Source organism: Rhodococcus sp. IEGM1428, from assembly GCF_050321865.1.
In the GTDB taxonomy this organism is placed as follows: domain Bacteria; phylum Actinomycetota; class Actinomycetes; order Mycobacteriales; family Mycobacteriaceae; genus Rhodococcoides.
In genome coordinates this window covers 226,153-341,495 of the sequence record NZ_JBNQFW010000005.1, presented here as the reverse complement: position 1 = coordinate 341,495, position 115,343 = coordinate 226,153, and the positions used below count along the sequence as shown (strand labels likewise).

The window sequence follows — 115,343 nt, the reverse complement described above, 5'->3', positions numbered from 1 at the left end:
TGCTGCGTGAAGTACGGCGTCACCCGCGATTACGTCATGGGGATGCAGGTGGTCACCGGAACCGGAGAGCTGGTACGGCTCGGGCGCAGGACCGCGAAAGGTGTTGCTGGCTACGATCTTGCGGGTCTGATGGTCGGTTCGGAGGGCACCCTCGGCATCATCACCGAGGTGACCCTCAAGCTGCGCCCGCTCCAGGATCCGCAGCGGACCGTCGCCGGCTATTTCGATTCGATTGTCGACGCCGGGCGTGCCGTGGCCGCGGTCGCCGCCGCCGGATTGACGCCGTCTGCGTTGGAATTGATCGACAAGCAGTGCCTCATCGCCGTCGATGCCTGGAAGAACATGGGTCTGTCGGTCGAGGCAAATGTGGTGTTGCTCGGGCGGATCGACGATCCAGGACTCATCGGTGACCAGGAAGCCGAGAAGATGCTCTCGTGCTTCGACGAGGCCGGAGCCACGTGGTCTGCGGTCTCGACCGATCAGGAGGAGGCCGACGCGCTGTTCGCGGCCCGTCGGTTGGCGTATCCAGCGATGGAGCGCCTGGGTCCGGTGTTGACCGAGGACGTGTGCGTGCCGAAGAAGCACGTACCCGAGATGCTTTCCCGCATCGAACAGATCGGTCTTCGCTACGAGACGACCATCGCCAACATCGCACACGCCGGTGACGGAAACCTGCATCCGTTGCTCATCACTCCGCACGACGACCTTCCGGCCCGCGAGCGCGCACAGGCCGCCTTCACCGAGATCATCGACGCAGCATTGGAACTCGGCGGTACCGTCACCGGCGAGCACGGAGTCGGACTGCTCAAGATGGACGGTCTGGTGCAAGAACTCGATCCGGTGGTGTTGGACATGCACCGCGCGGTGAAAAAGGCACTGGATCCGCACGGAATCCTGAACCCGGGCAAGGTGTTCGCGTCCTGATGGCCTTACTGTTGCGTACGCAGACTGCCGTTGTGCAGCGCGGTCACCAGCAGACTCGGCAGGCCGTTGACCAGCAAGAGAACGGCCACCACAAGACCCATCGCCAACCACGGCTCGGTCAGCCAGAAATGATTGCCGAGCTGTATCGCTCCGAAGATACTCAGAATCCATCCGGCAGCCTGGGCGCGGCGGGCACGCCGGGCAGGTCTGACCGGATACGAGCCGTTCACCGCGGGTAGCCTACGGCCATAGTTTTCTCGAGATGCGATTCGAGCTGCCACGATGTGGAACAGAACAGCGAACGTGATGGCACACAACGCAAGCGACATGTACTCGCCTCCCCTTCCCGCCGCCGTCCTCGCGCAGTCTCCCGGCCTGGAACGATGGACCGATGACGACCAAGCTGACCATGGACTTCGGATCTACGTTACCCATCGGGTGGACCGAACTCGACCGAACTGAGCAAACGCAGCACTGGTCGGCGTTCAACAGTAAGTTCGGGTTTCGGCCTGGGACCAAACCTGAGTCGTGGCCGGCCATTGCCGAGCCTGCACCCTCCATGACATTCGACTTGGACGCCCATACCGTCCGCACGACGGCCTCGTGGTCTGCCCGTGCCGACGCCATCAACGCGGAAGCGTTGCGCTGCTTCGTCACCGAGTTTTCGGACGACCCCACCTTCGTGGTCCTGGACTGGCAACACCCGTGCTACAGATTCGACGCCGAAGCGCACGCCGATGCGGCCGAGAACGCCGAATGGCGTGTCCCCGTCCACCCGAACGGCGACTACTATATCTTCGCGCGAGACGGATTCACCGAAGGGACATTCGGACACCCATGGGAACGCACCTTGTGTGTCTTCGGACCGCGCATGGTCGCCACGCTCGGCCGCACCTTGGCGACATGGCTTCCCACGATCCGCGTCGACGGTGAACAGGTCGCGGCTCGATAGCCAGGATAGACGGCGTCACAATCGTCGAATTATCCTGATATTCGGGTAAGTAACAGGAAGTCCGCACGTTTCGACCAGTGCAGGGTTCGTACGAACTGGCGTTGACATTTCCGTTCGTCCACGTACGGAGGCTACTCTGCGGGCATGTTGCGGTCGGTGTGGTGGGCGCTCGCCATATCCGCGTTGGCTTTCACCGTGTGGAACGGGTTGTCACTGACAATGTCCGACGTGTCGATGTCGTGCTCCAAGATCGGCGAGGGCGGTTCCTACCACTGCGATGACCGAGCCATCGACGTGCTTGGGGTGTGGCCTCTGGTTGTCGTGGGGCTGTTGCTGGCCACGCCACCTGCGGTGGCAGCAATAGCAATGCGTCAGTGGGTTTCCTGGTTCGCCGTCACCGCCCTCGTTGTACTGTTCGTCGCCGGAATCGCGTCCGTGACACATGACTCCTACTGGAACTTGCTTGTTCTCGCTCTTCCTATGGCGGTCATCGGATCCGCAACAGCCATGTTCCGACGAACTGCCCCAGGCTGCGGAGCCAGAAAGTTCTCGTGACCCATCGAAGCGGGCGATGACATCGCCCCTCGACCAACCGCCCGTGCGGGTGGGAGCCGCTCAGCCTTCGAATCGCTCGACCCGCCACGGCGGAATCTCGCGACGCGGTCGGACCTTGATCGCACGAAACCGATAGCCGTCCTGATCGATAGCAGGCTCCCACTCGAAGTCGACCTGCTCGCCTACTTCGAGATTGGACTCACCTCCACCGATGCTGAAACCTCCTACCGATCGAGAGTCGATGACTTCGTCTGGATGAAGGGCACTGAAGAATGCCCAGCATCCACCTGGAGTGTCCTCGGAATCGATGACGCCCCAACCCTCTTCGCCGTTCCACCCGGACACCACTCCGACGGACCACGTTCCAACCCGAATCGGTTCTTCCCAATCCAGATCTGTCACTTCGGTGACGGTGCCGTCAGGGGCAATATCCCAAGCACCGGACGTCGGACGGTCCGACTGTGCGACCGGCTCGGTGCCCAGGGGCCACGCGCGAATTGTGAAGAAGCTGTGCCCGTACAGAGGTTCTGCCTGGTGCTGCCACTCGAACTCCACCTCCTCGCCCGGAGTCAGAACAGGAGGTCCGTGAACAGCGACGGATGCCCGCGGCGTCCAACTTCCGCCCGGGGTGTCGTCGGAATCGATCACGCCCTCCATCCCGAGAATCTCCCAGCTCCGGACCCGCCCACGACTTGTCATCCGTCGAGTATGTCCGGTGTTCGGTGCGGGGACTGGATCCCGCTGTGTAGAAGATGCTCCGCTTCGTGACTACGCAGCCGTTCGTCAGTGCGCCACAGGCACTTCCGTATTGGTCTCGGAGCGGACTCCCATTCGACTACGCAGCACGATCACCAGTACAACCGCCATCAGCATGACGCCGCCGACGACCCACAAACCGGCCTTGGCGTTGCCGGTAGCGTCGAGCAGCCACCCCGTCACGTATGGGGCACCGAAGCCCGAGGTGTTGCCGACCGAGTTGATGATCGCGATTCCCGCTGCCGCGCCCGCTCCGGTGAGGAACGTACTGGGCAGGTACCAGAAAACGGGAAGCGCGCAGAACACGCCCACCGCGTTGACCGTCACCGCGATCATGGTGGTGAACGGTGAATCCATGTACAGCGCAAATGGAATGGAGATCGCACCGATCAGGGTGGGGATCGCGACGTGCCAGGTTCGCTCGCCCGTCCGGTCCGAGTGTCGACTCCAGAGAACCATCGCCACTGCGCCCACTGCGAACGGCACGGCCACGATGAGACCCGTTGTCACGAGTGAGAAGTCGGTATCGAACGTCTGCTTGAATCCAGCGACGATGCTGGGCAGAAAGAAGCTCAGGGAGTAGAGACCGTAGGTGATGCCGAAATACACCAGGCCGAGCATCCAGACCCGGACGTCACCGAGAGCGCGCTTGACCGAGCCGCTGATGTGCCCGTCCTTCACAGCGTCCTCGGACTCCAATTCGGTGGTAAGCCAGGCCTTCTCGTCGACAGTGAGCCACTTCGCCTGGAACGGTCGATCCGTGAGATAGAACCAGGTGACCACTCCGAGCAGGATCGCAGGAATGCCCTCGAGGAGAAACATCACCCGCCACCCCGACAGTCCGAACAGCCCGTCCATGTACTGAATGATCGCACTGGACAGGGGCGCACCGAGCGCCGACGACACCGGTAGTGCCAGCATGAACAGGCCCATCAGACGGACTCGGTAGGCGCGCGGAAACCACATCGTCATGTACAGCAACACGCCGGGGAAGAAGCCGGCCTCGGCGATACCGAGGAGCACTCGCAGCCCGTACAGCCACCCTGCTGTCGGCACGAATGCCATGGCGGCGGCCACAATTCCCCACGACACCATGATGCGGGCGATCCACCGTCGGGCACCGAATTTGTGCAGCGCCAAATTGCTGGGCACCTCGAACAGCAGGTAACCGATGAAGAACAGCCCCGACGCCAGACCGAACATCGTTTCGGTGAGGCCCAATTCGTCGCTCATGGTCAGCTTGGCGAGACCGATGTTGGTGCGATCGAGATAGTTGACGAAGTAAGCCAACCCGAGAAACGGGATGATGCGTCGGGCGACCTTCTTGACCACCCTCGTCTCGATCTCGGGCTTCGACGTGACTGCAGGCATGGGCTTGGCCTTCCATGGAGCGAAAGTGACCTGGACCACACTATGGACCTACTGGGCGAGGGTCTATGGAGAAATCACCCACCGAAGGCGAAGATCCGAGGGCGAGATCTCCAACGCTCGCCGAGGATGCGGTGTTGCAGTCGTATGCCCACGCTGCGATCCTGTGGTGGTGCGGGTAGCTCTCATCGCCGATATTCACGGCAACATCGCGGCGCTCGACGCCGTCGTCGACGACATCGACCGGCAACGCGTCGACTCGGTGGTGAACCTCGGCGATCTGCTGTCCGGCGGACTGCATCCGCGTCGGACTGCGGACCGGCTGATGGCGCTGAATTTTCCCACCATCGCCGGAAATCACGATCGCTATCTGCTCGAGCAGGATCCCGAGTCGATGGGTAGTTGGGATCGGCACGCCCATGATCGACTCGCCGACGAGCATCGACAGTGGCTGGGCTCGCTGCCGTTTTCACTCGAGCTGGGTCACGGAATTCTTGCAGTGCACGGCACTCCCACCGATGATCAGCAATACTTCCTGCACTCGGTGGACGCCAACGGCTCGCGCGAGGCAACCGAGGCCGAAATTCTCGACCGGGCAGCAGGTTTCACGGACCGCTCTGTCATCGCCTGCGGGCACACCCATCTGCAGCGACAGTGGACGCTTCCCAGCGGCACACTCGTGGTCAATCCGGGCAGCGTCGGCACCCCCGCGTACGACGACGATCAGCCCTACCCGCACGTCATGGAATCCGGGTCGCCGCATGCGCGCTACGCAGTACTCGACTATCACGACAGAGGCAGCTGGACGGTCTCCTTCGAGCTGGTCGAGTACGACCACGTCGGTGCTGCCGCTGATGCCCGCGCGCACGGCATGAACGCCATCGCCGACGCTCTTCTCACCGGTTTTGTCGGCCCCACGCCTCAGCAGCCGTCACACTGATCGCGTGAAGATCACCGACGCCCAACGGCGACACCGGCTCGTTGCGCAGCACTTCTCCCGTGCCTCGACTGCCGACGACGTTGTGTCGTCGTTGCTCGCACTGCATGCCACCGACCCGGCGACGGTGTATCTCTCGGTGTTGGCGCGTGCTCGATCTCTCGGACTGTCCGATGTGCGCGATGCGATGTACGAACGCCGGAGCCTCGTCCGCCTGATGGCGATGCGGCGCACGATGTTCGTCGTCGCACACGACGACGTCCCGATGATTCATGCTGGCGCGAGTCTCGGGGTTGCGCGCACGATGCGGGCGCGCTTGGTCAAACAAGTCTCGACACTGCCCACCGAACCCGTGATCGACAATGTCGAATCCTGGCTTGCAGCAACCGAAGAGGAGACCGGGGCGGCGCTGCACTCGATGGGCACCGCCACCGGGGCGGAGCTGTCTGCAGTGGTCCCCGGCCTCAAGACGGCGCTGCTACCGACCACCGACAAGGTGTACGACGTCAGGCGATACGTCACCTCCGAGGTGTTGGTGATGATGGCCGCCGAAGGAAAATTGGTGCGCGTCGAGCCACGGGGAGCATGGACTTCTCGGCGGCATGCGTGGGCACCGATCGGCCACTGGTGGCCGGACGGGATTCCTGATCTCGACGAAACCGAGGCACGTGCAGAGCTTGCCCGACGCTGGCTCGAAGCATTCGGACCAGCGACGCTCGACGACCTGCAATGGTGGACGGGGTGGAACAAGACGCAGACTCGTGGTGCAGCGTCCCGCCTGGACACAGTGGCGGTCGAACTGACCGAAGGCGACGGAATCATGTTGACCGGCACTACCTTCGACAAGCCCGCCGGCACGAGCGTCATACTGCTGCCCGCACTGGATCCCACACCGATGGGATGGAAACATCGCGCCTGGTATCTCGGCGAGCACAAGGCACCGCTGTTCGACACTTTCGGCAACATCGGTCCGACCATCTGGTCCGGGGGTCGCATCGTCGGGGGTTGGGCCGTGAACGGATCTGGCGAGGTGGTCACCGAGCTACTGGAGGACGTCGGCTCGACGGTGTCGAAAGCCGTTGCAGCCGAGACCGAACGACTCACCACCTTGCTCGACGGCACCGCGGTGGTCCCGTCGTTCCCGACGCCGTTGGAGAAGAAGCTGCGGGGAAAGAACTAACGTAGTCGAGTTGCCATTGTCAGGCCTGAGATCGATGGTGAAACCAGCCGAAGTGAGCGAACACAGTCGATCGCGATCTGCTCGCAGTCGGACTCTCGGAGTGGCGGTCGCTGAGTATGTACTACCCAGAGGAGTGGATCCATCGGTGAGCGAATCTCTCGACTACCAGGTAAATTTTTCCGTCGACGACGCCGAGCTGTCGCAGCTCCATCACCGAGCATTCGGCGGAGAGTACGAACTCACTTCGTGGCGGGCCCGACTGGACACGCATAGTAAATCGTGGGTGGGCGCGTTCACCAACGGCCAGCTGTGCGGGTTCGTACACGCGGTCTGGGACGGAGGCAGACATGCCTTCCTCCTCGACACCGTTGTCGACCCCGCGCTGCAACGGCGCGGCATCGGAACGACCCTCGTAGCGCGCATCGTCGCGGATCTGCGAGGGTCAGGGATCGAGTGGGTACATGTGGACTACGAACCACACCTACACGAGTTCTACTCTGCCGGATGCGGATTCAGAGAGACGGCCGCGGGGCTGCTCCGGCTCGAATGAGCGATGCGTGACTGCAGTCCTGCGGTTCTTGCCCAAAACGTCGCGTCAGAACCGGTAGCGGCCCTCGGCCCAGGCACGGGCTGCCGGCGGGGTCACCTCGTCGACAGGTTCACCGTCGCGAAAGTAGCTTGTGCGCAGGATTCGACCCTCGTCGACTGCTTCCTGCCACGCTTGGGTCGGTCCTTCACCGAACCAGAGCCACGGGGTGATGTCGTCCATGACGACCACCGACTCGGCGGTAGCGAGCGCACGCAGATCGTCGAGGTCTGCGCGAGCACCTTCCACCGAATGGTCACCGTCGACGAAGATGACATCGAACCGCACTTCCGGGTGTTCCTTCGCGTATGCGGCAATGGTGGTGTGCGAATCACCTTGGATCAGTATGTGTCGGCCCGGAAAGTGTTCGTCGATATGAGCTTTCGCAGCGGCACTGTAGGTGTACGCGGCCAAGTCGAAGGATATGACGGTCACGTCGGGTGACGCGGACAGAAAAGCCCAGCTGGAAAAGCCTGCATTGAACCCGACCTCACAGACCAGCTTCGTATTCGGCCGGACCGCTAGCGAGGACAGATATTTCTGCTCCGCTTCATCGGCTCCACGCTCGAAAGGTTCTCCAGCGGTAGCTGTCTGGTGTACCAACGCTTCTAGTTCCTGCAGACCCATCTACGTTCTCCTATCGTCTGATTCGGAGCGTAGCCAACTTCGATGTTCCACGCAGACGACGGCTGATTCGTACCCACAGCCAATACCTGTAGCGTTCGCACCGAATGACTTTCCGCACCGTGAACGGGGAACGAGTCGATGACCGTAGATCTCACCAAAGGCGATGATCGCGCCGCCGGACCGGTCAACCCGTACGCCGTGATCTCACTGGTGGCAGCTCTCCTTGGGCTGTTTCCCGTCGCGATAGTGTTCGGGATCCTGGCCTTCTGGCGACCTGCTGGTAGAGGAATTGCCATCGCTGGCTTGGCAATCGGCGTGATCGAGCTGCTCGTTGTCGCGACTTTCCTGTACGGGTTCGGATCTCTCACGCCGAGCAATTCGGCATCCAGCGAAACATTCATGACTTACTCATTACCGGCAACCGCGATGTTGACGGCTCCGTCCACCACGACGCCTCTACCTCCGGCGGAGACCACCGTCGACGCGGCCGAGGTACCCATCGTCTCTCAGCCCGAGGTGGACGGTCCGTGCGATCCAAGCACCGACAATCACGACTCCTCCGCCGATGGCACATTCCTCAAATGCACCTATGCAGGGTCGACCAGCGCACGCTGGGTGCAGTCCGCACCGATCATCGACAGCAACGCGGCGGCAGGATCGGCATGCGATCCGACTGTCAGAGGCATCGCGGTGTCGCCGGAAGGATTCGACATGTTCTGCGTCTCCGACGGCGCAGAAGGCGGCGGCTACTGGTCACCTGGGCCGTAGCCGGTCAACGCGCATGATGCCGTCAGACGTTGAAGCGGAACTCATCGCTGGGCGTTTGCTGTATGCGGTAGTCGTTAACTAAGCGCCTGAAGTGCGGTTACGCCAATTGGCCAGGTTGGCAACGTCCGAGTACAACTGACAGGCCTGCGTATCCTTTGCGTACAGGCAGTGAACGCCGAGCCGAGCCGAGCCCCGTCCGTGAAACCCTCAAGGGTGACGGCCGGAGCGACAGCGAGGAGCCTAGGTCGCGCTGAGCGCCCACCGAACAGATGGGGTAGCTGGATTCGAGGGCAGTACCGGTACCTGAGGCCGACCACTGACCTCGGATAGCCGTCGGCACGTTTTAGCGCGTTAAGGTCGGCCAGGCATGGGGGACGGTAGCGTTGTTGAGTGTTCGTTAGCGCCGAGCTCGTGGCACACCAAAGAGGCTTGTAAATGCCGCCTGTCGCGTTCGGCGGGCGCGCCATCGTGTCCCCGTGAAACTTACGAACCCCGCTTTAGGGGTGGCTCTGCGTGTCTCCTGTAACCCCGGGTTACGGGCGACAACAGGTGTCTCGGCAGACATACCGTAGAGGTGACATATGCCGTCACCCCTACGAGGCCGCACTGCACTTCAGCGGCCACGAGCTGTCAGTGTCCACCGTCTAGCTAGATACTCGATGTTGCACAGGACTTTTCAGTACCGATAGCTTTGGGGATGGCGGCTCGCTCCGCGATCGGCGGAACCAGAATCGACGACAGACGGACTAGAGGGCTCGACCATGGAACGAACTCGACGCGGCCCTGAAGGCACACACGAAGACGTCGAGATAGCGACGATAGAACCGTTGGTGACGACTGCAGAGCTAGCAAGGATTCTGGGATGTGCTCCCCAGACGATTAGGAAGCGTCGGGTGGTCGGGGGGCATCCGTTTTTCGACAAGGACGTGACGAATCGCGTCGACAACGCGTCGTTTAGCTACGCCCCGGATAGGCGTCGCACGGGCACGACCGACCGGACACACCGCCAAATAGCGCTTCAACTCGATAGTGACGTCTGTCGGCAATGATGTGCCGGTGACCGACATCAACAATCCAGCGCACAGGCTGCACGGCGCACTCACAGCGATGAAGCAAAACCTTCACCCGGACGTCGCGCTCATCTCGGCACTCCCCAACCTTTTCCAAACCGATCGGCAGGACGAACTTTTCAGAAACCTCGCCACGCTTGCCGCACTACCCGAGCAGGCACTGAACGCGATCGCCGCTGTCGCCACAAACCAAAATGTGCCCACCGATGGACCCCAGTACTCGCTCTACACGGCGTGGTATCCCAAAGTCCGTCGAGCGTTCGACAACTTGAACTCACTCGCGAGCGCAACGTCAACAGTTATTCGAATCTACGACGAAGCCGACCTCCACAGCCTGCAAGCCGCCGCATTCTGGATCTCACCCCAGTACCCGCCCACCGCTGACCAAAACGACATCGCGGCCCTACGCGACCGCGCCGTCGAACTCGCGCAACTCGTCCGCGACTGCAACGAACTCCCCAACGCACTGAAAGTCGCATTGCTCGACCACATCGCTCGACTAACCACCGCGCTCGACCGAGCCTGGCTCACCGGCACCTCTGGACTCCGCAGCGCCAGCGACGAAGCCTACGGTGCCATCATCCGAACCCTCACCCACACCGGACAGCCCGAAACCCCACGAGGCCGAACAACGCTCCAACGCGTCGGCCAATTCGTCACCGCCGTCGGACTGATCACCGGCACGCTCGGAGGCATCGTCGCCCTCCCAGGACAAGTCGAGTCCGCAGTCCACGTGTTTACTGGCACCGACGCGCTCCCCGCAGTCGAGCAACCCGCCGCGATCGAGGGGGCGGTCGACGAGTAAGTCCGGCACCATGAGTAGTTTCCGATCTGTCGGAAACGACGTGACACGGTGCGTCACCCGGTCACCCACGGCGGCGTGACACGGTCTGTCTCCCCGTCCATCGGCTGCAGGGATACCAACCGTTGCGCGCACGTCGCTTCAGTGACGCGGCCTCAATTGCCAACGCGGTCCGGCAGGTGATGTTGTTGAGGGTCGACAGCGCACGGAACGAGAGTTGTCCACGAAGGCCAGAGCAAATTATTTGACGGCAGCAATCCCCAAGACTGCCGACAGTGGGCAGCGAGCGCCGACTTCCGTCCACGGGCGTCTAATCCTGCGTGCTTGGTCTCCGTGCCGGCAAGAAGACGATGACCAAGTGCAGGACGCCTAACACGGCTGCCAGCGCGAGCGACGCGAGAGCAAACCACCCGATCGTAGACGTCGCCGCCCGGAGAAGCGCGAACTCGGGCTCCGCCTCGATGTCGCGCACAAGAACAGTCCCGGCCCACCACGCCGACGCCCCGATCAGACCCCAGAGGAGAAAACTGTTCGAGCCGCTCAGTGCAGCTTGGCTTGCCACCCTCTTTGCTACGTGCTGGGGAGGAACCGCACTGATCCTTGGGGACGTGCCGACGGCGAGAGCCCACAACCGGTCGTCGATGCTCTGCGCAAGTGCGGTTTTCGCTTCCGACGAATCGGGCAACGCTGTCAACAGCTCCACGTCGGCCTTCAAGCGTGTGCGCTCGTCCTGTTTCGACAACCTGGATCCGAGATACGCCAGGGCAAAGGACAGTACCGGTACACCAAACGCAGTCAGGATTGTTTGCCACTCCACGAGGAGACCCTAGCGTTCGACACTGACCAAGACGCGACAGCGACCTACCTGTGCGGCAGCCTCGCGTGCGCGCCCGTACGTGCGCAACGCGCTACCGGGTGGGCACGCGTCTTTCCCAGTGTTCGGCCCTTCCTTGAGCAGGACGGATGCGCGTTGTTGGGGGGTGTGGGGCTGTATTCGGATTGTTGGGTAATTGCAGGTGCGAGGTCGGCGATGGCGAGTTCGTAGGCAAAAGTTGCGGTTACGATGCCGCCGGTGGGATGAGGCCGCTTCCTGTGAGGTCGTCGGCTTGGAGGCCGTTTACCGTGCCGGAGAGCCATTCGGCTTCGGCTGAGGCTCCGCAGGGGCCATAGTTGAGATACGCGGCATACCAGTCGGCTGCGTCGAGGGTGTCGTTTCCGACGTTGCGGAGCTCGAAGGACGTGGGCGTGAAGTTGCTGTATCCGGTTCCGGTGCCGTCGAATTGGTTGCTCGATGGCCCTTCGGCGAGCGCAGTAATCGTTACGGCGAGTCCGTCGTCTGTGGAGGTGATGGTGTCTCGTAGTCCGGCAATGTTGTTGGTTGTCGCTGAGGGCGTCGCGGGTTCGGCAAGCTCGACGGCGGGACAAGTGGCCGTTCGGGGTGATGGAGTGTCGTCGCTCAACGCGGAGATGGCCACGCCGAGTACATCGCGACGTGGCGACCCGGAACCGATGCGGACCGCTGGCTGCTCCCGGGCGAGAACAGTCACCCGTGGCATCAGAACTCGGTCGGCTACCGTTGGATAGAGACCAAGAAGGTGGCCGCACAACCGGATTGGCACCTGCACGATCTACGCCACTTCTACGCGTCGGGGCTCATCTACGCCGGCTGCGACGTCATCACCGTGCAGCGCGCACTTGGCCACAGCTCGCCGAACGTCACGCTCTCGACATACGCCCCTCTGTGGCCGAACGCCGACGACCGCACCAGGACCGCCGCCGACCAAATGTTCGCGGAAGCCCACGGACGCTCAAGCGACGGACCAGTCCACTTGAGTCTGGCCCGTCATGTTTAGCGTCTAGCCCGCCGAACGAAGTCTTGGCGGCTCTGCCGAACGCTGACCAGAGAGTGCATCGACCTGGTACCGGATCGCCCCGAGGAGAAACCAAATGCGAGACCCCAGATGCGTCACCAGCGTCAAGGTGCACGCAACCAACAAGGCTTTGACGGCGCCGGATGTAACCACCAACTGAACGAGAACAATGGCAGTCAAGCTCACTGATACGTATGCCGCGGCTGTCGCCGCACGTGCGAAGCCATAGGCCGATAGCATCGGATCGGATCCCTGCCAAGTTCCCTTAGACTCCGCCCCCGCAAGATCTTTAACGCGGGTAACGCTAAGCGTGCACAACGCCAGAAGGACACCCGACACGATGGAAGCGCCCGAAAGTAGCGCTCCGATTTCTATCGACGGTCTTGCGGTGATTGTGTACCCAAACACGAACGCCGGAACCACGAACCCGAGCAAAACACGCCCTGCCGTCATCCGGCCGTCTTTGGGCCGCCCCAAGCCTTGACGCGCCCAAGTCGCGAATCTGCTATAGACCTTGATTAGTGCTTGACCCGTTCTCATCGACTGCAATCTGCATCACTGGGGCGTCGGCGGGATGTTTCCATGTCGTCGCCTCCCATCCCGGGGCGAGAGTGACCCCGCCAGCTTTTGCCAAGTCTCGCACTGCGGTACGACACTCTTGCACGAACTTATCCTGGCTTGGTGGTTCATCGGTCGTGCCGGTCATGACGAAGTACTGCTGGGCGTCTAGTCCCTCGAAGGTAATTGTCCGCTCTCGACCATCGTCATTCAAGACCGTCGCCTTTATCTCGACCACATCATCGCGAAGCCGAATCTTTATCCGATCGTCTGCGAGGTCATCGACCTCAAGCGGGAGATCGATTTCGCGCAAACCACCGTCAGCGAGCTGTCGAGTGAAGTTTCGACGAAACAGGCGTAGTCGGCGACCTGGCAAGAGTCCACCCGACGCTTGGAAGATACGTCGATTAACCTCTACCATTCCCCGGCTGTAGCCCTGGGCACCCTCTGACGACTTCGTAGTAGTTGGCGCTCGAATAGCGACCTCACACCCTACGAGCCTGCCCTCTTCGAGCGCGTTCTCGACCTGGGACCACAACGATGCCTCGCGAACCGTACTGATAACAAGACGGTAACCGCGGTGAGCGAGTGCGAATTGCTTGATCAACTCTGCTCGCCACTCGGTCGGCAAGGTGTAGCGTCCGTCCTTCTCGATGAGAAGCCAACCTTGGTTCGAATCCTTGGGGACGGTCGCCATCACCCAAAACGGCGACCACTCAACGCCGGACGCATATCGCTGCCGCTGCTTGCCTCCCTTTTTAAGACTGATCGAACTGGCCCTACCGGACTCTCCGCCATCCATACGCCACGAGAGGGTCCTGCCGACTCGTCTGACGTCCGTTGGTTGTCCAAAATGTCTTAGTTCCCGCTCAACGAGCTCACCTTTTGGTAGGCCGTCCACGAAGGCGCTAATCGAGGTCAGCAGGTCCGCGCCAGCCCCGTTGAAGTTGGCGACGAACAACTCGCGCTCGTCGGCGGTGCGAAGAATGCGTCGATCCACCTCGACACGCATTGAGTAGGGCACGACCTTGCGGTCGCTCGTCCAACTCACCATTTATGAGGCCTCCGTATTGTCCTGCGTACCCATTGCGTACCAGCAGCTCAATCCATCCAGCTGACCTGCAGCGTCAAACGTTGAAACGGAACTCCACGACATCGCCGTCGGACATGACGTAGTCCTTGCCCTCGATGCGCACCTTGCCGGCAGCCTTGGCCGAGGCCATGGAACCCGCGGCAACCAGGTCGTCGAAGGAGACGATTTCGGCCTTGATGAAGCCGCGCTCGAAGTCGGTGTGAATGACGCCCGCAGCCTGGGGTGCCGTGTCGCCTCGATGAATTGTCCACGCGCGAGCCTCTTTCGGGCCTGCGGTGAGGTACGTCTGCAGGCCCAGAGTGTGAAAGCCGGCACGCGCGAGAGCGTCGAGACCGGGCTCGGTCTGTCCGACGGATTCGAGCAGTTCCGCTGCCGATTCCTTGTCGAGTTCGAGCAACTCGGATTCGATCTTCGCGTCGAGGAACACCGCATCGGCGGGCGCGACCAGGCGAGCCAGTTCGCCGATCTTCGCGTCGTCGGTCAGCACTGACTCGTCTGCGTTGAAGACGTAGAGGAACGGCTTGGTGGTGAGCAGCTGGAATTCACCGAGCAGCTCGAAGTCCAACTTCGCCTTGGCCGAGAACAACGTCTTGCCGTCGTTCAACACGGCCTGTGCTGCCAGCGCCGCGTCGAGTGCGGGCTTGCGATCCTTCTTGATCCGCACCTCTTTCTCGAGGCGCGGGATGGCCTTCTCGAGAGTTTGCAGATCGGCGATCGCGAGCTCGGTTTCGATGACCTCGATGTCTGCGGTCGGGTCGACACGACCATCGACGTGCACAACGTCGTCGTCGGCGAAGACACGAACGACCTGGCAGATGGCGTCGGCCTCACGAATGTTGGCGAGGAACTTGTTGCCCAGGCCTGCGCCCTCGGACGCACCCTTGACGATGCCGGCGATGTCGACGAACGACACCAGCGCAGGCACGAGCTTCTCCGAACCGAACACCTCGGCCAGCTTCTCGAGCCGGGGATCCGGCAGCGCGACCACACCGACGTTGGGCTCGATGGTGGCGAACGGATAGTTCGCGGCCAGCACATCGTTGTTGGTCAGTGCATTGAAGAGGGTGGACTTGCCGACGTTGGGCAGTCCGACGATTCCGAGGGTGAGGCTCACGGTCTATGGAGTCTACTTTGACAACGCCACCAGCTCGGACAGTGCCCGGCCAGCCTCGATACTCGACGCACCCAGCGGTGCCAGAACGACGTGATCTGCGCCGGCAGTGTGGTGCGCGGCCACTCGCTCGGCGATGTCGTCGACACTCCCCCACACCGCCAAGCCGTCGACCAGACGGTCGCTGAGATCGTCGACATCCGCCTCGGTGAACCCCATGCGCAGGAAGTTCTGCCGATACCCGGGGACCGTGGCAAGGAAGCTCAGCGGTTCCCGAGCTGCAGCACGCGCCCGATCCGGATCGGACTCGACCACGACGAACTGGTCGACCACCAACGTCGACCCACCGAGTGCACTGCGCGCCTGCGCCGTCCACTCCGGCGTCACCAGCAACGCGATTGCGCCGGCGGCGCGGTCCCGCGCCATCTCCAATTTCTTCGGACCGAGCGCCGCGAGCAGAAGGTGATCGGCGGGCACCTCGAGTTCGTCGAGGTACTTCCTCAACCCGGCCAGAGGCCGAGCACTCTGCGGCCCTCCGAGGCCGAGGACGAATCGACCGGTGCCCGAGAGCTCGTCGAACAGTTCTCGGGTCTGTGCAGGCGAGTACACATCGACCGGCGCGATCCCCGGAACGATGGTCGCGTTCTCGGTCGCGTGGACCAGATCGGCCAGCCTGCCGAGTCGATCGAGCTGCCCACCCGGCAACCAGACCGAGGTGAATCCGAGTGATTCCAATTCCCGCGCATCGTCGAGGTACGACGGTGACACGTCGATGGAAATTCCGATTGTGCCGAGACCGAGTGTGTCCATGGCTACGACGCTAAAACCTCGAGTGTTGTTCAGGTCAAGAGGTGATCGCCGAACTCGGGTCCCAGCTCGCCAGGATCGGCAGTACTTTCGCCGTGCTCGACCCTTCCTCGACCGTGTAGACGATCAGACTTTGATCCGGCGCGCTCGGCGACGTCAGAAACTCGATCCCGAATTGCAGGGTGCCCGCCGCCGGGTGCTGAATGATCTTGGTGGCACCTGCAAATTCGGCAACCTCGTGATCGCTCCACCATTGTTCGAAACAAGGCTCGGACGAACGCAATTCGTCGATCAACGCACCCAGGGTCGGGTCTCCCGGTCGACGAGCAAGATCGCGGCGAAGCGCCGCGACCGAGGCGGCCGCGAATTGCGACCAATTGACGATTCGCTCGCGGGCGATGGGATTGCGGAACAGATAGTGGAACAACGAGTGATCAGCGGACGGTTGCAGACTCAGTACCGATCGAACCAGCGAGTTGCTGGCCAGGACTCCCCCGCTGCGCCCGAGCAGGATCACCGGGACATGATCGAGCGCCTTCATGACCTGGAGCAGACCTGGATTCGGTAGCTGCGCAACATCCTCGGTGGGCATCGCCGGGGACGCGAGATCGAGTAGATGCGCAGACTCGACCTCATCGAGCTTCAACGCGCCGGCGATTGCCCGCAGCACCTCGGTCGACACGTTGGCCTGCCGACCCTGTTCGAGTTTGCTGTAGTAATCCGGACTCACTCCGGCCAGAGCCGCCAGCTCTTCGCGCCGCAGCCCCGGCACCCGTCGGGCACCGGGATACGTACGAATCCCGGCCTCGACCGGAGTCATACGGTCGCGCCGATCACGCAGAAACGCACTGAGGGCGGACCTGTCCTTGTTCACGAATTCCACAGTAGCGACATGGGCGATTGCCAACCTGGTCATGACAGACCTAGGCAGAACGACGCCTGGTTGACTGCCTCGACCGACCGTAGACATGGCGTCATGACTTCTTCTACTTCTCCGCAACTCCTCGGACGCACAGCCGTCGTCACCGGATCGACCAGTGGGATCGGTGCTGCGATCGCGCTCACCCTCGCCGATCATGGGGCATCGGTGGTCGTCAGCGGCCGCGACGCCGAGCGCGGCAAGGCCCTGGCGCACCGCATCACCGAGGCAGGCGGCACTGCGACCTTCGTCGACGTCGATCTCGCGGGGAGCTACCAGGAGCTCCGCGAATTCGCTGCCCGCACCACCGACGCTCTCGGCGGCCGCGTCGACGTTCTCGTCAACAACGCCGGCATCTATCCAGCCACCGCCACCGCGGACCTGCCCGATGATCAGCTCGACGCGATGCTTGCCGTCAACATCCGAGCTCCACACGTGCTCGTCGGCGCGCTGGCCCCGGCCATGGCCGAGCGCGGTAGCGGAGTCATCGTGAACATCGGGTCGTGGATGGCTACGATGGGCAGCCCCTTTGCCGCCATGTATTCCGCCACCAAGGCAGCCGACGAGCAACTGACCCGCAGTTGGGCTGCAGAATTCGGCCCACTCGGCGTGCGAGTGAACTCCCTCGCGCCCGGAGCGACACTGACCCCGGGCAACGAGGATGCTCGTCAGGTACTCGACGCGATGACGGCCGGCACGCCGGCAGGCACCGTGCTCTCTCCGCAGGACATCGCCGACGGCGTTCTGTTCCTGGTCTCGGACAGCGCCGCGATGGTCCACGGGACGACCCTCTACGTCGACGGCGGTATCTCGGTCACCCGCGGGTGAGCAGCACACCGCCGTCGACCGGTCACATGGTCGAGACGACCAAGCCGATGAACGCAAGGTAGAGAACGATGAAGGCACCGAAGATGATCAGCGACAGCTTCCCGAAGAACCCGGCCCGATTGGACGAATACTCCGCTCCCTGAACGTCTCCCATCATCCACAGCGGGTGCACCTTCAGTGCGTGGTTGAACGCGGGAATGGCCAACGGCCAGAAGAAGATGACGGCCACGACGGCCCAGCCTGCATTGGAGGACGGCAGGCTGGGCGTCTGGACATAGGGCTGCGCAGGTGGAAACGGCTGTGCGGCTGGGAACGGTTGCTCGTACGGACCTGACATGAGAATCTCCCCCGATTGTTCGATGACGGACAACCAGTAGGACGCCGTATCGACACGTCTGGTTCCCTCGGAGGAGGGGGAATGTCAGACCAGTTCGGCTGTGGCTGCCGCAAGAGCGACGATTGAATCCCAATCTTGTTCTGCGACAGCCGCAGCCGGAGTGAGCCACGATCCCCCGACGCATCCGACGTTCGGCAGCGCCAGGTACGCCGACGCATTGGCGGTGGAGATTCCACCCGTCGGGCAGAAGCGTGCGGCCGGGATCGGCGAGTGGATCGACTTCAAGAAGTTCGCGCCACCGGACGCCTCGGCCGGGAAGAACTTGAGCTCGGTGTAGCCGGCTTCGAGCAGGGTGAGCACCTCGGATACCGTTGCGGCACCGGGCAGATGCGGTAGTCCGGTATCACGCATGGCCTTCGTCAGCGAAGGCGTGCAGCCAGGCGAGACCAGAAACTGAGCACCCGCGTCAGCGGCCTGCTTGGCCTGGCCGGGAGTGATGATCGTGCCTGCACCGACGAGGATCTCGGGGACCTCGGCGGCGATACGCTCGATGGCGTCGAGCGCCACCGGTGTCCGCAAGGTCAGCTCGATGACGGGCACTCCGCCCGCCACCAAGGCACGTGCGATCGGAACGAAATGATCGAGGTTCTCGATGACGACGACGGGGATGACGGGTACGCGGTCGAGCAGAGATGCAGTCACGTTCTTACCTTCTTGTGGAGTTACAGGGACTCAGCGCATGACGAACATTGCGCCCTCGTCGGCAGGGCCGACGAGCGCACGCATGCCCGAGAACAGGTCACGACCGGTGCTGGACCATTCGTCCTTGTCCAGGACTCGTCCGGTGACCGGTCGAGCCTCGAACTCGTCGAGCGGAACATCGATCGACAATGTGCCGTCGAGAGAGTCGAGGGTGATCATGTCACCGTCGAGAATTTTCGCGATCGGTCCGCCACTCGCCGCTTCGGGCGTCAGGTGGATTGCTGCGGCCACTTTTCCGGAGGCCCCCGACATCCGGCCGTCCGTGATCAGCGCTACGGACCGCCCCTTGTCCTGCAGGATTCCCAGAGCCGGAGTGAGCTTGTGCAACTCGGGCATGCCGTTCGCCTGGGGGCCCTGATAACGCAGCACTGCAACGAAGTCGCCGTCGAGAAGCCCTGCATCGAATGCCTCGAGGAAGTCCGCTTGGTCGTCGAACACTCGTGCCGGTCCGGTGACCACCCGATGTTCGGGTGCCAACGCAGAAGTCTTGATGACACACTTTCCGATCGGCCCGGTCAGCATCTTCAGTCCACCGTCGGCGCTGAACGGCTCGTTCGCGCCACGTAACACGGTGTCGTCGTGGCTCATCCGAGTACCGTCCTGCCACATCACCCCGTCGCCGTCGAGCTTCGGTTCTTGTGTGTAGCGCCGCAGGCCCTGCCCGGCAACGGTTTTCACATCGTCGTGCATCAATCCGGCGTCGAGCAGAGAGCCGATGACGAACCCGAGTCCACCGGCCGCGTGGAAGTGGTTGACGTCGGCTTTGCCGTTGGGGTAGATCCTGGCCATCAGCGGCACCACGGCCGACAGATCGGACAGGTCCTGCCACGTCAGCGTGATGCCGGCAGCTTTCGCGATGGCGACGAGGTGCATCGTGTGGTTGGTCGAGCCGCCGGTGGCCAGTAGCGCAACGCAGCCGTTGACGATCGACTTGACGTCGACGACCTCCCCCACCGGGGTGTAGTTGTCTCCGAGGGACGTCAGACCGGTGACGACGTGGGCGGCCTCGCGGGTGAGCGCGTCGCGCATCGCGGTTCCGGGGTTGACGAACGACGAGCCCGGCAGATGCAGACCCATGACCTCCATGAGCAGCTGATTGGAATTGGCCGTTCCGAAGAACGTGCACGTGCCACTGCCGTGGTACGACGCGGCCTCGGCGTCCAGCAGTGCCTCACGGCCCACCTTGCCCTCGGCGTACAACTGGCGAGCTTTTGCCTTCTCGCCGTTGGGAAGTCCGGATGTCATCGGACCCGCGGGCACGAACACCGCAGGCAGATGACCGAAACTCAGTGCGCCGATGAGCATTCCGGGGACGATCTTGTCGCACACGCCGAGCATCAGGGTGGCGTCGAACATGTCGTGGGACAACGCAATTGCCGTCGACATCGCGATGATGTCCCGACTGAACAGAGACAGCTGCATGCCGTCGCGGCCCTGGGTGATGCCGTCGCACATCGCGGGGACGCCACCGGCGAACTGCGCGATGCCGCCGGCGTCGATGACCGACTTCTTCAGTACGGCCGGGTATGTCTCGAACGGCTTGTGCGCCGAGAGCATGTCGTTGTAGGCGGAGACGATCGCGATGTTGGGCTTGACCATGCCGCGCAGCGCTTGCTTGTCGGCCTTGCCGGAGGCCGCGAAGCCGTGGGCGATGTTGGCGCAGGCGAGTCGGCCACGGGCTGGGCCTTGATCCCCGGCAGCAGCGATTCGAGCGAGATATGTGGTGCGGTCGGACTGGCTGCGGTCTGCGATGCGGTCGGTGACCTGACGCAGGACCGGATGAAGTGTGTCCATGAGCATCTCCGATGTTCGGTCTCTCACGACTCAGCCTAAGGCCGGTTAAGTCCATCAGCAACCCAACTTATGTTTTTCGAAGTTCTAAGTAGCAATTCTTAGGGTGTTGCCGTAAAAGTTGCCAGTTGGTTGAATGGCGTCTATGTCGATGCCGCGCCTGAGCGCTCCACCTGCGACCGCAGGTGAGATCTTTGCTCTGGTTCGCGACGGTGAAGCCGATACCCGCGCGGAATTGGGCCGGATCACCGGACTGTCCCGGTCGGCCGTCGCCTCCCGTGTCGCCGCACTCGCCGGCCTCGGCTTGATCATCGAAACCGAGGACACCCAGTCGACGGGTGGACGCCCCCCGGCGCGATTGTCCTTCGACGTCGACGCGGGTGTCGTACTCGCGGCCGCGATCGGACGCAGCCGCTCGCAACTGGGCGTCTTCGCTCTCGGTGGGGAATTCCTCGCCGGCGATACCGTCGATCAGGAGATCGGCATCGGACCGGACGAGCTGATGCCGCAGATCACCAAGCGATTGCAGGCATTGCTCGACGAATCGCACCGAACCGAACATCGCATTCTCGGTGTCGGCCTGTCCATCCCCGGCACCGCCGACACCGCGCGCGGGTGCAGCCTGGACTCACCGATCATGCACGGCTGGGACGGAGTGCCACTGGCCCCGTTCTTCGCCGACACCACATCCGCTCCGGTCTTTCTCGACAACGACGCCAACGCGATGGTCCTCGCCGAACGCCGGGACAATCGAGATCGCTTCCAGAACGCCCTCTTGGTCAAGGCCTCGACGGGTCTCGGTGCCGGGATCGTCGCGGGCGGCGCACTACAGCGTGGATCACTGGGCGCAGCAGGAGAATTCGGCCACACCAAGACCGCAGCCGCAGCGGGCGTCGCGTGCCGGTGCGGCGACAGTGGTTGCCTGGAGGCCATCGCCGGCGGCTGGGCGTTGGTGCGCGCGTTGAACGAGCAGGGCCGAGAAGTGGGCCACATCCGCGGTGTCGTCGACCTCGCGGTCAGCGGTGACCCCGAAGCACGCAGACTCATCCGTGACAGTGGACGCCACATCGGTGAAACCCTGGCCGGAGCGGTCAATCTGCTCAACCCCGAGGTCCTCATCGTCGGCGGCGACATGGCCAATGCGTACGACATCTTCGTTGCAGGACTGCGCGAGACCGTCTACGGAAACGCGACCGCGCTGGCCACCAAGGCTCTCACCATCCAGGCCACCACCCACGGCGACCTCTCCGGGGTCATCGGTAGCGCAGCACTGGTGCTGGATCAGGTACTCAGCGCTCGGGCCGTCGACGACGCCCTCGGTAGCTGACGCCCCCGGCGACATTTCCGTTCGTCGCACTCCAGCGACCGCCGGGCGCAACGCGATGCGTCGATTCGAGGACGAGCACCGGCTGCCCACATAGGGTGATCGCAGTCACACCTGCGATCCTGGAGACCCCACACATGTCACTGAAAGCACCCGACGATCCACACGTCGAACTGCTGAAGACAGATCCCGACCTACCACCCGTCGGCGTCGTCGAGTCACATCCGATGACGCCGATCAAGCGTCTGATGCTCGTCGCGACCGGCCTACTCGGCGGTGTCGCCTGGACGATCATCGCCATCGTGCGTGGGGAGAACCCCAACGCCGTCTGGTTCGTCATCGCCGCCGTCTGCACCTACATCTTCGCGTTTCGCTTCTACGCCAGGTTGATCGAACGCAAGATCGTCTTTCCTCGAGACGACAGAGCGACACCGGCCGAGATTCTGGAAAACGGCAAGGACTACATGCCGACGGATCGTCGGGTGCTGTTCGGCCACCACTTCGCCGCGATCGCTGGAGCCGGCCCCCTCGTCGGACCCGTGCTCGCCGCCCAGATGGGCTACCTACCCGGCACGATGTGGATCATCATCGGCGTCGTGTTCGCCGGTGCCGTCCAGGACTTCCTGGTGCTGTGGATCTCGACGCGCCGCAACGGCCGCAGCCTCGGCCAGATGGCCCGCGACGAGCTCGGCGTCGTCGGTGGTACCGCAGCGCTGATCGCGGTGTTCGTCATCATGATCATCCTGATCGCGGTGCTGGCACTCGTCGTCGTCAACGCGCTCGCCGAGAGCCCATGGGGCGTCTTCTCCATCGCGCTGACCATCCCGATCGCACTGTTCATGGGCGTGTACTTGCGCTTCCTGCGACCGGGCAACGTCACCGAGGTCTCGCTCATCGGTGTCGTCCTGCTGCTGCTCGCTATCGTCGCCGGCGGCTGGGTTGCCGAAACCGAGTGGGGCACCGACTGGTTCACCCTCTCCAAGGTGACCGTCGCCTGGTTGCTGATCGGCTATGGCCTGCTCGCCTGCATCCTGCCGGTGTGGCTGTTGCTCGCACCACGCGACTACCTGTCGACGTTCATGAAGGTCGGCACCATCGCGCTGCTGGCCGTCGGCATTCTCATCGCTCGTCCCGAGATTCAGATGCCCGCCATGACGAGCTTTGCCACCGAGGGCAACGGCCCGGCATTCGCGGGATCGCTGTTCCCCTTCCTGTTCATCACCATCGCCTGCGGTGCACTCTCCGGTTTCCACGCTCTGATCTCCTCCGGCACCACGCCGAAGTTGCTCGAGAAGGAAAAGCAGATGCGCATGATCGGCTACGGCGGCATGCTCACCGAGTCGTTCGTCGCCATCATGGCGCTCATCACCGCATGCGTTCTCGATCAGCACATCTACTTCGCATTGAACGCACCGGCGACGTTGACCGGCGGCACTCCGGAGACTGCGGCGACGTACGTCAACGGATTAGGGCTGAGCGGCGGAGACATCTCGGCGGCCGAATTGAGCCAGGCGGCAGCCGATGTGGGCGAGGAATCGATCATCTCCCGCACCGGCGGCGCACCGACACTCGCGTTCGGCATGTCCGAGGTACTGCACCAGGTGTTCGGCGGCGAATCGCTCAAGTCGTTCTGGTACCACTTCGCGATCATGTTCGAGGCACTGTTCATTCTCACCACGGTCGACGCAGGCACCCGCGTCGCGCGCTTCATGCTCTCCGACAGCATCGGCAACCTGCCCGGCGCCTCGGCCAAGAAGTTCAAGGATCCGTCGTGGCGTCCCGGTGCCTGGATATGCTCGCTGATCGTCGTCGCAGCCTGGGGCGCAATCCTTCTCATGGGCGTCACCGATCCCCTGGGCGGCATCAACACCCTGTTCCCGCTGTTCGGTATCGCCAACCAGTTGCTCGCGGCGATCGCGTTGACGGTAGTGATGGTCATCGTCGTCAAGCGTGGCCTCTACAAGTGGGCCTGGATTCCCGGGGTTCCGCTGGCCTGGGACCTGATCGTCACCATGACGGCCTCGTACCAGAAGATCTTCTCCTCGACCCCGGCCATCGGCTACTGGACTCAGCACTCGCAGTTCCGCGACGCCAAGGCGCAGGGACTGACCGAGTTCGGCAGCGCCAAGACACCCGCGGCCATCGACGCCGTCATCCGCAACACCTTCATCCAGGGCACGCTGTCGATCATCTTCGCGGTACTCGTCCTGGTCGTCGTGATCGCCGGAGTGTGGGTGTGCATCAAGGCCGTTCGCGGAGCTGATCTGCCGGACAACGAAGAGCCGGAGGTGCCGTCGAAGATCTTCGGTCCCAGCGGCTTCGTGCTCACTCCGGCCGAGAAGCAAGTGCAGGCCGAGTGGGACGAGCTGATCGACGCGGGCACCGTCCGCAGACCCGGATCGGCGCACTAGATGCGCGGGCTGTGGTGGTGGATCACCTCGGTGATGGGCGACCACGATTACGACCGGTACGTCGCCCACCTGGCTCGGCACCACCCGGGTCAGGAACCGCCGACCGTGCGTCAGTACTGGAAGGACCGGCACGCGGAAGCGGACCGAAATCCGGGGGCCCGCTGCTGTTAGGGCTTCGCCCTCGTGCGCGTTTTGCGTAGCTGGAGGTACGCAAAACGCGCACGAGGGGCGCAGCCACGTCCGATTCCCGCTAGCACTGGCGGGATCGCGCTGACACAGTAGGTACATGAGCAGCGAACGGCAGGTGCAAGAACTGGACTTCGATCGGTGTTATCGCGCGGTCTCCTCACGTGACGCACGGTTCGACGGTCAGTTCTTCACCGCCGTTCGCACCACCGGCATCTACTGCCGCCCGTCCTGCCCGGCGCGCACACCCAAGCCGGGCAACGTCTCGTTCCTGGCCACGGCCGCCGCAGCTCAACAATCCGGCTACCGTGCCTGCCGCCGCTGCCAGCCCGACGCCACCCCCGGTTCCCCGCGGTGGAACATCCACTCCGACCTCAGCTCTCGCGCTATGCGACTGATCTCCGACGGGGCCGTCGAGCGCGGCGGCGTCGACGGCCTCGCCAGCACCCTCGGTTACTCGAGCCGGCAACTGACTCGGGTGTTGACCGCCGAGGTCGGTGCAGGCCCGCTGGCATTGGCCCGCGCGCACCGAGCGCACACCGCCCGCACACTGATTCAGACCACGGACATGTCGATGGCCGACATCGCCTTCGCAGCAGGCTTTTCCAGCGTTCGGCAGTTCAACGACACCGTCAAGGAAGTCTTCGCCGTCGATCCGTCGACGCTGCGGCGGGAGGCACACCGCACCGCGGTGACAACCGCGGGTGGCACGGTGACGTTGCGACTGCCCTACCGCCAGCCGTTGGACCGCGGCTGGATCGAGTGGTTCCTTCGTGGCCACGTGGTCGAGGGCATCGAATCGTTCTCCGAAGACGGAGAATACGTCCGATCACTGCGCCTGCCGCACGCCGGTGGACTGGTGGCCCTGCGGGTGATGGACGGATTCGTCAGTGCCGCAGTGACATTGCAGGATATGCGAGACCTCGCTCCCGCCGTCGCCCGAATCCGACATCTCCTCGACCTCGACGCCGATCCGCTTGCCGTCGACGACGCCCTGCGCGCCGACCCGCAGTTGGCACCGAGTGTCGAGGCCCATCCAGGAATTCGGGCACTCGGGGTGGTCGACGGCGCAGAGATGTTGCTGCGCACCGTGATCGGACAACAGATCTCCCTGAAGGCGGCGGCCACCCACACTGCCCGGCTCGTCGACGCGCTCGGCGCACCACTGGACCTGGGCGACGGAAGCGTCACCAGGTTGTTTCCCGAGGCCGCCGTCATCGCCGAACGCGGTCACGAGGTTCTCACCGGCCCTGCGGCCCGCGTCCAGACCGTCATCCGCGTCGCCGACGCCATCGCGTCGGGAACCGTCGAGCTGCATCCCGCGCGCGAGGGTCCCGAACTGGAGCGAGAACTGCTGGCGCTCAAAGGCATCGGACCGTGGACCGCTCGTTATGTCGTGATGCGGCTGCTCGGCGACCCCGACGTTCTCCTCGACACCGACCTGGTCGTCCGCCAGGGTGCGCAAGCCCTGGACATCTCGCTGAAGAACTCAGCCCGCTGGGCACCGTGGCGCTCGTACGTCTCGATGCACCTGTGGATCACCGCACTGGAAAGAAGACAAGCATGACCGCTACGTCCGCCACCCGGGACACCCCGATCGGCCCGTTCACCACCATCGTCGACGCCGATCAGCGCGTACTCGCGTCGGGCTGGACCGATGACATCGAGGAGCTGCGAATCCTGATCCACCCGACGATGCGACCCGACACCGTTCGCAGTGCCGCCGACCTCGGCACGGTCACCGACGCCGTCGACGCCTACCACCGCGGCGAACTCGATCGGATCGACGATGTGCCGGTCGCGCAACGGTCCGGTGAATTCCTGATGCACGCCTGGGATGTACTGCGCACCGTCGAACCCGGCGCTCCGGTGACCTACTCCCACTTCGCGGAGCTGTCGGGCCGACCCGCCGCCATCCGCGGTGCGGCGTCCGCCTGTGCGCGCAATGCGGCTGCGCTGTTCGTGCCGTGTCACCGGGTGGTCCGTATCGGCGGTGCCCTCGGCGGATTCCGTTGGGGATTGCCCGCCAAGAAATGGCTGTTGGCACACGAGAGCGCCTGACCGCTGCCGCGTCGGGTGGCGGTGGCCCGCGGCCGAACGGTCCCGGGCGTTATGGTTCTTCACGATCCGCCATCCGCCGAATGTGAGGAAGCCCCAGTGACCGAATCGGCAGTGCCAGGAAAATCCACGGCATCCGCCACGTCCGGCAAGGACCGCGGAGACCTCATCGGGGTCGGCGGCCTGTGGCTCGCGAAGTGGTCGCTCATCCTGGTGTCGATCGCGGCCGGAGCGTGGGTGTTCGGTTGGCTGATCGGTCATCTGTGGGTGATCCTGTTGCCGGTGCTGCTCGCGGTCATCGTCGCGACCGTGTTGTGGCCGCCGGCGAAACTGATGATGCGGCTCGGATTTCCTCCCGCGCTGGCCGCGTCGGTCTCGCTCGTGGTGTTCTTCGTCGTCATCGGCGGTGTCATCACCCTGATCATTCCGTCGGTGGCCGAGCAGGCTCCCGAGTTGGTGGACCAGGCGTCGGGCGGAATTGCGCAGGTGCAGGACTGGCTGAAGGGGCCGCCGCTGAACATCGGTGATGACCAGATCGACACGGCCGTGTCGGCCATCATCTCGCGGCTGCAGGACAGTGGAGACGTCATCGCTACCGGCGTGTTCAGCGGCGTATCGGCAGCCGGCTCGCTGCTGGTCACTCTGGCGCTGGTGCTGGTTCTGTCGTTCTTCTTCGTGAAGGACGGTCCGAAGTTCTTGCCGTGGCTGCACGGGTTCTCCGGTGGCCGCGCCGGACGCCATCTGGGCGAGGTGCTCTCGCGGATGTGGGCGACGCTCGGCGGATTCATCCGTACTCAGGCCATCGTCAGTTTCATCGACGCCTTCTTCATCGGCCTCGGACTCGTCATTCTCGGCGTTCCGCTGGCACTGGTACTCGCAACACTGACATTCCTCGGTGGGTTCATCCCGATTGTCGGTGCGTTCGTCGCGGGTGCGCTCGCAGTTCTCGTGGCCCTGGTGGCGAACGGGCTGACCACGGCGCTGATCGTGCTCGCCATCATCGTCGCGGTGCAGCAGTTGGAAGGCAATGTGCTGCAGCCGATTCTGCAGAGTCGAAGCATGAACCTGCATCCGGCGATCGTGCTCCTCGCGGTGACGGGCGGCAGCTCGTTGTTCGGCATCATCGGTGCATTCCTCGCAGTTCCGGCCGCTGCCGTTGCCGCAGTGCTGATCCGGTACCTGTCCGAACAGATCGACGCACGCTCGAACGAACCGGACCAGGACGAACTCGAAGACGAGATCCCGCCGCCCGAGGGACTGACCGACGAGCAGGCCGGTCTGGACGACGAGGGCGAGTCGAAGCCCGACAAGACTGCCTCAGGTCAGGACGCGACGACCTGAAGCGTCGAACCGGTGCGTTCCCGTTTGACGTAGAGGCGACTGGGAATGCGCTGGCGCATCTCGTCGACGTGACTGACGACGCCGACTACGCGTCCGCCTGCGCGTAGTTCGTCGAGGACGGCCATCACCTGCTCGAGAGTGTCGGCATCGAGCGTGCCGAACCCCTCGTCGATGAACATGGTGTCGAGTACGACGCCACCGGATTCGGCGGCCACCACATCGGCGAGTCCGAGAGCGAGGGCGAGCGAGGCGAGGAACGCCTCCCCGCCGGAGAGGGTCTTCGCCGAGCGCACGACACCGGTGTAATCGTCACGGATGTCGAGGCCGAGACCACCGCGCTTGCCCCGGGCACCCGCCTCGTCGGAATGGACGAATTCGTATCGCCCCGAGGACATCCGACGCAGTCGCGCCGAGGCCGACTCGGCGACGTCCTCGAGCCGGGACGCGAGAACATAGGACCGCAGCGACATCTTCCTGGCATTCTGACCGCGCCCGGCCACCACGTCCGCCAGGTTGGCGAGCTCGTCGAATTCCGCGCGTTGCGGCGCGATGGCCTCAGCCGCAGTCGACAGTTCGGCGATCAGTCGTTCCAGATCGTCTGCGCGCCTTCGGCATTCCGCTACCGTGGCGGCGGCGGATCTAACCTGCCGGTCCAGCTCGGTACAGGCCTGACGCAGCGGATCCAGGTCCACCGGCGCATGCCCGGCGACGGCAACGATGGTGGGCTCACGGAGTACATGTTCGGCATGCGCCCGACGCTCGTCGGCGGCGCGGAGTTCGGCCTCGATTCGCTCGACGCGATCGGCGGTCAGAACGGCCCCGGCAGCGGCCTCGACGGAGGCGAAACTCGATGCGGTAACTCGTCGGTCGAGCTCGGCGCCCAGCGCATCGGACTGTGCGGTGGCATCGAGCCAGACGATCCGTGCCTCCTGGATTCGCCGCGCACCGTCGATCAGGGCCTCACGTTCGGCAATTCGATCGATCAGCGACTCGCCCTCGCCCACTTCCTGCGACACCGATGCACGCATCTGCGTCATCGATTCCTCGGTAGCCGATATTCGCTCGTCCACGGCCACGCGGGACGCGACGAGGTTGTTGAGTGTGACCGTCAGTTCGTCCGTCTCACGGCGCAGTCGGCTCAGTTCCGCCCGCGCCGGGTCGGCATCCGCGGCGCTCCCACGGGCATCCTGCACCGAACTCGTTGCGGTATCGAGGGCCTGGGTCAGCTCCGCGAGAGTCGCTCCCCCGGTGCGATCGTGCAGCAGGTCCACTGCGAGTCTGGCCTCCGCGACAGCCCCGACCGCCTGATCGCGGGCGGCAGCTGCCTTACGTTCGGCAGCGGCTGCCTTGTCTTCCTGCGCCTTCGTCACCGTCGACGTCGAGGCCGCAGCGGGGTGAGGATGCGCGGGGGATCCACACACCTGGCACGGCTCGCCGGCATTCAAGCGGGCCGCCAGCTCTGCCGCCATCCCGTCGATGCGGCGCTCACGAAGATCGAGCAGGTGCTCCCACGCGGTGTTGTGTGCGGCGGCGGCCCGGTCGCGGGAACGTTCGCTCTCGAGAAGCGCAGCGCGCTTGCGTACCAATTCGATAGCGGATTCGGCGGCCACGCGAGCCCGTTCGCAGCGCTCGTCGAGGGCCGGCAGCTGTGTCGCGGCAGCATCGGCTCGCGCTACCCGAGATTCGGCGGCCGCGATCTTCTCGGGCATCGACGCCTGCCGCTGCTCGGTGCGCTCGATCTGCGCTGCGATGCTGCGTTGTTGCGCTCGATAGTCGACCAGGGCACCGTCGAGCTTGTCTGCTTCGCGTACGACCCCGAGCAACGACTGCATCCTTGCGACGTCGGTGGTCCAGTCGCGCACGAACTGCGCGACGACGGTGCGCTCGTCCGCAGGATCGCCCGGCGCGGGTGGCCAATGCAGGGCGTCGTGAAACCGCTGCCCCTCCAGCGACGTCGGTAGCTCGCGTTCGGCTGCGGCCAGCGCGGCGGTAGCCGCCTTGCCCGCCGCCCGTGCCAGAGACAGATCCGCAGCGGCGTCGGCGATCGGTCCTGCGGCCGCGGAATCTGCCAGCTCGGTTCTGCGCGCTGCTCGTGCCTCCTCCCCCGCGTGATGCTGTGCGAGTTGCTCCTCGGCGAGAGCGCGCCTGCGCTGCAGATCCAGAACGATCGTGGCCTGAGCCAACGCCTCGGACGCCCGCCGAGCTGCCGCGTCGACCAGCACCGCGCGCCCCTGAGCAAGGGTCCGATTCTGGCGAGCGTCGGCCAGGACGTCGGCCGCCCAGTCGAGCGGGTCCTGTTGTTCGCGGTCGTCGGTGACGGGCTCGGGCACTCCCGATGCCTGCGATACCCGCCCGAGCATGATGTCGATGTTGTGGTGGGCATCGGCGAGATCGGCGGCCAACTCTCGGCGGCGCTGCGCGAACCACTCTTCGACGTCACCGAATCGGCCTGTGTCGAAGAGCCTTTCGAGCAGGCTCCCGCGCTCGTCACTGTCGGCTCGCAGGAATCGGGCGAACTCGCCCTGAGGTAGCAGCACCACCTGGAAGAACTGATCGGCGCTCATTCCCAGCAACGCGTTGACGGCATCGCCGATCTCGCTCAGCCGGGTGAGGTTCTGCCCGCGACCGTCGAGCCAGGTGAGACTGGCTTTGGCGTGTTGCTTGGTGGTTCCGGTGCTTCTGAGCTTGGGGCGCAGGAACTCCGGACTGCGCACGATTCGGATGCGCCGTCCGCCGAGGGTCGCCTCGAGGGTCACCTTCGGTACCGCTCCCATGGCCGCGTGGTCGGACAGCAGTCGCTTACCCTCGCGGCGCGCCCCTGGCACGGTTCCGTACAGGGCAAACGCCACGGCGTCGAGAACCGTCGTCTTGCCGGCCCCCGTGTGCCCGTGCAACAAGAAGAGCCCATCGGCTCCGAGCGCATCGAAATCGACCGTCTCGGTACCCGCGAAGGGTCCGAAAGCGGTGATCTCGAGCGAATGCAGCCTCATGCAGCACCGCGGTCTGCGGCAGCGCCGTCGGTGACCTCGTTCTCGCGCTGCACCGACGCCAACGCGCGGGCCAGCAATGCCGACTCCGCTGTGGTGGGCTCGCTACGCATGTCCGTCAGGAACGAGGTGGCGATGGCGAGATCACTGCGACCGCGCACCCGGTCACGGTAGCGAAGCTCTCCCGACCCCCCGGGGCGACGCCACTCGAGGTGTATTGCGTGCTGAAACCGCTGCTGCAGCAACCGCATTGCGTCCACCGGACGGACGTCGTCGGTGAGCACGGCAGAGACGTAGTGGTCCTCGACATCGGAATAGGTTGCGTCCGAGAGCAATTCCTCGACCGTGCCTTCGATGCGGGCGAGCCCGCGCACCACCGGCAGGTCCACTCGCTCGACGCTGCCGAGTCCGTTCGCGTCGAGTTCGAGAATCCACACGGCCTTGCGGTGCGATCGCTCGCCGAACGAATACGGCAGAGGAGACCCGGAGTACCGCACTCGGTCGGTGAGAATCTGCGGAGAATGCAGATGACCGAGCGCCACGTAGTCGACTCCGTCGAACGCCGACGCCGGTGCGGTTTCGATGCCGCCGGAAGAAATGGACCGCTCCGATCCGGTCGCCTCACCACCGACGATGAACGCATGCGCGAGCACGACCGACCGAACATGTTCTCCTGCAGCGGCTCTCGCATCGAGGTCGCCGCGAACACGATCCATCGCGGCTCCGAGCACCTCGGCGTGGGTACGCGCTGCAGGAACATCGAGTTCCAGGCGGGTGGTCTCCGGCTCGAGATACGGAATGCCGTAGAACGCAACGCCGCCGTGCTCGTCGTCGATGACGACCGGCGTGGCGACATCGCCCACCCGAGTCATCAGGTGCAGGCCTCCCGCCGACGCGAACGCAGCACCGGCTCCCAGCCGAGCCGGGGAGTCGTGGTTCCCCGACGTCGCGACGATGACGGCACCCGCTGCTCGAATTTCCTCCAGCCCGCGATTGCAGACCAGCACGGCGTCGGCGCTGGGCACAGCACGATCGTAGATATCGCCCGGTACCACCACCACATCGATCGATTGTGCCGCAACCAGTTCCGCGATGGACCCCAGCACAGCGCCTTGATCGGCCAACAAGTCGACACCGTGAAAGGTGCGACCTATGTGCCAGTCCGAGGTGTGCAGGATTCTCATGCGTTCGACGCTATCGGCAAGCACCGACAAACTATTCGAGGCGCGTCGGCCTGTCGGGAACCGAGGACGGTCCACGAACCCCGGACAACGAAGTCTGTCGGTACCTTCCTGCATCATCTGTTTCCATGAACATTCTCACGGCGTTCGGCCTGCTCGTGGCCCTCGGCATCGGAGCGGTGGTGGGCTGGTTGCTGCACGCCTCGCGGATGGGCGACAGAGCTGTGCGGGCCGAGGCGCAACTGGCTGCGCTGCGCGAGCACGAAGGCATGCTTCGGCAGTCGCTGAGCGCGGTCAACGAGGATTCCGCTCGGCGACACTCCACCGTGATCGGGCAACAGGTCTCGCACCTGGTCGAGCCGTTGCACGACGCCGTCGATGCACTGTCCGAGCACGTCCGGCAAGTCGAACACAATCGAATCAGGGCCTATGCAGGATTGTCCGAGCAGGTCACCGGCATGCACCGAGCGTCGATGCATCTGTCCACCCAGACCAGCCAGTTGGTCACGGCGCTGCGTGCCCCGCAGATCAGAGGACGGTGGGGAGAGATCCAGCTCGAGCGGGTCGTCGAGCTCGCGGGCATGCTCAAGCACTGCGATTTCGACACTCAGGTCAGCAAGGACGGCATCAGACCGGACATGATCGTCCGTCTCGCCGGCGGTCGTCAGATCGTCGTCGACGCCAAGGTGCCGTTCGCGGCCTACCTCGATGCTGCTCAGGACGATGCCCCGGGCGCTCGCGAGAAGAACCTGCGACGTCACGCCAAACAGCTGCGGACCCACATCGATCAGTTGGCCGACAAGGCGTACTGGGAGGCGTTCGAGCCGACGCCGGAATTCGTCGTGCTGTTCGTTCCCGGCGACCCGTTTCTGGATGCGGCACTGACGTCCGATACCGGCCTGCTCGAGTACGCCTTCGGAAGGAACGTGATCCTGGCCACCCCCACCACCCTGGTCGCGCTGTTGCGCACGGTGGCATACACCTGGAAGCAGGAGTCGTTGGCCGAGGACGCGGCGCGCATCCAGCAGTTGGGACGCGAGTTGTACACCCGCATCGGCGTCGTGTCGACGCACTTGGACAAGCTCGGGGCCAATCTGGGCAAGGCCGTGGACTCCTTCAACTCCACCGTCGGATCGGTGGACTCCAGGGTGAGCGTGACGGCGAGAAAACTGCACGAACTCGAGCTGTTCGACGCCGAGCCGGTATCGATCGGTCGGGTGGACGGGCGCCCCACACTGTCCGATTCGTCCCGCTACCGGCACGACTTCGGTCATGTCGACGATGCAGTCGGCTGAACTACGGCTAACCTCGAGGGGTGTCTACCTCCCAACGTGCCCGATCCGGGGTACCGCTGGATCACCGATCCATCCTCGCGACTCTGCCCGGTGTGCCCGCGTGGGGTGCCGTCGCGATCGCCGCAGGCCTGACTTTCCTCGGGTTTCTCATCGATGCCGCCCGCGGCACCGAGCTGACCGGCGCGTTCGCGTTCTTCTACATCCTCGGCTGCATCGCTGCCGTGGTGCTCGTTCGTTACCGCGGGCTGTTCACCGCGATGGTGCAAGCTCCGCTGATCCTGTTCGTCGCCGTACCGCTGTCGTACCAGTACTTCACCGACAACGCAGGTACCAGCCTCAAGGACATCATTCTCAACGTCGCGATTCCGCTGGTCAATCGCTTTCCGTTGATGCTGCTCGGTACCGTCGTGGCCGTCGGACTCGGAGCACTGCGCATCGTGCTCAAGCGGCAGAACACACATGCCCCCGCCGTTCGGCGAAGCCAGAAGGCCGAGGGCACCGCTCGTCGAAGCTTGAAGTCCGAGAGTGCAGTACGCCGCACTCCGAAGACCGGTGACGACAAGCCCACCCGCGCGCAGCGACGGGCGCAGGAAGAGCGTCCCGAACGCACCCGCAGACGGGCTACCCCGTCGGCCGATCGCAGCGCCGTCTCCGCGACGGAGGCCACCGATATCGTGTCCGAGCCGTACGTCGGCCGAAGAGCGTCCGACGCTCGTTCCAATCCGGCCCCGCGCACGTCACGGGTCATGGATCCGAGCGCGAGCCCACGCCGCTCGTCCGGGGCGGTACCAGCGCCGCAGAGCCGACACTCCGGAACCGACTCACCTCGGCAGGATCACGCCAGGTCGGAGCACCAGAAGCCCGATTACCAGCGTCCGCAGTACCCACAGGCTAAGCCTCAGGCCCGGCAATCACCGCGGCCGCAGTCGGGCGAACCTCGGTACTCGACGGAGCCTCGCCGTCAGCGGTCGACCCAGGTGCAGCCTCCCCGTGAGGTCCCCAGCCCGTACGCCACCGGCTCCCGGCCCGTCGTGACTCCCCAGACCACCTCGTCGAGCCAGACCGGCTCGTCGACCGACGCGAATCAGGCTCCCGGCAACCACTCGTTGCCCGGTGCCCATCGGGACGACATTCCGCCGCATCCGGTGCCGCAGGTTCGCTACCGCGACCGCCACACGGACTGAACGACTCCCGTGGGCGTCGGCGATCGGGTCGAAGACCTACCGAGCCGGACGAAGTTCGCGGGGAAGTGAGAACACCAGTGTCTCGTTTGCCGTGGTGACCGGCTGCACGTCGGCGTAGCCGTGCTCGGCGAACAGGTCGATGACGCCCTGCACCAGGATCTCCGGCACCGACGCACCCGAGGTGATGCCGATGGTCTCGACCCCGTCGAGCCAGGCCAGGTCGATCTCCTTGGCGTAGTCGACGAGGTAGCTGGCCCGCGCACCGGCGTTCAGCGCAACCTCGACCAGACGCACCGAGTTCGACGAGTTCTTCGATCCGACGACGATCACCAGATCGCATTCCGGAGCCATTGCTTTCACCGCGACCTGACGGTTCTGGGTGGCGTAGCAGATGTCGTCGCTCGGCGGGTCCTGCAGCGTCGGGAATCGCTCGCGGAGCTTGGCGACCGTCATCATCGTCTCGTCGACGCTCAGAGTGGTCTGCGACAACCAGATCACCTTGTTCTCGTCGCGGACGGTGACGTTGTCGACCGACTCGGGGCCGTCCACCAGCTGAATGTGCTCGGGAGCCTCACCTGCGGTGCCCTCGACCTCCTCGTGACCCTCGTGACCGATCAGGAGAATGTCGTAGTCGTCGCGAGCGAACCGCTTCGCTTCCTGGTGCACCTTGGTCACCAACGGGCAGGTGGCGTCGATGGTGCGCAGGTTCCGCTCCGCCGCCGAGGTGTGCACGGCCGGGGATACGCCGTGAGCCGAGAACACGAGCAGGGAACCCTCGGGCACCTCGTCGGTTTCCTCGACGAACACCGCTCCGCGATCGGACAGCGTCTCGACCACGTGCTTGTTGTGGACGATCTCCTTGCGCACGTAGACCGGCGCACCGTGTTGTTCCAATGCTTTCTCGACGGTCTCGACCGCACGATCGACGCCGGCGCAGTAGCCACGCGGCTCCGCGAGCAGCACTCGCTTACCCCCGGCGTACGCGGACTTACCCGCGCCGGCTGACTGTGTGATACCAAGATTCAGAGGAACGGCCGAAGACATACCTCCAGGATACGTGTAGGTCGTAACCTCGCTGCGTCTCCAGCCTGTCGGCTACCCAAAGTTCACGACTTCGGGCAGTCTGGTGGGCATGACTCGAGTCCCCTTTGCAGCTCGCGTGGCCGCTGGCGTCGCAGTGACCGTGGTAGAAGAGGCTCGCAAGCTTCCCGGTTCCGCCCTGATGCTGCCGATGACGGTTGTCAGTGAAGCGCTGGCGCGCGGTATGCGTTTCCAGCAGCAGGTGACGGCGTTGGCCATCAAGGGCGATCTGATCATCGCGACCCTGCCGGTTGTCGGCACTCCGCGCGAGGAGCAGCCCGCGTGGGCCTCGTTCGACGAGGACGACGATGCTTTCGATACCCCCGTCATCACCGACGACGTCGATGTACCCGATGCGCCGGTGGCCGAGCCGGTCGCCGCCAACGGCCGCTTTGCGCTGTACTCGACGCCTCCGCTGGACGAGCCGGTCCAGGACACCTCGGCCAAGCGAGCTCCGTCCGTCGACAAGCCCGAGATCGTCGAGATGATCGACTTCGACACCCTCGCGCTGGCGCAGCTGCGCGCACGGTTGCGCACGCTCTCGGTCGAGGACCTCGAGGCTCTGCTCGACTACGAGAACGACACGCTCGCTCGCGCACCGTTCCAGACGATGCTGGCGAACCGAATCACCACCGCCAAGGCCAAGTGAGCACTCCCCCAACCCAGTCCGGTCCCACCCAGTCCGGTCCCACTCAGCCGGGTTCCACTCAGGCTGCCGCGAGTTCCGCCGAACAGCCATGGCCGGTGCGTACCGTCGCGATGAAGGTCGCCGGCTGGATCGACAAGCTCGGCAGCATCTGGGTCGAGGGGCAACTCACCCAGATCAACGCCAGACCCGGCACCCGCACGGCCTTTCTGACGCTGCGTGATCCGTCGGCCGACATGTCGCTGTCGGTGACATGTTCACCTCAGCTACTCGACCGTTCGCCTGTTCCGCTGACCGAGGGCGCACGCGTCATTCTCTACGGCAAACTGTCGTTCTTCACCGGACGCGGAACCATTTCGCTGCGCGCCACCGACATTCGCGCTGTGGGCGTCGGCGAACTGCTCGCCCGCATCGAACGTCTCCGAGCTCTGCTCGCCGCAGAGGGGTTGTTCGACCCACGCCTCAAGCGACCGTTGCCGTTTCTGCCCGGCACGATCGGACTCATCACCGCCAGGGCCAGCGCAGCCGAGAAGGACGTCCTGACCGTCGCCCAGAGGCGTTGGCCTGCGGTTCGATTCGAGGTCCGCAACACCCCGGTTCAAGGACCTCAGGCGGTCCCGGCAATTCTGGACGCGCTGAAAGACCTGAACGATGACCCCGCTGTCGACGTCATCATCCTGGCCCGCGGCGGTGGCAGCGTCGAGGATCTGCTGCCGTTCTCGGACGAGGCCCTGTGCCGCGCCATCTCTCGAGCCACCACGCCGATCGTCAGCGCGATCGGCCACGAGCCCGACAGCCCGCTCAGCGACCACGTCGCAGACCTGCGGGCCGCAACCCCCACCGATGCCGCGAAACTCGTGGTGCCCGATGCCGTTGCCGAACAGGCGCTGGTGTCGGAGCTGAAGTCCAGAAGCGCTGCAGCTCTGCGTAACTGGGTCGAGCGCGAGGCACGTGGCCTCGATATGCTCCGGCACCGACCGGTATTGGCCGATCCATTGGCCTCCCTCGAACAACGTCGCGAGGAGATTCGACGGCTGCTCGACGCGGCTCGACGCGACGTGCAGCGCGAACTCACCACCCAGGACACGCTCGTCGAACATCTGCGGGCGCGGCTGTCGACGCTGGGACCGGCTGCCACACTTGCTCGGGGCTACGCCGTCGTGCAGCGGGTGGTGGCGGGCTCCGATCCCGAAGTGCTGCGTTCGGTGGACGACGCGCCGCCGGGTACACAGATCAGAGTGCGGGTGGCCGACGGTGCCGTCACCGCCGCAGTGATGGGCCGAGTGAAATGACGAAGGAGATTCGATGAGCGAGAACGAAGACAAGCCGGTTTCGGAACTGGGCTACGAGGAAGCCCGCGACGAACTGGTGGGCGTGGTGAGGATTCTCGAGCAGGGCGGGCTCGATCTCGATGCGTCCCTGGCTCTGTGGGAACGCGGCGAGCAACTGGCATCGCGCTGCGAGGAACAGCTTGCAGGCGCCCGCAAGCGGATCGAGACCGCGCTCGCGAGCACCGAGAAGGACGGCTAGGGAACGAGCGGTTCGGTTGCCTCGAGGATCGCCGCGAGAGTGGTGAAGTCCTCGGTGGTTGCGGTGCCGCCCAGCAGTATTCGGACGTCACCGAAATCGGAGACCCAGTAGTTTCGCGAACCTTCCTCGCCGTAGACCACCCAATCTCGACCCGACACGTTCTGTGCGCCCGACGCGTACGCCGTTTCGCTTCCGGCCACGAACGGAACCAGCTGTTCCTCGGACGCCGAAGACTGGGTCAGTTGCAAGTAGGCACCGGTACCGGTGATGTATCCGACAGTCGATACCGCTCCGCCGTTGTCGCCGGAGATGGTCGCGCGACTGCCCGAGTTGGGCGTCCAGCCCTCGGGAACACTCGGATTGCGCACCGGGAAGCCGATTTCGGATGCGTCGTACTGCAGCGCAGTGTTCACGTCGAAGTTGGGGATGGGCCCCTGCTTGGGGCCACCGGGGCTCAGCGAGCACTGGCTGGCCACACCCGCGATCAGCAAACAGGCAATGACCAGCGGAATGAGCGACCAGACCATGTCGCGGTTGTTGTTGAGAATCCGAGGTTTGCTGTTCGCCACTTCACCAGTATCCCCTCTGCGCGGCAGTGCTCGGTCGGCGCGTACCTCACAGTCGACCCGACCCCACCGCAGGCATCACAGAAGTGAGATAATCGCGCCTGGGTAACACCCCACCAACCAGGAGGCTACAAACCGATGACGGCCAGCACCGAGTCCACTCGCGCCATGGCGCCAGATCGCAACCTCGCACTCGAACTCGTACGCGTCACCGAGGCCGGTGCGCTCGCATCGGGCCGCTGGGTCGGTCGCGGCGACAAGGAAGGTGGCGACGGAGCAGCGGTCGATGCCATGCGTCAGTTGGTCGCCTCGGTCTCGATGCGCGGCGTCGTCGTCATCGGTGAAGGCGAGAAAGACGAAGCGCCGATGCTCTACAACGGCGAAGAGGTCGGCAACGGCAACGGTCCCGACGTCGACTTCGCCGTCGACCCCGTCGACGGAACGACGCTGATGGCCAAGGGCATGCCCAACGCCATCTCGGTCCTCGCCGTCGCCGAGCGCGGCGCGATGTTCGACCCGTCCGCCGTCTTCTACATGGAGAAGATCGCCGTCGGTCCCGACTACGCCGACGTCATCGACATCACCGCCCCCGTCGCCGAGAACATCGCTCGGATCGCCAAGATCAAGAAGGGATCTGCGTCGGACGTCACGGTGTGCATCCTCGATCGCCCGCGGCACGCCGAACTGATCCAGCAGGTGCGCGACGCCGGATCCCGCATCCGGTTGATCTCCGACGGTGACGTGGCCGGTGCGATCGCCGCTGCTCGTCCCGACTCGGGCACCGACATGCTCATCGGAATCGGCGGCACTCCCGAGGGCATCATCGCCGCCGCCGCGATGCGGTGCATGGACGGCGCCATCCTGGGGCGTCTGGCACCCACGGACGACGACGAGAAGCAGAAGGCCATCGACGCGGGCCACGACCTGGACCGCGTCCTCGACACCAAGGACCTCGTCTCGGGTGAGAACGTCTTCTTCACCGCCACCGGCGTCACCGACGGTGACCTGCTGCGCGGCGTTCGCTACGCAGGCGGCGGCGCGCACACCCAGTCCATCGTCATGCGATCCAAGTCCGGCACCGTGCGCATGATCGACGCCTACCACCGCCTCGAGAAGCTGCGCGAGTACTCCTCGGTCGACTTCGACGCCGACGAATCCGGCCAAGCACCGTCCTTCTGATCCCTGAAACCACGACTGGCAAAGTAAGGCTCATGACGCAGACAGACGAACAGCAGTTCCGGATCGAACACGACACCATGGGAGAGGTTCGCGTTCCCATCGACGCACTCTGGCGTGCCCAGACTCAGCGTGCGGTGGAGAACTTCCCCATCTCGGGACGTCCGCTCGAGCGCACCCAAATTCGCGCGATGGGTCTCCTCAAGGCAGCCTGCGCACAGGTCAACAAGGACCTGGGCCTGCTCGACGGTGCTTTGGCCGACGCAATCATCGCAGCGGCCACCGAGATCGCAGACGGCAAGCACGACGACCAGTTCCCGATCGACGTCTTCCAGACCGGCTCGGGCACCAGCTCCAACATGAACGCCAACGAGGTCATCGCGTCGATCGCCAAGGCGAACGGCGTCGAGGTGCACCCCAACGATCACGTGAACATGTCGCAGTCCTCCAACGACACGTTCCCGACGGCCACCCACGTCGCCGCGACCGAGGCAGCAGTCACCTCACTGGTGCCCGCGCTGAAGCACCTGCACGAGGCACTCGCCGCCAAGGCAGTCGAGTGGAAGACCGTCGTGAAGTCCGGCCGCACCCACCTCATGGATGCCGTACCGGTCACCCTCGGCCAGGAATTCGGCGGCTACGCCCGTCAGATCGAGGCCGGCATCGAGCGCGTCGAGGCCACCCTGCCCCGACTGGGTGAGCTCCCCATCGGCGGCACCGCCGTCGGCACCGGCCTGAACGCACCCGACGGCTTCGGCCCGAAAGTTGTTGCAGAACTGGTCAAGTCGACCGGCATCGATGCGCTCACCGCAGCCAAGGATTCGTTCGAGGCACAGGCTGCACGCGACGGACTCGTCGAGGCATCGGGCGCACTGCGCACCATCGCGGTGTCACTGACCAAGATCGCCAACGACATTCGCTGGATGGGATCGGGACCGCTCACCGGACTCGGCGAGCTCGCCCTCCCTGACCTGCAGCCCGGTAGCTCCATCATGCCCGGCAAGGTCAATCCCGTTCTGCCCGAGGCTGTTACGCAGGTCGCCGCGCAGGTCATCGGCAACGACGCCGCAGTTGCCTTCGGTGGCGCATCGGGTGCATTCGAGCTCAACGTGTACATCCCGATGATGGCGCGCAACGTCCTCGAGTCGTTCAAGCTGCTTGCCAACGTATCGGTGCTCTTCGCCGACAAGTGCGTCGTCGGCTTGGTTGCGAACGTCGATCACCTCAAGACTCTCGCCGAGTCCTCGCCGTCCATCGTGACGCCACTGAATTCGGCAATCGGCTACGAGGAAGCGGCCGCCGTCGCCAAGCAGGCACTCAAGGAAAAGAAGACGATCCGTCAGACGGTCATCGACCGCGGACTGATCGGCGACAAGCTCAGCGAGGAAGAACTCGACAAGCGCCTCGACGTCCTCGCCATGGCGAAGGTCAAGGACTAGCTTCCCCGCTCCCCCGCCGGACCCCTGAACGCGTGAATGCGCCCGCCCCCGGTGGGATCAATGTGGGTTTCAGTCACTCAGACTGCAACGAAGTCGCATTGATCCGCCGGGGGCGGGCGGTTTCGAAAGGGGCCGAACCTCAGGCCAGGTGCGCGAGTTCCTCGCGTGCCTTCAGGCCGTCCTCGCCCAGATCGGTGCGATCGAAGATCTTCCAGCCGGCGAGCAGGGGCTTGAACACCTTCTCGCGTTCCTGATCGGCGTCGTAGATGCCGGCTTCGGCGAGTGCGACGGTGCTGTTCCCGCGCTCGGGCAGGTCGACGACGGGGATGGCGAACCCGTTCACGCGATCTGCGATTGCGCGCGCGGCCTGATCCGGCACCACGGCGAAGGCCTCATTCAGGATGTTGGCGTAGAACGTCGACTGCAGTGCGTCGTCGTCGGCGATCTTGCCGAGGATGGTAGCCAGTACCGGATCCTTGCTGAGGGCAACCGTGTTGCGGTGACGCAGCGCGGCGGCAGCTTCCTCGATGGCGAAGTGGGCCAGGATATCGAGCAGATGATGGCTCGGCGCGTCGTAGCCGAGTGTCATGTGCTCCATCCGGACGCGCTCGAGCGCGACGGGATCGACGGCGCGGGTGAGTACCAGGAAGTTGCGCAGCACGATCGACTGCCGGTTCTCCTCCGATGTCCATCGGCCGGTCCACTTCCACCAGGCACCGAGGCCGGTGAGTGCATGGGCCAGTTCGCGGTGGTAGGCGGGCAGGTTGTCGGCCACCAGGACTGCGACCGTTGCGGCCAGGATTTCGACGTCGCTGAGGTGCGACTGCTCGGGCGTCCAGTCCTCGCCGCCGAGGAAGGCGAAATTCTTGCCCTCGTCGAACGGTGCCAGGTCGTGGGGGTGCCACTCGCTCGCTACCTCGATGTGGCGTCGTAGATTCTCTTCGACCGCGGGCTCCAAACGGACCAGCAGATCACCGTCGGACAGGTTCGTAGACATGTGGTAACCGTAGCGCCTGCACTCCAGCGCCCGACGTCATGCCCCTGACCTCTGTGATTTCTCCTAACGCCAGGTGGACGCAGGTCTATTCTCAGTGCATCCAGCCATCGACGTGAGGACTTCTCGTGATGCGGTCGGGTCGAAATTTTCTGTGTCTTTGTGTTGCGTGCTCGATGATCGTGCTGGTCGGGTGCTCGAACGACGCACCCACCGCAGAAAGTCCACCGACCTCCGAGCCGGTGCCGACCGAGGATCTGTCCCCCGGCCAGGTCTCCGGCGTCGACGTTCCGGCCGGCCGCATCGACGAGGCCGTCGGCAAGCTCGATGGCATCGCCGATGAGCTGATGGCGTCGTCGAACATTCCGGGTATGGCCATTGCCGTCGTGCACGGTTCGGACGTCGTCTACTCCAAGGGCTTCGGCGTTCGCGAGATGGGCAAGGACGACCCGGTCGACGCCGACTCGGTGTTCCAGCTGGCCTCGCTGTCCAAGTCGGTGGGTGCGACGGTGGTCGCGTCGCAGGTGGGCGCGGGCGTGATCGACTGGTCGACGCCGGTTGTCTCGCAACTGCCGTGGTTTGCGCTCGACGACCCGTGGGTGACTCGGAACGTCACGGTCGGTGACTTCTACGCGCACCGAAGCGGTCTGCCCGAGCACGAGGGCGATCTGCTCGAGGACCTCGGCTACGACCGCAGGCAAATCCTGGAGCGGTTGCGCGAGGTGCCGCTCGACCCGTTCCGGTCCACCTACCACTACACCAATTTCGGGATCACCGCCGCAGCCGAAGCCGTCGCTGCGGCGTCGGGCAAGGACTGGGACACCCTCAGCCAGGACACCATCTACGGCCCGCTCGGCATGACCTCGACCAGCTCGTCGTTCTCGGACTACATCGCCAGGGCCGACCGAGCCGTGCCTCACGTCCTCGTCGACGGCGAGTATCAGGCCAAGTACCAACGCGAGCCCGATCCGCAGACGCCCGCCGGTGGCGTCAGCTCCTCCGTGAACGACCTCGCGAAGTGGCTGAAGATGCTCATCGCCGACGGCACCTACGACGGGGCGAAGATCGTCGATCCCGACGCTCTACTTCCTGCCGTCAGCGCTCAGATCGTCTCGAGCCCATCCGCATCACCGGATTCGCGCGCGGGCTATTACGGGTACGGATTCAACGTCTCCACCAATGCGGCCGGACGCACGACGGTGAGCCATTCGGGAGCCTTCGCGCTGGGGGCGGGCACCAACTTCCTGTGGATTCCGTCGCTCGATGTCGCCATCGTTGTCCTGACCAACGCCGCGCCCCTCGGCATCGCCGAAACCGTGACCGCCGAGTTCGCGGACCTCGTCCAGTTCGGTGAGGTGCGTGAGGACTGGCGAACACTGTACAAGAATGCCTTCGCCGGAATGAGTGAGCCGGAAGGCGAGCTCGCAGGTAAGACCGCACCCACGAATGCCGCTGCACCACAGCCTCTCTCGTCGTACACCGGCGTTTACCAGAACACATACTGGGGGCCGGCGACGGTGACGGAGGTCAACGGTAAGTTGGTGTTGTCCCTCGGACCGAACTCGACTTCGTACGAGTTGTCGCCCTGGGACGGTGACACGTTCACGTTCGAGCCGACTGGCGAGAATGCGCCCGACGGAACCATTTCCCAGGCGACGTTCAACGCGAACACGGTCACACTGGAGTTCTTCGACGGCGATGGATTGGGGCGATTCACCAAGTGACCGACACACAGCAGGCAACCGAGATCGTGGAAGATATGTTCGACGCGTTGAGGCTTCGCGACACCGATCGCGCACTGGCCCTTCTCGACGACCGCATCGTGTGGCACAACGTCGGGCTTCCGAAGGTGCGCGGCACCACGAATGTCGGCAGGTTCCTGGCGTTGCTGGCCAAGCCGACGTTCGGCTTCGACGTCACCATGCACAACATCGCGGCCGATGGAAACGTCGTCCTCACCGAACGCACCGACGCCCTGATCTGGCGTCGGCTTCGCATCGAGTTCTGGGTGTGCGGAACTTTCGAGTTGCGCGACGGCAAGGTGGCCGTGTGGCGAGACTACTTCGACACTGTCGATTTTCTGAAAGGTGTTGCACGAGGAGCATTTCGCGCATTGACCGGTAGGTGAGCGGAACTTCGTAGTGGGCTACGAGGCAGGAGTGGAGCCTGCGGAATGACCATGCGGCAAGAGTGGAGCCTGCGGAATGACCCGCAGGCTCCACGTTCACGTAGGGTCAAGCTCCTGAAGGACCGAACTCCTCGAGCATTTCCGTCACCAATGCGGCGATCGGTGAACGCTCACTGCGGGTGAGGGTGATGTGCGCGAAAAGCGGGTGTCCCTTGAGCTTTTCGATGACGGCAGCAACGCCGTCGTGTCTCCCGACGCGCAGGTTGTCTCGTTGCGCGACATCGTGGGTCAGTACGACGCGTGAGCCCGAACCCAGTCGCGACAGTACCGTCAGTAGCACGTTGCGCTCGAGGGACTGCGCCTCGTCGACGATGACGAAGGAATCGTGCAGCGACCGACCGCGAATGTGCGTCAGTGGCAACACTTCCAGCATTCCGCGGGCGATGACCTCCTCCATGACCTCCGGGCTCGCGAGACCTTCGAGGGTGTCGAAGACCGCCTGGCCCCACGGCCCCATCTTCTCGCTCTCACTGCCGGGGAGGTAGCCGAGCTCCTGGCCACCGACGGCGTAAAGAGGCCGGAACACAACAACTTTCCGATGCGAGCGACGTTCGAGAACGGCCTCGAGTCCGGCCGTCAGCGCCAGAGCGGACTTGCCGGTGCCGGCCTTTCCACCGAGCGAGACGATACCGATGCTCTCGTCGAGCAGAAGATCCAGCGCCACTCGCTGTTCCGCCGAGCGGCCGTGCAGGCCGAATGCCTCACGCTCACCGCGCACGAGCTGAATCTGCTTGTCGGGCGTGACGCGCCCAAGCGCACTCTGCCGTCCGGCAAGCAGTCGAACTCCCGTGTGACACGGTAGGTCTCGCGCCTCTGCGAGGTCGATGACACCGTCGTTGAACAAGGTGTCGACCGCATCGGAGGGCACGTCGAGCTCGGTCATGCCGGTCCAACCGGACGGCACCACGTCGTGAGCGTGGTATTCGTCGGCGGGAAGCCCGACAGCACCGGCCTTGACGCGCAACGGAATGTCCTTGCTGACGAGCACGACGTCCTTGCCCTCAGCCGCCAGATTCAGGGCACAGGCGAGGATTCGGGAGTCGTTGGAGTCGGTACGAAATCCGACGGGAAGCACCGAAGGATCGGTGTGATTGAGCTCGACTTGCAGTGTGCCACCCGATGTTCCGATGGGAACCGGCTGGTCGAGTCGGCCGAATTCGACGCGAAGGTCGTCGAGCATGCGCAAGGATTCCCGCGCGAACCATCCCAGTTCGTGATGGTGGCGTTTGCCCTCCAACTCGCTGATCACGATCAACGGAAGTACCACATTGTGCTCGGCGAACCTGATGACTGCCCATGGATCCGAGAGCAGGACCGAGGTATCGAGCACGAATGTCCGAAGAGGGGCGGAAACGGAGCGTGAAGTGTTCACGTGGGGCTCCTACGTCTGCGCGGCACCGCGCAAACTCTGTCGCTCGGCCGGTCGGGTCCGATGTGTCAGGTGACACGAGGACCGGGTACCGGCCCTCTCGCGCTCACTAGCTCAGTCACGTATCAGAACCTCCCGCACAGGTAGCTTCCCCGCTGCCTGTTACTGCCGACGGTACCGCCGAACTCGAGGTTCGGCTCGCTGGAAGTCTGGCGTGTCGGTGAACAACGCGTTACGTCGACATCGCCCCAGGTCGCCGGCAGACCGGTGCGGAAAGTGCCCTCCCCCGGGTGGATCAATGCGGCTTTGTTGCACTCAGATTGACTGAAAGCCACATTGATCCGACCGGATGTGACAGCGGACCGGGGGCGGTGGGCGTGGGCGGGGCAGGCAGGCAGGCAGGCAGGCAGGAGCCAGGGTCAGCCCAGCAATCCCCAGTCTTCGAGGCCCTCGTACAGGGGCTTGCTCTGCGCAAGTTTCACGACGCGTTCCTTCAGAGCGTCGGTGGCCTGACCGGTGGCCAGGGCGGTACCGATGATGTCTGCGACCTCGGTGAACTCGGCCTCGCCGAATCCGCGGGTGGCCAGTGCGCCGGTGCCGATGCGCAGGCCGGAGGTGACCATCGGCGGGCGCGGGTCGAAGGGCACTGCGTTGCGGTTGACGGTGATGCCGACCTCGTGCAGGAGGTCCTCGGCCTGCTGGCCGTCGAGCTCGGAGTTGCGCAGGTCGACGAGTACCAGGTGGACGTCGGTGCCGCCGGTGAGGACCGAGACACCCTTGTCGGCGACGTCGGAACCGGTGAGACGCTCGGCGAGCAGGGAGGCACCGAGTAGGGTGCGCTCCTGACGCTCCTTGAACTCCGGCGTCGCCGCGATCTTGAAGGCGACGGCCTTGGCAGCGATGGCGTGCATCAGCGGCCCGCCCTGCTGGCCGGGGAACACTGCGGAGTTGAGCTTCTTGGCCCATTCCTTCTTGGCCAGGATGATGCCGGAACGCGGTCCACCGAGGGTCTTGTGCACGGTGGAGGAGACGACGTCGGCGTACGGCACGGGCGAGGGGTGTACCCCTGCTGCGACGAGTCCGGCGAAGTGCGCCATGTCGACCCAGAGCAGCGCGCCCACCTCGTCGGCGATGGACCGGAAGGCTGCGAAATCCTGGTGGCGCGGGTATGCCGACCAGCCGGCGATGAGCACCTGCGGCTTGGCGGAGATGGCCTGCTTGCGCACCTCGTCCATGTCGATGCGGTGATCTTCTTTGCTGACGCCGTAGGACTCGACCTCGTAGAGCTTGCCCGAGAAGTTCAGCTTCATACCGTGCGTGAGGTGGCCACCGTGAGCCAGGTCGAGGCCCATGATCTTGTCGCCCGGGTTGATCAGCGCCATCAGCACCGCAGCGTTGGCCTGCGCGCCGGCATGCGGCTGCACGTTGGCGAACTCGGCACCGAAGAGTTCCTTGGCGCGATTGCGGGCGAGATCCTCGACGATGTCGACGTGCTCGCACCCGCCGTAGTAACGACGGCCCGGGTAGCCCTCGGCGTACTTGTTGGTCAGGACGCTGCCCTGGGCCTGCAGCACCGCACGGGGGACGAAGTTCTCCGACGCGATCATCTCGAGGGTGTCGCGCTGACGTCCCAGCTCACCGGCCATCGCCTCGGCGACCTCGGGATCGAGTTCGGCCAGTGACAGGTTGTTGACGTCAGTCATAACAGGAGTCTCCAAGGGACAGCAGAAAAGGGGGCAGCACAGTAAGGGACTCGGCCAGTTTACGAGACGCGTAGTGCGCCCGGTGTCAGTGGCTCGTCGAGGAGCCTGCCGAACAGTTGCGCACGCTCGCTGACGGTCGTTCCCCGGTCCAGCCAACCGGCCAGCAGCTTGTAGCCCTCGACGTAGGTGCTGATGTACGCCCGCCACAGCGGGGAGGACAGAAAGCGCAGGCTGTGCCGGGCGCGCTGAGGTGAGGCCAACGACCACCGCTCCAGGTAAGCGGCCACATCGTCCTCGCTCTTGTGCTGATCGTGCAGCAACAGCGCGGCGTCCTGACGCACCCCCAACAGCTGGCTCGACGCGGCAGAGAGTCGCTCGGCCTTCTCGCCGTCGAAGCGCAGTCCCAGATCGGCGTAGATCTCTTGCGCCCACGCGCCCCAGCCTTCACCGACGATCGCGCCGAGAGCATGGTCGGCCAGCCCCTCGGCCATCAGGCACTGCGGAGTGTTGACCACGAACAGCGTCTGCTCGAGCTGGCCTGCACCGACGAGCCCCGTCTCCTTGCGGCAGTGCTCAGTGTGGTGTCCGGGGTACGACTCGTGCGCGATCAGGTGCGGCAGATTGGCCATCTGTTGCTCGATGTCGGAGTTGATCGCGACGGTGGACTGGAAGTTGCCGAGGTAGTAGTTGAATCCGGACCAGGGCTTGTCTCCGACGACCTCGTAGGTGACCTTCTCGGTGTCGGGCAGCGTGTATTCGGCTCGGACGCGGTCGCGTAGCGCGGACGAGAACGCCTCGACGCAGTCCTGCAGTCGGTCGGCGGGGATGACGTCAGCGCGGCGATGGGTGATCAGCCGTTCGCTCAGCGAGCCGGGACCGGCGAGAACCTCGTCCATCTTGCGGTGCGCCTGCAGGTATTGGTCCTGATCGCCGGGGGCGATGCGGACATCGAAGTAGGCGTCCACCTCGTCGACGAACCCGATGTCTTCGCCGGCGAACTTGCGCGCCGAACACTCGAGAGCGCGCAGGTGGACGTCGAGGAACGTCGTGCGCTCGGGTGTCAGATCGACGTTGCCGAGCTCTGCGCGCAGCGTCTGCGCACGACGAACGAGCTCGCGGGGCTCCGGCGCGGGGGCGTTCTCGGTGATTCTGCGCAACTCCGGATCGCCCGTATATGCGTCGACGAAGCCGTCTTCGAGGCGGTCGAAACTGAGGCCGAGCAGCAGGTATTCGCGTACCAGGGAAGCAGCATCCATACCCGAACCCTAGTACGGCGAACGACCCCGCCCGTGCGCGATCCACCGGCACCGAGCACAATCGGAAACCATGCGACTCGCGCTCCACGGGAGCTCAGCCGGACCCTCAGCATCTCCGATGTGGCAAGAGTGGAGCCTGCGGAACGACTGTGGTTGGAGCCGTGCGTGAGCGAGTCCAGCCCGTACGTCGAGTTCGACCGTGTGCAGTGGCGCACGCTGCGCCAATCCACGCCCTTGGTGCTCACCGAGGAAGAACTGATCGGGCTGCGCGGTCTCGGTGAACAGATCGACCTCGACGAGGTGGCCGAGGTCTACTTGCCCCTGGCGCGTTTGATCCACCTTCAGGTCGCAGCCCGGCAGCGGCTGTTCGCTGCGACTGCAACGTTCCTCGGCGAAAAGCATCCCGATCGCCAGGTCCCCTTCGTCATCGGTGTCGCGGGCAGCGTCGCCGTCGGCAAGTCGACGACAGCCCGTGTGCTGCAGGCACTCCTGGCCCGATGGGACCATCATCCGCGGGTCGACCTCGTCACCACCGACGGATTCCTGTATCCGACGGCCGAGCTCATGCGTCGAGGAATCCTGCACCGCAAGGGTTTTCCCGAGAGCTACGACCGGCGCAAGCTGCTCAGGTTCGTCACCGAGGTCAAGTCCGGGACCGAAGAGGTGGGCGCGCCTGTCTATTCACACGTCTCGTACGACATCGTCAAGGGCCAGTACCACATGGTCCGGCAACCCGACATCCTGATCGTGGAGGGACTCAACGTATTACAGACCGGGCCTCGGTTGATGGTCTCGGATCTGTTCGACTTCTCCATCTACGTCGACGCTCGAATCGAGGACATCGAGAGCTGGTACGTCAAACGTTTTCTCGCGTTGCGCAAGACATCGTTCACCGATCCGTCCTCGCATTTCCACCATTACGCCGGCCTGTCCGACGACCACGCGCAGATCGCCGCCGAGGATCTGTGGCATTCGATCAACCTGCCGAATCTGGTGGAGAACATCCTGCCGACGCGACCGCGAGCGACCATGGTGTTGCGCAAGGACAACGACCACGCGATCAACCGGCTGCGCCTGAGGAAGTTGTAGACCATAATCCAGCAATGACGCTGGAAAGGCGCACGATCGGCGAGGTTCCGCTGATCGGTCGAGACGACGAGTCGGCGCGAATTCTGCATGCCGCCCGCACGTACGGCGGAATGGCGGTCAAAGCCGCGCCCGGAGTCGGCCGTACCCGACTGCTGACCGAGGCGGTGCGGTCGCTGGTGCGTCTCGGCTGGCATCCGCACCGAGTGGTGACGGTGATGCCGGCCGGCACCGGATTCGTCCCCGTCGAATCCGACCGGGCCCTCGCCGCTGCTCTGGCCGAGGCGCACAGCGGCCGACGCACGGTCGTGGTCATCGACGACGCCCAGTGGCTGGCCGATTCGACCATCGAGCTCCTGGCCCGCCGCATCGGCTCGAAGGACCTGTTCATTCTGCTCAGTGTCAGTGCCGGCCGACGTCGCACCCCGGTGCTCGACGGCCTGTGGAAGGACGGCCTGGTCGACCGCATCGATCTGGAGCCGCTCACCCCCGAGCAGAGCCGATCCCTGATGGAGTCCATGCTTCGTCGAGATGACGAGATCGTGGACAGTGCGGCGCTTTTCGCCGTCACCGCATTGTCCGCGGGAAATCTGGTCGTGCTGCGTGATCTGGTGACGACCGCGGTCGAGCGGCAGGCTCTGACCGTCTCGTCGCGCGTATGGCGACTCGCCTCTCCCCTGCCCGTCTCCGCCGGTCTGGCCGATGTGGTGCGCGATCATCTGGCCGAGGTGGTCGCACTCGCCGACTATGCGGCAGCCACCGAGATCGCCGATGCGCTCGACATCGTCGCCCTGGCCGGTTCCCTGGTGTTCGGAGCCGCTGCCGCGGTGATCGATCCGCGTCTGATCGAGGAACTCGAATCGGCCGGCGTTCTCACCGTCCGCACCGAGCACAACGTCGACCGGGTGACGTTCGCGACGCCGATCACCGCGCAGGTACGTACCGAAGACATGGCCACGCTGCGCAGACGACGGCTGAGCCTGACGGTGGCCGACGCTCTCGACGCTTCCACCGACGGCCTCGGCCCCCGCGAGCGCGTCATCGCCGCACTACTGCGCATCCACTCCGGCGTCGCGCTCGATGCGCAGACGGCCGTGGAAGCGGCCCGATTGTCGTGGCGTTTCGTTCCTCCCGAGACGACGCTCGAGCTGGCCTCGGCTGCTGCCGCGGCCGGCGGCGGGTTCGACGCTCAGCTCATTCTTGCGACGGCAGAGAGCCAGCTCGGTCTGACCGCATCTGCTCAGCAGCGACTCGACGAGCTACTACGCGGGTCCGACAACGACATCCGCCGCGCGACGGCGGTGCGCGCGTGTACCGACAACATGGTGCTGCGGCTGGCGGATCCGACGCGGGCGCTGGCCCTGAACTCGAGTACCGAGCTCGCCATTGTCGACCCCGATATCCGAACGCAACTACGAGCGCAGCGTGGGCTGATGATGCATGCCATCGGCGATACTGCCGGTTCACTGGCCCTGCTCGAGCCGCTGATGGACGACCTGGAAGGTGCGACGCTGATCTCGGCCAGTTTCGCCGTTGCCGCCGGGGCCACCGTCGTCGGTCGGTTGTCGGTCGCGTTCTCGGCGCTCGCCCGCGTGCAGCCCGAACCCGACAACCCGGCGGCAACGGTCTTGGATCTGACGCGATGCTTCACGATCGCCTGTGCCGGCAACTTCGAAGAGGCGTCAGCGCTCGCTCGATACCGGTACGACGAAGCGGTGGAACAGTTCTCGCCGTTGCAGCAGGCGTGGTTCGGGTGGGCCCGCGGAGGTGTGTTGCTCTCGCAGGGCCACGCGGCCGAGTCGATCCGCTGGTGCTCGGAGGCCTACACGCTCGCGGGCACCCTCGGCCAGCGGTCGATGGAGCCGATGGTGGCGTGCGATCTGGTCCGCGCTCTCGCACTCGCCGGACGCGCAGAGGAGGCATCGGATCTCATCGAGGCCGCCGACCTCGACAACCCGGCCTCCCCTGCATTGTTCGGAGCTCGCGGGACCCGGCTCGCGGCACTGGGCTGGGCTGCGGCGGCACGCGGAGACGTCGGCCGGGCGCGCGAGCTGCTCATCGCCTCGGCCGAGGCGCACGCCGCCATCGACCATCATCTTCCCGCTCTGTTCTCCTACGTCGACGCCGCTCGCTGTGGTGCGGCGGCCGCGGTGCTGGCCCCCGTCCACTCCCTGGCGAGGCTGATCGAGGGCGACCTGGTCCGCACCGAGGTACACATGGTCGAAGTTCTCGCCGCATCGCCCGGGTCGGACAGTTCGGACAGTTCGGTATCGGAACAGGCGGTGGCCGAACAGGCGGTGTCCGTGGCTGCGAGCGCCGAGAAGCACGGTCTGGACCTGCACGCCGCAGAGATGTACTTCCACGCACGAAATCTTCTGTTGCGCAGCAACCCTCGCGCAGCCGCAACCGCAGGAAGGCAGGGCCACGTGCTCACCGAGCGGTGTGGACATCCGAGCACCCCGCTCCTGCGCGGAACACGAGACGCGGCTCTGACCACCCGCGAACGTCAGATCGCGACCCTCGCCGCCACCGGCCTGTCGAACCGCGATATCGCCGACGCCGTCGTGCTGTCGATCCGCACCGTCGAGACCCACCTCAATCGCATCTTCGGCAAGCTGGGCATCAGTACCCGCGCCGAGCTCACATCGCTACGAGGCTCACTGCTCGATTGACCGAACCGCCGGTGTAGAGAGAGGCCTCGATGTCGAGCAGGTAGCGCGACGGAGCCACCCCGAGTTCGGCCCGCAGAATCGTCTCGGCACGACGAAAGGCAACCACCGCCTCGGCCGTCCGGTGCGACCGATCGAGGGCGATCATCAGCTGGCCCCACAGGTGTTCGCGCAACGGCGAGACCCGTAGTGCGCGCTCGATCTCGGCGATCACGGTCTCGTGTCGACCGAGGTGTAGGCGGGCCTCGAATGCCGATTCCAGCACCACGGCGCGCACCTCGTCCAGATGCACCCGCTCGTCGACGGCGAAGCCCAGATCACCGAACTCGACGAAGGCGGGGCCTCGCCACAACGCCAGCGCACGACCGAACTGACCGTCTGCCTCGGCGAACCGGCCGCGCCCGAAAGCATCACGGCCGCGGGCCGCGAGCATCTCGAACTCGCGCAGATCGAGTCGGTCTCCACCCAGGTCCAACCGGTAGCCCCAGGACGTCGTGACGAGCCGGGCACCGTCGTCCGCGCCGAGGACTCGCCGCAGATTCGCCACGTACGCACGCAACGATGCCAACGCCTTGGCCGGTGGACGACGATCCCAGACGAGATCGATCAACCGGTCGAATTCCACGACGCTTCCCGCTTCCACGAGCAGCACCGCCAGCACGGCCCGCTGCTTGAGCCCACCGAGCGCCTTCACGCCGATCCCGTCGCGCACCACCATGGGTCCGAGCACGTTGTAGTCCACGATCGGGAATTTTCCGAGCCTCGCGCCGATCGCGCCACAGATTACGTAGCAATACAGAGGTAAGTACGTAGTGCGTCGCCCCGGGTCGTGAGTGGAAATTCGTAGCAGGCTACGAGGTCCCGTGCACGTCAGATACCGAAGCGCCGGTGTCTCGCGGCAAAGTCTCGCAGAGCGCGGAGGAAGTCGACGCGGCGGAATTCGGGCCAGTAGGCCTCGGTGAACCAGATTTCCGAGTACGCGCTCTGCCACAGCAGAAAGCCGGACAGTCGCTGCTCGCCCGACGTACGGATGACGAGATCGGGATCGGGCTGGCCGGAGGTGTAGAGGTGACTGTCGATGCCGTCGACGTTGATGGAAGCGATCAGGTCGTCTCCGGTGACGCCCTCGGCGATCTTCTCGCTCACCAGGGACTGCACTGCATCGGCGATTTCCTGTCGACCGCCGTACCCGACGGCGACGTTGACGTGCGTTCCGGTCCGTCCCTCGGTGAGCGCGGCCGCTTCTTTGAGCCGACGCGCGGTCGACGCGGGCAACAGATCGAGAGTGCCCACGAGCTTGACGCCCCAATTCATCTCGGGCCCGCAGATTTCCTCGACTACGTCGGTGATGATGTCGAGCAACGAATCGAGTTCGTCGGCGTCTCGGCGGAGGTTCTCGGTGGAGAGCAGGTAGATGGTTGCCATCTCGATTCCGGCGGCATCGCACCAGCCGAGCATCTCGGCGATCTTCAGCGCGCCCATGCGGTGGCCGTGCGCGACGTCGGTGAACCCGTTCTCGCGCGCCCAGCGGCGATTGCCGTCGCACATCACTGCCACGTGCCGCGGGTGCTGCACCCCTTCGAGCTGGCTCAGCAGCCGCCGCTCGTACACGTTGTAGAGAACGCCGCGCACCTTCTGCGGAATGATCACCACTACTTCGTCACCGCTGCTCTCATCACCACGGAGGATTACCTTACGCCGACGTCTGCGAGCGGGCGGCCGGTACAGTAGCGTCTGAACCTACGGTTGCGTAGGTTCACGGCGGCGGCACGGGAGGCAATCGACATGACGATGTTCGGACTCGACGAGATACCCGTCAAACCTCGCATGCGCGGTTGGATTCACCTGTACGCGTTCTGTGTGGCGGTGGTCTGTGCGATCACGCTCGTCACGCTTGCGTTCAGCATGGTCTCGGTCAGCGCGGGGCTCGCGACGGGCGTCTACGCCATCACCGTCTGCGGGGTTTTCGGGGTCAGCGCCACGTACCACCGCGTGCCGTGGAAGACCACGGCGTCGCAGATCTGGATGAAGCGCGCCGATCATTCGATGATCTTCCTGTTCATCGCCGGCAGCTACACCCCGTTTGCCGTGCTGGGCCTGCCCGCCTCGACCGGACGCACATTGCTGATCATCGTGTGGCTCGGGGCCTTTGCCGGAGTGGCTCTGAAGATGTTGTGGCCCACCGCTCCCCGCTGGGTCGGTGTACCGCTGTACCTGATCCTCGGCTGGGCGATCGTACCGGTCGCCCCCACCCTGATCGAACACGTCGGCTACGCACCGTTCCTGTTGCTGCTGGTGGGCGGGGTGTTCTACAGCGTGGGAGCCGTGCTGTACGCCACCAAGTGGCCGAACCCATGGCCTACCACGTTCGGCCATCACGAATTCTTCCATGCCGCAACGGTATTGGCTGCGATCTGCCACCTGGTTGCCGTGTGGCTCGTCTTGTTCTGAGCACCCGTCAGGCGGGCCCGGATGCCTTGTCTCGGTACATCAGTTCGTCGGCGCGTTGGATGAGCCGATCTCTGGATTCGCCGGGTTCTCGCACCGCGACGCCCACGCTCACCGATACCCCGAGCAATCGAGAACCGAACGGCACCGGTTCGCTGCAGATTGCGTTCCGTACAGATTCGGCCAGTCTCGCGGCGTCGAGTGAACTGCCACCGACCGCGTCGGTCACCGCGAACACGAACTCGTCTCCGGCATATCGACCGACGACGCTGCCGCGCGGCGACCACTGCTGAAGTCGACGCCCAGCTGCCTCGAGGACGGCATCTCCCGCAGGATGACCGTGAGCGTCGTTGATCGACTTCAAGCGGTCGACGTCGACGAACGCCAGGGCTACGGGGCGATCGGCCACGATCCACTCGTCGACGTGGGCCAACAGGGGACTCCGTCGCAGCAGGCCGGTCAGGTCGTCGCGTTCGGCGCGATCGCGCCAGTGCACGGTGTCGTCGACGACGGGATTGACCAGATCCAGTAGCGCAACGATGAACCGCCGTCCGAGGATGGTCGAGATCCCCACGTGCATCCAACAGGAGACGACGTCACCGTCGCTGCGCCGTACTCGACGAAGAGCTCCGATCGGACGACCGCCGTCGGACGAGCCGGCCGCGGGGTATCGGTTGTCGAGCTGCATCGCCATGTCCTTGGCCGACGTGCGGTCCCCGAGCGGAACGAAATCGGCTACCGGGCGACCCAGCATGCCCTCCACCGGGCAGTCGAGTACCTCCTCGCAGAGCGTGTTGGCACCGACCACCTCGAACTGCATGGAGTGGACCATCGCCGCCATCGGGACCGACGCGACGAACTCCGCGACGGCCGCCCGCTGCTCGTCGGTCACGGCCTCGTCGAGCATGCCGTCGCCCACGACACTGTCCCTGGTGACGCCTTCGCTCATGACACGCACCATCGATCCACTGATAGAAGTTTCCGCCCGGGCCGAACAAGTTCCCGCAACAATACTGTTCTCGAGCTGAAGCATCGACGAGCTTCGTCATCTCCGCAGCGCGAGCGACAGATCTTCGGCAGAGGTCACAGGACGGTCGCAGACGAAGCCGCGACACACGTACGCCGTTTCGACGCCGTCGACGGGCGGACGGTCCATCAGCAATACGGACGAATCCGTTTCGCCCGCAACGACAACCGAGCCTCCCGGTGCCAATCGTCGGGCGGCGGACGTCAGGTCGCCGCCCGGCGCGGTCGACACCGCAATCTGGATCGGGCCGGATGCGGACGCTTCTGCGACCGCCAGCCAGTGCCCACCGGACCTGGGCGCGCGCTCGAGGATCAACGCCGCTCGCGCCAACGACGCTGCCGCCAGTTCGCCGTACCGCGCCGAGGATGTGTGATCGACCAGAGCCGCAGCTGTGAGCAACGCCTCTGCCATCGTGGATGCTCCCGATGGGGTTGCCCCGTCGATGGGATCTCGGGGCCGGGTCACGAGCGTCTCCGCGTCGTCGGCGGTGTCGAACCAACTGCCGGCGTCGTCCGGGTCGGCGAAGTGCTCGATCGCCGCATCGAGGAGCGAGACCATGCGCTCGATCCATATCAAGTCTCCGGTGGCTTGGAACAGCCCTGCCGCGGCAACCGCGAGGCACGCGTAGTCCTCGAGCACTCCGGTGGCGTCCCCCACCGCGCTACCCAGAGATGCGCGACGCACCCGCCCCGATTCGACGTGCGCGGCGAAGAGTTGCTCGCCGCATTCGACCGCCGCGTCCACCCACTTCGGCGTGTTCGACCCGATTCCGGCCTCGACCAGCGCGGTGATCGCCAACCCGTTCCACGCGGTGACCACCTTGTCGTCGCGGCCGGGCTGCGGCCGGATGGCGCGAGCGTCGGACAGCGCCCGACGTACCCGGGCGAACCGGTCGTAGTCCTCGGGTTCGGCGGGCAGTTGCAATACCGACATGCCTGCTTCGAACGTGCCTGCCGAATTCACTGCGAACAGCCCCGCAGCCCACACCCCATCCTCGAAGCCGAGAGTCTCGATCAATTGCTCCGGCGTCCAGGCGTAGGTCAGGCCCTCGACGCCCTCGGTATCGGCATCGAGCGCCGACGCGAAACAGCCGTTGGCCGTGCGCAATTCACGGAGCATGAACTCCGCAGTGTCCGACGCCACCCGCCGAATCAGAGGATCGTCGTCGACCCGGGACGCGTGCGCGTAGAACCTGAGCAGCAATGCGTTGTCGTAGAGCATCTTCTCGAAATGCGGGACGATCCACTCGGCATCGACGGAGTAGCGCGCGAACCCGCCGCCGAGTTGGTCGTAGATGCCCCCGCGCGCCATCGCCGACGCGGTGCGTCGAACCACGTCGAGAACCTCACCGTTGCCGGTGCGCTCGTAGTGCCGGAGCAGACCCTCGAGCAGTGCGCCCGGCGGAAACTTCGGCGCCTGGCCGAAGCCCCCGAAGGTCGTGTCTTCGTCGGCGCAGATCGCTGCGACGGACGCGGCCAGAAAATCGGCGTCGATCGGCCGTCCGCCGGCCGGAATTCCGGCGCTCTGCTTACGCAGTTCGGTGACGATCGCCGCGGACGCGTCGAACACGTCTTGTCGGCGGGTCGACCAGGTGTCCGCAATTGCGGTGAGCAGCTGCTCGAACGACGGCATTCCCTGCCGCGGGGTCGGTGGGTAGTAGGTGCCGCAGTAGAACGGTTCGGTCTCGGGGGTGAGGAAGCAGGTCATCGGCCACCCGCCCTGACCGGTCATCGCGACGGTGGCGTTCATGTACACCGAATCGAGGTCCGGTCTTTCCTCGCGGTCGACCTTGATGCACACGAAATTCTCGTTCATCAGCGCCGCGGTGGACTCGACCTCGAACGACTCGTGGGCCATCACGTGGCACCAATGGCACGCGGAATAGCCGATCGACAGCAAGATCGGAACGTCGCGATCGCGTGCGGACTGCAGAGCCTGCGGTCCCCACTGCTGCCAGTGCACCGGGTTGTCCGCATGTTGCCGCAGATACGGACTGGTGGACTCGTCCAGCGCATTGGTGTTCAGGACCGTGGCGTCGAGCATCAGGTCTCGTCGGTTGCGGCAGGTTTTGCCGGACTCTGTTCCGGCGGGGTGGTGGTGGCGATTCCGCCGCGGTCGGTGCCCTCGTCGAGCGCCTGATCCAACGTCGGATCCTCTTTCTCGAACGTGGCGGGCAGACGCTTGATCTTCTTGTTCATCGACCAAATCAGCAGGGCTGTTCCGACCAACAACGCCACCAGGATCACCAACCCGATCGGCGACGACTTACCGAACTCGGGGCCGGTGGGCTGCTGGGCGAGAATCGAGACGATCACCGGTCGGTCTCTTCGATTCCGGCGAACAGGTCCGTCTCGGGCAGCGAGGTCGCCACCCGGGTGCGAGCCAGCTCGAATTCCTCGGTGGGCCACAATTTGCGCTGGACGTCCAGCGGCACCGCGAAGAACGATCCATTGGGATCGATCTGTGTCGCGTGCGCGCGGAGGGCGTCGTCGCGTTGCTCGAAGTAATCACCGACGGTCACCTGGGTGGTGATGCGGCCGATGATCTCGTCGCGCTGGCCGTCCCATCGCTTCAGCCAGTCGACGAACGGGCTCTCTTCACCGCGGTCGATGAACCAATCGTGGAACAGCTGCATGCGCTTACGGATGAACCCGTGGGAGTAGTACAGCTTGAGCGGAGTCCAGGGCTCACCCGCGTCGGGGAAGCGTTCGGGATCGCCCGCGGCCTCCCACGCGGCCATCGAGACCTCGTGGCAGCGGATGTGATCGGGATGCGGGTAACCGCCACGCTCGTCGTAGGTGGTGATGACGTGCGGCTTGAACTCGCGAACCACCTTGACCAGCGCTTCGGTGGAGACCTCCAACGGCACCAGCGCGAAGCAGCCCTCCGGAAGAGGTGGTAGCGGGTCGCCCTCGGGCAGTCCTGAGTCCTCGAAGCCGAGCCAGGTCTGCTGGACACCGAGGATGCGAGCGGCCTCGGCCATCTCTTCGCGCCGAACCTCGTGGATACGCTCGTGCACTCCCGGAATGTCCATCGCTGGATTGAGAATGTCGCCCCGCTCGCCACCGGTGAGGGTGACGACCAGTACGTCGTGTCCTTCGGCCGCGTAGCGAGCCGTCGTCGCAGCACCTTTGCTGGACTCGTCGTCGGGATGGGCATGTACTGCCATGAGCCGCAGTCCGGACACGTTCTTCCTCACCTCGGATTCGCCTGGTTCTTGCCTGCCCTATAGTTCCACCTGACGCCGACAGGCCCCCAGCGGCACCCCCGAATCGACCCCGAGAGCGGCCATGACCAACGCACTTCCCGCAGGTAGGTACCCGTCGGGTTCCGGTCCCAGCGGAATTCGGCAGGCCCCGAAACGTGCGACGAAGATCGCACTGGTGGCCCTGGTTCTGCTGGTCGGACTGGGCGTGGCCTACTACGCGTACTCCAAGTTCTCGGTCAAACCCATCGAAGGCAGCCAGCTGTCGTTCGACATCGTCGACGACTCCACGATGTCCATCCGTTTCAGCGTCACCCGACAGGATCCCGAGCAACCGGCCGTGTGCATCGTCCGTGTCCGCTCCCGCGACGGTTCCGAGACCGGCAGGCGTGAGGTGTACATCCCACCGGAGTCTTCGTCCGGCACCGTCGAGCTGACCACCGAGGTGACGACGTCGTCCGACCCCGCGGTCGGTGACGTGTACGGCTGCAGCCTCGATGTTCCCGAATATTTACGAGCCCGATAGGCGAACTACCTGTTCGTGGTAAGCTCGGCACATACACGGCCGCCGTAACAGGTGCCGTGTATTGCTGCATTGCGGGCAGGGTTCACCTGCGAACGATGACGACGGCTCCAGGATGCGGGCCGACCAAGGGGATCCAACCATTGGAGTCCCCTGTTCGTTGCGTGCCCTACCTGCTCAGAAAACGGAATCGATATCGAGATTCCGACTACGAGGGAGTGATCGAGATGACCGAGACCCAGGTGACCTGGCTGACCCAGGAATCACACGACAGGCTCAAGAGCGAACTCGACCAGCTCATTTCCAATCGCCCCGTCATCGCCGCCGAGATCAACGAGCGTCGCGAAGAGGGCGATCTGAAGGAGAACGGCGGCTACCACGCTGCGCGCGAGGAGCAGGGCCAGCAGGAAGCACGCATTCGCCAGCTGCAGGAACTGCTCAACAACGCGAAGGTCGGCGAAGCGCCCACCCAGTCCGGCGTGGCCCTGCCCGGATCCGTCGTCAAGGTCTACTACGACGGCGACGAGTCCGACACCGAGACGTTCCTCATCGCCACCCGCGAGGAAGGTGCCCGCGACAGCAAGCTCGAGGTGTACTCCCCCGCGTCGCCGCTGGGCGGATCGCTCATCGACGCCAAGGTCGGCGACACCCGTGAGTACACACTGCCCAACGGCAAGACCATGAAGGTCACGCTCGTGAGCGCGGAGCCGTACCACACCTGAGCCTGCTCACCGAAGATGTGCTGCACCCCCGGTCGCTCGGCGACCGGGGGTGCACTCGTCTGGGCGGTTCAACACTGTTCGTACACGTACGCCGCATTTGACGGGGACACCAGGCCTCGATCTCGCAGAATCGTGACGGACGGCCGATCCTGTCGGGCACACAGCCGATCGAACGGCCCCGGGAGGTTGTCGGTGTACTCGATGTCGTACACCCGTGCTCCGTATGCCGAAGTGTAGGAGCCGCATTCGTCGTAGGCGAGACACTCCTCGGCGACGGCGAAGTCGAATCCGACGTCGTCCCTCATCCGACCGGCTCCGTCCGGGGTGTTCTTCTGCGCGATCTCGATGCCCGACGCATGGGCACGGTCTGCGTACAGGCGCGCCAGTGCGAGTATCGAATCTTCGTCGATCGAATCCGGGAACCGGGTCCAGCTGTCGAGGTTGTCGATTTCGACGGCGTCGAATCCCCGTGCGGCGCAGCCTTCGATGATCGGCCCGATCACCGCGTCGATCGCCGCACGCTTCCCGGGTGTACTCGGGTCGAGGATGTGTTCGTCGGGCCAGTCCGGATCGACCACAAGCTCGCCGCCCGCATCGCGCAGCAATAGTTCCGGGTTCCACTCGGCTCCGGGCTGAGTCTGCAGACCGTTGACGTAGCAGATCGAAAGTGCGCCGGGCAGCGGCTCGGCGGTGGAATCCCGCACGACCGCATCGAGACCGCCGGGCACGTCGTAGGCTGCGCCGAGTTGGTAATCGAATCGCTCGGTCTGTACCGAGTCGGTCTGCGTTGCATCGGTCTGTGTCGGGTCGGTCTGTGTCGGGTCGGAACTGCATCCCCCGATCGCTACCACGGCGGCCAGCAGGCATGCTCCCGCCGCCGCGGTGCGCATCAGGCGGTCATCGTTTTCTGGTACTTGCGTACCGACAACGGCACGAACACCACGAGCATCACCACAACCCAGATCAAGGTGTAGAGCACTGGATTCTGCAGTGGCCACACCTCCGGCGGCGGTGCCATCGGATTGGTGTTGCCGAATTGCTCACGTACCGCCAACGTCACCGAGGAGATCGGGTTCCATTCTGCGATCGTCTTGAGCACGCTCGGGAAATTGTCGATCGGGACGAAGGTGTTGGCGATGAACGTCAACGGGAAGATCACGATGAACGACGCGTTGTTGAAGATCTCCGGAGAGCGCACGATCAGCCCCACCAGAGCCATCACCCACGAGATCGAGTACGCGAACAGCAGCAGCAGCACGTACCCCAGCAGAGCGTCGAAGAACGACGACGTGATGCGCCAGCCGACGATGAGCCCGGTGATCGACATGATCGTGATGGTGACGATGTTGTTGCCGACGTCGGCTGCCGTGCGTCCGATGACTACGGCCGATCGCGCCATGGGCAGCGACCGGAACCGGTCCATCACGCCCTTCTGCAGATCCTCGGCCAGCGAGGACCCGGTGATCGATGCACCGAAGATCATGGTCTGGACGAAGATGCCGCCCATCAGGAAGCTCTTGTAGTCGATGCCGGGCACGTCGATCGCACTGCCGAAGACGTACGCGAACAACAGCACGAACATGATCGGTGACAGCGTCGCGAAGAACAGCAGATCGGGAACTCGCTTGAGCTTGATCAGGTTTCGCTTGGTGATGATCGCCGAATCCAGGAGAACGTTGCTCATTTCTCTTCCTCCGCAGCTTCGGGCTCGCCGGTGGTCTGACCGGTCAGAGACAGGAACACATCGTCGAGGTTCGGCCGTCGCAGACCGACGTCGACGACCCCGATCCCCGCTGCTTCGAGATAGCTCAACGCCGAGGACAGGTCTTTGGATCCACCGTTGACCGGCATGACGATGCGACCCACCTGCTCGTCCAGGGTGGGCGGCTCGACGCCGAGCGGTGTCAGGATCTCCTTGGCACGGTCGGCCTGAGATCGGTCGGTGAGCACGAATTCGACTCGCTCGCCGCCGGTTTGGGCCTTGAGCTCGTCTGCTGTGCCGCGGGCGATGATCTTGCCCTTGTTCAGCACGATGATCGAATCGGCCAGCCGATCGGCTTCTTCGAGGTACTGCGTGGTCAACAGAATGGTCGTTCCGTCGCGCACGAGGTCTGCGATGAACTCCCACATGGTGATTCGGCTGCGCGGATCGAGGCCGGTAGTGGGTTCGTCGAGGAACACCACCCGTGGTCGTCCGATCAGACTGGCCGCGATGTCGAGTCGACGACGCATGCCGCCGGAGTACTGCTTGGCAGTGCGATCGCGCGCGTACTCCAGGTCGAATCGCTCGAGTAGCTCGCCGGCTCGCTTTTTCGCTTCGGCCTTGCGCAGGCCGAACAGTCGGCCGACCATCTCGAGATTCTCGTAGCCGGTCAGATACTCGTCCACGGCCGCGAACTGGCCGGTCAATCCGATCGTGCTCCGAACCTCGTTCGCCTGCTTCAGCACGTCGAGACCGAAGATCTTCGCCGAACCGGACGTTGCCTTGAGCAACGTGGCGAGAATGCGGACAGCCGTCGTCTTGCCGGCACCGTTGGGGCCGAGCACACCCAGCACCGTGCCCTCGGGAACGGTGAAGTCGATCCCACCGAGCGCGACGTTCTTCCCGTACCGAAGTACCAGGTTCTCTACTTCTATAGCGTTCGCCATGGCCCTCTCCCCGTTTCTTTCACTGTCGGTATAAGGACTTCCGAACGCGTAGAGATTAACCGGTTTTGATCGGACCGGGCGTCCACAGGCCCGAACGCTGGACGTCGGTGGTGGTGATCTGCGCCGGCTCCGCCGTCTCGTCGTACGGCGTGTACCGCTCGATCGATCCCCAGTCACGGTCCCAGTCGCCGGACAGATACGACGGAATGGTGCGGGCCGAGGCCACGATGTCGATCCACCCGAGCGGCCCGCCGCCGTAATGGTCCTGCCACGCATTGGTGATGACGGCACCGCTGCGGTCTGGGAGCACCCGGTACCCAGGCACCTCGGCGACGCCGAAGCGATGGTCGAACGGATGCTGGCACGGGAAGTTGAAGCCGACCTCCCAGTCCAGCAGCACGGGAGTCTCCCGGCCGACGACGTCGTTCAGCGTCTGGGTGCGCGGTACTCGTGGCGGGGTGATCGCGAGCCACTGATCGGGATCGCGATCTGTGTCGGAAAGCACAAGACGAATCGTGTTGGCACCAGCGGGAATCTGGTCCATCGGAACTCGAAGGTTGCGCCACGACGGCGTCGGGCCGATGTCGATCGGCGTCACTCGCCCCTGCGCTCGACCGTCGACTCCGTACTCCAGCTCGAGGCTCTGGCCGTACGTGACGATGCCGTCGGAGTTCACCGAGCGGATGCGTCCGGCAGCGGCGATGGAGATCAGGTCGCCCGGATCTGCGGGCAGCGCGTACCAGCCGGTGGTCAACGTGGCAGGGGTATCGGATCCGAACGAGCCGAGCACCGGAACGGTTGCCGGGTCCAAGCCGAACGGAAGTGCGCTGCCACCGGTTCCGGCTCCGGTGGTCGACGTCGGCTGCTGTTGGTCCTCGGTATCGACGGTGTTCGAGGTGCCCGACGCCGAGGCCTCCTTGTCCGCGGTGAGGTCGCCCGCAACCCCGTCGGGGGTGAACCCGTCGTTGTCGACACCCAATGCGGCAAATGCGTCTCCGCTGACCGGTTGCAGCACATCGGCATTGGGATCGGTTTCGAGCAGTACGTCGTTGGCGAGACCGCATGTGTTCCCGGCCAGGGCCGAGAGATTGGATTTCGCGATCGAGTACGACGGCCACTGCGCCACAGCGCCCTTTGCCATGGATGCCACGGCGAGCAGTACCATCAGCGCGGCCGCAACGGCGATCGGCGGCACCGACCACCAGCGCGCCAAGGGCTTGTCGGTGCGCACGTACGGCGCGCGGAGATGGAACCACACGGCCGCGAGCAACAGCAGGAGCGTCAGTCCGAGGAACATTGTCGAGATACCCAGGCCCGCAACGAGAATCGGCTTGTCCCAGAACGGAACTCCCCACGCCGAGACGTACCAGTAGCCGTTCGTTCCGGTGAACGCGACGGCCGACAGGAACGACACCGCTGCGGCGAACAACAGTCGATTGCGCCGCGAGCGCAGCACTGCCGCGCCGGTCGCCACCGCCGCCAAGACTGCAACCGAGGCGGCCAGACCGGCGAACACTCCGAAATGGTGTGTCCACTTGGTGGGGGTGATCATCATCAGCGCCATGGACCCGACGGTGATACCGACTATGCGGCGAGCCGGACCGGTTGCGGTGCCGGGGATCTTGCCGCCCTTGCGCAGCATCGCGACGACTACCGTGATCAGCGAGACGATCATGACGAACACCCCGAACCGGCGCGCGAGCGAGCCGTCGATGTCCATGTTCATCAACCACTGGTAGCGCAGGTACTCGTCGAACCAGGCCTGACTCGGCCCGGCCACAGTGTGCACTCGTTGCATCTCGAGCATGCCCGCCACGGTCTGGTTGCCGAAGGCGAACACCAGTACACCTGTGCCCGACGCCACCAACGGGGCGAGCAGCGTGATCGCGCCGAGTGTGGTGCTGCCGAACTCGCGAGCGCGGGCCACGACGATCTGGAGCACCGGCCGGGCTCCGGCGATCAGCGGCGCGAAGCAGATGAATCCGGAGGGGGCACACGTGACCGTCACTGCCGCGATCAGAATTGCCGCGGCTGCGGGCAGCAATCTGCGGGTCGCGATGGATCGCTCCACCGAACACCACGTCAACAGCACACCGATCGCCACGAACGGTTCCGGTCGCAGGCCGTTGTTGTACGGCAACCAGAACGCGAGCAGCACCAGACCACCGGTCCACAGCGCGGTCTTCGAGGCACGAGCGGCGGCACCGAACCGCGGGATCACCTCGCGACTGATGACGAGCCACGCGACGACGGCGCAGATCAGCGTGGGCAACCGCATCCAGACACTGGCGGTCGAGACGTGCGACATGAGGCCGAACATGTCGTACAACGGTGTGCCGAACGGCGTCTCGGGCACACCGAAGTACCGGAAATAGTTGGCCATGTACCCGGCATGATCGGCCGTGCGGGCCATGCCGAGTTGATAGCCGTCGTCGGAGGTGTTCGCGCCGATGACATGCCATACCAGCAGCGTTCCGATCACCACCGCGTCGACCAGACCGAACGTCCACCAGCGACGCGGTAGGAACCGTCGGGCGCGCCTGCCGTCGGACAGGTCGAGGCGGTGCAGCGCCACCAACGCGACGATGGTGGCGAGCACGCCGACGATCATCGCGAACCACTTCAGGATGCTCGGCGTCGAGGAGAAACGGCTGTCCAGCTCGGCCTGCAGCTGCAGACCGGGAACATTGCCCTGAAGATCGCTGAACACACCGACCATCTGTGGCCGGACGTCGCGGTCGCGCGTCACGGTGTCTTCGCCGGTCAGTCCGACAGTGGTCGCAGTGCCGTTCGAGGTGATCGTCAACGAGCAGTCGCCTGCAGTCGATGGGCTCAGTTCCGAGACCGGCTTCTCGAGGAGAACCGAATCGCGCAGCGTCACCTTCAGCTGGGACGCCTCACCGCCGGTCACTTCCGCGACAAGACCGTATCGATAGGCGTCGGGCGATCCCTTGGGTGAGGTGGACAGCAGTATCCCGCCGCTGGCGAGCTTGGCCGCGGCGTCACACGGGACGGTGGCGTCGACGCTGATCGGCGTGTAGCCGACGAGCGGAGCTTCGACGTTGCCGACAGTATCGCTCTGCGGCCAGGTCAACGACGACTGCTGCTGCTCGATCGGCAACAGCGGTATCGAGATCGTCAACAGAATTCCCAGGACAGCGGAGACGATCGCGACGAGCCGAGCCATGCAAATATCTCCCACCGATGTCCTGGTCCAAGTCGCTGATCAAGGTACCAGTGCCACCTGTGGGGCCCGGGAGGTCAGTTCTCGACGTGCACCGCATATCCGGCCGCACCCAGGGCGTCGAGCACCGAGCCTCGGTGATCGGGTCCGCGCGTCTCGACGGTCAACATCACGTCGACTTCCTCCAATCCCAGGCGTCCGCCGGTACGGGAGTGGACGACGTCGACCACACTTGCGCCGGCGTCGCGCACCACCCCGAGCACGCCGGTGAGCCCGCCCGGTCGGTCCGAAATGGTCACGCGCACAGCCAGGTAGCGCCCACCCGCCCGCAGACCGTGGGTGATGACGTGGGTGAGCAGCAGCGGATCGATGTTCCCGCCGGAGAGGATGGCGCACACCGAGCCGGTCAGTCCGAGCTCCTCGGCCGAGTGCGTCATCAGTGCGGCCACCGCCGCCGCGCCCGCTGGTTCGACGATGAGTTTGGCGCGCTCGATGCACAGCACGAGAGCCCGCGACAGAGCGTCCTCGCTGACGGTGACGACGTCGTCCACCCAGCCCTGCACGTGATCGAACGGCACCGATCCGGGCAGGCCGATCGCGATGCCGTCGGCCATCGTCGACATCGATTCCAACGCGATCGGGTGTCCCGCCTTCAGCGACGCGGGCCAGGCGGCAGCGCCTTCTGCCTGCACTCCGACGATCCTGATGTCGGGCTTGGTCAGCTTGACCGCCGCTGCGACTCCGGCCAGCAGTCCCCCGCCGCCGGTGGGGATCACGATGGTGCCGACGTCCGGCATCTGCTGCAGCAGTTCGGTACCGAGTGTCGCTTGCCCGGCGACGATGTCGAGATGGTCGAACGGATGGATGAGGGTGGCGCCGGTACGTTCGGCGAATTCCCGAGCCGACTTCAGCGCCTCGTCCACGGTGTTGCCGACCAGATGCACCGTCGCTCCGTATGCCTTGGTGGCCACCAGCTTCGGCAGCGACACGCCAACCGGCATGAACACCGTCGAGGTGATCCCCACTTGGGACGCGGCCCACGCGACACCCTGAGCGTGGTTGCCTGCGCTGGCCGCGACCACCCCGTGCGCGCGTTGCTCGGCGTCGAGCCTGGCGATGCGGTTGTACGCCCCGCGTGGCTTGAACGATCCGGTGCGCTGCAAGTTCTCGCACTTGAGGCGCACCTCGTGGCCGGTCAGATCCGACAGAATCCGCGAGGCCACCACCGGGGTCCGGCGCATCACCGGTTCCAGCAGCTCCTCGGCCGAGGCGATATCCGACGCGGTCACCCGCACAATTTCCGACACAGTCGCAGTATGCCAGGAACAATTACTCCCATGACGGCATGCGACGTCGGTCGTCACTACAGTTGTGGAGCGCGAGCCGCACCAGAGCGAGCCGCGACCGGCGCAAAGGATTCTCGGTGACGACGCAGGCTGCATCCGACGAGGTCAGCGACGACCCCGGTTCGCGCGGCAGTGTGGAAATAAAGGATCGGGCCATCTCCCGCACTGCCATCGCAGCGGCCTTGAAAGACCCTCGGGTCACCCGCACCACCGGTGGCCTCTCGCGACTGACCGGGCGAGAGCTACCCCGCGCCGACGTCACCCTCGGTGCGGACACGATTGCCGTCAACCTCTACATCGGCGTCCGGTGGCCGTCGCAGATCACCGAGGTCACCCAGGCAGTGCACACAGCCGTCGAAGAAGCACTGGAGACGATGACGGGACTGCACGTGCATCGCGTGAACGTGCTGGTATCCGTCACCACCCTCGACAGCGGTCCCGCACCTGAGGCGAATCCCGATGCTTCGCAGGCTGTTTCACCCCGTCCACCCACCGCCGGTCCGGCCGCGATGCCGGTCGCGCTGCTGTTCGGGTTCATGCTGCTGGGCGTTGCCTTCGTAGCCGGCCGCGAGTTCTTCATCGCGCACGGAAGTATCGGTGGCAGTCCGTGGATCGCCGACGCAACAGGCTGGGTCGCCCGATTGCACTGGCAGAGTTGGATGATCGCCGCCGCGATCGGTTCCGCCCTCGTCGGATTGTCACTCGTGTTCGTCGGAGTCAAACCGCGCACGAAAACTCATTCCGGCCTGGGCGACGGGGCACCGACCGTCTGGGCAACTCCCACCGATATCGCTCGATTGTGCAGTGCTGCAGCGCAGTCCACTCGCGGAGTCACGGACGCGCATACCGTGGTGACGCGAAAGAAGATCGAGGTGCGGGTGGAGCGCGATCCTGGTTTCGAGGTCGACAGTGTCGATACTGCCGTGCGCGATTCCCTTGCTTCGGTGCTGTCCGTCGCCGCGGGTGGACGCAGGCTGACGGTTCAGCATTCGGTAGCGCAGCCGACGAGGGTCTCGTGAAGACATTCGTCGCCGGGGTGGATCGGCTTCTCGCCATCGTCGCTGGGCTCGTGCTCGTGGCCGGTGGCGGCTTCGCCCTTGCCTGGCACTACGACGTTCCGTGGGCACGAGAGACGCTGTCTCGCTTCGACCGTGCGCGTATTGCGGAGTTGCCGCAGCAGGGATGGTGGATACCGACGCTGGCGATCGTCGTCGCAGCCGCCGTCGTGGTGGCTCTGGTGTTGCTGATCGGCAACTTCTCTCCCCGAAGTACCGGAACGGCGAGCGTCATCGAGCAGCCACACTTCTCGGCGCACGCGGACCTGAGCGCCATCGCTTCCGGCGTGGCCTCGGAGTTGGCAGAATTTCACGGTGTTCGACGAGCCAGAGGAACAGCGATCGATGATCGCGGAATGCCCACCATCGCTGTATCGGTCTATGCTGCAGCGGACTTCGATGTAGTTGCCTTCACCTCCCTGGCCGAATCACGAGCCGCATTCGTCGCTGAATCTCTCGCTGGTACGTACGTCGCTACCCGCATTCAGTTGCACGTCGACAAGCGCCGGTAACAGTCCCGGCGGTACGGTATGGCCATGGTTGCATCGACGCGCACTAGGTTCGAGCGATGGTCCGGTGGAATGCCTCTCGCCGTTCCAGTGGCATTCGGGGCGGTGCTGGTGGTTACCGCCTTCGCCGCGAAACTCGGTGACAGTTCTGTTTACTTCTACGTTCCCCTGGTGTTCGCAACGACCGGGACGATGATCTGGCTGAAAGCACGCCATACCCCCACCCTCGTACAAGCCGCTGTCGGATCGGCATTACTGATCGGGTCCGGCCTCGTTGTCGCGGTCTGCGGTCTCGCCGGCGGTCTGCTGCTGGACTCACAGACCTTCTGGGCATCCATAGCGGTGACCGCCGCAATTGCAGCACCCATCAGTGCTGGAATCACTCCATTCGCGTCGCCGAAGGACTGAGACCGCGCCCTCCCCCTCTCCCTCCCCCGGCCCGGATCAATGCGCCTTTGTTGCATTCTGAGCGACTGAAATCCACATTGATCCAGGCAGGGGTGGGCGCAGCACTCCCGGTCTAATGGACTGCCGCGCCTTCGATGATCGGCACCTACAACCGCGGGTCCACCGGCTCCGATTCCAGTGCCAGTACCGCGAATACCGCCTGGTGGATGCGATACAGCGGTTCATTGCGCACCGATCGGTCCAACGCCTCCATGCCGAGTGCGTATTCGCGCAGAGCCATCGACTGCTTGTGTCCCACGTTCCGGTTCCGCAGTGCAGTCAGCCGATCCGGGTCGGTGTAGTCGGCACCGTAAATCAGCCGCAGATACTCTCGGCCGCGAACCTTCATACCGGGCTGCATCTTTCCGCGCGGACAGTTCTCTGCAGGTTTGACGACCATGCCTTCGCCGCCCTGAGCCGTCAACTCCTCCCACCATTTCTCTCCTGCCGCAACCGAATCGACCGATGCCAGATCCACCTCGATCCGACGGGTCGCGGCGAACACCTCGGGAGCAGCCGTCACCATCCGGTCGGCGAGATCGAGGTGCCACTGGTGCGGACGATCGGCAAAGGTTCCGAGGTTCGACGCCAACACCTGGAACGGCGCAATCCGAACGCCACTCAATCCGTCGATCGGCCAGATGTAGCGCCGATAGGCAGCGGTGAACTCCACCAGATTGTCCTGGCGAACTCTGTTGCGCTCTCTCAGTTCCTGCATGTCCAGACCACGCGACGCAGCCTGAGCAAGCACACCTGCTTCGGCCTCGAGAGTGGCCCGAGACTCCGCAGCAACAGCGGCATACTCGGTCTTGATCAGCCCCTCCGCCTTCGCAGACCAGGGCATCAGCTCACAATCGAGAATCAGCCAGCGCGAATCCACTTCGTCCCACACCCCGGCTCTTTCGAGCGCGTCGGCCACTCCGGAGATCAGCTCTCCCGTCAGTGCTTCGTCGAACACGGGACGACCGGTGCGGGTGTACGCAGTACCGAGCACTCCCTCCGGTGCATCGAACTTCTCCCGCGCGGTCTCGGCATCGCGACACACGACCACGACGACCCGCGAACCCATGTGCTTCTCCTCGCAGATCACCGCCGACGCACCGAGCGCCCGATACGCGTCGAACGCCTCCGTCGGATACTCGAGGTACCCGTCGCGCTCCGAGGTTCGACTCGGTGCCATCGTCGGCGGCAGATAGTGCAGCCACTGCGGAGCGAGCGCAAACCGACTCATCACCTCCAATGCCCCGGCAGCATTTTCGGGCCGAATCGATACCCGTCCGCGCAGCGACGTCTCGACACCTGTCGGACCGATCACGTCCGACAGATCGAGCGACGCCGCATCTCTCACGAATGCACCCACTGGACGAGCCGGCTCGTACCAGACCTGCTCGGCCGGCACCGACACGATCTCGCGCTCCGGGTAACGCAGCGCCGTCAACTTGCCACCGAATACGCAACCGGTGTCGAGACACGCAGTGTTGTTCTCCCACTCCACATCCGGCACCGGAGTATGCCCATAGAGCACCGTCGCCGAACCGCGATAGTCCTTCGCCCACGGATATCGAACCGGCAGGCCGAATTCGTCGGTCTCCCCGGTGGTGTCGCCGTACAGAGCAAAGCTTCGAACTCTGCCCGACGCCCGGTTGTGGTACTTCTCGATCAGACCGGCGTGCGCGACGACGAGCCTTCCGCCGTCGAGCACGAGGTGCGCGACGAGACCGTCGCAGAACTCGAGTACCTCCCGGCGGAACTCTGCCGACTCGGCGTCGAGCTGTTCGAGGGTCTCGGCGAGACCGTGCGAGGCCGTCACTTTCCGACCTCGCAGCGCCTTGACGAGCTTGTTCTCGTGGTTGCCCGGGACTGCCAGCGCCGCACCGGCACCGACCATCCCCATCACCAGCCGCAGCACTCCCACCGAGTCGGGCCCACGATCGACGTAGTCACCGAGGAACACAGCCGTCCGTCCGCCCGGCGGCGTTGCGCCGACCGCACGACCGGCGTCGTCACGCTCCACCGTGTAACCCAATGCTGCGAGCAGGCTTTCGAGCTCGGTGAGACACCCGTGGATATCGCCGATGACGTCGAACGGCCCGGTCAGCTCACGTCGATCACTACGCAGAGGCGTACGAACGAACGTCGCCGACACCACCGCATCGACACCGTCGAGCACATGAACCGAACGAAACCCTTCCTTGGCCAGACCTCGCATGGACCGCTGCAACTGTGACTGCTGACGGCGCAGCACATCTCGGCCGAACGTCCTGTCGGTGCGCTCGGCATTGCGCTGTGCACACACCGATTCCGGCACATCGAGCACGACGGCAACCGGCAGCACGTCGTGTTCTCGGGCCAGCGCGATCAACGCCTTGCGGGCGGCCGGTTGCACATTGGTGGCGTCGACGACTGTGAGCAGGCCGGCCCGCAACCTGGTCGCGACCAGAAATTCCAGCAGCGCGAACGCATCCTTGGTTGCGCTCTGCAGATTGGGGTCGTTGCTCACCATCCCTCGGCAGGCATCACTCGACACGGTCTCGTACGGACCGAAGTGCTGCGCCGCGAACGACGACTTGCCGGAGCCGCTGATGCCGACGAGTACGACGAGGGACAGATCCGGAATGTCGAAAGTACTCACTGGGACTGCTCCTTTCGAGTGAAGACGGCCATCTGGGTCGGGGTGCCGTGCGTGTCGTCGACGGGGCCGATGCTGTCGAAACGAACCGAGTAGGCGTGGCCGTCGGCTACCGATGACGCCCACTGCTCGAATTCGTTGCGGGTGAACTCGAATCGGTGGTCGACATGACGGAAGGCATCCGGTTCGAGCCCGGGGTACAGCACGTTGTATTCGGAGTTCGGTGTGGTCACGAGAACCGTCCGGGGACGGGCCTCGCGAAAGACCGAGCACACCAACGCTGGAAGCCGATCGAGGTCGACGTGCTCGATCACCTCCATGAGCACCATCGCGTCGAATCCCTGCAACCGCACGTCGCGGTAGGTCGCCGACGACTGGAGCAGTTCGATACGCGCCCGCTGCCGATCCGCCATGTCGTCCAGACGCAGCCGACGGTGCGCCTTGGCAAGTGCACGATCGCTCACGTCGACACCGACTATGCGCTCGAAAGTACTGTCCACCAGCAGTTCTCGCAGCAGACGACCCTCGCCGCAGCCCAGGTCGATCACCGACTTCGCGCCGACGTCTGTCAGCGCTGCCAGCACGGCGCGTACCCGCTGCTCGGACAACGTCGGATCCCTCGGGGCAACGTCGTCCTGCGGAGCGTCGGGCACCAGTCGGTCCAGTGCGGAGGCCACGAGTTCGCGGCGGTGCGCCAGGTAGCGGGATGCGATCAACGACGATTCGGGGTGGTCTCCGAGCCAATCCCCCGCTGCTCGAACGAGTTTGTCTGCCTCGTCCTCGCCAACCCAGTAGTGCTTGGCGTCGTCGAGAACCGGAAGGAGTACGTACAGGTGCCGCAGCGCTGCCGACAGAGTGAACGTGCCGGTGAGAACGAGGTCGACGTATTCGGAGTTGCCCCATTCCGGCTGCGTCGGGTCGAGCGGAATGGGCGTCGCCTCGACGGTCCATCCCAGGGGACCGAACAACCGTGACGTGAGGTCGGCCGCACCGCGAGACGGCGCGACAGGCATCGACACAGTCAGATCGATTGCGGCAGAGACCAACTCGGGTCTAGTCGCGCACACGCCGGTCAATGCCTGCTTGAACAACCGAGACAGTGCCACCGCATACCCCGATGCGGCAGGACTCTTGTCGTCGGTAGCGTCGAGCAGTACTGCGAGGGTTGTCCGCTCTGCCGAGACCTCGGGATACAGCACCGTCGCGGCACCCATGGGCAGGTTTCGGCTCAGCACGCGATCGGGGTGCTTGTGCAACAAATACCCGATGTCGGAGGTGTCCGGGAAATCGGTTGTGGCATTTGCAGTCACGGTCAGTAGCACCGCAGCGACGTTACGGGAGTGGGGCGTCCGATGCGTCCCATTTTCCGGTCGTGCACTCCCCTCTACCCGCCGGATCAATGCGACTTTGTTGCAGTCTGAGCGACTGAAACCCACATTGATCCCGACGGGAGGGCCGTCCGACGGGAGGGACGCACAAGGCAGGGCCGCACAAGGGAGGCCGCACATTGAGGAGGTCGCGTGCACACGCAAAAGCGGCACCCACCAGAAGGTGGGTGCCGCTTCGGTAGAGCTGGGTGAAACTAGATCACTTGACGATCTTCGTGACGCGACCGGCTCCGACGGTACGACCGCCCTCACGGATTGCGAAACGGAGGCCGACATCCATGGCGACCGGCTGGATCAGCGTGACGGACATCTCGGTGTTGTCACCGGGCATGACCATCTCGGTGCCCTCGGGGAGGGTCACAACGCCCGTAACGTCCGTGGTACGGAAGTAGAACTGCGGGCGGTAGTTGTTGAAGAACGGCGTGTGGCGGCCGCCCTCGTCCTTCGAGAGGATGTAGGCGTTGCCCTCGAACTCCGTGTGGGGAGTCGTGGTGCCGGGCTTGATGATGACCTGTCCACGCTCGACGTCTTCGCGCTTGATGCCACGAACGAGGAGGCCGACGTTGTCGCCTGCCTGACCCGAGTCGAGCAGCTTGCGGAACATTTCGATTCCGGTGACGGTGGTCTTGGTCGAGCCGGGGCGGATGCCGACGATCTCGACCTCTTCGTTGACGTTGACCGAGCCGCGCTCGATACGTCCGGTGACCACGGTGCCACGACCGGTGATGGTGAAGACGTCCTCGACGGGCATGAGGAACGGCTTGTCGGTCTCACGGACGGGATCCGGAACGGAATCGTCGACGGCCTGCATGAGCTCCAGAACCGACTCGCCCCACTTCTCGTCACCCTCGAGTGCCTTGAGTGCGGAGACCTTGATGACCGGTGCGTCCTCGTCGAACTCCTGCGAAGCGAGGAGCTCGCGGACCTCCATCTCGACGAGCTCGATGATCTCGTCGTCGTCGACCATGTCGGCCTTGTTCAGTGCGACCAGGATGTACGGAACACCGACCTGGCGGGCGAGCAGCACGTGCTCGCGGGTCTGCGGCATCGGGCCATCGGTAGCTGCCACGACCAGGATTGCGCCGTCCATCTGAGCCGCGCCGGTGATCATGTTCTTGATGTAGTCGGCGTGACCCGGTGCATCGACGTGCGCGTAGTGGCGCTTCTCGGTCTGGTACTCGACGTGGGAGATGTTGATCGTGATACCACGAGCCTTCTCCTCCGGAGCCTTGTCGATCTGATCGAAAGCCGATGCCTCGTTCAGGTCCGGGAACTTGTCGTGCAGAACCTTGGTGATTGCAGCCGTCAGCGTCGTCTTACCGTGGTCAACGTGACCGATGGTGCCGATGTTGACGTGCGGCTTCGTCCGATCGAACTTCGCCTTCGCCACTGTGTGTCCTCCTGGACTGATCTGTGCGTACCCCTGCGGGGCAAGCACGCGTATGTGTTGTTACTTATTACAGGTCGAGCGTGGTCCAGCAAACGAAGAGAATTACTCTCCGTTGACCTTCGCGATGATTTCCTTCGCTACGTTCGCGGGAACTTCTGCGTACGAATCGAAGACCATGGAGTAGTTAGCGCGGCCCTGCGTCTTCGACCGAAGGTCTCCGATGTAGCCGAACATCTCCGACAGCGGAACCAGTGCCTTGACGATACGGGCACCGCTGCGTTCCTCCATGGCCTGGATCTGACCACGGCGGGAGTTCAGGTCGCCGATGACCTCACCCATGTAATCCTCGGGCGTGATGACCTCGACGGCCATGACGGGTTCGAGAATGACGGGGCTGGCCTTACGGGCGGCTTCCTTGAACGCTTGTGAGCCGGCGACCTTGAAGGCCATTTCCGACGAGTCGACGTCGTGGTACGCACCGTCGAGCAGTGTGACCTTGACGTTGACCAGCGGGTATCCGGCGAGAACACCGTACTGCATGGCGTCCTGAGCACCTGCGTCGACCGAGGGGATGTACTCCCTGGGCACACGACCACCGCTGACCTTGTTCTCGAACTCGTAGGTCGCGCCGTCTTCGCCCTCGAAAGGCTCGAGCTTGATGATGACCTTCGCGAACTGGCCGGAGCCACCGGTCTGCTTCTTGTGCGTGTAGTCGTGCTTCTCGACCGTCTTGCGGATGGTCTCGCGGTACGCGACCTGGGGCTTGCCGACGTTGGCCTCGACCTTGAACTCGCGACGCATACGGTCGACGAGAATATCGAGGTGCAGCTCGCCCATGCCGCCGATGACGGTCTGGCCGGTGTCCTCGTCCAGCTTCACCGAGAAGGTGGGATCCTCTTCGGCGAGCTTCTGGATGGCTGTTCCCAGCTTCTCCTGGTCGGACTTGGTCTTCGGCTCGATCGACACCTGGATGACCGGGTCCGGGAAGCTCATGGACTCGAGGATGATCTGGTTCTGCGGATCGCAGAGCGTGTCACCCGTCGTGGTGTCCTTGAGGCCGATGACGGCGTAGATGTGACCGGCAGACGCAGTCGCGATCGCGTTCTCCTTGTTGGAGTGCATCTGGAAGAGCTTGCCCAGACGCTCCTTCTTGCCTTTGGTCGAGTTGATGACCTGAGCGCCGGAGTCGACCTTGCCCGAGTACACCCGGACGTAGGTGAGCTTGCCGAAGAAGGGGTGCGTCGCGATCTTGAATGCGAGAGCTGCGAACGGCTCGTCTGCGGACGGCTTGCGAGTGATCTCCTTCTCCTCGTCGCCGACGGCGTGTCCGATGGTCTCGGCAACGTCGAGGGGAGACGGGAGGTAGTCGATGACCGCGTCGAGCATGGGCTGAACGCCCTTGTTCTTGAACGCGGATCCACACAGGATCGGGTACAGCTCGCTGTTGACCGTCATCTTGCGGATGGCGCCCTTGATCTCGTCGATCGTGAGCTCTTCGCCACCGAAGTGCTTCTCCAGAAGCGCTTCGTCGGACTCGGCCACGGTCTCGAGCAGCATGGTGCGGTACTCGTCCGCGCGCTCCTTGAGGTTTTCCGGGATCTCCTGGATCTCGTACTTCTCGCCGAGCTTGGTCTCGCCACTCCACACGAGCGCCTTCATCTGCACGAGGTCGATGACGCCCTCGAAATCGTTCTCTGCACCGATGGGCAGCTGGATGACCAGCGGCTTGGCACCGAGACGATCGATGATGGTCTGCACGGTGTAGTAGAAGTCCGCGCCGAGCTTGTCCATCTTGTTGACGAAGCAGATGCGCGGCACGTCGTACTTGTCGGCCTGACGCCAGACCTGCTCGGACTGCGGCTCGACACCTTCTTTGCCGTCGAACACTGCGACAGCGCCGTCGAGGACGCGCAGCGAACGCTCCACCTCGACGGTGAAGTCGACGTGACCGGGGGTGTCGATGATGTTGATCTGGTTGTCGTTCCAGAAGCACGTCGTGGCAGCAGAGGTGATCGTGATGCCACGCTCCTGCTCCTGCTCCATCCAGTCCATGGTGGCTGCGCCATCGTGAACTTCACCGATCTTGTAGGAGATACCGGTGTAGAAGAGGATGCGTTCGGTAGTGGTGGTCTTGCCGGCATCGATGTGGGCCATGATGCCGATGTTGCGGACCTTGTTGAGGTCGGTCAGCACGTCCTGTGCCACGAGTTAACCCGCCTTGGTGTTGGAAGAGGTATTGCCTGAGCTGATCAACGCTCCGGCGGTATCGGATAGTTCCGAATACCGCCCGAGCGAGGAGATCACCAGCGGTAGTGGGCGAACGCCTTGTTGGCTTCGGCCATCTTGTGAGTGTCCTCGCGACGCTTCACAGCGGCACCGAGGCCGTTGCTGGCGTCGAGCAACTCGTTCGCCAGACGCTCGACCATGGTCTTCTCACGACGAGCGCGCGAGAACGTGACCAGCCAGCGCAGTGCCAGCGTGGTGGAGCGGCCGGGACGAACCTCGACGGGCACCTGGTAGGTGGCACCACCGACGCGACGGCTGCGAACCTCGAGGGCCGGCTTGACGTTGTCGAGTGCACGCTTGAGCGTGACGACGGGGTCGGTGCCGGTCTTCTCGCGAGCCTGCTCGAGCGCCTGGTAGACGATGCGCTCTGCGGTCGACTTCTTGCCGTCGAGGAGGATCTTGTTGACGAGCTGCGTGACCAACGGCGATCCGTAGACCGGGTCGTTGATCAGCGGCCGCTTGGGTGCTGGGCCCTTGCGTGGCATATCAGCTCTTCTCCTTCTTGGCTCCGTAGCGGCTGCGAGCCTGCTTGCGGTTCTTGACACCCTGGGTGTCGAGCGAGCCGCGGATGATCTTGTAACGCACACCCGGGAGGTCCTTCACACGACCGCCGCGAACGAGCACCATCGAGTGCTCCTGCAGGTTGTGACCCTCACCGGGGATGTATGCGGTGACCTCGACCGAGGAGGTCAGGCGAACACGCGCGACCTTACGGAGAGCGGAGTTCGGCTTCTTGGGGGTGGTGGTGTACACGCGAGTGCACACGCCACGGCGCTGTGGACTGCCCTTGAGGGCAGCGGTCTTCAGTTTCGCGACCTTGTCGGTGCGTCCCTTACGGACCAGCTGGTTGATCGTTGGCATAAACCGGCTTTCTTCGTGTCGATAAACAGGGATCTAGCAGTTGGAGCAAGAGAACACTGCTCCTCACCCGGTACTGCTGCTGCTCCAGTACTGCTATCGCGGGTCTCTTGCACCCCGCGGTCGGGTGTGTCGCATACCCCCACACGTCCAGCCGGTTGCGCGCTCTTTTCAGCGAACGTGCGCACGGCTGTACCTCGCATAGGCACACAAACGGTCCGGGCAGGCCGGACACGACCCATAACGATACCCGGCGGCGCGGCCTCGGGTCAAAACACCCTTCGCCCTGATACGCAACCTATCTGCTCAGGTTGAGTGTGAGGTCGGCCAGCTTCGCCGCGGCCTGGCAGGGATCGGGGTGCGCGACATCCGGCTGATACTGCACCCACCACCCGAAGATGCCGTCCCGATCCGCACCGGCCGAGACTCCGCACGAGGCGGAATCGTTCGGACGCTGGGCCTGTATTGCCTTACGGCCCTGCACTGTTGTGTCGCTGACGGTGTACAACATCTTCTCGTCGGCCGCCCGCTCGGCGGCCAGGGTGCCGGATTCGAACCAGTTGAACGTCACCTTCACGATGCCCGCGGAGCCGATCAGATCCCATCGGCAGATGGCCCCGAAGAAGCCGCGCGCGATGTCTTCGGCACCGACTGTCTCCGTGATCTGGTCGTCGGAGACGGCATCACACTCGGTCAACAACTCGGTGAATTCTTGACTACCCGAGCCGCCGAAGCTCGCCGGCCGCGGCGTGCCCTCGACCGTCTGGGAGCATCCAGCGACGAGCAACAGGGTCGACGCCGCCGCGATCACTTGTCTGCGCGTCATTGCTTGCGCTCCACCGTCAGCTGTGCGAGCTCGTTTCCGACGTCGCAGGGCGGGCGCGCCGCGGGTTGGTCGGAGTACGTGATGGACCAATGAAAGAAGTCGTCGCCGAACTGCACGCCGATCTCGCACAGCGTGCCCTGCTCGGCCTCGAACCCCGGGTTGCCGTCGATCTCGATGTCCTTGGCCGGACGGCCGATCAGCTCGGAGCCTGCGCGTTCCCGTCCGATCGGGCTGCCTCGGTACCAGGAGAAGCTGACGCTCGGACCACTGAAGACCACGGTCTCCCACTGGCAGCCGACGGAGTTGCGGGTGATCTGGGAGAACGGGCCGGCTCCGAACGCCGATTGCACCTCGGCGTCGGTGATCGATCCGCATTCACCGAAGAACGGACCGGGCTCGTACGCCCCGGTCGTCGTCGCTGCCTCGGTCGAGGCATCGGCGGCGTCGGTATCGGAACCACCGCAGCCCGCGACCAGCGCGGCGACCGCGGTGATCACCAGTGCCACTCGCTTCATGCGGTCCTTCGCGGGTTGTCCGATCCTGCAGTTCGACGTTTGCAGCAGTTCGACGCCGCACTGAACCTATCAATCGGAGGGCGTTCCAGTCATGTGCCGTGCACAGCGCGTCCCTGCACGTACACGCCGACGATGGCAGGTTCACGCATCGCCAGCAGCAGGGCGAACAGAGTCTGGTCTCGCGCCAGTTCGGCATCGTCGGCGCGAACACCGTGGTCGATCGCGGCCGCCAACTGCGGCCACGCGGACGGATCGACGACGACAAAGTCGGCTTCCTTGCCGGTGTCGAAATTGCCGATCCGGTTCTCCATGTCCAAGGCGCGCGCCCCGGCGAGAGTTCCGGTGAACAGCAGTTCCGCCGGGTGCAGCGACAACCCGTCGTCCCCGGACTCGGAGATGTGCACCTTGAAGGCGTCGGCCAGCACTTGCGGTAGCAACCATTCGTCACCGCCGCCGAAGTCGGAGCCGATGGCGATGTTCACTCCCGCGGCGACGGTTCGCTTCCACGGCATCGTGCCCGAGCCCAGAAACTGTTGCGAGGTAGGACAGTGCGCGATGGAGGTGCCGGTCTCGGCCATCCGCTCCAGTTCGGCGTCCTGGCAGTGCACCGCGTGCGCCAGAATGGTTCGCCTGCCGAGAAAGCTCTTGCCCCCGACCTGTGAGCCCGGCAGAAACTTGCCGTCGTAGGTGTCGAGGTAGGTATCGACCCCGTAGGCATTCTTGGTGGCATCGATCTCGCCGGTGCCCGGTCGGTTGTTCTCGTTGAGGTGCGTGTGGAAGTAGACGCCACGTGTCCGTACCGAGTCGTAGAGCTCGCCGAGGTTCTTCAGCGTCTCGGTCGTCACCGACAGCGAGAACCTCGGTACGACGGCCACGTGCAGCATCGCCGTGTCGACGTCGCCGGTATCGGCGGCGTGCCACTTCTCGATCTCCTCGGACACCAGGCGGATGGCCTCGTCCTCACCGGTGATCAACGCCTTCGCCGACGCCGGGCCGGTGGTCTGCACACCGCGGCCACTGACGATGCGCAGTCCGTGCTCGCGCGTCTCGGAGAACAGCGAATCCTGCGCGTGCGGGAATGCCGACCCGAACACCATCGCCTGCGTCGTGCCCGCTCGGATGCGTGCGGCGCAGAAGTCCCTGGCCGCCGCCGCGGCGAACTCGGGATCGGCAAAGCGCGACTCGGACGGGAAGATGCACGTGTTGAGCCATTCGAGAAGCTGACCGCCGCCGTAGGAATCGCCGGCGTAGGTCTGCGGAAAGTGAATGTGAGTGTCGACGAATCCAGGCAGCAGAAACCCCGGTCGATGATCGGCAACCGAGAGGTCTGCGAATCGGCTTGGGAGAGAATCGAACTCACCGCAAAACTCGATGATGCCGTCGCCGTCGACGACAAGGGCACCGTCGGGAATCGACACCAGCGCGGTTGCGGCGTCCGTCACGGTGGGCGAGCCTGCAACGTGAAAGATGTGGCCGCGGTGCACGCGTGCGATATCGGAAGTCACCCGCCAGACTCAAGCACAGGTTCGTCGGTGCTGCAGAGCCTGCGAGTTCTACCCAGCTACCGAGCCTGCGACGACGGAGTGCCTCGCGCCGAGCGATGCGTCGAGAACGTCGGCCCACGTGCGAACGATTTCGACGCGTCGACGCGCATCATCGGTGAGCACATCGGCGAGTCCCAAACCGCGGGCGAGGTCGAGGGTCGCCTGCACGAGGCGGTGGGTCACGGGGTCGTTGTCGTCGACCCCGAGGTTCTCGACGGCCATCTGATGGGCACGGCGACCGAACCGTTCTTCGAGGGGCACGATTCGATCGCGCAACTCGGGATCGGCCGAGGCGGCCGTCCACACCTGCAGAGCCGCTTTGAACATCGGGCCGGTGTAGTACTCGACGAGCCGCTCCACGACGAGCTTCGTCCGCCCTGGCCCCGGCGGAATGTCCTGTGCTTCGCGCCGCGCGTCGTCCATCCGAGTGTCGAACATGTACTCGAGGGCTCCGGTGATGAGGTCCTCACGCGTCGGGAAATGGTGTTGGGTCGCACCGCGCGAGACCCCGGCGCGCTCGGCGACGACACCGACCGTCGTTGCGACCCAGCCCTGCTCGGCGAGCGAGTCGATCGTCGCCTCGAGCAGTCGCTGGCGCGTCACCCTGCTGCGGTCCTGCTTGGGTTCGCGCGCCATCACCATCTCCCTGCTCCTTCTACTTACTGCATCTCTACCTAGCGCTCCGCCGCCCAGGACGGAGGTCTCTTCTCCAGAAAGGACATCATCCCCTCTCGGGCCTCGTCCGATGCAAACAACCTGGCCGATTGCTCGGCGACTGCCGTCCCTCGCTCGTCGATCTCACGTCGGATCGCCGCGGTGGTGAGCTGTTTCGACTCGGCCAGGCCCTGCGGCGAACACTTCCGAAACATGATCATGTAGTCGGCCACCGCTGCCGCGGGAACGGCGTCGGCCACGGTGACCAGACCGATCGCCTCGGCGGTAGCACCGTCGAACGTCTCCCCGGTGAGGAAGTAGCGACTCGCCGCACGAGACGAAAGCCGCGGGAGCACAGCAACGGAGATGACCGATGCCGCCAGGCCGAGGCGAACCTCCGTCAGCGCGAACGAACTCTGGGGTCCGGCGACCGCAATATCGCAGGCCGCGACGAGCCCCATTCCACCTGCGCGCACATGCCCGTCGATCTGCACGACAACGGGTTTAGGGGTGTCGATGATCAACCGCATCAGGTCGAGCATCTGCCGGGTGCGCAGCTCCGGTGACGATCCGGCTTCTCGGAGGTCGGCTCCGGCACAGAACGTGGTGCCGGTGTGGCCGAGCACGATCGTTCTGACGTCGTCGTCGTGCGCCGCAGCGATGAGGCCCGCTGTCAGCTCCTCGACCAACACTGACGACAGCGCGTTTCGGTTCTGCGGCGAATCCAACGTCAAATACGCTGTGTCTTTGCCCGACTCGACGAGAACGGCCATCAGTAGCTCCTGGGCAGTCCGAGCGAGTGCTGGCTCACGAAGTTGAGGATCATCTCCCTGCTCACCGGAGCCACACGGGCGATACGGGCGGCCCCGAGCATCGCAGCCAATCCGTACTCGCTGCTCAAGCCGGCACCACCGTGGGTCTGGATCGCCTGATCGAGCGCCTTGATGCTGGCCTCGGCGGCGGCGTACTTGGCCATGTTCGCAGCCTCGGCCGCACCGAAATCGTCGCCGGAGTCGTACAGCACCGCCGCTTTCTGCATCATCAGCTTGGCGAGCTCGAGCTCGATCTTGCACTGCGCCAACGGATGAGAAAGACCCTGGTGCGCACCAATCGGCGTCTTCCAGACCGTGCGCTCCTTGGCGTACTTCACCGCCGCGTCGATGGCGTACCGGCCCATGCCGATGGCCATCGCGGCCCCGAGAATGCGTTCGGGGTTCAGGCCCGCGAACAGCTGCATCAGAGCGGCGTCGGCCTCACCGACGAGTGCCTCGGCGGGCAGCCGGACGTCGTCGAGGAACAGCACGAACTGGTGATCGGGCTCGATGATGTCCATCTCCATCTGCGTCTTCTGCAGTCCCGGAGCGTCGGTGGGCACGATGAACAGGGCCGGCTTGAGCTTGCCGGTCTTGCTGTCTTCGGTTCTGGCCACGATCAATACGGCGTCGGCCTGGTCGACACCGGAGATGTAGATCTTGTTGCCCTTGAGAATCCACTCGTCGCCATCTCGGCGCGCGGTGGTGGTGATCTGATGCGAGTTGGATCCGGCGTCGGGCTCGGTGATCCCGAAGACCATGATCTTGGAACCGTCGGCCAGAGCGGTGAGCCACTCCTGCTTCTGATCTGCCGTGCCGTACTTGCCGATGATGGTGCCGCAGATCGCCGGGCTGACGACGACGAGCAGCAGACCGGCACCGTGCGCAGCAAGCTCTTCCTGAACGAGCGCGAGCTCGTAGATGCCTGCGCCGCCACCGCCGAATTCTTCGGGCAGATTGACGCCGAGGAACCCGAGCTTGCCTGCCTCGTTCCACAGTTCGGTCAGTGGCTCACCCTTGCGCGCTTTGGGCAGAACGTAGTCGATGTAGTTGTAACGCTTGCCCAGCGACGAGACTGCGTTGCGCAGCCCCTTCTGCTCTTCGGTCTCGATGAAACTCATGATTGCTCCGCTCCCTTTTCTGTGACCACGGCAAGAACAGCACCGACTTCGACTTGCTGACCTTCTGTGACGTTCAATTCGGTGAGCACACCATCTGCAGGTGCGGTCACTGTGTGTTCCATCTTCATCGCCTCGAGCCACAGGATCGGTTGACCCGCGATGACGGTATCGCCCTGCGCAGCAGCGATTCTGATGACGCTGCCCGGCATCGGAGCCAGCAGCGACCCCGCAGCCACCTCGTCGGTGGGGTCGGTGAACCGCGGCGCCCGCACCAGGCGGACAGGTCCGAGCGCAGAATCGACGAACACGTCCGAACCGTAGCTGCGCACTGCGAAGATACGACGAATCCCGTTGTCGTCGAGCGTCACCGAGGTCGGTGTGTGCTCGACGAGTTCGACGCCGTCCAGCGAAACACCGTCTACCGAAGCGGTGAGTCCGCCGCGTCCGATCGAGTATTCGACCGTCCTGTCGTCGTAGGTCTTTCGCTGCGGCTGCGACCGGAGGTTGCGCCAGCCGCCGGGTAGTCCACGGTTCACGCGCGCCTGCGCCGTGTTGTGCGCCGCGTCTGCGAGCGCTGCGGCGAGCGCCGACAGCTCCACGCCGCGACCCTGGGCGATCGGTAGCGACAGCACATCGAGACCATGGGTGTCGAAGAAAGCGGTGTCGGTGTCGCCGGCCAGAAACGACGGGTGCCGCAGGATGTTGACCAGCAGATCTCGGTTGGTCTTCAGTCCGTGGATCGTGGCTCGCTGCAACGCTTTAGCCAGCAGATTCGCCGCCTGGTCTCGCGTCGGTGCGAACGAGATGACCTTGGCGAGCATCGGGTCGTACTGCGTTCCCACCACACTGCCGGACTCGACGCCGGAATCGACTCTGATTCCGGCCCGGTCCAGCACCTCGAACTGCGCACCGGGAATCTCGAATCGATGCACGGCACCGCTCTGCGGCTGCCAGTCCTGAGCCGGATCCTCGGCGTAAAGCCGAACTTCGATGGAGTGACCGCGCGTCGCCGGCTGCTCGGCGGGCAACCGCTCCCCCGCCGCCACCCGAATCTGCAGCGCCACCAGATCCAGACCCGTCGTGCATTCGGTGACCGGGTGCTCCACCTGTAGACGAGTGTTCATCTCCAGGAAGAAGAAGTTGCCCTTCTCGTCGGCGAGGAATTCGACGGTGCCCGCACCCTCGTAGCCGATGGCCTCGGTGGCGAGTGTTGCTGTATCGAAGAGTTTCTCGCGCATACCGTCGATGCGTTCGACGAGCGGTGACGGCGCTTCTTCGACGACCTTCTGGTGACGACGTTGGATGGAGCACTCACGCTCGCCTACTGTCCACACGGTGCCGAACCGGTCGGCCATGACCTGAACTTCGATGTGTCGGCCGGTCTCGATGTAGCGCTCGACGAACACCGTTCCGTCACCGAACGCCGACAGCGCTTCTCGCCCCGCAGCTTCGATTTCGGACTGCAGCGCATCGAGGCTGCGCACGATCCGCATACCGCGACCACCGCCACCAGCGGAGGCTTTGATCAGCACCGGGAGTTCGTTCTCGGTGACGGACTCGGGATCGAGCTGCGTCAGTACCGGCACTCCGGCGTCGGCCATCATCTTCTTGGACTCGACCTTCGAGCCCATCAGCTCGATGGCCTTGACGGGCGGCCCGATCCACGTCAAACCGGCGTCGAGTACCTGTCGGGCGAATTCCGCGTTCTCGGAGAGGAATCCGTATCCCGGATGTACTGCGTCGGCCCCGGCCTGTACTGCGGCGGCGATGACGAGCTCGCCACGAAGGTAGGTCTCCGACGAGCTGTTGCCGGGTAGGCGCACAGCGGAGTCCGCCTCATGCACGTGCGGGGAATTGGCGTCTGCGTCGGAGAACACCGCCACGGTGTCGATGCCTTCGGCGCGGCAGGTGGTGAAGACGCGGCGGGCAATTTCGCCGCGGTTGGCTACGAGGACGGACGATACGGTCATGGCTTCACATCCGGAAGACACCGAAGTTGGCGGTGCCTTCGATCGGGGCAGAGGCGATGGCCGACAGGCACATTCCCACTACCGTGCGGGTATCACGAGGGTCGATGACGCCGTCGTCGTACAGGCGTCCGGAGAGGAACATGGGTAGCGACTCGGCTTCGATCTGTGCCTCGATCATCGCGCGCATTCCGGCATCGGCCTCTGCATCGAATGCCTGGCCGCGGGCCTCGGCAGCGGCGCGTCCGACGATGGAGATGACACCGGCAAGTTGCGCGCCGCCCATGACGGCGGATTTGCTCGACGGCCAGGCGAACAGGAATCGCGGGTCGAAGGCGCGGCCGCACATGCCGTAGTGACCGGCACCGTAGGACGCACCGAGCAGGATCGAGATGTGCGGAACCGTCGAGTTGGAGACGGCGTTGATCATCATCGAGCCGTGCTTGATCATCCCGCCTTCCTCGTATTCCTTGCCGACCATGTAACCGGTGGTGTTGTGCAGGAACAACAGTGGCGTGTTCGACCGGTTGGCGAGCTGGATGAACTGCGTCGCCTTCTGCGATTCCTCGCTGAACAGCACACCGCGTGCATTGGCCAGGATGCCGATGGGATAGCCGTGCAGCTCGGCCCATCCGGTGACGAGCGAGCCGCCGTACATGGGCTTGAACTCGTCGAAATCGGAGCCGTCGACGATGCGGGCGATCACCTCGCGGGGGTCGAACGGGATCTTCAGGTCGGTGGGGACGATGCCGAGCAGATCCTCGGGGTCGGCCAGCGGCTCGATGATCTCGGCGCGCGGCTCCGGGCCCTTCTTCTTCCAGTTCAACCGAGACACGATGCTGCGTCCGATACGGATGGCATCCTGTTCATCGACGGCGAAATAGTCTGCGAGACCCGACTTTCGGGCATGCATCTCGGCCCCGCCGAGCGACTCGTCGTCGGAGTCCTCACCGGTGGCCATCTTCACCAGCGGCGGGCCGGCGAGGAACACTTTGGATTGTTCCTTGATCATGACCACGTGATCGGACATCCCGGGAATGTACGCGCCGCCGGCAGTGGAGTTGCCGAACACCAACGCGATCGTGGGAATTCCCGCCGCCGACAGCTGCGTCAGATCGCGGAACATGCGTCCGCCGGGGATGAACACCTCCTTCTGGGTCGGCAGATCGGCACCGCCGGATTCGACCAGGGAGATCACCGGCAGTCGGTTCTGGGTCGCTATGTCGTTGCCGCGGAACCCCTTCTTGAGAGTCCACGGGTTGCTGGCTCCACCGCGGACCGTCGGATCGTTGGCGACGATGAGGCACTCGACTCCACACACGACGCCGATGCCCATGACGGTGCTGGCCCCGACAGGAAAGTCGCTGCCCCAGGCTGCAAGTGGGCAGAGTTCGAGAAACGCGGAGTCCTCGTCGATCAACAGCTCGATACGCTCGCGGGCAAGTAGCTTGCCGCGCTTCTTGTGCCGCGCCACGTACTTTTCGCCGCCGCCGAGGAGAGCCTTGTCGTGTTCAGCGTCGATCTCGGCGAGTTTGGTGTTCATGGCCTCGGTGGCAACGGTGAACTGTTCCGATGCGGTGTCGAGGGTGGACTTCAGCACGCTCATGCCTGGTACCCCAATCGTTTTGCTGCCAGTCCGGTGAGGATTTCGGTGGTGCCGCCGCCGATACCGAGGATGCGCATGTCGCGGTACTGCCGCTCGACTTCGCTCTCGCGCATGTAGCCGAGCCCCCCGAAGAGTTGCACCGCCTGATTGGCGACCCACTCTCCTGATTCGACGGCGGTGTTCTTCGCGAAGCAGACCTCGGCGATGAAGTCCTGGTTCTCCTGCATGGACCGCTCGACGAGGGAGCGGGTGTAGACGCGCGCGATATCGATCTTCCGCGCCATCTCGGTGACGGTGTTCTGTACGGATTGCCGTGCGATGAGCGGTTTTCCGAACGTCTCCCGATCGCGGACCCACTGCAGAGTCAGATCGAGGCACCGTTGCGCACTGGCGTAGGCCTGCGCGGCGAGGGCGATGCGCTCGGTGAGAAACGCCTGCGCGATCTGCGCGAAGCCACTGTTCTCGGCACCGACCAGGTTGCTCACCGGCACACGAGCGTCGACGAACGAGAGCTCGGCGGTATCGGATGCGCGCCATCCCATCTTGTCGAGCTTGCTGGTGACCTCGAACCCGGGTGTGCCCTTCTCTATGACCAGCAGCGAGACGCCGGCAGCACCCTCGCCACCGGTGCGGACCGCGGTGACGACAAAATCGGCTCGACACCCGGAGGTGATGTACGTCTTCGATCCGTTGACGACGTAGTGCTCGCCATCCCTGACAGCCTTCGTCCTGAGGTGGCCGACGTCGGAACCACCGCCCGGCTCGGTGATCGCGAGCGATCCGATCTTCTCGCCGGCCAGCGTGGGCCGCACCCACTTCTCGATCTGGTCGGCGTCACCCGCGGCAACCAAGTGCGGCAACGCGATTCCGCTGGTGAACAGCGACGCGAACAGTCCGCCGGACGCACCGGCCTGATGCATCTCCTCGCAGATCACGACCGCGTCGGCCAGGTCTCCACCGTCCCCGCCGACCTCCTCGGGAAAACCGGCACCGATCAAACCGAGAGCTGCCGCCTTCTTGTGCAGATCACGCGGGATCTCGCCGTCGGTCTCCCACTGATTCATGTGCGGCGCGATGTCCTGCTCGACGAAGCTACGGACGGTCTTGCGAAGCTGCTGACGCTCGGGCGTCGTCCAGATGCTCATCCGAGTTCTCCTTTGTAAGCAATCGTTTCGGGGATGTCGATGTGCCGCGACCGCAGCCACTCACCGAGCCCCTTGGCCTGTGGATCGAACCTGGCCTGCGATGCCACGCCTTGGCCGAGGATGCCCTCGATGACGAAGTTCACGGCCCGCAGATTCGGCAGCACGTGCCGGGTGACGGTGAGTTGCTCTGCCTCGGGCAACATCTCTTTCAGGGTCTCGACCGTCAATGCGTGGACGAGCCAGGAGAATTCGTCGTCGGTGCGGACCCAGACTCCGACGTTGGCGTTGCCGCCCTTGTCGCCGCTTCGGGCCGCGGCGACGGTTCCCAGTGGTAGCCGGATGGTCGCTTCGGCTGCTCTCGGTGCCGGGAGAGTCGGGTCATCGAGGGGTTCCAACGCCCGCGTGTCCGTCGACGGTGCGATGGCGCTTTCGGTGCCGTCGGCGAGATGCGCAACGTGCGGCACCTGGTTCGCGTCGACGAAACCGGCCGTGAACACTCCGTACGGCGCTCCATTTCCCGGCGGTGCGGTCACCGAGAATCCGGGGTAGCTGGCCAGTGCGAGTTCGACTGCAACCGCGGAGAACTGGCGTCCGACGGCGTCGGGGTTGCTGTCGCGGGCCACGCAGCGCAGCAAGGCGCTGGCCGTCTCATCCGTCTCGGCGTCCGGCTTGTCGGTACGCACCAGGGTCCAGTCCAATTCGGTCGGCCGTGCGGTGAGCCAGGACTCGAATTGGCGCTGTGCAAGTTCAGCTTTGGCCTCGATGTCGAGGCCGGTGAGCACCATCGTGAATTCGTTGCGGAAGCCGCCGAGCGCATTGAGCGAGACCTTGTAGGTGGGTGGCGGCGCTTCGCCGGTCACGCCGGTGATGGACACCCGATCGCTGGACTCCTGCGCCAGGATCGCTGAGTCGATCCGTGCGGTGACGTCGGGGTTCGCGTAGCGGCCGCCGGTGATTTCGTACAGCAGCTGAGCGGTCACAGTGCCGACGCTGACAGCCCCACCGGTGCCCTCGTGCTTGGTGATGACGGACGAACCGTCGGACTCGATCTCGGCGATGGGGAATCCGGGACGAGACATGTCTGCGATCTCGGTGAAGAACGAGTAGTTCCCGCCCGTCGCCTGAGTTCCGCACTCGATGACATGTCCGGCGATCACGGCTCCGGCCAGGGCGTCGTAATCGGTCGGCGTCCAACCGAAGTGTGCCGCAGCGGGACCCACGATCACGCTGGCATCGGTGACGCGCCCGGTGACGACGACGTCGGCACCGGAGTTCAGGCATTCCACGATGCCCCACGCGCCGAGATAGGCATTTGCAGTCAGCGGGCTACCGAGGCCGAGTTCGGCCGCTCTGCCGAGAAGGTCGTCGCCGTCGACGTACGCGATCTTCGCACCGGAGTCGAGCTTCTCCAGCGCCTCGGCCAAGCCACGTGGATTCAGACCACCGGCGTTGGCGACGATCTTGACCCCTTTGTCCAGTGCCAGACCCAGGCAGTCCTCGGCCTGGCGCAGAAAGGTCTTGGCGTAGCCACGGGTTGCGTCCTTCATCCGGTCGCGGCCGAGGATGAGCATCGTGAGCTCGGCGAGGTAATCACCGGTGAGGTAGTCGAGTTCGCCGCCGTCGAGCATCTCGCGCATGGCAGAGAGGCGGTCTCCGTAGAAGCCCGAACAGTTGCCGATTCGTACGGTCATGCTTTCTCTCGTCCCGATCCTGGAGGGCCTGCGAAGGCTTGGGCGATGGTGAGCCAGTGCACGGCGTCGGATCCCTCGGCAGTGATGTCGAGGGTGTCGCGATGAGCGCGCTGGGTCACGAGGAGGCAGAAGTCGAGCGCCGATCCGCTCACGCGTTGGGCGGCGTCTTCGGGGCCCCAGGTCCACAGCTCACCCGAGGGCGCGGTGAGTTCGACGCGGAACTGTTCGATGGGAGGTGTCTGCTGATTGACCGCGTAGGCGAAATCCCTTGTACGGACTCCGATGTGCGCGACCCCGCGGATCCGGTCGGTGGGCACGCGGGAGACGCCCAGTGCGTCGGCGACATCCTGGCCGTGGGCCCAGGTCTCCATCAGCCGCGCGGTGGCCATGGACGCCGCACTCATCGGGGGTCCGAACCAGTCGATCTTGGTTCCGGGCGGTACCTGCACCAGAGCATCGGTCATGGCGTGGCGTCGGGTACGCCAGATGGTCAGTAGTCCGGGATTGCGAGCTTCTTCCTCCGCAGCCTCGTCGACGAAACCGGTGGGGTTTTCCCACGCTTTCTTCAAAGTGAGAGCGAACTCCTCCTTGGCCGCGGCATCGCCCGATGCTGCGGACGTGGTTCGCTCCGCGACGTGATCCGTCCAGGACAGATGTGCGATCTGGTGTGCGATCGTCCAGCCCTCGGCCGGTGTCGGTGCCGCCCACAGCTCTGATGTCAGTTCGGCGACGAGCGCATCGAGGTCGTCGCCCTCGGCACGGAGGTCGCCGACGAGTGTGTCGAGGTCTGCCATGGGTCCAGCTTCACAAAGGCACGAGAAAAAAGCAAGCACGCTTGCTTGTTAATTCGTAACCTTACGTTCGCTTGCCGTCCCTACGGTGACGACTGTGAAAATGTCGAGACTCGCAGCCGTCACCGTTACCCTCGCTTTCATGGCCGCCGGTTGCTCCTCTGTGAATCCAACCGCTGCGGACCCGGCCCCCGAGGAACCGTCGAGCATTCGGGTCGCGACGTTCAATGCGAGCCTCAATCGATCAGCGGCCGGGCAGTTGGTGACCGACCTGCAGGGCGAGAATGCTCAGGCCCGCGCGGCGGCCGATGTGATCTCGGCGAACTCGCCGGATGTGTTGTTGGTCAACGAGTTCGATTACTCGGGTGACGATGCGGTGAGGCTCTTCAACGACAACTATCTGGACAAGCAGTACCCGTACTCCTTCACTGCGCCCGTGAACACCGGGGTCGACTCGGGACTCGACCTGGACAGGGACGGCGCGCTCGGCGGTCCGGGCGATGCCTGGGGTTTCGGGCAATTCCCAGGTCAGTACGGCATGGTCGTGTACTCGAAGTTTCCGATCGCGACCGATTCGGTACGCACGTTCCAGAACTTCCTGTGGAAGGACATGCCGGATTCCCTGCTGCCGCGCGACTATTACGGAGAGGTGTCCGACGCTCTGCGTCTGTCCAGCAAATCGCATTGGGACGTGCCGATCGACGTGAACGGCAAGACGCTGCACGTACTGGCCTCGCACCCCACTCCCCCGTCTTTCGATGGTCCCGAGAACCGCAACGGCAAACGCAACCACGACGAGATCCGGCTCAGTGCCGACTACATCTCGGGCGCGGATTACCTGTACGACGACAAGGGCGTGCGCGGCGGACTCGAAGAAGGAGCGTCGTTCGTCATGCTGGGCGATCAGAACAGCGATCCGGTCGACGGCGATTCGGTTGCGGGTGCCATCGCGCAGGTTCTCGATCTCCCTCGGGTTCAGGATCCGGCCCCCACGTCCGATGGACATGGAACGGACACAGCCGATTTCGCAGATCCGACGCCGGGTGACCTTCGCGTGGACTACGTGTTGCCGTCGGACGATCTGACGGTGATAGATTCGCAGGTGTACTGGCCTTCGGGCACCGAGCACCCGTCGGACCACCGACTGGTGTGGGTCGACCTCGAAATATGATGTGTGCGTGACCGATCTACCGATAGTCGAATTCGCATACCCGGGTGCCTTGCGGGACGCCCTGGTTGCGGCCGTCCTGTCCGGTGCCAAGACCACGACGGCAAGTCTGGTGGTCCAGTACACCGACGAAGAGTTGCCGAAGGTCGGCCAACGCGGTGCGGTGATCGACTCGGCGGGCCTGACGGTGGGAATCATCGAGACCATTGCCGTCGATGTCGTTGCACTGAAGGATGTTTCGCTGCAACATGCCCTCGACGAGGGTGAGGGTTACGCCGATGTGGCGCAGTGGCGAGCCGGACACGAAAGATTCTGGCAATCGGCCGATGTTCGCGAGGAACTGGGAGATCCGCACCTCACCGTGAACGACGACACTCGGGTGGTACTGGAGCGATTCACACTCGTGTGAGCGTGGCCCGCGGCCGTGCCGCTGCCATGATGACCAACGCATTTTCCGGAGTGTGGATCTCGAGTTCGACGGAATTCCGTGGTCGAGTGTGCGGCCCGGTAACCGAGCCGGGTCGAATTTGTGTGTAGGCCTCGACTATGGCGTCGAGCTGGTCGAGGACGCAGGTGAACCAGTCGACCGGGGATCGCGAAGAACTCGAAGACACCCAGAGCATCGATCCAGAATTCGGTCACTCCGCGAGATTCGCCGTGGGGATGGTGACGAACATGGGCATGCCGTACAGGCCACGAAACAGCTCGGGCGCGGTGGCGTCTGGGCCCGGAATCGATACTGGGCTCGCCTCGAAGGCGGGGTAGTTCTCGTTCATGATCACCATCATGAAGCGTGACGCGACGTCCGGGTCAAACAGTGTTGTCGGTGGGTGGGTGTATAGACACTTCATCTCCAAACCTTGTTCATTGCAGCATGATTGGGGTTGACGACTGGTTCACATCTCGGTATCATCGAACATACGTTCTATATTTGTTCGGAACATCTGCCGGGGGGCGAAGACACAGTGACCACATCGACGCGCAGTCGGTTCGCGGCCTATCTCGGCCCACAACCGAAGCCGTACATCGCGCCTGCTTCGTTGGCCGAGATGCGCGATGTCACGATTCTGGAGAACCAGGCGTGCGCTCGCAAGGTCGCTCTGGCCGCCGCCATCTGGGATACGTGCATTCATCAGAACGTGCTCGTCGGTGATGTCATTCAGGACGCGGGCAACTATGCGGCTTCCGAAATTGCGCACGTTCTTGGCTGCTCGAAGACCGTCGCGAATACGTACGCCGAGGTCGGGATGGATCTTCGGCTTCGACTTCCTTCCGTCGCGGCCGCATTCGGGGCCGGCGAACTCGATTTGCCCCGAGTCCGCGCGATATACCGCTGTACCCACAATCTGACGCAGGACGCGGCGACGGCTGTCCAAGACGAGGTTCTGCAGGCTGCCCGACGCCTGTCGCCCGGTCCGCTCGCGACCGAAATCTGGTCGATCATGTACCGCATCGCTCCCGAGCAAGCGGCCGCTTTACGCAACGACCTGGAACGGCATACCAACGTCACCTACACCGACAAGGATGTGCTGTCGACGCTGAAGGCCGACCTCACTGCGGCCGACGCTGCGGCTGCCTGGCAGCTGATCAACGAGATGGCCGCGACCGTGTGCCGACGCGATCCGCGAAACCGAGGGCAGAAGCGTGCCGCCGCGTATGTTGCTCTGCTGCATCAGGAGTCATCGATGGCATGCATGTGCGAACCCACCGAAGACAACCCGTGCACGGCCGATACCTCACGCCCGGATCGGCGTGCGCCGCTGACGGTGATCACGGTCGACCTCGCCACGCTCGCTGGTCTGCTGTCCAATCCTGCTCACCTGGCCGGCCACGGCACCATCGATGCCGAGTACGCCCGCGAACTCGCCGACAACGCTCACTGGCAAATTCTTCTCACCGAGGCACGCAACCTTGCCGAGGCACTCGGTTTCGGCGAAGACCTGGAGTCGCTCATCGACCTCGAGACCGAGACCGGCACTGGCACTGGCGACAAGGGTGCAGAAAGCAGGGCCGACAGCGGCAGCAGCAGGACGAACCACAGCGGATCGAGAGGTGACCAGAAGAAGTCCAGAGGATCGAAGGTACGCAAGACAAAGAACAGCAGGTCCGAGGGCAGCGGGTCACACATGATGTTTCATCCGCTGGGGCGCGGACGTCGCCGAGACGGCGCCGCAATTCCTCGCCCGCCCAGATCGCAGACTTCCGCGCCTCCATCACGGAACAGCTGTGTCGTCACTCCGTATCGGGGCACTTACACCTTTGTTGCAGAACTCGAAGCAGCAATTGCCGCCGATCCAACTCTTGGGCTCGCCCTGCACCCGGACGGTCATGGAGGTCTGCTGCTGCCGCCACCCGGAGCCCTCGTCTATCGGCCGACTGTCGCACTTGCAGAACGCATTCGATATCGCGACCGCACCTGTCGGCACCCGGGCTGCGATGTCGCGGCCCAGCAATGCGAGATCGACCACATCGTGCCGTACTTTCATCGCGATCCTGCGACCGGTGGCTGGACCATCGACACCAATCTGCATTGCCTGTGCCGCTACCACCACAGTCTCAAGACCATGGGGCTGTGGACACCGGTGATGCTCGCCGATGGTGTCGAGTTCTGGGTCTCGAACGCCGGCACCACAGCGATCACTGTTCCCGGCACCACGCAACTCGCAGACCTGAGCCATCTGCCCGCCGTCTATCGCAGGCCCAAAGGTCAAGCGATGCAGGCGGATACCTCGGGCCTTGGGATCGTTCAGCCGCAGCCCGCGCCAGTACCTACGTCAGCGCCCGACGGTGATCCTTCGCCCTTCTGATGGATCTCGGGTCAGTACGCAGAAGTTCCACCGCAGTCGAAGTGTCTGCGGTGGAACAACTGTGCCTGATCGGTGTCCGGGTGTCAGCCCGTGTAGGTACTGAGGTCGTACACCGTCGCGCTACCGACGGTGCTGGCGGTGAAGTTCGCCTCGACCCATTCCTGGATCTGCGGGGAAGTGCTCGTCGAGTCGCCGCCCATTCCCCCACGAGCCATGCCGCCACCCATTCCGCCCGACACGTAGTAGGCGACTTCGTGGTTGGAGACGTACTGGATGAATTCGTCGAGAGTCGGGGCAGGATCGCCGCTCCATCCACCGATCGCCATCACTGCCGTATCGGACGCCAACTCGTACCCCGCAGCCGACTGCGAACCGTTCACTGCAGCAGACCATGTCGTCGACGTGGACTCGAGGAGCGTCGTCAACTCTTCGTTGGACTCACCGCCCATGCCACCCATACCGCCCGTGCCACCAGCCGTGGCACCGTCACCGGTGCCGAAGCCGGCTGGAAGATCGGCCGCGTCGGCGGCAACGCCAGCCGCAGTACCATCCGGTGCTGCGCCACTTGGCATTGCACCACTGGGCATCTCACCGCTGGGCATTGCACCACTGGGCATCTCACCGCTGGGCATTTCACCGCTGGGCATTTCACCGCTGGGCATCTCACCGCCTCGTGTCTCACCAGGAGCACCACCACCCATTCCGCCGTCGGTGACTGCACCGGTCGGGCCCGCGGTGGGGATGGATCCACTGTGCGCATTCGTCGTCGTGGCGATCGCATAGGAAGCGCCACCGCCGAGACCGGCCACGGCGCCGAGGATCAACGCAGCGGCAGTGAGCTTTCGGTACCGCCCGGCGAGCAGAATCATCACGGCCGCAACGATGGTTCCCGCCAACAGAATCCACTTCAACGCCGGCAGCCAATCCGCGTTGCGGTGCAGCAGCACCCAACTCCAGGTGCCGGCCGCAATCATCATCGCTGCCATACCTGCTCTGCCCCAGATGGATTCACGCCGGAGCCACAGTGCGTAGCCGCCGGTTCCGATCATGCCCGCAAGTGCAGGAGCGAGCGCGACCGTGTAGTACGGGTGGATCGTGCCGGACATGTAGCTGAAGATCAGCGCCGTCACCAAGAACCAACCGCCCCACAAAATCAGGGACGCACGCAGCAGGTCGGTCCGCGGCGCTCGACCACGAGCGATCAGACCGAAGACCAGCGCCACCAGAGCAGCCGGGATCAGCCACGAAATCTGGATTCCCATTTCGCTGCCGAACAGGCGGTCCAGACCGGTCGACCCTCCGAAGCTCGATCCTGCTGCCCCCGCGCTCATTCCGGCTGGAGCCTCCATGCCGCCTCCACCGGTGTTACCGAAGATACGACCGAGCCCGTTGTAGCCGAGCACCAGATCCATCACGGTGTTGTCGGTGGACCCGCCGATGTACGGGCGCGCACTTTCCGGCCACAGCTGAACCGTCACCACCCACCAGCCGGCGGCAGCGATCAATGCCGCGAACGCACCGACCAGATGCAGCAGTCTTGCGCGCAATTGCGCCTGTCCGGCAACCAGATACGTGAGACCGAACGCCGGCAACACCAGCAGCCCCTGCAACATCTTCGTCAGGAACGCGAACCCGAGCGCCACGCCGGCGAAGGCCAGCCACATCGCGGCCCGTCGACCGGCCGATGTCTGCAGAGAGCGCACGACGAAGTATCCGCCGAGAGTCATGAGCAGCACCAGCAGCGCGTCGGGATTGTCGAAGTCGAACATCAGCGCGGCGGCAGGAACGGACGCCAGAGTGAAGCCGGCGAGCAGGCCGGCAGTGGGATTCGCGACCCGCTTGACCGAGGCATACACCGTCGCCACTGCGGCGACACCCATCAAGGCTTGCGGAAGCAGAAGACTGAAGCTCGAGAACCCGAACAGACGGGCCGACAGTCCCATCACCCACAGTGCGGCCGGTGGCTTGTCCACGGTGATGAAGTTCTCGGAATCGAGTGATCCGAAGAACCACGCCGTCCAGTCCTTTGTGCCTGCCTGCACCGCCGCGGCGTAGAACGTGTTCGCGTAACCACTTGCGGTCAGGTTCCACAGATACAGGGTTGCGGTGGCTGCGAGCAGAATCAGCAGCCCGAGCAGGTGCCGGCGGCGATACCACCACGTGTCCTGCCAGGACGGCTGGCGGGCGTGCGACGGGGGTATCGCGGCCGGTCGGTCGATTTGGGCAGTCATCGCAAATCCTGTTCGTCGAAGTTGTCGACTACGAGAGTGTGCGATGGACCGTCGGCCCGGCTGGGAGCAGCCTGCGAGGTTGCTGTGAACGCGTGAGCTCGGTCAGACGCGATCGGCGTACACGACGATGTTGTCGTCGTAGCTGGAGATGTCCGAGTCGAACTCGCCGCCACAGGTGATCAGGCGCAGACCGGCATGATCGATGTCGCCGTACACCTCGTCGGTGGGAAACGCGTCCTTCGGATACTGCTCCACCGCGCTGACGACGAAGCGGACGGTACCGCCCTCCTGGTCCGTGACGGTGACGTCGTCACCTTGCGCGAGATCCCGGAGTCGATAGAAGACTCCCGGGCTACCGCCCCAATCCACGTGTCCGGCAAGGATCGACGGCCCCAACTGGCCCGGGATGGGCGACCCCGTGTACCAGCCTGCGGGAAATCCACCCGGCGGAACTTCCATCGAACCGTCCGAACGTAGACCGAGACCCATCACGTCGGAGTCGACGTCGATCGCTGGAATATCGATGCGCGCGGGAGATGACCCGGCCGCCGGTGAGTTTGCCTGCGCTGCAACCTCACCGGTAGAAGTATCGGGTGCCTGTGTGGACACGGCCGGCGACTGTGAAGTGCGTTCCGGCGGCGCCGCGTCCGAGGGCGTTGCACAACCGGTAAGAAGCAACAGGAGCATGAAGCAGGCAGCGGCCACTGCCCGCACCGCGCCCCGGGACAGGGTCGCGGTGCGAGCAGATTCAGCCGGAGGTGCGCACACCGTGGCTACGGATCTCACAGATCAGCGCCGACGGCGAGTCATCATCGTGACCGATACTGCCCCGACCGTGAGCAGAGCGAGAAGAGTCCACATCGTCACGATCGACGAATCGGTCGACTGTGCGACGGTGCTGCCGTCACCGGTATCCACTCCACCATTGGGAATCTGCGTGATCTGCCCACCCGGGTTGTACGTACCCGGCTGATCCGGGCCACCGGGTGTGGTCGGCTGGTCGGGAACACCGGGCGTGTTCGGCTGATCGGGCACGTTCGGCTGATTCGGCACATTCGGCTGGTTCGGGACGTTGGGCTGGTTCGGGACGTTGGGCTGGTTCGGGACGTTCGGCTGGTTCGGGACGTTGGGCTGATTCGGCACGTTCGGTTGATTCGGCACGTTGGGCTGGTTCGGGACGTTCGGGACACCGGGGATCGGCGGGATCGTGATGCCGGGGATCGGAGGCAGACCCGGAATCGGGGGCACTTCGATGACAATCGGCGGCGTACCGCCACCATCACCCGGTGTACCCGGCGTCCCGCCACCATCACCCGGTGTACCCGGCGTCCCGCCACCATCACCCGGAGACGTTGTGGTCACCGGCGGAGTGGTCGTGACTGGAGGCGTTGTGGTCGTGACTGGAGGCGTTGTCGTGACTGGAGGAGTCGTGGTCACCGGCGGCTGCGTAGCCCCGCATCCCGCAGTGCTGATCGTGTTCCGGTCAAGGGTGACTGCGCCGGTCAGAGCCAGGAGCCGTCCCTGCACATCGGCACCCGTCGTCGCCGTGATCGACGCCTGCGCCATGATCGTGCCGACAAAATCGGTGCCAGTGCCGAGGGTGGCCGAGCTTCCGACCTGCCAGAACACGTTGCACGGGCTGGCCCCGTTGATCAGCGAGACCCTGCTGTCCGAACCCGTGATGAGAGTGGATCCAGCTTGGAAGATGAAGACTGCGGCGGAGTTTCCTTGGGCGTCGAGCGTCAGCGGTAGAGACCCGGTCAGTCCGAGTGTGTCGCCTTTGTACAAACCGGCATACCGCGTGGTGCCCCCGAGCTCGACGGGGACCAGTTCCGGACCAGTCCTGTTGGCAGCATCGGTATATGCAACCTGCAGAGCAGCTTTCGCATTCAATGCCCGTTCGTTCTTGTCGTCGATCACGCCGTTGGTGATTTGGCCTTGCAACAAGCCGGAGACGCTGGAAGGTTGCCCGTCACCTGGGCTCACACCCACGGATCCGGATATCACAGACCCGCCCGCGTCGGTCACGGTGGAGCCAGCAAGTATCGCGTACGGGCTTGCGGCACCGAGACCGACCGTAGGGACAACGACTGCAGCAGTTTGAGCCTCGCCGGCCGAAGCATTGACCAGCATGAGCGCACTGGTTGCCAGCGCGACGGTGCCGACGAGAGGAATCAACGCCGAGCCCTTGCGTCGGGATGTGGACGGCGCAGGACGGTGTTGCGGAACGTACATGTTGTGTACCGATCTGATGGAGGAAGTTCGAGTGAGACTTGTTGTCGCACAGCGAATTATGGGTATCGATTCCCCCGACGAGAGTCGACTGTGAGATTCCGCGACGGTCGACGATGTTCACTGGATTTCACCAGGGGCGTCGAGGTCTCGCAGAGTCCGTAGTTCGGTGGATCGCCGGCCGACTGTCTGCAACCGAGCGAATGAGATGGAAGACCAGCGGAGGCTCATGGCCCACTCCGCAACAAAGAGTTTCCCCGTATCTCTACGGTGTAGAGCTACAGCTGACCACGTGTATGGTCATGGGTCAAGCGAAAAGCGTTGATGAACAACAAGTTTGTTTGTGGACCGAAAGCCGACTGGCGTGCCGCTTACCTTGATTTACCGAAAATGGTGAAGCACTTCATGACACCCTCGGACCGATCCAATCAACCTCCCCGCGACAAGATCGATCGTGAATACGTCGTATCAGCCGCCTTGGCCATCATCGATGGCACCGGACTCGACAGCCTGACCATCCGCAGTCTGGCCGTGTCGATCGATCGCGACCCGATGACCATCTACCGTTACGTTCCAACCAAAGAGGCCCTGCTGGACTCGGTCGCCGATTCGATCCTCGGAGGCCTCGTAGCGGTCGACGAGACCGACACCGACTGGAGACGTCAGCTGACCATCTTCGCCCGGCATTACCGCGAGCTCGCCCTCGAACACCCGCGGGCGGCAGTTCTTCTGGCGACGCGGCCCCGGGCTACGCCACTCGGACTGGGCACCACGAGGTCGTTGGTGTCACTCGAAGGCATCCTCGGTCTACTGGCCACTGGCGGTTTCACCGTGCCCGAAGCACTCTCGGCCTACCGGCTGCTGATGTCCTTACTACGCGGGCATGTGCTCAGCGAGACCCAGGAGACAACGGATCATCCAGACGAGACAGGGGACAGATTGAGCCTCGCGCTGCGCAGACTGCCGATCGGAGACTTTCCCATCATGTCCGTCATCCCCCCGCTCATCACGGAATACGACGGTGCCCACGAACTGAACCGTGGATTGGACGTCCTGTTCAACGGCCTGCGCCACATCCCGAACACCTGACTCCGACCCACGACATCGCAGCTCGGACCCGGCGAATGGGCGCAAGAGCCTGTGCGGCGTCTCAGGTGAAGTCGAGCAGGATCGCGACGCACGGACGAAGCGCTCCACCGGATCCGGTCGCTACAGCGCAACCAGTAGAGCCACCGCGCCGCCGTCTCTGCATCCCGCCAGCCTTGTCGGTTCGCCGACCACCTGCTCGATGAACCGATGGTGTCCGTGCCCATGAGGTCACTGCATCGGCAGTCACCGCATTTACAGCACAGGCCCGGTCTCGTTCGCCTTCTCTTCGTCTCGCTGCTGCTGCGCTGCAGCCAGCCCCGACATCGTGCGCAGCGGCACCTCTTTCAGGAAGAGCACCAGCACGAACCCGATGACCATCAGGATCGACACGGCCAGGAACACGTAGTCCATGGCATCCGAGAAGCCGATCCGGAACGGTTCGGCAAGTGCGGGTTCGAGCTTCTGAATGAACGAGCTGTCCTGCAGCGCACTCCCGGCGACCGAGGCGTCACCCGACGCAATGGCCCGGGCGAACCCGGATTCCAGTGGATCGGAACTGCTTGCCGCAGTCTGCACCGCTTGCTGGAAGGCCGGCGTCGAGCTCGCGGCGATCAGTGCATCGCCCGTCTTCGGGGTCAGCTGAGTGAAGAGCATCGACAGGAACACCGCCACACCAACCGTCGCACCGATCTGGCGGAAGAACGTTGCGGCAGAGGTCGATACACCCATGTCCTTGGGCGGCATCGCGTTCTGGATCGCGAGCGTCAGCGGTTGCATCATCGAACCGAGACCGAGACCGAACACGCCCATCACGACCATGGTCTGCCACAGCGGAGTATCGGCGTGCACGTAGTGGAACGTGAACATCGCGATCGCCATCAACGCGGTGCCGATGATCGGAAAGATCTTGTAGCGCCCCGTCTTCGAGATCATGCGACCCGACACGATCGACGCGATCATCAGTGCACCCACGAGCGGCAGGGTTTGGTAGCCGGCCAGAGTGGGCGAGGATCCCTTGACCACCTGCAGGTACTGCGGTAGCAGAGAAATGCCACCGAACATTGCTGCGCCGGCGATGACGCTGACGGCAATACACAACGAGAACAACGGGTTTCGGAAGAATCGCATGGGGATCAGGGCGTCGTCGCCCATCTTGATCTCGGCGAGCACGAAGGCGATGACGCCGACGATGCCGATTCCGAAGCACAGCAACGCTCGCGGCGAGCTCCAGCCCCACACGCGACCCTGCTCGGCGATGATGAGCAGCGGCACCAGCCCGACGCTGAGCAGCACTGCGCCCCACCAGTCGACGCGCGCCTCGCGGCGGTACACCGGCAGGTTCAGCACTCGCCACACCACCACGAGTGCGATGATGCCCAGCGGCACGTTGATGTAGAAAACCCAACGCCAGCCGGTGATTCCGAGGATCGACGACTGCCCGGCGAGCAGCCCACCGATGACCGGCCCGAGCACACTCGAGGTACCGAAGACGGCCAGGAAGTAGCCCTGGTACTTGGCTCGCTCACGCGGCGGCACGATATCCCCGATGATGGCCAGCGCCATCGACATCAGACCACCCGCCCCCAGGCCCTGAATCGCGCGGAAGGCGGCGAGCTCGTACATCGACGTCGCGATGCCGCACAGCATGGACCCGACGACGAAGATCGAGATGGCCGTCATGAAGAACGGCTTGCGCCCGTACAGATCGGAGAGCTTGCCGTAGAGCGGGGTCGAGACCGTCGAGGTGATGAGGTAGGCCGTTGTCACCCAGGCCAGAACCGAGAACCCGTTGAGATCGTCGGCGATGGTGCGCACAGACGTCGACACGATGGTCTGGTCGAGGGCAGCGAGGAACATGCCCATCATCAGGCCCGACAGAATGGTCATGATCTCGCGGTGCGAATACTCGCCGCTCGCGGGAGTCACTTCTCGCTCGGTTACCATCTCTTTAGTGCACCTTTACGTAGCGTTTGCTTGTGTCCTACAACGATATTCGGACCACCAGCATGCTCGCAGAAAGCTGTCTAAGCAAAGGTTTATTTGCGACGAATCCGGTCTCGCACCTCACGCATCGTGTGCGGATGAATTCCCTCCGCCGCGAGCACTCGTCTGGTCTTGCGGCGCGTCAGCAGAACTCCGGTGATCGCGACGATCCACACCGGGAATTGCACGAGCAAGGCAACCCGGAAACCGTCGAACGTGTAGCCGCCCATTGCGTCGAGAATCCAACCGATCCCCGCTATCACCAACAGCGACGCCAGGAACCCGCCGATGTTCACCATCCCCTGAGCCGTCCCCAGATTTGCGCTCGGATTGAACGTGCGGGCGAGGTCGAAACCGATCACCGAACCGGGACCACCCACGGAGATCACCACCACGAGCAACACCAGCAACCACAGCGGCGCAGGCCCGGGAAGAGACAGCACGATGGCCCACATCGCGGCGTTGCTGATCATGATCGCCAGCACCAGCCACGACCGTCGCATCGGGTAACGACCGGTGAGGAGACCGACCACGATGCCCGACACCACCGCGGCCGCAACCGACACCGTCAGCAACGCTCCGGCCGTCGACGCCGACAGGCCCTGCGCCGACGTCAGATACGGCACACCCCACAGCAACGCGAACACCGTGATCGAGAACTGGGTGCCCATGTGGGAGAAGAAGCCGAGCCGTGTGCCGGGGCGTCGCCACACCTGCGCGATGGCCGCGATGGTCTGTCGCAATGACGTGGGCTCGGTATCGGGAGTGCTGCTGTCATCGGGACGATCTCGAACCAGCGCGATGACGAGCACAACAGCAAGCAGCCCCAATGCAGCCGCGCTGCCGAATGCGAACGTCCAGCCCGGCCCGTTCAACAGAATCAGGAACGGGACCGCCGAGAGCACCTGACCGAGTTGGCCGAGCAGACCCGTCAGCTGCGAGACGATCGGCACCCGCCGCGGGGAGAACCAGCGCGGCACCAACCGCAAGACCGAGATGAAGGTGAGCGCGTCGCCCACGCCGACGAACGCGCGAGCGGCCACCGCGACCGGGAGCGACTCGGTGAGTGCGAGGGTGATCTGCGCCGACGCCATGATCAGCGCGCCCGCGGCGATCATCCTGCGCGAACCGATCCGATCCAACAGCACGCCGGCCGGAATCTGCATCGCCGCATACACGATCACCTGCAACACCACGAACGACGACAGCAGAGACGGCGACACCGAGAACCGATCAGCCGCACTGAGACCAGCGACTCCGAACGACGTGCGATGCAGCACCCCGATGATGTAGGCGAAGACACCGACGCCCCACACCACCCCCACGGTTCTCCCTGTAGTCACGAGACGATTGTGTCAACCACGCTGTGGAAAGATCAGACCCGGTAGTTCGTGGAGCAAGAAAGTGAGTGACGTCATGGCCAAGCAGCTGTTGGTGCTCAACGGTCCGAATCTCAATATGCTCGGCACTCGGCAGCCCGAGGTGTACGGCCACGCCACCCTCGCCGATGTCGTCGCCCTGTGCGAGAAGACCGCCGCCGACCTCGGACTCACCGTGAAAGCAGAGCAGTCCAACCACGAGGGTCAGATCATCGACTGGATCCACGAGGCCCGCGGGGTGGCGTCGGGCATCGTCATCAACCCCGGTGGACTGACGCACACCTCGGTGGCGCTGCGCGACGCACTCGTCATCCCGGAGGTCCCGATCATCGAGGTGCACATTTCCAACGTGCATGCCCGCGAGGAGTTTCGACACCACTCCTTCGTGTCGCCTGTCGCCAGTGGCGTCATCGCCGGACTCGGTATCGACGGATACCGCTTCGCCATCGAACGACTGGCTGCTCTCATCTGACGCTGCTCTGATCTGACACTGCTCTCATCTGACACTCAGGTTGCCCTGCCTAAACTGGTCGCCGTGAACACCAGCAACAAGGCATCGAAAGACATCAGGGCTATGCAGAACGGCGACAAGAATCGTCGAACGCTGATCCAGATCGTCGTCGCTGTGGTTCTCATCGCGCTCGTTGCAGCAATTGCCTTGTTCATCGTCAACAGGAACACGACGTCGGGTGAGGCATCGCCGACGATGGGGGCAGGCATGTCGAGCGGGGACCAGCTCACTCCCACGTCGTTGACCGACTCCGGTGCCATCCGCTTCGGCAATCCCGACGCCGCCACCGTCATCAGCGTCGTCGAGGACTTCCAGTGCCCGGCGTGCAAGAACTTCGAGTCCATCAGCGGGTCGACGTTGCAGCAGCTGGCCGACGCGGGCAACGTCGCGGTGGACTACCGACCCATCTCCATTCTCGACCGCTTCTCGAACGGCACGATGTACTCGACGCGTGCCGCGAGCGCCTCGATCTGCGTCGCCGAGAACGACCGGGACAGCTGGATGGACTGGCACAACGCCATGTTCGCGGAGCAGCCCGCCGAGAACGGCACCGGATTGACCGACGATAAGCTCGTCGAGATCGCCACCTCCGCCGGAGCCGACTCCCCCGCCACCGCGTCGTGCATCACCGACGGCAGCTACACCGATTGGGTAACCAGCCAGACGCAGTCCGTCATCGGCGAGGGCATCAACGGGACGCCGAGCGTGCGCGTCAACGGCACCGACGTCTCCAACCCGACTCCGGAGAACATCCTCGCCGCCGCTGCAGCAGCCGGTAACTGAGCGGCAGCCGGTACCAGAGCATGAGGACCCGCGCCGGTGCTGCAGTCTTCACTGTCTTCAGCGCGATCGGGCTACTCGCTGCGCTGACCCTGACGATCGAGCGATTCAAGTTGCTCGAGGACGCGTCGTACGTACCGTCGTGCAGCCTGAATCCGGTGCTCTCGTGCGGTTCGGTGATGGTGACGAAACAGGCTGCGCTCTTCGGCTTCCCGAACCCCATCCTGGGCATCGTCGCGTTCTCGGTTGCGCTCGTCGCCGGGGTGCTGTGGCTCGGCCGCGTCGAATTGCCGCACTGGTTCTGGCTCGGCATGAGTGGCGGCCTGCTGCTCGGTGAAGTGTTCGTGCATTGGCTGATAGTCCAGAGCCTGTACGAGATCGGCGCACTGTGCCCTTACTGCATGGTGGTGTGGGCCGTGACGATGCCGCTGTTCGTGCTGGCTCTGAGCCGCCTGATCGCCACCGCCTCGCACAGCACCGGCCCGAACAACGGCGGCACGATCGGCCGTCTTTTCCTCGAATGGCGGTGGACGCTGCTCGCCGTGTGGTACGCAATCGTCATCGCGCTCATCGGAATCCGCTTCTCGGACTACTGGACCTCCCTGCTCTGACAGTTTCGCAGATCTGAGTTTCACTGCTCTGACAGTTTCGCAAAACTCATGAGTCGATCGGTTGCACCGTGCATGATGGGTACAGCACCCGAGTGAGACTGATCACAGCTCCTGGCTCGGGGAAGATCGTTCGAGTAGCAGGAGTCGATACATGGCAGGCGATCCATTCGCAGTCATCGTTGCCGTCATCGTGTCCGCCGCCGGTGTTGTCGCCGGAACCGACGCCCCGGCTCCGATTCCCGATCAGGCAGTGACGGATCAGGCCGCAGAAATTGCCGCCAACGCCGAGGATCAGGCGAAGACTATGAGCGATCAGTGGACCGAACTCCTGGGCACCATGCCCGAGCCTGCCGCCGACATCGCCGATCGCACGTTGTCCGACGCCGCGGACGGCTTGCACACTGCAGTCGAGCCGATGCTGCCGGGTCTTCCGGCGGTGGAAGACATCGAGGCGGCCGAGAATGCAGCGGTGCCGACCGCGGCGGAAGATGCACTGGCTGCCCTCCCCACCGCAGCTGCGGCTGTACCTGCTGCCGGCTCACCATCTGCCCCACTTCCGTTCAGCGTGTTCTCGCCGAGTGCTCTCTCGTCCGGCGCTCTTTCGTCAACCGCTCTGTCGTCCACTGCAGCCGCACTCGGTGCCGGCGCAGTCCAGTTCGCCGGCCGCACGTACACCGCCGCCGATATCGCCACCCAGACGGCGTTCATGGCGTCGGCCGAGGCCATTCGGCGCGCACTCTTTCCCGGGCTGCCCGTGACGTTCACCGGTATCAACGTGGGCCCTATCGGCTTGGGGGCGGTGGGAGCCATCACCGCCTTCGTACCGTGGTTGCAGAAAGCAGGCAACATCTGCGGAGGCGTCAAAAGCACCACGATCGCCGCACTCTATGCCGCCGAGAACGGCTTTCGGTACGGGCCGACTGCGCCTGTATCGAGCACCGGCGCACAGGGACCGGGTCAATTCATGCCGGGCACGTGGGCGACCTACGGCAAGGACTACGACGGCAACGGCGTGGTCGACGTCAACAGCGTCGGAGACGCGGTCATGGCGTCGGGCACGATGCTGTGCGATATCTACGGGCAGGTCGATGGCTGGAAGCGAGAAGGCAAAGTCTCCGGTGACACACTCGACCTGACCCTCGCCGGATACAACGCGGGCGCGGGAGCGGTGCTGCGATCAGGCGGTATGCCCTCGGGCACAGTCGATTACGAGACACAGACCAAGCCGTACGTGGCCCGCATCAGGGCGACCGAGGCGCAGTTCGCCTCGATACTGACCCCGTTCGCGGGGCTCGACCTCACCGGAATGGGCGGCCGGGCAGTGCAATTGGCGATGGACTACCTGGGGCTGCCCTACGTATGGGGTGGCGGAAACATCAACGGTCCGTCCGGTGGTGGATTCGATTGCTCCGGTCTGACGTCGTACGCCCTGTTCAAGGCCTCGGGCGGGAAGGTGACGCTGCCCCGCACCTCCGAAACACAGTGGAACATCGGCACCGAGGTTCCGATGGAACTGGCGCAGCCCGGCGATCTACTGTTCGGAAACTGGGGACCGGCGGGACCCGGACACGTGGCGATCTACATGGGGAACGGCCAGATGGTGCATGCTCCCACCACCGGTGACGTGGTTCGAGTGGCACCGGTGTTCGACGGTATGCGCGCCCGCCACATCGTCTAGGTGCGCGCGTACAGTGCGAACGTGACCAATGCACGCGTGGAACCGGCCGGCTTCGACGACGAGCTGGCACCGGAGCCACCACCCGGTGAGGGCTTCGAGACCAGTTGGCCGGTGCGGACGGGCGACATCGATCCGACCAACCGACTGCGGTTCGACGGGGTTGCGCGCTACCTGCAGGACGTCGGCACCGACAACCTCGACGCGACTCCCCTGGGCAAGACCGATCCGGTGTGGATCGTGCGGCGCACCGTGATCGACGTCTTCGAGCCCATCCACTTTCCGGACCATGTGCACATGCGTCGGTGGTGTTCGTCGATGTCGACGCGCTGGTCCAACATGCGAGTGGCGCTGACGACCCCCAAGGGTGGACGCATCGAAACCGAGGGCTTCTGGATCAACATCAGCAAGGCCACCGGCATGCCGACCCGCATCAGCGACGGGGCACTGGAGATGCTGGCCAGAACCACCGATCAGCACCGGTTGCGGTGGAAGGCATGGCTGACCGAGCCGGCACCGGCGGAATCGCACACGGACGTGCAGTTCCCTTTGCGCGCAACCGATATCGACCCGTTCAACCACCTCAACAATGCGGCGTACTGGCACGCGATCGAGGAGTTACTTGTCGAGCTGCCCCAGCTGGCGGCGTCTGCGCACCGCGCCGTGATCGAGTACCTGACCCCGGTCCTCGCGAGTGAACACGTCACACTGCGCCACCGCTACGAAGGCGGCGCGTTGACCGTCTGGTTCGTTGTCACCGGCGCATCGGGCGAGCCGACGGTGCGCACCGTGGCCAAGGTCGCACCCAAGGCCTGATGGTCGAGCTTGCCGCGCGGGGTGCGCGGTAAGGCGTCCACGACGGCGATCACCACGGGCAGGCTCGGGCTCGGTAACATCGAGCGGACGCGCCGACGTATCTGCGCCACTGTGGGTGAGTTCTGCTGGGCTACAACCACTCCCGCCGCCGGCACCTCACCGGTGCGATCGTCGGGAACGCCGACAACTCCGGCATCGAGAACACCGGGGATCGACAACAGTGCCGCCTCGATCGGGGCCAGCTCGACCGTGAGCCCGGCTCGAACGATCGTCTCGCTGCCGCGGCCGAGCAACGTCAGTCGACCCTCGTCGACACTGCCGCGATCGCCGACCGTCATCCACCCGTCGACGGGCCCGTTGGTCAGGGTGGTGTGGTCGCCGACTCGGCTCAGGTAACCGTCGAACAGCATGTCGCTGCGCACGTGCAGCAGCTCGTTCCTGGTCTCCACCTCCACCCCGCCGAACAACGCGCCCTCCGCACTCGCTCCCTCGACACCCGTGCCGCCGGGAGTTCGACGGTCGTACGAGACGAAGCTCAGTTCCGATGCACCGTAGAAGTGCGTCATGGTTGCGTTCGGTAACACCGTCGCCAATGCCGTGCGGGCAGACTGCGGCCATCGCGCCGCAGACGAGAGCACCTCGCGGACGCAGGGATACCGTGCGTTTGAGCGAGCGATGTCCCAGGCGATGGTCGGTACCGAATAGAGATGTGTCGGAGCATCTTCGAGAGCGACCGCCGCCTTCCGTAGATCCACCGTCGCACCGCGGGTGAGCCCGTGCAACGCACCGTAGAGAAAGTGCGTGTGATCGAGGGTGCCCGATGCAGACACTCGATCGCCCGGCCCGAGCTCGAACAGTGCATCGGACCGGTCCAGCGTGGCAGCCCACGACGCCTGATCCCGAACGAACAATTTGGGTGGTCCGGTCGTCCCCGAGGTGATGCCGACCAGGAGTTCGGCGCTGCGTGCGGGTGGATCGAGCGGCGCGGCACGGCCGGTGGTGAGCTCCTCGGGTGCCAGCACTGTGTCGGCACCCCAACGATGTACTCGTGCGTGCTGGCGCGGATGCGCGACAATCAGCGAGGGCTCACACACTGCCGTGACATCGGCGAATTCTCGATCCAACAGATGTCGATGCAGCAGAACGACACTCACCCCGGCATGCATCGCCGCCAGAACCACGACCAGCGACCCGATGTCCGACGTCGGCAGTACCGCGATGCGACGCATGCCCGTCAACGATCCCGCGGTGCGCTCGACCCGATCCCAGAATTCGCGGTAGCTGATCTCGCCGGTTGCGTCGACGATCGCTGCGTCCTGTCGCCCGGAATGCCGAGCGACGCGCGCGGCGAGCAGCTCACTCGTCATCGTCTGTACCGTCGTCATCTATACCGTCGTCGTCCACACCGCGCGCGACGAGGGCATCACCCATCGCATCCGCAGTGCGGAGGGCGCGCACCAGAACCGGGGTTGCCAGAGCCGTCATGGACCACTGCAGTCCGCGGGCTTTGCGCGCCTGGGACACTTCTTGGACGATGGAGGCCAGCAGCGGGATGCACCTAATGGCAAGGGCCAGCAGCAGTCCGATGCGATCCGGGTCGACGCCGAAGCGTCGGATCGGCCCGAGTGCTCTCGTGACGGTGTCGAGCATGTCGGTCACCCGGGTGGTCAGCGTGACCAGTGCCGCCAGGGCAACAGAGATCACCAGCACCCCGCACACCACCACCGCGCGCTGCCACGTGGTGATCAGTATCTGGAACACGCCGATGATCAGCAACATCCACAGCACCGGACGAAGTTGCGCCAGAGCTACTTTCGCGGGAATACCGGCCACAGCGAACAGGGCGGCGACCACGAGAGCCACCACGCCCACCTCGAGCGGGGTGCGCGCGAAGATCACGGTCGCCAAAATTGCAACTATGAGCGACAACAGTTTCCAGCCCGGGCTCATTCGGTGCAGCAACGATGTACCGGGGCGGTAGAGACCGATCACCCGATCAGCTCCCGATACGCCGGAACCGCTGCGGCGGGGGCACCGTCGAACGCGACGCGGCCGTCGTCGATGACGATGACACGCTCGAAGCTGTCCAGCAGAGCGAGCTGATGAGTCACGACGACGACTTGCTGATCCATCGAATCCAGAGCCTGAGCGACGACGCGTCCGTTGCGCAGGTCGAGCAACGTGGTCGGCTCGTCCGCAACAACCACCTCCGGCCGCCTGATCAGTACGGCACCGATCGCGAGCAATTGCTTCTGCCCACCGGAGAGCAGGTGCGCCGGGTGATCGCGATGCTGATCCAGTCGAAAGCGGACGAGGATTTCGTCGACGCGGTCTGCGACCTCTGTTTTGCTCAGCCCGGACCTACGCAGAGAGAACGCGAGATCCTCGGCGACAGTCGGCATGACGATCTGCGAATCGGGGTCGGTGAAGACGAACCCGACCTTCTTGCGAACCTGCGCACCCTTCTTCGCCGCGTCGACGCCGTCGACGGTGACGCGGCCGGAGTCGGGCTTGATCAGCCCGTTGATCATCCGAGCCAGCGTCGACTTCCCCGACCCGTTCGATCCGATGATGCCGATGCGTCGCTCGTCGAATTCGATGTCGATGTCATGCAGTACCCGCCGCTCCCCGAAGGAGTGGGAAATGTTCTCGAACTTGATGCTGCTCATGTAACCCTGCTCATGTCACTCGCTCCACCAACATCGCTATTCCTTGCCCGCCGCCGATGGCGCAGGCCGCCAATCCCAGTGCCGGACCACTCGGTTGCAGCATTCGCGACGCCAAACGCACCAGCAGAATTGCACCCGATGCGCCCCACGGGTGACCCATCGCAATCGCCCCTCCGTCCGGGCAGATGCGCTCGTCGTCGATGCCCAGCGCATCCGAGACCGCGAGCACCACCGATGCGAATGCCTCGGTGATCTCGATGACCCCGATCTCGTCGAGTGACACCCCGGTGCGCCCCAGTAGCTTCTCGATCGCAGGCACCGGTCCCAGACCGGGCAGTGCCGGATCGGACCCGGCCACCGCGCTGCCGAGAATGCGCAGTGCCGGCATACCAGCGGCACGTTCGGCCGTGGTGATCGCCAGAACTGCGGCACCGTCGGAGATTCCGCAGGAATTGCCGGCGGTGACGGTGCCGTCGGAGGTGAACGTGGGACGCAGTCTGCCCAGGCGCTGGGCAGTCATGTTGGGGCGGATGCGTTCGTCTGCGCTCAACTGTCCGATCGGGACGATTTCGGCGGAGAAGTCGTGTGCGGCGGCTCGTGCGAAGGACCGTGCGGCGTACTCGTCCTGCCGCTGCCGGTCGATTCCACGCATTCGCGCGAGATCGTCTGCCGCAACACCCATGTCAGGATCGTCGTAACCGTGGGGAGCGAATGGTGCTCGGGTGTACCGAACAGGTTCTGCGCCGTCGGCCGGGGGCCAGAACCGCCACGGACTCGTACTCGCCGACTCGACGCCACCTGCGAGAATCAACGTCTCGTCGCCACTGCGGATGCGCGACGCGGCCTGCATGACAGCGTCGAGTCCGGATCCACACTGGCGGTCGAGGGTAACGCCGGGGACGTCGACACCGAGTCCCGCGAGCAGGGCCGATACACGCGCAACGTCGCCGCCGGGACCGAGACAGTTGCCGAGGATCACGTCGTCGATCGGGAGTTCGAGTGAACTGATCTCTGCTGCAACAGCTTTCAGCACCGGTGCAGCGAGGTTCGGGGCGGTGACATTGGCGAAGCCGTGACCAGCAATACCGATCGCGGTTCGTTTAGCCGCAACGATCACGGGAGTACTCACAGCAGGGACATTCACAGCAGGGCTTTCCGGGCGATCTTGCCGCTCGAGGTACGGGGCAGCTGCTGCACCACCGTCCACCGTCGCGGCAGTGCCTCCTTGGTCATGATCGAACGGGCGTCGGCGCGGATACGGTCGAGATCGCGCGATCCGTCGAGTTCGATGACGGCAGAGACCGTTTCACCCAACGCCGTGTGGGGAGATCCGATGGCAGCCGCGGCTCGAACGCCGTCGAGTGCGGTCAGGATTCGCTCGACGTCCTCTGCAACGACGGTGGTGCCGCCGACATTGATCGCCGCGTCCCCCCGACCATGGACGAGCAGTTCGCGGCCGCTGAGCTCGGCCAGATCACCGACGCCGCACCAGCCAGTGGTGCCGAGTGCCGAGTACGGCGAATGGACGAAAAGATACCCGTCTTCGGTGCGCGCCTCGACATCGCGGAGCAATCGCAGTGCCGCGTGCTCGCCTGTCACCCGTGCCGCCACCAACGACAGTTCTGCCGAGCCGTAGTACTCGACCAACCTGACGCCCATGGCCGAGATCGTCTGCGCTGCAACGAGATCGAGTCCGGCACCAGCCGCGACCGCCACCCGCGCACCGGGCATCCGACGAACCGTGTCGCGAAGGACCGCTGGCACTGCGTGAACCGCCGTCGCCAGGGCCGGGTCGTCGGTGACGCAGGCCCCCAGCCACAGTGCGTGCACGGCGGCGAACAGGTGCATCGTGGCGTGCAATGGTCCGGTGATCAGTACCGAATCGGTGGGGCGGATGTCGGTGATCTCGGTGAACTCGGGGAAGCTGTCGACCCACGACGCGGCAGTGCGTTCGAGCGGCTTGGGGCTTCCGGTGGAGCCTGAGGTCGCGACCAGCAAGAAAGCGTCGGGACTCGGCCCCTCCGCACGATCCGGCCTGGTGGCCGGATCCTCGACTCGCACCGCACTTCCCTGCCGCGCCGCCGCAAAAACGCAGATCAGCGCCTCGGGTAGCTCGAGCGCTGAGGCGTCGTGCACCGGGAGGTGAGGCCATTGCTCGACGGCAGCGTCGAGGTCGGCGTAGGTGAGCGTGCGACCCGACCAGACGATGGCCGGGTCGTCGGCCCGGTCACTTACGCTGCCGTTGTCGTCACCTCGACCTCCCAGCTCGAGAGTCACGCCTTGATCAGGCCCGGGTATGCACGGTGAACGCTCTTGGCGACGACGGTCGCGACAACGACCTTGGCGATGTCACCGGGCAGGAACGGGCCGTTGGACGTGATCGCGGCCCAGACTCCGACGTCGGTACGCAGGATCAGACCGATGATCCCGAAGACGTACACCACCACGATGCCGCCGACGGCATTGATCGCCAGACCGAGCGCGATCGAGTACTTCGGCAGGATGCGGGCGGTGAGCCAGCCGATAAGCAATGCTGCCGGTATCCAGCCGATGAGGTACCCGACGGTGGGCCCGGCCATCGCAGACAGACCGGTACGTCCACCCGCCAGCAATGGGAGGCCGATCATCGTCAGCGCGAGAAACACCAGGACCGCAGCAGTGCCTTTCCTGGCGCCGAGGATCGCGCCGGACAGAATGATGCCGAGGGTCTGCAGGGTGATGGGGACGCCGGAGAAGCCGACCGTGATCGATCCCGGCAGGCCGAGAGCAGCGATGAGCGCTGCGAACACTGCGATCTGCGCCATGTCGCGGGCGGAGACGTTCATTCGGCTGACCTTACGGCTCGGCGGACGAGTACTGCTGTCGACATCTGACACGGGTGGCTCCTCGAGGAGTGGGGCGGTCACCTGCCCCAAAGACTTGAACGGCGTTCAAGGTAGCAGGTGTGCGGTTCTGACCACACCCTGGACGGTCTTTTGTTCAAAAGGGAGCGGGATCGTATCTGCTCCGGTCGAGTCGAATGCGCACGTGTACGACGCGGCAGTGGTCGAGGTAGACACGTCTCTTCTCTGCCAGTTTCTTCCGTGCAATGTCCGATGACGCGGAACGGAGATCCGCGAGTGTCGGCGGTGCAGAGCTGCTGTACTCGAGCTCCCATCGGGTGGGTTCGAACGGGGACAGCTCACTGTCGCCCGACTTCTTCCGGCGACGGCGACGTCGAGGAGGCGACGCGATCGAGAACTCCGGCAGCGTGACCGCGCGTAGACCGAGAGAGTTCGACCACAGAATTGCCCCTCCGGCGAGCATCACCGCCGACCACGCTTTCGACGTCTTCGCCTGATGGTGAAATACGCACACCGGTTGAAGATTGGTCACGATCGTCCAGCCGCCACGCCCCGGATCGTCCTTGTCGAATGAGACCACATGATCGATCTGACACCGGGCCGAGGGCACGTCACAATTGGGGAACGTGCACGTGCGATAGGCCGTCCGCACGAAAGTGGCAACGCGCGCGCTCGGCCGATAGGTCACCGCGGCTCGCGACGGAACGCATTCTCCGCCATGACCGTCGGGAAAAATCCCGCGCGCACGCTCGGGCTGTTCGGCAATCCAACCGAGCCAGCGTGCGACAAGCCCATCGCGGACAGACTCCTCCCCCAGAATCCGATCGGCCGGCGGACAACCTTGGGCGCATGCGCCGCGCATCGGCGGAAGCTGAGCGGCACTGCGCACCCGGCCGATGCCCACCACTGTGCGCAACAGACGGAAGCCGGGTGGAGACGGACCGACGCGGTCTTCGGAGGTTTCGGGATCGTCCCGATCGAGTGGGCCTGCCGGGTGGGTCGATCCCTTGATCGAGGGACCGCGGCCGTCATCCGGGTCGTTGCCTCCGGTGGAACCACTGCCTTCATCGCCGGGCCAATCGTCGCCGGGTCCGCCGGGCCCATCGTTGTCAGAACCGCCAGGCCCATCGTCGCCAGAACCGCCAGGCCCATCGTCGCCAGAACCGCCGGGCCCATCATCATCCGGGCCGCCGTCATCCGGGCCGCCGTCGTCCGGGCCATCATCATCCGGGCCGTTGTCATCCGGGATGTCGTCATCATCCGAGCTGTCGTCATCCGGGCTGTCGTCATCCGGATCGTCGTCGTTCGAGCGCTTGCCCTTCGGGCTCTCGTCGTTCGGGCTCTCGTCGTTCGGGCTCTTGTCGTTCGAGCTCTCGTCGTTCGAGCCGCGCTCGTCGGGGCCGTCCTGCTCGGGCTTCAGCATGTCGACCAACTCGGTCAGCATTGCCTGCCACTTCGCATCGGCGGCGACGAAGCGCACCACCTCGGGATCGATCGGAGTCCCGTCCGCCAAGGTCGCGGGCTCCGCGGACAGTCCCAGCAGCGTCTCCACCGCCACCACGATCTGCAGGAGGTGTCCGCGCCTCGGTGGAAGATCGTCGGCGGCACCGGCAACCGGGCACTCGTCACCGAGATCGCACTGACAGACCAGCGAATGCTCGCCGTGCAGCAAGGCCATCAGTCCGGCGGCCCGCAGCATCCCCGTCGACCGCGGATCGTCCTTGCAGACCGTGCCGACGATCTCGACGATGAGTGCATCTGCTTCGGCCGATTCCAGATCCGTGATCTTCGCGATGAGCGTCGAAATACCGCCAGGACCGGTTCGCACGATCCGCACTCCGACTTCCTCCGACTTCGCCGTCTCGCGAGCCTGCGCAGCACCGTCCGGATCGGCCTTCATCCACAACCGCCAGATTCGGTTCCGCAAGGCCTGCGGGCGC

General features: G+C 64.4%; 104 protein-coding genes (2 of these 104 only partly in view). 42 read left to right on the top strand and 62 right to left on the bottom strand.

Annotated features, from left to right (window positions below; genetic code table 11):
- On the top strand, nucleotides 1-924 hold the 3' portion of the coding sequence (locus tag ACQR3T_RS22785) for an FAD-binding oxidoreductase (protein WP_428694913.1). 450 nt of this gene lie to the left of the window's left edge; only the last 924 of its 1,374 coding nucleotides appear in the window; the start codon falls outside the window, past its left edge; its stop codon occupies nucleotides 922-924.
- 5 nt (nucleotides 925-929) lie between these two features.
- Here the strand turns inward: ACQR3T_RS22785 and ACQR3T_RS22780 are convergent, their stop codons facing one another.
- Complete coding sequence (locus ACQR3T_RS22780; protein ID WP_428694912.1) at nucleotides 930-1,154, bottom strand: hypothetical protein; 225 nt, start codon at nucleotides 1,152-1,154, stop codon at nucleotides 930-932.
- Nucleotides 1,155-1,315: 161 nt separating this feature from the next.
- Between ACQR3T_RS22780 and ACQR3T_RS22775 the strand changes: the two genes are divergently transcribed.
- Together ACQR3T_RS22775 and ACQR3T_RS22770 are read left to right on the top strand one after the other, a co-directional pair.
- Nucleotides 1,316-1,876, top strand: a complete 561-nt coding sequence (locus ACQR3T_RS22775; RefSeq protein WP_428694911.1) for a DUF2716 domain-containing protein — start codon at nucleotides 1,316-1,318, stop codon at nucleotides 1,874-1,876.
- A gap of 144 nt (nucleotides 1,877-2,020) precedes the next feature.
- Nucleotides 2,021-2,431, top strand: coding sequence for an ABC transporter permease (locus tag ACQR3T_RS22770; protein WP_428694910.1), 411 nt, complete (start codon nucleotides 2,021-2,023; stop codon nucleotides 2,429-2,431).
- 60 nt (nucleotides 2,432-2,491) lie between these two features.
- On the opposite strand, the gene ACQR3T_RS22765 is transcribed toward ACQR3T_RS22770, so the two are convergent.
- Together ACQR3T_RS22765 and ACQR3T_RS22760 are read right to left on the bottom strand one after the other, a co-directional pair.
- Nucleotides 2,492-3,130, bottom strand: coding sequence for a hypothetical protein (locus tag ACQR3T_RS22765; RefSeq protein ID WP_428694909.1), 639 nt, complete (start codon nucleotides 3,128-3,130; stop codon nucleotides 2,492-2,494).
- An 84-nt stretch (nucleotides 3,131-3,214) separates the two neighbouring features.
- Nucleotides 3,215-4,558, bottom strand: a complete 1,344-nt coding sequence (locus ACQR3T_RS22760; protein ID WP_428694908.1) for an MFS transporter — start codon at nucleotides 4,556-4,558, stop codon at nucleotides 3,215-3,217.
- 169 nt (nucleotides 4,559-4,727) lie between these two features.
- Here ACQR3T_RS22760 and ACQR3T_RS22755 point away from each other — a divergent pair, with 169 nt between their 5' ends.
- From ACQR3T_RS22755 to ACQR3T_RS22745, 3 genes are all read left to right on the top strand, one after another.
- Nucleotides 4,728-5,495: a metallophosphoesterase family protein gene (locus tag ACQR3T_RS22755; protein WP_428694907.1), complete on the top strand. Its 768-nt coding sequence runs from the start codon at nucleotides 4,728-4,730 to the stop codon at nucleotides 5,493-5,495.
- Nucleotides 5,496-5,499: 4 nt separating this feature from the next.
- On the top strand, nucleotides 5,500-6,672 hold the full coding sequence (locus tag ACQR3T_RS22750; RefSeq protein WP_428694906.1) for a winged helix DNA-binding domain-containing protein: 1,173 nt from the start codon (nucleotides 5,500-5,502) through the stop codon (nucleotides 6,670-6,672).
- Between the two features lie 145 nt (nucleotides 6,673-6,817).
- The gene (locus ACQR3T_RS22745) at nucleotides 6,818-7,222 is read left to right on the top strand and encodes a GNAT family N-acetyltransferase (protein WP_428694905.1); all 405 of its coding nucleotides are present in this window, start codon (nucleotides 6,818-6,820) and stop codon (nucleotides 7,220-7,222) included.
- Nucleotides 7,223-7,267: 45 nt separating this feature from the next.
- On the opposite strand, the gene ACQR3T_RS22740 is transcribed toward ACQR3T_RS22745, so the two are convergent.
- A complete protein-coding gene (locus ACQR3T_RS22740; RefSeq protein ID WP_428694904.1) occupies nucleotides 7,268-7,885 on the bottom strand; it encodes a class I SAM-dependent methyltransferase in 618 nt (205 codons plus the stop codon).
- 138 nt (nucleotides 7,886-8,023) lie between these two features.
- On the opposite strand from ACQR3T_RS22740, the gene ACQR3T_RS22735 reads away from it, so the two are divergent.
- Nucleotides 8,024-8,653 carry a DUF4190 domain-containing protein gene (locus ACQR3T_RS22735; RefSeq protein ID WP_428694903.1) on the top strand — a complete coding sequence of 210 codons (630 nt, stop codon included), beginning with the start codon at nucleotides 8,024-8,026 and terminating at the stop codon, nucleotides 8,651-8,653.
- A gap of 1,056 nt (nucleotides 8,654-9,709) precedes the next feature.
- Nucleotides 9,710-10,528, top strand: a complete 819-nt coding sequence (locus ACQR3T_RS22730; protein ID WP_428694902.1) for a hypothetical protein — start codon at nucleotides 9,710-9,712, stop codon at nucleotides 10,526-10,528.
- A 307-nt stretch (nucleotides 10,529-10,835) separates the two neighbouring features.
- Here the strand turns inward: ACQR3T_RS22730 and ACQR3T_RS22725 are convergent, their stop codons facing one another.
- A complete protein-coding gene (locus ACQR3T_RS22725; protein WP_428694901.1) occupies nucleotides 10,836-11,342 on the bottom strand; it encodes a hypothetical protein in 507 nt (168 codons plus the stop codon).
- 241 nt (nucleotides 11,343-11,583) lie between these two features.
- The gene (locus tag ACQR3T_RS22720) at nucleotides 11,584-12,072 is read right to left on the bottom strand and encodes a hypothetical protein (RefSeq protein ID WP_428694900.1); all 489 of its coding nucleotides are present in this window, start codon (nucleotides 12,070-12,072) and stop codon (nucleotides 11,584-11,586) included.
- Between ACQR3T_RS22720 and ACQR3T_RS22715 the strand changes: the two genes are divergently transcribed.
- Entirely contained in the window at nucleotides 12,010-12,378 is a 369-nt protein-coding gene (locus ACQR3T_RS22715; protein ID WP_428694972.1) for a tyrosine-type recombinase/integrase, read from the top strand. The genes ACQR3T_RS22720 and ACQR3T_RS22715 overlap by 63 nt on opposite strands.
- Nucleotides 12,379-12,901: 523 nt before the next feature.
- Here ACQR3T_RS22715 and ACQR3T_RS22710 read toward each other — a convergent pair.
- The 4 genes from ACQR3T_RS22710 to ACQR3T_RS22695 all read right to left on the bottom strand — a co-directional run bounded on the left by ACQR3T_RS22710 (nucleotide 12,902) and on the right by ACQR3T_RS22695 (nucleotide 16,839).
- Nucleotides 12,902-14,008 carry a hypothetical protein gene (locus tag ACQR3T_RS22710; RefSeq protein ID WP_428694899.1) on the bottom strand — a complete coding sequence of 369 codons (1,107 nt, stop codon included), beginning with the start codon at nucleotides 14,006-14,008 and terminating at the stop codon, nucleotides 12,902-12,904.
- A gap of 73 nt (nucleotides 14,009-14,081) precedes the next feature.
- The gene (gene ychF, locus ACQR3T_RS22705; protein WP_032386277.1) at nucleotides 14,082-15,161 is read right to left on the bottom strand and encodes a redox-regulated ATPase YchF; all 1,080 of its coding nucleotides are present in this window, start codon (nucleotides 15,159-15,161) and stop codon (nucleotides 14,082-14,084) included.
- Between the two features lie 12 nt (nucleotides 15,162-15,173).
- Nucleotides 15,174-15,968: a TIGR03620 family F420-dependent LLM class oxidoreductase gene (locus tag ACQR3T_RS22700; RefSeq protein ID WP_428694898.1), complete on the bottom strand. Its 795-nt coding sequence runs from the start codon at nucleotides 15,966-15,968 to the stop codon at nucleotides 15,174-15,176.
- A 34-nt stretch (nucleotides 15,969-16,002) separates the two neighbouring features.
- The gene (locus tag ACQR3T_RS22695) at nucleotides 16,003-16,839 is read right to left on the bottom strand and encodes a helix-turn-helix domain-containing protein (protein WP_428694897.1); all 837 of its coding nucleotides are present in this window, start codon (nucleotides 16,837-16,839) and stop codon (nucleotides 16,003-16,005) included.
- 102 nt (nucleotides 16,840-16,941) lie between these two features.
- Here ACQR3T_RS22695 and ACQR3T_RS22690 point away from each other — a divergent pair, with 102 nt between their 5' ends.
- The gene (locus ACQR3T_RS22690) at nucleotides 16,942-17,712 is read left to right on the top strand and encodes an SDR family NAD(P)-dependent oxidoreductase (protein WP_428694896.1); all 771 of its coding nucleotides are present in this window, start codon (nucleotides 16,942-16,944) and stop codon (nucleotides 17,710-17,712) included.
- A 22-nt stretch (nucleotides 17,713-17,734) separates the two neighbouring features.
- Here ACQR3T_RS22690 and ACQR3T_RS22685 read toward each other — a convergent pair whose 3' ends face one another.
- The 3 genes from ACQR3T_RS22685 to edd form a co-directional block, all read right to left on the bottom strand.
- Nucleotides 17,735-18,049 (bottom strand): CD225/dispanin family protein, encoded by a 315-nt coding sequence (locus ACQR3T_RS22685; protein ID WP_428694895.1) that lies wholly within the window; start codon nucleotides 18,047-18,049, stop codon nucleotides 17,735-17,737.
- Between the two features lie 84 nt (nucleotides 18,050-18,133).
- Nucleotides 18,134-18,751 (bottom strand): bifunctional 4-hydroxy-2-oxoglutarate aldolase/2-dehydro-3-deoxy-phosphogluconate aldolase, encoded by a 618-nt coding sequence (gene eda, locus ACQR3T_RS22680; protein WP_428694894.1) that lies wholly within the window; start codon nucleotides 18,749-18,751, stop codon nucleotides 18,134-18,136.
- Nucleotides 18,752-18,781: 30 nt separating this feature from the next.
- Nucleotides 18,782-20,605, bottom strand: a complete 1,824-nt coding sequence (gene edd / locus ACQR3T_RS22675; RefSeq protein WP_428694893.1) for a phosphogluconate dehydratase — start codon at nucleotides 20,603-20,605, stop codon at nucleotides 18,782-18,784.
- 142 nt (nucleotides 20,606-20,747) lie between these two features.
- On the opposite strand from edd, the gene ACQR3T_RS22670 reads away from it, so the two are divergent.
- The 6 genes from ACQR3T_RS22670 (at nucleotide 20,748) to ACQR3T_RS22645 (ending at nucleotide 27,922) form a co-directional block, all read left to right on the top strand.
- Nucleotides 20,748-21,929 carry an ROK family protein gene (locus tag ACQR3T_RS22670; RefSeq protein ID WP_428694892.1) on the top strand — a complete coding sequence of 394 codons (1,182 nt, stop codon included), beginning with the start codon at nucleotides 20,748-20,750 and terminating at the stop codon, nucleotides 21,927-21,929.
- A 134-nt stretch (nucleotides 21,930-22,063) separates the two neighbouring features.
- Nucleotides 22,064-24,337 carry a carbon starvation CstA family protein gene (locus ACQR3T_RS22665; RefSeq protein ID WP_428694891.1) on the top strand — a complete coding sequence of 758 codons (2,274 nt, stop codon included), beginning with the start codon at nucleotides 22,064-22,066 and terminating at the stop codon, nucleotides 24,335-24,337.
- Nucleotides 24,338-24,508 (top strand): YbdD/YjiX family protein, encoded by a 171-nt coding sequence (locus tag ACQR3T_RS22660; protein ID WP_072692145.1) that lies wholly within the window; start codon nucleotides 24,338-24,340, stop codon nucleotides 24,506-24,508.
- A gap of 115 nt (nucleotides 24,509-24,623) precedes the next feature.
- The gene (locus ACQR3T_RS22655) at nucleotides 24,624-26,090 is read left to right on the top strand and encodes an AlkA N-terminal domain-containing protein (protein WP_428694890.1); all 1,467 of its coding nucleotides are present in this window, start codon (nucleotides 24,624-24,626) and stop codon (nucleotides 26,088-26,090) included.
- Complete coding sequence (locus ACQR3T_RS22650; RefSeq protein WP_428694889.1) at nucleotides 26,087-26,584, top strand: methylated-DNA--[protein]-cysteine S-methyltransferase; 498 nt, start codon at nucleotides 26,087-26,089, stop codon at nucleotides 26,582-26,584. Before ACQR3T_RS22655 ends, ACQR3T_RS22650 begins: the two co-directional genes overlap by 4 nt.
- Before the next feature lie 96 nt (nucleotides 26,585-26,680).
- A complete protein-coding gene (locus tag ACQR3T_RS22645) occupies nucleotides 26,681-27,922 on the top strand; it encodes an AI-2E family transporter (protein WP_032380846.1) in 1,242 nt (413 codons plus the stop codon).
- Here ACQR3T_RS22645 and ACQR3T_RS22640 read toward each other — a convergent pair.
- On the bottom strand, nucleotides 27,904-30,912 hold the full coding sequence (locus ACQR3T_RS22640) for an AAA family ATPase (RefSeq protein ID WP_428694888.1): 3,009 nt from the start codon (nucleotides 30,910-30,912) through the stop codon (nucleotides 27,904-27,906). The genes ACQR3T_RS22645 and ACQR3T_RS22640 overlap by 19 nt on opposite strands.
- Nucleotides 30,909-32,093, bottom strand: coding sequence for an exonuclease SbcCD subunit D (locus ACQR3T_RS22635; protein ID WP_428694887.1), 1,185 nt, complete (start codon nucleotides 32,091-32,093; stop codon nucleotides 30,909-30,911). Before ACQR3T_RS22635 ends, ACQR3T_RS22640 begins: the two co-directional genes overlap by 4 nt.
- Nucleotides 32,094-32,218: 125 nt before the next feature.
- On the opposite strand from ACQR3T_RS22635, the gene ACQR3T_RS22630 reads away from it, so the two are divergent.
- Both ACQR3T_RS22630 and ACQR3T_RS22625 read left to right on the top strand, forming a co-directional pair.
- Nucleotides 32,219-33,385, top strand: a complete 1,167-nt coding sequence (locus tag ACQR3T_RS22630; protein ID WP_032380535.1) for a DNA recombination protein RmuC — start codon at nucleotides 32,219-32,221, stop codon at nucleotides 33,383-33,385.
- A gap of 20 nt (nucleotides 33,386-33,405) precedes the next feature.
- Nucleotides 33,406-34,569 carry a DUF6542 domain-containing protein gene (locus tag ACQR3T_RS22625; protein ID WP_428694886.1) on the top strand — a complete coding sequence of 388 codons (1,164 nt, stop codon included), beginning with the start codon at nucleotides 33,406-33,408 and terminating at the stop codon, nucleotides 34,567-34,569.
- Between the two features lie 36 nt (nucleotides 34,570-34,605).
- On the opposite strand, the gene ACQR3T_RS22620 is transcribed toward ACQR3T_RS22625, so the two are convergent.
- A complete protein-coding gene (locus ACQR3T_RS22620; RefSeq protein WP_032380534.1) occupies nucleotides 34,606-35,613 on the bottom strand; it encodes a 4-hydroxy-3-methylbut-2-enyl diphosphate reductase in 1,008 nt (335 codons plus the stop codon).
- A gap of 88 nt (nucleotides 35,614-35,701) precedes the next feature.
- Here ACQR3T_RS22620 and ACQR3T_RS22615 point away from each other — a divergent pair, with 88 nt between their 5' ends.
- From ACQR3T_RS22615 to ACQR3T_RS22605, 3 genes are all read left to right on the top strand, one after another.
- Entirely contained in the window at nucleotides 35,702-36,298 is a 597-nt protein-coding gene (locus ACQR3T_RS22615) for a lipid droplet-associated protein (protein WP_428694885.1), read from the top strand.
- Nucleotides 36,299-36,393: 95 nt separating this feature from the next.
- Entirely contained in the window at nucleotides 36,394-37,587 is a 1,194-nt protein-coding gene (xseA, locus tag ACQR3T_RS22610; RefSeq protein WP_032380532.1) for an exodeoxyribonuclease VII large subunit, read from the top strand.
- 13 nt (nucleotides 37,588-37,600) lie between these two features.
- On the top strand, nucleotides 37,601-37,825 hold the full coding sequence (locus ACQR3T_RS22605) for an exodeoxyribonuclease VII small subunit (RefSeq protein ID WP_032380531.1): 225 nt from the start codon (nucleotides 37,601-37,603) through the stop codon (nucleotides 37,823-37,825).
- On the opposite strand, the gene ACQR3T_RS22600 is transcribed toward ACQR3T_RS22605, so the two are convergent.
- Entirely contained in the window at nucleotides 37,822-38,394 is a 573-nt protein-coding gene (locus ACQR3T_RS22600) for a DUF4245 domain-containing protein (RefSeq protein WP_032380530.1), read from the bottom strand. The genes ACQR3T_RS22605 and ACQR3T_RS22600 overlap by 4 nt on opposite strands.
- 135 nt (nucleotides 38,395-38,529) lie before the next feature.
- Between ACQR3T_RS22600 and glpX the strand changes: the two genes are divergently transcribed.
- Entirely contained in the window at nucleotides 38,530-39,570 is a 1,041-nt protein-coding gene (glpX, locus tag ACQR3T_RS22595; protein WP_032380529.1) for a class II fructose-bisphosphatase, read from the top strand.
- A 32-nt stretch (nucleotides 39,571-39,602) separates the two neighbouring features.
- The gene (locus tag ACQR3T_RS22590) at nucleotides 39,603-41,006 is read left to right on the top strand and encodes a class II fumarate hydratase (RefSeq protein WP_037171642.1); all 1,404 of its coding nucleotides are present in this window, start codon (nucleotides 39,603-39,605) and stop codon (nucleotides 41,004-41,006) included.
- Between the two features lie 139 nt (nucleotides 41,007-41,145).
- Here ACQR3T_RS22590 and ACQR3T_RS22585 read toward each other — a convergent pair whose 3' ends face one another.
- On the bottom strand, nucleotides 41,146-42,003 hold the full coding sequence (locus ACQR3T_RS22585) for an acyl-ACP desaturase (RefSeq protein WP_037153528.1): 858 nt from the start codon (nucleotides 42,001-42,003) through the stop codon (nucleotides 41,146-41,148).
- Nucleotides 42,004-42,131: 128 nt separating this feature from the next.
- On the opposite strand from ACQR3T_RS22585, the gene ACQR3T_RS22580 reads away from it, so the two are divergent.
- Both ACQR3T_RS22580 and ACQR3T_RS22575 read left to right on the top strand, forming a co-directional pair.
- Complete coding sequence (locus ACQR3T_RS22580) at nucleotides 42,132-43,724, top strand: serine hydrolase (RefSeq protein ID WP_428694884.1); 1,593 nt, start codon at nucleotides 42,132-42,134, stop codon at nucleotides 43,722-43,724.
- Nucleotides 43,721-44,128, top strand: a complete 408-nt coding sequence (locus ACQR3T_RS22575; protein WP_371829214.1) for a limonene-1,2-epoxide hydrolase family protein — start codon at nucleotides 43,721-43,723, stop codon at nucleotides 44,126-44,128. The genes ACQR3T_RS22580 and ACQR3T_RS22575 overlap by 4 nt, the downstream gene beginning before the upstream one ends.
- Nucleotides 44,129-44,234: 106 nt before the next feature.
- Here ACQR3T_RS22575 and ACQR3T_RS22570 read toward each other — a convergent pair whose 3' ends face one another.
- From ACQR3T_RS22570 to ACQR3T_RS22560, 3 genes are all read right to left on the bottom strand, one after another.
- Entirely contained in the window at nucleotides 44,235-45,560 is a 1,326-nt protein-coding gene (locus tag ACQR3T_RS22570) for a PhoH family protein (RefSeq protein WP_428694883.1), read from the bottom strand.
- 416 nt (nucleotides 45,561-45,976) lie between these two features.
- A complete protein-coding gene (gene glyA / locus ACQR3T_RS22565) occupies nucleotides 45,977-47,260 on the bottom strand; it encodes a serine hydroxymethyltransferase (protein WP_037153536.1) in 1,284 nt (427 codons plus the stop codon).
- A 59-nt stretch (nucleotides 47,261-47,319) separates the two neighbouring features.
- Complete coding sequence (locus ACQR3T_RS22560; protein WP_428694882.1) at nucleotides 47,320-48,516, bottom strand: DUF885 domain-containing protein; 1,197 nt, start codon at nucleotides 48,514-48,516, stop codon at nucleotides 47,320-47,322.
- 153 nt (nucleotides 48,517-48,669) lie between these two features.
- Here ACQR3T_RS22560 and coaA point away from each other — a divergent pair, with 153 nt between their 5' ends.
- Nucleotides 48,670-49,605 (top strand): type I pantothenate kinase, encoded by a 936-nt coding sequence (gene coaA / locus ACQR3T_RS22555; protein WP_176457345.1) that lies wholly within the window; start codon nucleotides 48,670-48,672, stop codon nucleotides 49,603-49,605.
- Nucleotides 49,606-49,619: 14 nt separating this feature from the next.
- Nucleotides 49,620-52,274, top strand: coding sequence for a LuxR C-terminal-related transcriptional regulator (locus tag ACQR3T_RS22550; RefSeq protein ID WP_428694881.1), 2,655 nt, complete (start codon nucleotides 49,620-49,622; stop codon nucleotides 52,272-52,274).
- Here the strand turns inward: ACQR3T_RS22550 and ACQR3T_RS22545 are convergent.
- Both ACQR3T_RS22545 and ACQR3T_RS22540 read right to left on the bottom strand, forming a co-directional pair.
- Nucleotides 52,243-53,013: an AfsR/SARP family transcriptional regulator gene (locus tag ACQR3T_RS22545; RefSeq protein ID WP_428694880.1), complete on the bottom strand. Its 771-nt coding sequence runs from the start codon at nucleotides 53,011-53,013 to the stop codon at nucleotides 52,243-52,245. The two genes, ACQR3T_RS22550 and ACQR3T_RS22545, sit on opposite strands and share 32 nt — an antisense overlap.
- 128 nt (nucleotides 53,014-53,141) lie before the next feature.
- Entirely contained in the window at nucleotides 53,142-53,924 is a 783-nt protein-coding gene (locus ACQR3T_RS22540; protein ID WP_032380521.1) for an isoprenyl transferase, read from the bottom strand.
- Between the two features lie 132 nt (nucleotides 53,925-54,056).
- Between ACQR3T_RS22540 and trhA the strand changes: the two genes are divergently transcribed.
- Entirely contained in the window at nucleotides 54,057-54,722 is a 666-nt protein-coding gene (gene trhA, locus ACQR3T_RS22535; protein WP_032380520.1) for a PAQR family membrane homeostasis protein TrhA, read from the top strand.
- A 7-nt stretch (nucleotides 54,723-54,729) separates the two neighbouring features.
- On the opposite strand, the gene ACQR3T_RS22530 is transcribed toward trhA, so the two are convergent.
- From ACQR3T_RS22530 to mca, 4 genes are all read right to left on the bottom strand, one after another.
- Nucleotides 54,730-55,668 (bottom strand): sensor domain-containing diguanylate cyclase, encoded by a 939-nt coding sequence (locus ACQR3T_RS22530; RefSeq protein WP_052070965.1) that lies wholly within the window; start codon nucleotides 55,666-55,668, stop codon nucleotides 54,730-54,732.
- Between the two features lie 96 nt (nucleotides 55,669-55,764).
- Complete coding sequence (locus tag ACQR3T_RS22525; protein WP_428694879.1) at nucleotides 55,765-57,789, bottom strand: thioredoxin domain-containing protein; 2,025 nt, start codon at nucleotides 57,787-57,789, stop codon at nucleotides 55,765-55,767.
- On the bottom strand, nucleotides 57,789-58,061 hold the full coding sequence (locus ACQR3T_RS22520; RefSeq protein WP_032401989.1) for a hypothetical protein: 273 nt from the start codon (nucleotides 58,059-58,061) through the stop codon (nucleotides 57,789-57,791). The genes ACQR3T_RS22525 and ACQR3T_RS22520 overlap by 1 nt, the downstream gene beginning before the upstream one ends.
- Nucleotides 58,058-58,933, bottom strand: coding sequence for a mycothiol conjugate amidase Mca (mca, locus tag ACQR3T_RS22515; protein WP_170944756.1), 876 nt, complete (start codon nucleotides 58,931-58,933; stop codon nucleotides 58,058-58,060). The genes ACQR3T_RS22520 and mca overlap by 4 nt, the downstream gene beginning before the upstream one ends.
- A gap of 103 nt (nucleotides 58,934-59,036) precedes the next feature.
- On the opposite strand from mca, the gene ACQR3T_RS22510 reads away from it, so the two are divergent.
- Together ACQR3T_RS22510 and greA are read left to right on the top strand one after the other, a co-directional pair.
- Complete coding sequence (locus tag ACQR3T_RS22510) at nucleotides 59,037-59,477, top strand: DUF4307 domain-containing protein (protein WP_032380516.1); 441 nt, start codon at nucleotides 59,037-59,039, stop codon at nucleotides 59,475-59,477.
- Between the two features lie 224 nt (nucleotides 59,478-59,701).
- The gene (greA, locus tag ACQR3T_RS22505; RefSeq protein ID WP_027498150.1) at nucleotides 59,702-60,196 is read left to right on the top strand and encodes a transcription elongation factor GreA; all 495 of its coding nucleotides are present in this window, start codon (nucleotides 59,702-59,704) and stop codon (nucleotides 60,194-60,196) included.
- 68 nt (nucleotides 60,197-60,264) lie between these two features.
- Here the strand turns inward: greA and ACQR3T_RS22500 are convergent, their stop codons facing one another.
- From ACQR3T_RS22500 to ilvA, 5 genes are all read right to left on the bottom strand, one after another.
- The gene (locus tag ACQR3T_RS22500) at nucleotides 60,265-61,086 is read right to left on the bottom strand and encodes an endo alpha-1,4 polygalactosaminidase (protein ID WP_428694878.1); all 822 of its coding nucleotides are present in this window, start codon (nucleotides 61,084-61,086) and stop codon (nucleotides 60,265-60,267) included.
- A complete protein-coding gene (locus tag ACQR3T_RS22495; protein WP_032380514.1) occupies nucleotides 61,086-61,880 on the bottom strand; it encodes an ABC transporter permease in 795 nt (264 codons plus the stop codon). Before ACQR3T_RS22495 ends, ACQR3T_RS22500 begins: the two co-directional genes overlap by 1 nt.
- Nucleotides 61,877-62,845: a daunorubicin resistance protein DrrA family ABC transporter ATP-binding protein gene (locus ACQR3T_RS22490; RefSeq protein ID WP_032380513.1), complete on the bottom strand. Its 969-nt coding sequence runs from the start codon at nucleotides 62,843-62,845 to the stop codon at nucleotides 61,877-61,879. Before ACQR3T_RS22490 ends, ACQR3T_RS22495 begins: the two co-directional genes overlap by 4 nt.
- A gap of 55 nt (nucleotides 62,846-62,900) precedes the next feature.
- Nucleotides 62,901-66,032, bottom strand: coding sequence for an arabinosyltransferase domain-containing protein (locus tag ACQR3T_RS22485; RefSeq protein ID WP_428694877.1), 3,132 nt, complete (start codon nucleotides 66,030-66,032; stop codon nucleotides 62,901-62,903).
- A 74-nt stretch (nucleotides 66,033-66,106) separates the two neighbouring features.
- A complete protein-coding gene (gene ilvA / locus ACQR3T_RS22480) occupies nucleotides 66,107-67,270 on the bottom strand; it encodes a threonine ammonia-lyase (protein WP_217901706.1) in 1,164 nt (387 codons plus the stop codon).
- Between the two features lie 182 nt (nucleotides 67,271-67,452).
- Between ilvA and ACQR3T_RS22475 the strand changes: the two genes are divergently transcribed.
- Genes ACQR3T_RS22475 through ACQR3T_RS22465 form a run of 3 tightly spaced genes read left to right on the top strand, consistent with a single transcriptional unit; the run spans nucleotide 67,453 to nucleotide 69,347 of the window.
- A complete protein-coding gene (locus tag ACQR3T_RS22475) occupies nucleotides 67,453-68,394 on the top strand; it encodes an Asp23/Gls24 family envelope stress response protein (protein WP_428694876.1) in 942 nt (313 codons plus the stop codon).
- Nucleotides 68,391-68,942, top strand: a complete 552-nt coding sequence (locus ACQR3T_RS22470) for a hypothetical protein (RefSeq protein WP_428694875.1) — start codon at nucleotides 68,391-68,393, stop codon at nucleotides 68,940-68,942. The genes ACQR3T_RS22475 and ACQR3T_RS22470 overlap by 4 nt, the downstream gene beginning before the upstream one ends.
- A 24-nt stretch (nucleotides 68,943-68,966) precedes the next feature.
- Complete coding sequence (locus ACQR3T_RS22465; protein WP_428694874.1) at nucleotides 68,967-69,347, top strand: hypothetical protein; 381 nt, start codon at nucleotides 68,967-68,969, stop codon at nucleotides 69,345-69,347.
- Between the two features lie 145 nt (nucleotides 69,348-69,492).
- Here ACQR3T_RS22465 and ACQR3T_RS22460 read toward each other — a convergent pair whose 3' ends face one another.
- From ACQR3T_RS22460 to ACQR3T_RS22380, 17 genes are all read right to left on the bottom strand, one after another.
- A complete protein-coding gene (locus ACQR3T_RS22460; protein WP_428694873.1) occupies nucleotides 69,493-72,018 on the bottom strand; it encodes a polynucleotide kinase-phosphatase in 2,526 nt (841 codons plus the stop codon).
- On the bottom strand, nucleotides 72,015-73,325 hold the full coding sequence (locus tag ACQR3T_RS22455; protein ID WP_428694872.1) for a 3' terminal RNA ribose 2'-O-methyltransferase Hen1: 1,311 nt from the start codon (nucleotides 73,323-73,325) through the stop codon (nucleotides 72,015-72,017). Before ACQR3T_RS22455 ends, ACQR3T_RS22460 begins: the two co-directional genes overlap by 4 nt.
- Before the next feature lie 277 nt (nucleotides 73,326-73,602).
- Nucleotides 73,603-74,793 (bottom strand): elongation factor Tu, encoded by a 1,191-nt coding sequence (gene tuf / locus ACQR3T_RS22450; protein ID WP_032380840.1) that lies wholly within the window; start codon nucleotides 74,791-74,793, stop codon nucleotides 73,603-73,605.
- Between the two features lie 102 nt (nucleotides 74,794-74,895).
- Nucleotides 74,896-76,998 (bottom strand): elongation factor G, encoded by a 2,103-nt coding sequence (fusA, locus tag ACQR3T_RS22445; protein ID WP_032380505.1) that lies wholly within the window; start codon nucleotides 76,996-76,998, stop codon nucleotides 74,896-74,898.
- 95 nt (nucleotides 76,999-77,093) lie between these two features.
- Nucleotides 77,094-77,564, bottom strand: coding sequence for a 30S ribosomal protein S7 (gene rpsG, locus ACQR3T_RS22440; protein ID WP_003941856.1), 471 nt, complete (start codon nucleotides 77,562-77,564; stop codon nucleotides 77,094-77,096).
- Nucleotide 77,565: 1 nt separating this feature from the next.
- Entirely contained in the window at nucleotides 77,566-77,940 is a 375-nt protein-coding gene (gene rpsL / locus ACQR3T_RS22435) for a 30S ribosomal protein S12 (protein WP_008714048.1), read from the bottom strand.
- 295 nt (nucleotides 77,941-78,235) lie between these two features.
- Nucleotides 78,236-78,763: a DUF3558 domain-containing protein gene (locus ACQR3T_RS22430; protein WP_032380504.1), complete on the bottom strand. Its 528-nt coding sequence runs from the start codon at nucleotides 78,761-78,763 to the stop codon at nucleotides 78,236-78,238.
- Entirely contained in the window at nucleotides 78,760-79,278 is a 519-nt protein-coding gene (locus tag ACQR3T_RS22425) for a DUF3558 domain-containing protein (RefSeq protein ID WP_032380503.1), read from the bottom strand. Before ACQR3T_RS22425 ends, ACQR3T_RS22430 begins: the two co-directional genes overlap by 4 nt.
- Before the next feature lie 89 nt (nucleotides 79,279-79,367).
- The gene (locus ACQR3T_RS22420; RefSeq protein WP_428694971.1) at nucleotides 79,368-80,771 is read right to left on the bottom strand and encodes a guanine deaminase; all 1,404 of its coding nucleotides are present in this window, start codon (nucleotides 80,769-80,771) and stop codon (nucleotides 79,368-79,370) included.
- A 60-nt stretch (nucleotides 80,772-80,831) separates the two neighbouring features.
- Nucleotides 80,832-81,458 (bottom strand): TetR/AcrR family transcriptional regulator, encoded by a 627-nt coding sequence (locus ACQR3T_RS22415; protein ID WP_032380839.1) that lies wholly within the window; start codon nucleotides 81,456-81,458, stop codon nucleotides 80,832-80,834.
- A gap of 38 nt (nucleotides 81,459-81,496) precedes the next feature.
- The gene (locus tag ACQR3T_RS22410) at nucleotides 81,497-82,249 is read right to left on the bottom strand and encodes an enoyl-CoA hydratase family protein (RefSeq protein ID WP_032380501.1); all 753 of its coding nucleotides are present in this window, start codon (nucleotides 82,247-82,249) and stop codon (nucleotides 81,497-81,499) included.
- The gene (locus tag ACQR3T_RS22405) at nucleotides 82,249-83,409 is read right to left on the bottom strand and encodes an acyl-CoA dehydrogenase family protein (protein ID WP_428694871.1); all 1,161 of its coding nucleotides are present in this window, start codon (nucleotides 83,407-83,409) and stop codon (nucleotides 82,249-82,251) included. Before ACQR3T_RS22405 ends, ACQR3T_RS22410 begins: the two co-directional genes overlap by 1 nt.
- Nucleotides 83,406-85,379, bottom strand: a complete 1,974-nt coding sequence (locus ACQR3T_RS22400) for an acetyl/propionyl/methylcrotonyl-CoA carboxylase subunit alpha (RefSeq protein WP_428694870.1) — start codon at nucleotides 85,377-85,379, stop codon at nucleotides 83,406-83,408. The genes ACQR3T_RS22405 and ACQR3T_RS22400 overlap by 4 nt, the downstream gene beginning before the upstream one ends.
- Nucleotides 85,380-85,383: 4 nt before the next feature.
- Entirely contained in the window at nucleotides 85,384-86,982 is a 1,599-nt protein-coding gene (locus ACQR3T_RS22395; protein ID WP_428694869.1) for an acyl-CoA carboxylase subunit beta, read from the bottom strand.
- The gene (locus ACQR3T_RS22390; protein WP_428694868.1) at nucleotides 86,979-88,127 is read right to left on the bottom strand and encodes an acyl-CoA dehydrogenase family protein; all 1,149 of its coding nucleotides are present in this window, start codon (nucleotides 88,125-88,127) and stop codon (nucleotides 86,979-86,981) included. The genes ACQR3T_RS22395 and ACQR3T_RS22390 overlap by 4 nt, the downstream gene beginning before the upstream one ends.
- The gene (locus ACQR3T_RS22385; protein WP_428694867.1) at nucleotides 88,124-89,818 is read right to left on the bottom strand and encodes an acyclic terpene utilization AtuA family protein; all 1,695 of its coding nucleotides are present in this window, start codon (nucleotides 89,816-89,818) and stop codon (nucleotides 88,124-88,126) included. Before ACQR3T_RS22385 ends, ACQR3T_RS22390 begins: the two co-directional genes overlap by 4 nt.
- Nucleotides 89,815-90,612 carry a TIGR03084 family metal-binding protein gene (locus ACQR3T_RS22380; protein ID WP_428694866.1) on the bottom strand — a complete coding sequence of 266 codons (798 nt, stop codon included), beginning with the start codon at nucleotides 90,610-90,612 and terminating at the stop codon, nucleotides 89,815-89,817. Before ACQR3T_RS22380 ends, ACQR3T_RS22385 begins: the two co-directional genes overlap by 4 nt.
- 100 nt (nucleotides 90,613-90,712) lie before the next feature.
- Here ACQR3T_RS22380 and ACQR3T_RS22375 point away from each other — a divergent pair, with 100 nt between their 5' ends.
- Together ACQR3T_RS22375 and ACQR3T_RS22370 are read left to right on the top strand one after the other, a co-directional pair.
- Nucleotides 90,713-91,780, top strand: a complete 1,068-nt coding sequence (locus tag ACQR3T_RS22375; protein WP_428694970.1) for an endonuclease/exonuclease/phosphatase family protein — start codon at nucleotides 90,713-90,715, stop codon at nucleotides 91,778-91,780.
- A 7-nt stretch (nucleotides 91,781-91,787) separates the two neighbouring features.
- Nucleotides 91,788-92,186: an ASCH domain-containing protein gene (locus tag ACQR3T_RS22370; RefSeq protein ID WP_428694865.1), complete on the top strand. Its 399-nt coding sequence runs from the start codon at nucleotides 91,788-91,790 to the stop codon at nucleotides 92,184-92,186.
- A 229-nt stretch (nucleotides 92,187-92,415) separates the two neighbouring features.
- Here ACQR3T_RS22370 and ACQR3T_RS22365 read toward each other — a convergent pair whose 3' ends face one another.
- Nucleotides 92,416-92,553: a hypothetical protein gene (locus ACQR3T_RS22365; RefSeq protein WP_428694864.1), complete on the bottom strand. Its 138-nt coding sequence runs from the start codon at nucleotides 92,551-92,553 to the stop codon at nucleotides 92,416-92,418.
- A 189-nt stretch (nucleotides 92,554-92,742) separates the two neighbouring features.
- Between ACQR3T_RS22365 and ACQR3T_RS22360 the strand changes: the two genes are divergently transcribed.
- Nucleotides 92,743-94,584: a DUF222 domain-containing protein gene (locus ACQR3T_RS22360; RefSeq protein ID WP_428694863.1), complete on the top strand. Its 1,842-nt coding sequence runs from the start codon at nucleotides 92,743-92,745 to the stop codon at nucleotides 94,582-94,584.
- Nucleotides 94,585-94,667: 83 nt separating this feature from the next.
- On the opposite strand, the gene ACQR3T_RS22355 is transcribed toward ACQR3T_RS22360, so the two are convergent.
- The 3 genes from ACQR3T_RS22355 to ACQR3T_RS22345 all read right to left on the bottom strand — a co-directional run bounded on the left by ACQR3T_RS22355 (nucleotide 94,668) and on the right by ACQR3T_RS22345 (nucleotide 99,050).
- Complete coding sequence (locus tag ACQR3T_RS22355) at nucleotides 94,668-96,815, bottom strand: glycosyltransferase family 39 protein (RefSeq protein ID WP_428694862.1); 2,148 nt, start codon at nucleotides 96,813-96,815, stop codon at nucleotides 94,668-94,670.
- Between the two features lie 102 nt (nucleotides 96,816-96,917).
- Nucleotides 96,918-97,424, bottom strand: a complete 507-nt coding sequence (locus ACQR3T_RS22350) for a class F sortase (protein WP_428694861.1) — start codon at nucleotides 97,422-97,424, stop codon at nucleotides 96,918-96,920.
- A 180-nt stretch (nucleotides 97,425-97,604) separates the two neighbouring features.
- Nucleotides 97,605-99,050 carry an ice-binding family protein gene (locus tag ACQR3T_RS22345; protein ID WP_428694860.1) on the bottom strand — a complete coding sequence of 482 codons (1,446 nt, stop codon included), beginning with the start codon at nucleotides 99,048-99,050 and terminating at the stop codon, nucleotides 97,605-97,607.
- 402 nt (nucleotides 99,051-99,452) lie between these two features.
- On the opposite strand from ACQR3T_RS22345, the gene ACQR3T_RS22340 reads away from it, so the two are divergent.
- On the top strand, nucleotides 99,453-100,136 hold the full coding sequence (locus ACQR3T_RS22340) for a TetR/AcrR family transcriptional regulator C-terminal domain-containing protein (RefSeq protein WP_428694859.1): 684 nt from the start codon (nucleotides 99,453-99,455) through the stop codon (nucleotides 100,134-100,136).
- Nucleotides 100,137-100,388: 252 nt separating this feature from the next.
- On the opposite strand, the gene ACQR3T_RS22335 is transcribed toward ACQR3T_RS22340, so the two are convergent.
- Together ACQR3T_RS22335 and ACQR3T_RS22330 are read right to left on the bottom strand one after the other, a co-directional pair.
- Nucleotides 100,389-102,080, bottom strand: coding sequence for an MDR family MFS transporter (locus tag ACQR3T_RS22335; RefSeq protein ID WP_032380493.1), 1,692 nt, complete (start codon nucleotides 102,078-102,080; stop codon nucleotides 100,389-100,391).
- 92 nt (nucleotides 102,081-102,172) lie between these two features.
- On the bottom strand, nucleotides 102,173-103,444 hold the full coding sequence (locus ACQR3T_RS22330) for an MFS transporter (RefSeq protein WP_428694969.1): 1,272 nt from the start codon (nucleotides 103,442-103,444) through the stop codon (nucleotides 102,173-102,175).
- 91 nt (nucleotides 103,445-103,535) lie between these two features.
- Here ACQR3T_RS22330 and aroQ point away from each other — a divergent pair, with 91 nt between their 5' ends.
- From aroQ to ACQR3T_RS22305, 5 genes are all read left to right on the top strand, one after another.
- Complete coding sequence (gene aroQ, locus ACQR3T_RS22325) at nucleotides 103,536-103,970, top strand: type II 3-dehydroquinate dehydratase (protein WP_428694968.1); 435 nt, start codon at nucleotides 103,536-103,538, stop codon at nucleotides 103,968-103,970.
- Between the two features lie 63 nt (nucleotides 103,971-104,033).
- Nucleotides 104,034-104,792, top strand: a complete 759-nt coding sequence (locus tag ACQR3T_RS22320) for a DsbA family protein (RefSeq protein WP_428694858.1) — start codon at nucleotides 104,034-104,036, stop codon at nucleotides 104,790-104,792.
- Between the two features lie 20 nt (nucleotides 104,793-104,812).
- On the top strand, nucleotides 104,813-105,400 hold the full coding sequence (locus ACQR3T_RS22315; protein ID WP_428694857.1) for a vitamin K epoxide reductase family protein: 588 nt from the start codon (nucleotides 104,813-104,815) through the stop codon (nucleotides 105,398-105,400).
- Between the two features lie 151 nt (nucleotides 105,401-105,551).
- Nucleotides 105,552-107,078: an NlpC/P60 family protein gene (locus ACQR3T_RS22310; RefSeq protein WP_428694856.1), complete on the top strand. Its 1,527-nt coding sequence runs from the start codon at nucleotides 105,552-105,554 to the stop codon at nucleotides 107,076-107,078.
- A gap of 21 nt (nucleotides 107,079-107,099) precedes the next feature.
- Nucleotides 107,100-107,891 carry an acyl-[acyl-carrier-protein] thioesterase gene (locus ACQR3T_RS22305; protein WP_080730783.1) on the top strand — a complete coding sequence of 264 codons (792 nt, stop codon included), beginning with the start codon at nucleotides 107,100-107,102 and terminating at the stop codon, nucleotides 107,889-107,891.
- On the opposite strand, the gene ACQR3T_RS22300 is transcribed toward ACQR3T_RS22305, so the two are convergent.
- From ACQR3T_RS22300 to ACQR3T_RS22270, 7 genes are all read right to left on the bottom strand, one after another.
- Nucleotides 107,795-109,258: an AMP-binding protein gene (locus tag ACQR3T_RS22300; protein WP_428694855.1), complete on the bottom strand. Its 1,464-nt coding sequence runs from the start codon at nucleotides 109,256-109,258 to the stop codon at nucleotides 107,795-107,797. The genes ACQR3T_RS22305 and ACQR3T_RS22300 overlap by 97 nt on opposite strands.
- Nucleotides 109,248-109,883, bottom strand: a complete 636-nt coding sequence (locus ACQR3T_RS22295) for an energy-coupling factor transporter transmembrane component T family protein (protein WP_094617286.1) — start codon at nucleotides 109,881-109,883, stop codon at nucleotides 109,248-109,250. Before ACQR3T_RS22295 ends, ACQR3T_RS22300 begins: the two co-directional genes overlap by 11 nt.
- Complete coding sequence (locus tag ACQR3T_RS22290; protein WP_428694854.1) at nucleotides 109,880-110,560, bottom strand: energy-coupling factor ABC transporter ATP-binding protein; 681 nt, start codon at nucleotides 110,558-110,560, stop codon at nucleotides 109,880-109,882. Before ACQR3T_RS22290 ends, ACQR3T_RS22295 begins: the two co-directional genes overlap by 4 nt.
- 10 nt (nucleotides 110,561-110,570) lie before the next feature.
- Entirely contained in the window at nucleotides 110,571-111,689 is a 1,119-nt protein-coding gene (locus ACQR3T_RS22285; RefSeq protein WP_428694853.1) for a thiolase family protein, read from the bottom strand.
- Between the two features lie 11 nt (nucleotides 111,690-111,700).
- Entirely contained in the window at nucleotides 111,701-112,837 is a 1,137-nt protein-coding gene (locus ACQR3T_RS22280) for an AMP-binding protein (RefSeq protein WP_428694852.1), read from the bottom strand.
- A complete protein-coding gene (locus tag ACQR3T_RS22275; RefSeq protein ID WP_170944753.1) occupies nucleotides 112,834-113,385 on the bottom strand; it encodes a biotin transporter BioY in 552 nt (183 codons plus the stop codon). The genes ACQR3T_RS22280 and ACQR3T_RS22275 overlap by 4 nt, the downstream gene beginning before the upstream one ends.
- A 154-nt stretch (nucleotides 113,386-113,539) precedes the next feature.
- Nucleotides 113,540-115,343, bottom strand: the 3' portion of a protein-coding gene (locus ACQR3T_RS22270; protein WP_428694851.1) for a DUF222 domain-containing protein. It continues 428 nt past the right edge of the window; the window shows 1,804 of its 2,232 coding nt (coding positions 429-2,232); its start codon lies beyond the right edge, outside the window; it ends in the stop codon at nucleotides 113,540-113,542.

Coding starts and splice junctions, on each gene's coding strand:
- ACQR3T_RS22775 (WP_428694911.1), top strand. CDS start 1,316: ATGACGACCAAGCTGACCATGGACTTCGGATCTACGTTACCCATCGGG.
- ACQR3T_RS22770 (WP_428694910.1), top strand. CDS start 2,021: ATGTTGCGGTCGGTGTGGTGGGCGCTCGCCATATCCGCGTTGGCTTTC.
- ACQR3T_RS22765 (WP_428694909.1), bottom strand. CDS start 3,130: ATGACAAGTCGTGGGCGGGTCCGGAGCTGGGAGATTCTCGGGATGGAG.
- ACQR3T_RS22760 (WP_428694908.1), bottom strand. CDS start 4,558: ATGCCTGCAGTCACGTCGAAGCCCGAGATCGAGACGAGGGTGGTCAAG.
- ACQR3T_RS22740 (WP_428694904.1), bottom strand. CDS start 7,885: ATGGGTCTGCAGGAACTAGAAGCGTTGGTACACCAGACAGCTACCGCT.
- ACQR3T_RS22735 (WP_428694903.1), top strand. CDS start 8,024: ATGACCGTAGATCTCACCAAAGGCGATGATCGCGCCGCCGGACCGGTC.
- ACQR3T_RS22710 (WP_428694899.1), bottom strand. CDS start 14,008: ATGGTGAGTTGGACGAGCGACCGCAAGGTCGTGCCCTACTCAATGCGT.
- ACQR3T_RS22700 (WP_428694898.1), bottom strand. CDS start 15,968: ATGGACACACTCGGTCTCGGCACAATCGGAATTTCCATCGACGTGTCA.
- ACQR3T_RS22690 (WP_428694896.1), top strand. CDS start 16,942: ATGACTTCTTCTACTTCTCCGCAACTCCTCGGACGCACAGCCGTCGTC.
- ACQR3T_RS22685 (WP_428694895.1), bottom strand. CDS start 18,049: ATGTCAGGTCCGTACGAGCAACCGTTCCCAGCCGCACAGCCGTTTCCA.
- edd (WP_428694893.1), bottom strand. CDS start 20,605: ATGGACACACTTCATCCGGTCCTGCGTCAGGTCACCGACCGCATCGCA.
- ACQR3T_RS22670 (WP_428694892.1), top strand. CDS start 20,748: ATGTCGATGCCGCGCCTGAGCGCTCCACCTGCGACCGCAGGTGAGATC.
- ACQR3T_RS22665 (WP_428694891.1), top strand. CDS start 22,064: ATGTCACTGAAAGCACCCGACGATCCACACGTCGAACTGCTGAAGACA.
- ACQR3T_RS22660 (WP_072692145.1), top strand. CDS start 24,338: ATGCGCGGGCTGTGGTGGTGGATCACCTCGGTGATGGGCGACCACGAT.
- ACQR3T_RS22655 (WP_428694890.1), top strand. CDS start 24,624: ATGAGCAGCGAACGGCAGGTGCAAGAACTGGACTTCGATCGGTGTTAT.
- ACQR3T_RS22650 (WP_428694889.1), top strand. CDS start 26,087: ATGACCGCTACGTCCGCCACCCGGGACACCCCGATCGGCCCGTTCACC.
- ACQR3T_RS22640 (WP_428694888.1), bottom strand. CDS start 30,912: ATGAGGCTGCATTCGCTCGAGATCACCGCTTTCGGACCCTTCGCGGGT.
- ACQR3T_RS22635 (WP_428694887.1), bottom strand. CDS start 32,093: ATGAGAATCCTGCACACCTCGGACTGGCACATAGGTCGCACCTTTCAC.
- ACQR3T_RS22630 (WP_032380535.1), top strand. CDS start 32,219: ATGAACATTCTCACGGCGTTCGGCCTGCTCGTGGCCCTCGGCATCGGA.
- ACQR3T_RS22620 (WP_032380534.1), bottom strand. CDS start 35,613: ATGTCTTCGGCCGTTCCTCTGAATCTTGGTATCACACAGTCAGCCGGC.
- ACQR3T_RS22615 (WP_428694885.1), top strand. CDS start 35,702: ATGACTCGAGTCCCCTTTGCAGCTCGCGTGGCCGCTGGCGTCGCAGTG.
- ACQR3T_RS22605 (WP_032380531.1), top strand. CDS start 37,601: ATGAGCGAGAACGAAGACAAGCCGGTTTCGGAACTGGGCTACGAGGAA.
- glpX (WP_032380529.1), top strand. CDS start 38,530: ATGACGGCCAGCACCGAGTCCACTCGCGCCATGGCGCCAGATCGCAAC.
- ACQR3T_RS22590 (WP_037171642.1), top strand. CDS start 39,603: ATGACGCAGACAGACGAACAGCAGTTCCGGATCGAACACGACACCATG.
- ACQR3T_RS22585 (WP_037153528.1), bottom strand. CDS start 42,003: ATGTCTACGAACCTGTCCGACGGTGATCTGCTGGTCCGTTTGGAGCCC.
- ACQR3T_RS22580 (WP_428694884.1), top strand. CDS start 42,132: ATGCGGTCGGGTCGAAATTTTCTGTGTCTTTGTGTTGCGTGCTCGATG.
- glyA (WP_037153536.1), bottom strand. CDS start 47,260: ATGACTGACGTCAACAACCTGTCACTGGCCGAACTCGATCCCGAGGTC.
- ACQR3T_RS22560 (WP_428694882.1), bottom strand. CDS start 48,516: ATGGATGCTGCTTCCCTGGTACGCGAATACCTGCTGCTCGGCCTCAGT.
- ACQR3T_RS22550 (WP_428694881.1), top strand. CDS start 49,620: ATGACGCTGGAAAGGCGCACGATCGGCGAGGTTCCGCTGATCGGTCGA.
- trhA (WP_032380520.1), top strand. CDS start 54,057: ATGACGATGTTCGGACTCGACGAGATACCCGTCAAACCTCGCATGCGC.
- ACQR3T_RS22530 (WP_052070965.1), bottom strand. CDS start 55,668: ATGAGCGAAGGCGTCACCAGGGACAGTGTCGTGGGCGACGGCATGCTC.
- ACQR3T_RS22525 (WP_428694879.1), bottom strand. CDS start 57,789: ATGCTCGACGCCACGGTCCTGAACACCAATGCGCTGGACGAGTCCACC.
- ACQR3T_RS22510 (WP_032380516.1), top strand. CDS start 59,037: ATGACCAACGCACTTCCCGCAGGTAGGTACCCGTCGGGTTCCGGTCCC.
- greA (WP_027498150.1), top strand. CDS start 59,702: ATGACCGAGACCCAGGTGACCTGGCTGACCCAGGAATCACACGACAGG.
- ACQR3T_RS22500 (WP_428694878.1), bottom strand. CDS start 61,086: ATGCGCACCGCGGCGGCGGGAGCATGCCTGCTGGCCGCCGTGGTAGCG.
- ACQR3T_RS22495 (WP_032380514.1), bottom strand. CDS start 61,880: ATGAGCAACGTTCTCCTGGATTCGGCGATCATCACCAAGCGAAACCTG.
- ACQR3T_RS22490 (WP_032380513.1), bottom strand. CDS start 62,845: ATGGCGAACGCTATAGAAGTAGAGAACCTGGTACTTCGGTACGGGAAG.
- ACQR3T_RS22485 (WP_428694877.1), bottom strand. CDS start 66,032: ATGGCTCGGCTCGTCGCGATCGTCTCCGCTGTCCTGGGAATTCTGTTG.
- ilvA (WP_217901706.1), bottom strand. CDS start 67,270: ATGCGCCGGACCCCGGTGGTGGCCTCGCGGATTCTGTCGGATCTGACC.
- ACQR3T_RS22465 (WP_428694874.1), top strand. CDS start 68,967: ATGGTTGCATCGACGCGCACTAGGTTCGAGCGATGGTCCGGTGGAATG.
- rpsG (WP_003941856.1), bottom strand. CDS start 77,564: ATGCCACGCAAGGGCCCAGCACCCAAGCGGCCGCTGATCAACGACCCG.
- rpsL (WP_008714048.1), bottom strand. CDS start 77,940: ATGCCAACGATCAACCAGCTGGTCCGTAAGGGACGCACCGACAAGGTC.
- ACQR3T_RS22430 (WP_032380504.1), bottom strand. CDS start 78,763: ATGACGCGCAGACAAGTGATCGCGGCGGCGTCGACCCTGTTGCTCGTC.
- ACQR3T_RS22425 (WP_032380503.1), bottom strand. CDS start 79,278: ATGAAGCGAGTGGCACTGGTGATCACCGCGGTCGCCGCGCTGGTCGCG.
- ACQR3T_RS22415 (WP_032380839.1), bottom strand. CDS start 81,458: ATGGCGCGCGAACCCAAGCAGGACCGCAGCAGGGTGACGCGCCAGCGA.
- ACQR3T_RS22410 (WP_032380501.1), bottom strand. CDS start 82,249: ATGGCCGTTCTCGTCGAGTCGGGCAAAGACACAGCGTATTTGACGTTG.
- ACQR3T_RS22405 (WP_428694871.1), bottom strand. CDS start 83,409: ATGAGTTTCATCGAGACCGAAGAGCAGAAGGGGCTGCGCAACGCAGTC.
- ACQR3T_RS22400 (WP_428694870.1), bottom strand. CDS start 85,379: ATGACCGTATCGTCCGTCCTCGTAGCCAACCGCGGCGAAATTGCCCGC.
- ACQR3T_RS22395 (WP_428694869.1), bottom strand. CDS start 86,982: ATGAGCGTGCTGAAGTCCACCCTCGACACCGCATCGGAACAGTTCACC.
- ACQR3T_RS22390 (WP_428694868.1), bottom strand. CDS start 88,127: ATGAGCATCTGGACGACGCCCGAGCGTCAGCAGCTTCGCAAGACCGTC.
- ACQR3T_RS22385 (WP_428694867.1), bottom strand. CDS start 89,818: ATGACCGTACGAATCGGCAACTGTTCGGGCTTCTACGGAGACCGCCTC.
- ACQR3T_RS22380 (WP_428694866.1), bottom strand. CDS start 90,612: ATGGCAGACCTCGACACACTCGTCGGCGACCTCCGTGCCGAGGGCGAC.
- ACQR3T_RS22375 (WP_428694970.1), top strand. CDS start 90,713: ATGTCGAGACTCGCAGCCGTCACCGTTACCCTCGCTTTCATGGCCGCC.
- ACQR3T_RS22365 (WP_428694864.1), bottom strand. CDS start 92,553: ATGAACGAGAACTACCCCGCCTTCGAGGCGAGCCCAGTATCGATTCCG.
- ACQR3T_RS22355 (WP_428694862.1), bottom strand. CDS start 96,815: ATGACTGCCCAAATCGACCGACCGGCCGCGATACCCCCGTCGCACGCC.
- ACQR3T_RS22345 (WP_428694860.1), bottom strand. CDS start 99,050: ATGTACGTTCCGCAACACCGTCCTGCGCCGTCCACATCCCGACGCAAG.
- ACQR3T_RS22340 (WP_428694859.1), top strand. CDS start 99,453: ATGACACCCTCGGACCGATCCAATCAACCTCCCCGCGACAAGATCGAT.
- ACQR3T_RS22335 (WP_032380493.1), bottom strand. CDS start 102,080: ATGGTAACCGAGCGAGAAGTGACTCCCGCGAGCGGCGAGTATTCGCAC.
- aroQ (WP_428694968.1), top strand. CDS start 103,536: ATGGCCAAGCAGCTGTTGGTGCTCAACGGTCCGAATCTCAATATGCTC.
- ACQR3T_RS22315 (WP_428694857.1), top strand. CDS start 104,813: ATGAGGACCCGCGCCGGTGCTGCAGTCTTCACTGTCTTCAGCGCGATC.
- ACQR3T_RS22310 (WP_428694856.1), top strand. CDS start 105,552: ATGGCAGGCGATCCATTCGCAGTCATCGTTGCCGTCATCGTGTCCGCC.
- ACQR3T_RS22300 (WP_428694855.1), bottom strand. CDS start 109,258: ATGACGAGTGAGCTGCTCGCCGCGCGCGTCGCTCGGCATTCCGGGCGA.
- ACQR3T_RS22290 (WP_428694854.1), bottom strand. CDS start 110,560: ATGAGCAGCATCAAGTTCGAGAACATTTCCCACTCCTTCGGGGAGCGG.
- ACQR3T_RS22275 (WP_170944753.1), bottom strand. CDS start 113,385: ATGAACGTCTCCGCCCGCGACATGGCGCAGATCGCAGTGTTCGCAGCG.